Source organism: Nitrospina gracilis Nb-211 (genome assembly GCF_021845525.1).
Lineage (GTDB): Bacteria > Nitrospinota > Nitrospinia > Nitrospinales > Nitrospinaceae > Nitrospina > Nitrospina gracilis_A.
Genome location: NZ_JAKJKD010000001.1, coordinates 2,183,212 through 2,298,554, shown reverse-complemented (window position 1 = coordinate 2,298,554; position 115,343 = coordinate 2,183,212). Strand labels below are relative to the sequence as shown.

Here is a 115,343-nt window from a genome sequence, read left to right as displayed (position 1 = left end):
CCAGTCCTCCTACATTCATCTGCTGAAGACGCTCATTCACATCGCGGAGGAAGCCTCGACTTTTGATGCGGGTCTTCAGGCTTTTCTGAAGGAAATCTGCGTGACGCTGGATTGCGCCCTGGGCGTGGTGCATCGGGTGGACGACAGCGGTACCTGCCTGATTCCCGCGGGTATTGCGTATCAGAACATTCCGGACCTCACCGCGCCCACCATGGTGCGCGCCCAGCACGCCATTTTTGCCAGCGGAGAAGGGCTGGCCGGCCGTGTTTGGGAGTCCGGGCAACCTCTCTGGCAGGAGAACGTCTGGGAGGACGAGCGCTTTGTCCGGCGTCTGGAAATTGCGGAATCGGGAGCGGGACACTCCGGGTTTGCGTTTCCCATTTCCATGAACAACGATTTTCTGTGGGTGGTTCAGATCTTCACCTCCGATATCCGGGAAGCCGACCCGGAATTGCTGGATGTGTTGATGAGCGCTGGCGCCCAGCTGCAACTCATGCTGGAGCGTAAGCTGTTGGCACGCAGCCAGGCGGTTTTGTCCACCATCTTGTGCAGTGCCGAGGACGCCATCATCGGGGTGGATATGGATGGCAGGGTCACCAGTTGGAACTTGGGCGCAGAGCGGATTTTCGGTTACCGCCAGGATGAATTGCTGAACAAAAGCCTGAGTGTGTTGATCGCACCCGGCAGGGAGGAGGATGCGGCGCGAATCCTGGAGGGAATACGGGGGGGAGATACCATAAAATTCGAAACTCAGGGTGTGGGTAAAAATGAAGAGGTATTGGAGTTGGCCCTGACCCTCGCCCCCGTGCTGGATGCCGCTTGCGGGCAGGTCGGCGCGACGATGATTGTGTGGGACGCCACTGGCTGGAAACAACGCGAGCGGGAATTGTTGAAAACCCGCATCGAGGCCAATGCCGCCAGCCGCGCCAAGAGTGAATTCCTGGCGCACATGAGTCATGAAATCCACACCCCGCTCAATTCCGTTCTGGGCTTTGCCCAGATCATCGACCGCGATCCCCGGCTGTTGCCGCAACACAGGGAATACGTTGCCCGAATCATGGACGGAGGCAACCAACTGATGCGGCTGGTGGATGATATCCTGGAAATGTCGAAGATCGACGGCGGGGAATCGCAGTTGTACAACCAGGCGTTTGACCTGTGTGGCATGGTGGACCGTATCACCACTTCCATCCGCAACCGGTGCATGTTGAAGGGACTGGATTTTTTTGCCGAGGGGCTGGAGGAAAGGCCGCTCTGGGTTTATGGGGACGAGGCGAAATTGTACCTCGCCCTCACCAATATTCTGAGCAACGCCATCAAATTCACGGAGCAAGGTGCGGTGCTTCTGCGCGTTGAGCAGAAACCCCATGAGATGTTTCGTTTTGAAATCATCGATACCGGGAAGGGCATCCCCGCCGGTCAGGTGGAAAAGGTATTCGACCCATTTGAAAAGCTGGGAGAAGTGGGTCTCAGCAAGGGAATGGGACTGGGGCTTTCCATTTCCAAGAAACACATCGAAGCCATGAAGGGGCGTATTGAGGTGCAGTCGGTCGAGAGCAAAGGCACGCAGGTCACCATCGAGTTGCCGCTGAAACGGTTTGGGGAACTGCCCTCTCAGAATGCCGATAGCTGGTATTTTAAAAAGCCATTGGCGTGGAAAGGGCTCCGAGCCGCACACACCGGCAAGTTTGACCCCGCCAGTTTCAGCCAACTGAGCGAAATCCTGGAGAGCCTGGGAATCGCCGTGCAACACATCGAAAATATCGAATCCCCTGAGGTGATGGAAAAGCCCGGTGTGGATATGGTGTTCCTGGATCTGGACGAAACAGGCCCCGCGGCGGCGGGATTGATCCGGACTCTTCGTAAATATAAGGTGTTTAAAAATATTCTCATTGTGATCCTGGCCTCCTCCAAAAACCAGAAATTGGGCGAGGTCTGCCGCGAGGCCGGAACGGATCTGGTGATGGAAAAGCCGGTGAGGGTGAAACCCCTGCTTTCCCTGTTCGATAAGGAATATGATCTGCCACTTGATTTCCTCAAAAAAACGGCTGGCCGACAAAGCGTGTCCCAGGATCGCGAAGTCGATCTGGAACAAGTGCGCCTTCCCAGCTCGGTGATGGAAACCCTGAAAGCGGCGGCATCGAGTTACAATTTCACCAGCTTTGAAAGAGGCCTCGACGCCATCGCGAATGACGACCAGGAACACAAGCTGGCCCAATACTTCAGGGATTTGATCCGCTCCTATGACATGAAGCAAATCAATCAGGTGCTCGAGTTTCTAAGTAAAATGGGGCCGCCTCCCACAACCTAGCCGATCCGTTCTGAGTTTTATAAAAATGTTGTCCAACCAGCCCGATCCGGATGAATTCAAGATTCTCATCGTCGATGACACTCCCGCCAACGTGGAAGTTCTCCAGAAAACCCTGGAAGTCGAGGGATACAATATTTCCGTTGCGTTGAGCGGGGAGAAAGCCCTCACTATTGCCTCGCGGTTCATGCCGGACCTCATTCTTCTGGACATCATGATGGAGGGCATGGATGGGTATGAAACCTGCCGTAGGTTGAAAGCCGATCCGCAAACCACCGACGCCCCCATCATCTTCATCTCTGCGCGCAACGACATTCAGGACGTGGTCGAAGGGTTCAATCAAGGCGGAGTGGATTACATTGTCAAGCCGTTCAAGTCCGACGAAGTGCTGGTTCGGGTCAGGACGCACTTGCAGATTCATTCCCTCAAAAAACAGCGTGAGGCATTGATTCAGGAACTGGAGAAGAAAAACAGGGACCTGGTTTCCCTGAACGAACTGAAAAACAAATTCCTGGGCATTGCGGCGCACGATATCCGCAATCCTCTCTCTTCCATAAAAGGATTCATTGAATTACTGGCCCTCTCCCGCGACACCTTTTCTCCCAAAGAGCATGATGAGATGTTGCAACTGATCAGCAAATCGGTCAACGAGGTATTGGGCATGGTGGACGACCTGCTGGACATTTCGGTCATAGAGAGCGGCAAGCTCAAACTCGACCTGAGTCTCGGAGACATGGCCTCTCTGCTAAAGGAACGGATCCAGATCAACTACGGGCATGCCCGCGGCAAGGGTATTTCCATTCATGAGGATATTATGGAGGTGGGCCCGACTGTCTTTGACCGGAATCGTATGGCGCAGGTGCTGGACAACCTCATCAGCAATGCCATCAAGTATTCTCCGCTGGAGTCCAATGTGTTCATCGAATTGCGTGATGAAAACGGTGGGACACGGATCCGTATCCGTGATGAAGGGGAGGGGATTCGTCTTGAAGATCAGCAACAGATCTTTGCGGGGTTTCAAAAACTGGGCGCCCGCCCGACCGGAGGAGAAAAGAGCACGGGCCTGGGGCTGGCGATCGTGAAGAGTATCGTGGACTCCCACCGGGGCAGAATCGAGGTGCAAAGCGAAGTGGGAAAGGGTTCGACGTTTGAAGTCGCCCTGCCGGAACTGGAGATGCCCGACTACAAAATTTAGTTTTGGAGAAGTTCAGGCCTCGGGGAGGAAAAGCGGGAAGATCCGGGGACTCCTCACTTGCCTTTCATTTTTTCGAGAAGCTGGTTGAAGCTCTCGGTCAGGTCGCCCACTTCATCTTTCGCTTGAACAGGCAGTTTTTTCTGGCGCAGGTTGCCCTGCGCCATTTCCCGCGCCATGTTGCTGACCTGCTTGATGGGGTCGCTCACCGTGCGCGTGATCATCGAGCCCAGCACACCCGCCATCAACGCCGCCATAAAAAACAGGAACACCAGCAGGATCACGAGGAAGTGCGTGCGGTCGGAAATTTCCTGCATGTCCTTTTCCAGCAGTTGGTTCTGGGTCTCCGTCATCTCATTCAAAAAGGCTTTGATGCGGAAAGCAATGGGCACCGCCTTCTGCGCCAGCCAGGCATTGGCCAGATTCCACTCCTTGCTCGAACGGATTTGTATGATCTCGTGCAACAGCGGGTTGATCTGGTTGCGTGCCCGCTCAAGGTGTTTGAATACCTTCTTCTGATCCTCTGACAACAGTTTGAAATTCCGCTTCAGGTCGTTGAACCGGTTTGTGTTGTCCTCCCAGCTTTTTCGAAACTGATCTTTGAATTCCGGATTGCCGGACAGCAGGAACTCTTCCGCCTTTTCAAAAGCCAGGCTGGTGGTGCCTTCGAGATCGGCCATGATGGCAAGAAGCGCCTTGCGGTTCTGCGACGAAGGCGGAATCCGCATCTCCAGGTTGATCATCCGCGTGACGTAGGTCATCAGGCGTTCTTCCAGCGGCTGGGCTTTGTCAAAAAGGATCTTGCGGGCGGGGGTGTTGTCGTCGGTTTGGGCGATGTTCTCGATTTCCTGCTGGAACACCTTGAACTGCTTGAGGTCTTCCTCAATCGCGCGAAGCTGTTTTATGTGCTCCTCGTTTTTCCATTGGCTCGAGAGCTCGTGCAGTTTTTTGAGAGAAGGCTCGATCTGCTCGTTCCAGGCACTGGCGCGTTCTTCCCTGAACTTGGGATCGCCGAGGATCACCCATCCACGCAGGGAGGCCAGCGAATGGTTCATCCCGTTCAACATCATCAGGCTGGAGTGGGCAGTCGGGGTTCGGAGGGTGACCACTCTTTTTGTGATCCCCTCCATATTCTTGACTTGCTGAATGGTTATCAGAACCACTCCCATAAGGATCAGGGTGATCACTCCGAATCCCACCCCGATTTTGGTGCTGACTTTACAATCTCGGAACTTTACCATTCGAAATCCAGGATCGTCGTAACAGAATCTGCAATAATTAGGTCCCGAAAGAAATCAGGCGCCTAACTATAATAATTCTATTTTCCCGGATTCCAAATGATAAATCGCACCCATGATCTCCAAACGGTCCTCGGCGATCAATTTTGAAAGGATCGGATCAGCTTCCCGGATATTGTTTACAGTCTGTAGGACGTTTTCCCTGACGACCTCAATGACTTCCGGGGGGTGCCCATTATTGGTGCATTTTTTGACGCTGGGTTGGATGAATTCCACCAGGTTGCCAATATGGCCTGGGACCTGAGTGCCCGAGACAGCCGCAGTCACCGCGCCACAATTGCTGTGGCCGAGCACGATGATGAGCTGTGTGCCGAGCTGCTCCACGGCATACTCCAAGCTGGCCAAAACCATGGCGGCGGCGATATTGCCGGCGACCCGCAGGACAAACAGATCGCCCAGTCCTTGGTCGAATATGATTTCCGGGGAAACCCGGGAATCGGCACAGGCCAGCACCGCGATGGGCGCCGGCCGGCCTTTGGCGCATTGTTTCCGGTAGATTGGGTCCTGATGGGGATGGAGCGTGGCTCCCTTTATAAACCTTTGATTACCTTGGATTAACTCTTCAAGTATTTGGGTGGTCATAGTGTCCGCTTCCTGTAAGAAACGAGGTTGGAAGAAGACCCGGTACCCTAATATATCATTGGGATTTAATAATCTTTATTGCGGAATCAATTATTGTGGCGTCGAATTTTTTCGAAATTGAGGATGGGGTCGCTTCACAGTCTGTATTTCGGTATCAGTTTTTGTATACGGCGAATGTTGTTCAGTTCGTCAAAAAACGCATGCATGTCTTCATGGGAAGCATCGGTCAGTTCTTCCTCCAGCCACTTCATGCACTCCTCAAAGGTGGAGAAGATAAATTGTTCGGGAATCAGACCCGGAACGATGTTGATGCGTCTCAGCATGCGAAGCGGTTGATCCTGTAATCCCGTCATCACCACCGCGATATTCCGGTTCTCGAATTCCCGGATCACTTCTTCCAACGCATACAATCCTGTTTGGTCGATGTGGGGAACCTTTTTCATGCGAAAAATCACGACGCGGATGTCGGGAAGGGTTTTCGCCATTTCCTGAAAAGCCGGGGCGAATCCAAAGAACAACGGACCATCCAGATGCTTCACATAAATCTTGTCGATGATGCTGGAGGGGATGTGTTCGTCGTCCCACGGCAGTTCCTTGGTGTAGGACCGGAGCGGGGAGATTTTCACTTCCTTCCCCACATGGTCGCTCATCTGTTTCATGAACAGGATCGACGCAAGGATGAGGCCCGCCGCCACGGCCTGGATGAGGTCCACGAAAACGGTCAGCGTGAGCACCAGGAGCATGACCACGGCGTCCGTGCGCGGCACTTCCTTGATATGGCGCAGGCCCTTATAGTCGATGATGCCGATGCCGACGGTGATGAGGATGCCCGCCAGAACGGGAAGCGGAATCTGCGCCGCATACACGCCCGCCCCCATCAGGATGATGAGGAGCACAATGGCGTGGATCACCCCCGACAGGCGGGTGAGGCCGCCGGAGTTGATGTTGACCAGCGTGCGCATCGTCGCGCCGGCGCCCGGCAAACCGCCGATGGCCGCCGCGGCCATGTTGCCGATCCCCTGGCCCACCAGCTCCTGGTTGGAGTTGTGCTTGGTTTTGGTGATGTTGTCCGCCACCACCGAGGTCAAAAGCGAGTCGATGGCACCCAATAGCGACAGGGTCAGCGCGAGTTTGATGATCAGACCCAGGTTGAGTCCTTCCAGTGACATTTCACTGATGCGCAACTCCGGAAACCCGTCCGGAATGTCGCCGATCAGGGGCACGTTCAGTCCCACCCAGTTGGAAATACCGGAGACGGCAAGAAGCGCGACCAGCGTGCTCGGAATGGCTTTGGTGATTCTCGGAAATATATAAATGATGGCGATGGTGACGGAAGCCGCCAGAACGGCTTCCCAGTTGATGGCGGTCAGGGCTGCGGGCAGTTCATGAAAGACGGACAGGATTTTTTTAGGCGACTCCTGCCCCATGAAGGGAAAGATCTGCAGGATGATGATGATCACCCCGATACCCGTCATGAACCCGGAAACCACCGGGTAGGGGATATAGCGGATGTAGGTGCCGAGTTTCATGACACCGTACGCAATCAGAAACATCCCGGATATAAAAAAGGTGGTGATGATGGTGCCGAAGGCGGCCTCCAGACTGCCCATACTCTGAATGGCGGTCATCACCACAACCGTGGAAACCACCGTCATGGGGCCGGTCGGGCCGCTTATCTGCTGGCGGGTGCCGCCAAACAGGGCGGCGAAAAATCCCAGCGCTATCGCGCCGTAGAGCCCGGCGATCGCTCCCATCCCGGATTGAACCCCAAAGGCGAGCGCCAGAGGAAGGGCGACGATGCCCGCGGTGACGCCCCCAAAAAAGTCTCCTTTCAAATTGGCCAGATCGTACTGGAAATACTGCCTGAAAGAGAGTCTTGCCCTTTCCTTTTGGATTTTCTGCATGGACGCGATATTCAAGGTTTTAGTTCGCATACGAATTTCAACTGTAGAACATTGGAAAAAGACATAGAGTTTATTCTAACCAAAATAAGCCAAACAACCACAAAAAAAACGACATATTATCGAAAAAATTCGATACTCGTAAATCTCTAATTTTAAATGATTTTTTTTATGTTTAACTGGAAAGGTGCCCGTATAGGCATAATGTAACTGAGAAAAGAAGCCGGCCGCCCTCTCCCGCAGGGGAGGGCGGCCGACTGGAGGTAAGCCAGTGAGAAGGAAGAATCCCGATCGCTGGTTATAAAGCCCGCAAATCTGAGGGACTTCCGGGGGCAATCCTGATTGTGGGTGCGGCTTCCTTAGAAGGAAACGTCCCACTGAAGGCGGACACGACTGTCGTCGAAGCTCATTCCCGTAGATGCATCTTCCAGTTCCAGGAAGGAATAGTCGACAGTGATTTTATTGTCGTGGCCGGAGAAGAAGTAGTTGAGGCCGACCGTGTATTCCTCCCGTTTATCCTGGAGCGCCACGTTGGTCGCCACCGGCGCATCGACAAACGCGTAGCGGGCGGCGAGTTCCAGTTTCTCGGGAATCTGCGGAATCAAGCCGTGAAAAAAGTAACCGGCCTGCGCGTACATACCTTTGTACTTGTGGGTGGTCATGTTGCGTTTGTCTTCCACGTCCTTCCAGTGAAACTCTTCCTGGATCGACAGGCCCCGGTACTTGAACGCGAATTCCTGAACGTACTGTTCGACTTTGAAGTTCTGGGAAGTGGTGCCGGGGCCGGTCAGGCCGCTCAGGTTGCCACATCCGGATGAACTCCAGCGACTGCACTTGCCGTTGTTGGTGGCCGCGGCAAATGCGAGACTGCCGGTCGGCTCTTTATGGAAAGCCACGTCCGACTGACGCCATTTCAGGTCGCGGCCGAGGAAGTTCCACTGCAGGCGGCCCATGTACATCATGTCGTTGTCCGGGTTGTTGACGGAGCGGCCTTCGCCGTTGAACACACCGGCCCAGTACCGCATGTCGGCGTAGGTGCCTTTGAACAGGCGGCCACGCACCTGCACACCCACCTGGCGGTCGATGGTGAACACGCGGTTCACGATGGACCGTTCTACAAACTGCTGGCGCCCGGAGGAATCCACGCGCTCGCGGTTGTAGTCGACTTTCCACTGACCCACGCGGATACCGAATTCGTCGATCGGTTGCAGGGTGATGCGGTAGTCGATGACCCGTGCGGAAGAGGAGGTACTGCTGTCGTCCACGTCGCGGGACGGTTGCAGGTCCACTTCAAAGTAATAGTCGATCCACGGCTTGAATCCGTGACCGCCGATTTTCATGCGGAGGCGGCGGGCTTCAAAGTTGCTCGCGTCGGAGCGGGTGGTGAAGTCCGACACGCTTCGCGGATCGGAGCGGTGGGGAAACGTGTACCGCAACTGCGCACGCCACACGAGCTTGGTGGAAAACAGGCCGTCTGCGGTTTCCATTTCAAAACCCGGGTTGGCGTACCGCACCTTGATGTAGTCCTCCTTCTGCGGAAGGGAATCCAGGTTTTCAAACCGTTTCAGTTTCTCTTCCAGCACCCGCAGGCGTTTTTCCGTATCCGACTCCGCCCACACCGCCTGGGCCGGGATCAGCAGGCCAATCACGGCCAGCACAGCGATCAAATTCCGGATCATTACCGTCCTCCTTCTTTCTTTTTGCGTTGATGACTTGAATTCGAAGTTGCAACCCACAGCTTTTCGGGTCGATGCGGGTCCGGCTCCGCATGGCTAGAAGTTACGCAGTGTTTGTTAGATTCGGGTAAGGGGTGCATTTGCATTGCCCTAGAAAGACAAATTTGGTTAAAAATGTGGAGTTGTCGAAAGCCGGAGAAAACGCGGCTTTTAATGCAGGGGTCGGTATCATGCTTGCCGGGCCGGGTTTCGATGCGAGGCCGGCTGGAAAAGATCCGCATCCGGTTGACAAGCGGGCGGATTCAAGAATACATTGATCTGGTTTCGCCTGCACCCCCTTTAAACCATTACAGATTCGATTGAAATCATGTTGCCGGAATGGATTGAATTCAAAGTCAAAATTGAGAAAACCAAAAACGAGCTGGCGGGAGCCGACCTGAGCAACCGCAAGCTGATGAAGGCCAAGCTGGATCACGCCCAGTTGCAGGGCGCGGACCTGAGTTTTTCTTATCTCATCTGCGCCGATCTCACCGGTGCGGACCTGAGTGGGGCCGACCTCACAGGGGCCGTGCTCAGCGAAGCCATCCTTAAAAATGCCAACCTGGAAGACGTCGAGTTCGAGGACTCGTACCTGAACGGTGCGGACCTGAGCGGCGCCACCAACCTGACGTGTGATCAGCTCGAACTGGCGTATTTGGACCGGGACACGCGCCTGCCGGACAACATCCACATCGAATGGGTGTCCGACGACCAGTTCGAATGTTGCGAAAAAGAGTGAGGGTGTGCGATGACGGAAGCGAAACGCGCGGTGGTGCTGGTGGGGCACGGAGGCCTGCCTAAAGACTGCCCGCCGGACTGGGTTTCGCGGCTCAAACGGCTGGAGGGCGAGCGCAAGGGCACGGGCCAGCCGCCAACGGCGGAGGAGATGGACCTCGACCGGCAGATCCGCAACTGGCCGCGCACGCCGGAGAACGATCCGTATCACCACGGCCTGCAACGGCTGGCCGGGAAATTGGAGCCGCGCGTGGCCCCGGCCAAACTGGTGGTGGCGTACAACGAATTCTGCGCGCCCACGGTGCTGGAAGCGGTCGAAAAACTGGTTGAGGCGGAGTTCACCCACGTCACCGTTGTGCCCACCATGTTCACCCCGGGCGGCTCCCACTCGGAACGGGAAATTCCGGCACTTCTCACCACTCTGCGCAGTCAGTTTCCCGACCTCATTCTGCAATACGCCTGGCCGTTCGATCTCGATACCCTCGCCGGGTTGCTGGCGGATCATCTGAATGGATTTTTGCCGGAACCGCCTTCCCGCTGAACCTTCACGGCTCCTCCTCGATCGCCATTTCCGGCTTTAAAAATCCGGTAAATTCGTTACATTGGATGGAGGGGCTTTGATACCCCCTTGAATTCGTGACCATTACTTTAATCCCATCACGCACGCCGTGCCGCCACGCTCACAATCGCAAACCAGAAAATCCGGTGTCCGCCTGTGGGCGCTGGAAGTGCAGGGGGATGTCACCTGTGCCGACTACGACGGCGTCTCCCACTGGCTGGCGCTCGGCTTCGAGGGTGGCCACGTGCAACTGCTCGACGCCAACGGCCACATTCAGTGGGATGCGAACGTCGGTCGGCCCGTCAGGCAGGTGCGGTTGTTGCCCGTCAAAAAACGCGTGGCGGTGCTGGATGAGTATAGTCACCTTACGGGATTCGATTTTTCGGGCAGGCAGACGTTCCGCCAGGATTACGACGCGGTATGGACCTCGGTGGAAGCGAAGGGCGGTTTCTTTTACCTGTGGGGCTGGAAGGCGGAGACACTGAAGCTCGACGGCTCCGGCCGCATCCACCAGCGCCTGCCTCTGCCAACGCCGCGCCGGGTGGTGCGTGCCGTCGGGCAAAAGGACCAGTTCTGGATCGTGCACAACCAGATCTCGCTCGGCCTGTACACCAGTCACGGCGCCAACCTGTGGCTGGTCAACTGCCCGGCGGCGATCGATCTCGGCCGCGACCGTCCGTCGGAAATCGTGGCGAGCGACTCCGGTGACGCGCTCGCCATCTGCTGTTTTGACAAGGGGGTGTACATCTTTGATGGCGAGGCGCGCACCCTGCGTCATATCGACCTCGACCGCATGGTGGACCACATCGATGTCAGCGGCAACGGCGACTACCTGCTTTTGTCCGATCCGTTCCAGGTGGTATACATGGTGGACCGTGAGGCGCAGGTGGTGTGGCAGACGAAACTCGACAACGCGGTGGAAGCGCTGTTCGTGGATCGCAAGGGCGACCGGGTGCTGGTGTTCGAGGAAACCGGCGTGCTTTCCTGCTACAAATTCGTGAAGGACACGGAGGCGCGCACCGATTACCTGGAACTCACCAGTTTCAGCGAGGTGTCGGACAAAAAAGAGATATGGAAGCAGAAGGTGCCGCCGTCACTCGCGCACGGCGACCCGGTGCTGTCCCTGTCCGCCGACGGCAAACGGTTTCTGATGGGTGGGCGCAAGGACTTCCGCCTGCTCGATGATACGGGCCGGGAGCGGTTGTCGCAAACCTTCATGACGGGCATGGACCACGCCCGGCTTTCCAGCTCCGGCGAACGCGCGTTTTTCTGGAGTGAGAACGAACTGTGGGTGCTGGACACGGCAACCGGCAAGGAGACGCAGATTGGATTTTATCATTACCCGCTGAAAGCGGTGGGGATCGATCCCGAAGGCGCGGCTTTCATGACGTACGACGCCAGCGGCTGGGTGGGGTTTTATTCCGGAAGCGGCAACAGGAAAGGCTCGCACGACTTCAACCTGCCTATCCGCCGTATTCTGTTGCACCAGCGCAGTCGCATGGCGGCCTTTCACACGTCGCCGGCGGTGGCGATCCTGCTGGACCTGAAAACGATGAAGGGGAAACGCCTCCGCCTGAACGCGCCCATCGATGCCTGGGCGCTGGACGAGTCCGGCCTGTACCTGGGGTGCCGCGACGGCGGGTGCCACCGCTTCAACTTAAAGGGCGAGCGCGACTGGAAATTCTCCCTGCCGGAGGCGGTGGGCGGCATCGACCTCCTGCCGCGCTTCGCCGTGTTCCGCGGTACGGGCAAACACGCGTTCGTGTTTGAAAAACTCGGCTACCAGCCGCAAGACGCGACGCTTCATTCTTCGCGTTCGGCACTCACCCAGCACGGCGATGGTTTGCTGGAGTTGGCGCCGGCACGCGATGCGGTTTCGTGTTACAACGTGCCGGCGGGGGAGCTGGTGTGGAAAATCCATTGCGGCGCCACCGTGAAGACCCTCGCCGCCAGCCCCGGCACCAACCGGCTGGTGGTGCTGGACGCCAAACAGTGCCATTATCATCAATTGATCGCGGACGCGGCGGATCTGGAAGACCGCTCCGGCTATCTTGAATTTTAATCGACTCGGGAGACGCCATGAAACGACTCAAGGAAGACATGTCCCTGTCCATCCGCGCCCGGTACCCTTTGCTGTACCTGGTGACTTCGGAAGAGGCGCGCGCCGGGGAGATCCTGCAAGAGATCGCGCGGTCGAGCCGCAAAGAGTTGTTCGTGTGGAGCCTGTCGCAGGGACTCGTGCCTTCGAAGGCCGGCGGCCAGACTTTCAATGACCCCGAGTCCATCCTCAAACACATCGAGGCGTCGGACAAAAAAGCCATCTTCGTGCTCCGCGATTTTCATCCGTTCCTGGAAAAGGAAATTGTTGTGCGCCGCCTGCGCGACCTCATCACCAACCTCAAGAAAAGTTACAAGACGGTGGTGCTGGTGTCGCCGGTGATGAAGATTCCGCCGGAACTGGAAAAGGACATCACCGTGTTTGACCTGCCGCTTCCCGACGCGAAGGACCTGACCGCCATACTCAACCAACTGCTCGCGCCGTACCGCGACAGCGACAAGGTGAAGATCGACCTGCCGCCGGAGTTGCTGGAAAAAGTGGTGCAGGCGACGCTGGGTCTTACGCGCAACGAAGCCGAGAACGTGTTCGCCAAGGCGCTCATCACCGGGCGGCAGTTCGGCTGGGACGATCTGCCCTCCATCATCGAAGAGAAAAAGCAGTTGATCCGCAAAAGCGGCATCCTCGATTTCATCGGCCTCTCGACGCAACTCAGCGAGGTGGGCGGTCTCGACAAACTGAAAAGCTGGCTTGGTGAGCGCGGCCGCGCCTTCAGTGTGAAGGCGCGCGACTATGGCCTGCCGGAGCCGAAAGGTCTGCTGATGCTGGGCGTGCAGGGGTGCGGCAAAAGCCTCGCCGCCAAGGCTATCGCCGCCGAATGGAACCTGCCCTTATTGCGCCTCGACGTCGGCAAGATTTTCGATTCGTTCATCGGTTCCTCCGAGGACAACATGCGAAAGGCGATCCACCAGGCCGAGGCCATGAGCCCGACGATTTTGTGGCTGGACGAAATCGAAAAAGGCTTCTCCGGCATCCAGAGTTCCGGGTCGGTGGACAGCGGCACCACGGCGCGTATCTTCGCCACGTTCCTGACGTGGATGCAGGAGAAGACGAAGCCCGTGTTCGTCATCGCCACCGCCAACAACGTCGAGGACCTGCCGCCGGAGCTGTTGCGCAAGGGCCGCTTCGACGAAATTTTCTTCATCGACCTGCCGAAAGAAGCCGAGCGCGCGAAGATTTTCGAAATCCACATCCGCCTCAAAAAACGCGATCCGAAAAAATTCGACATCGCGGCGCTGGCGAAGGCGTCGGAGCAGTTCAGCGGCGCGGAGATCGAACAGGCGATCCTCTCCGCCATGTACCGTGCGTTTGCCGGAAACCGCGAGTTCACCACCGAAGATGTGGCTGAGGAGATCGGCCGGACCGTGCCCCTGGCGGTGACGATGAAGGAAAAGGTTCAGTACCTGCGCGACTGGGCGCGGCACCGGGCGCGTCCCGCTTCCTGAAACTCCGCGTTTCCCAACCCTGTAATTCGTTTGCGCCCGTCGTCGTCAGTTCCCATATTAAAATATGTAACCTTTTTGGGAGCACCCTGTGAAAGCCCTCATTCTCGACATCCAGAAAAAAGACTGGGAAACCACCCGCGGCATGACGTTCACCGACGTGAGTGAACCGTCGCTCGACGAACGCAAGTGCCCCGATGACGGTGGCAAGGTCATCATCAAACCCCGGTTTGCCGGATTTTGCGGCACCGACAAGGGCATCTGGTTTCGCAAGTCGTTCCGCGACATGATTTTCGACTCGATGCACCGGGAAGGCCGGCATTACCGCATCATGGGCCATGAACTGCTGGGCGAAGTGGTGGAGGCCGGGTCCTACGCCGCCAATCATTATGGGTACAAGGCGGGCGATACGGTTTCGACTGAATCCCACATCTTCTGCGGACGCTGCCACCAGTGCAAGATTGGCGACCAGCACGTATGCGCCGACCATTTGATCATCGGCATCTCCACCGATGGCTGTTTCGCCGACTACATCAAGCTCCCGGCCAAGGAGCTGTGGCGGGTGGACACCGACCGCATCCGGCCGGAGGTGGCGGCGATTCAGGACCCATTGGGCAATGCGGTGCATGCGTGCAGCCGGGTGGACCTGCGCGGGCGTACGGTGGCCATTTTCGGGTGCGGCACCATCGGCCTGTTCACCATCCTGGTGGCGCGGGCGATGGGCGCGACCCACATTATCGGCGTCGATCCCAACGAAAAAAATCTCAAGCTGGCCGAGAGGCTGGGCGTGGACCGGACGCTGGCGGTGGACAAGACCGTCGAGGCAGGGGAGACGGGACCCGACACGGACATCGCCCAGCGCATCCGAGACGACTGTTTCGGCGCCGGGGTGGACGTGGCGTTCGAGATGTCCGGGAGCAACCGTGCCCTCAACACCGCCATTGCCGCCACCCGCGCTGGAGGCGACGTCATCCTGTTCGGCCTGTCGGCGGGGGATTTCACCCTGACCGACTACCAGCAGATCATCATGCACGGCAAAACCCTGCATGGCATCGTCGGCCGCGAGGTGTTCCAGACCTGGTACACCATGAGCAACCTGTTGATGTCCAAAGGCCACGACCTGCAGGATAAAATTTACGAGGTGATCCTGAATAAGGGGAAAGGAACGTTGTTCCCGTTTCATTCCTTCGATCGCGACGCGTTTGAAGGCGCCATTCAGGAACATCCGAAGATCATTTTCCGGTTCTGACCGACCCCGTTCCTCAATCGTAAGGAGGCGACGCGCATATGGACAGCAAGCATCTCGAATTCATCCGGCAGGAGTTGCAGGACATCCGCGAGGCGGGGTTATATAAAGAGGAACGCACCCTGTTATCCTCCCAGCACGCGCACATCCGCACCCGCGAAGGCGAGGTGCTGAACTTCTGCGCCAACAACTATCTGGGGCTCGCCAACCACCCGGAGTTGATCGCCGCCGGTAAGGAGGCGCTCGACCGGTACGGCTACGGCATGGCCTCGGTGCGCTTCATCTGCGGCACGCATGAAGTCCATAAAGAATTGGAAAGCAAGGTTTCCCGGTTCCTGGGCATGGAGGACACAATCCTTTATTCGTCGTGCTTCGACGCCAACACCGGCCTGTTCGAGACTCTGCTGACGGAAAAGGACGCGCTGTTCAGCGACCGGCTCAACCACGCCAGCATCATCGACGGCACCCGCCTGTGTAAGGCCATGCGCTTCCGTTACGGCCACAGCGACATGGATCACCTGGAGACGCGTCTGAAAAAGGCGGCGGAAAAATACCGGTTCAAGCTCATCGCCACCGACGGCGTGTTCAGCATGGACGGAGATGTGGCACGGTTGAAGGATTTATGCGATCTGGCCGACCGTTACGGCGCGACGGTGATGGTGGACGACAGCCACGCCACCGGGTTCTTCGGCCCGACCGGACGCGGAAGCATTGAATATGGCGATGTTATGAGCAGGGTGGGGATCGTCACCTCGACTTTCGGCAAGGCGCTGGGCGGGGCGTCCGGCGGATTCACCGCCGCCCGCAGGGAAGTGGTGGACCTGTTGCGGCAACGTTCGCGGCCGTACCTGTTTTCCAACTCGCTGTCGCCGGTGATTGCCGCCGTCACCTCGAAAGTGATTGATTTCATCGACGCTAATCAAAATCTGGTTAAAAAGCTCGCGGCCAACACCCGCTATTTCCGGGAGCGCATCGCCCAGGCCGGGTTCGCCATCAAGCCCGGCGAGCATCCCATCATCCCCATCATGCTGGGCGAGGCCCGTCTGGCGCACCAGATGGCCGACGCTCTGCTGAAGGAGGGCATCTACGTGATCGGCTTCAGTTACCCCGTGGTGCCGAAGGGCGAAGCGCGGATACGCCTGCAAATTTCAGCGGCTCACGAGACCGAAGACCTTGACCGGGCGGTGGAGGCTTTCCGCAAAGTGGGCGAATCTCTGTCGGTTCTGTCCTCGGGCTGACAGCCTGTGGGAGAACTCCCCCTTCTTCGCTGACATTCTCTTTGATTGTTTTCTAGTATGTTGTTTTTGGGTTTGAGTCTTGACCGGAAAACTCTGGCGGCCCTTTTTATTTCGCCTTACTTTCGCTTTTGTGGCAAAAGATAGATCCACCGATTTTTGCGGGAAAACCCGGGAATCCCGAACCTGGGGGTAAATTGATTCCGGCCCGGACCGGGGTATGGCTTTGCGGTACCCGGTTAACCCTGCCGTTTGATTGGGCTAATGGCGATTCCGGAAACTAAGGACGTTGTATTGACAAGTGAAGCGGGGTTCCGCTCATCCAATTCCCAAAATAGAAATGTGAAGAAAAAATCTTTGTTAAAAATTTTTTTTGTGCCTTTGCGATTCATTGCAAAGTTTCAACGGGAATGAATGAGAAATTTTTTTTTGTGCAAAGTTTTATTTTTCATAAAATCACTCGACCATTTGCAATTGTGAGAAAATGTAAGAAAGCACAGTTCAAATTGTTTGGGGTGAATCGAAACCAATTAGAGGTTGATCGACCCTCATAAATTTGATAATCATATTTTCTCTTTTTACATAAATTCAAAAATTGAGTTTTGATTTTTGAAGAGGGAACCATTCCATCCCCGGTCCAATGATTCATTGGATTCGCCATTGAAGCCGAACCCTGGTTTCATTTGAATAATCCTTAGCTGAAAATTGAGTTGCAGAAGAGTAAAACCCTCGGGGAAGTTTTGCTCTTTGAAAGGAATCACCTTTGCTACGAATTTTGCCGGAAGGCCTCGCAGCAGATATTAAAGGGGGTGTTGGCATGTTTCAGAAGTCTCAATACAAGGGTGGCGACAAGAAGCCGAAATACCTGACGAAACTGGGACAAATCCCGGAGTTGAGCCAGGAAAACATAAAGGCGCTGGAGCCGGTCAGCGAGCAGTTCATTTTCCGGACCAACGAGTACTACCAATCGCTGATCGACTGGGACGATCCGGACGATCCCATCCGCAAAATCGTGATCCCCGACGTCAGCGAATTGAATGAATGGGGACGGCTGGACGCCTCGGACGAAGAGTCCTATACCGTGGCCCACGGCATCGAACACAAGTACGATTCCACCGCGTTGCTTCTGGTGAACGAAGTCTGCGCGGCCTACTGTCGGTTCTGTTTCCGCAAGCGGCTGTTCATGGACGAAAATGACGAAGTCACCAAGGACATCTCCGAGGGCCTGGCTTACATCCGCGAGCATCCGGAGATCAATAATGTCCTGTTGACAGGCGGCGACCCGCTGATCATGTCCACATCCAAGCTGGAGCCGATCATCCGGCAGGTGCGGGAGATCGATCACGTGAAGATCATCCGCATCGGTACGAAAATTCCGGCGTTCAATCCCATGCGCATTTACAACGACGATTCCCTGCGGGCCATGTTCGAAAAATACAGCCTGCCGGAGAAGCGCATTTATGTGATGGCGCATTTCAATCACCCGCGCGAGCTGACGGAAGAAGCGGTGCGCGGACTGAATTTCCTGATGAGGTCCGGGGCCATCGTCGTCAACCAGACGCCGATGATTGCGGGGGTCAACGACGATCCGCAGATCCTGAGCGAACTGATGAACCGGTTGTCATTCATGGGCGTGCCGCCGTACTACGTGTTCCATTGCCGGCCAACGCTGGGCAACCGTCCATACACCCTGCCGATCGAAAAGGCATACGAGATTTTCGAACTGGCCCGCATGCGCGGCTCCGGCCTCGCCAAGCGGGCGCGCTTCGTGATGTCGCACAGCACGGGCAAAATCGAAATCATCGGCCTGTCGGCGCGCAACATCTACTTCAAGTATCAGCGTGCGGCGGAGAACCGGAACAGTTCGCGCTTCATGGTGTACAGGCGCAATCCGGAAGCGTTCTGGTTCGACGATTACCATGAACTGGTGGACGACTACATTCTGGAAGAAGAACGGGCGTTGAGGCAGGAACCCGTCTTGGATTTCGAGTTCGCCTAGCCGTGCGCAGAGAAGCAACAACACGCCTCGCACCGTTTCGAGATGAAATGGTTGCGGGGCGTTTTTTTTTGCACGGAAATATAAAACGGGAACGGACGCCTGGAGGGCAGGGAAGGCAGGTGGCGGATGTCGCCGGTCTTACTTGTACCCCTTGGCGTCGGTGAAATCGGCGTGCTCGGTTTTCGCGCCTTCAAGGTTGGTCTGCGTGAGGTTCGCGCCCCACAGCTTCGCGCCGGTGAGGTTGGCGCCTCGCAGGTCGGCGTTGGAAAAATCCGCTTCATCGAGTTCGGTGCGGTGGAGGTCCGCGCCTTTGAGCGCGGCTTTGACCAGCGACGCATGACGCAGTCTCGCCCCCGCCAGGTCCGCGCCTTCCAGCACACAGCCTTTCAGTTTGGCCTTGCGCAAGTCCGCCCCGACGAGCGCGGCGTTTTTGAGTGAGGCCTTTTCCAGCACCGCTTCTTTCAGGTTTGCCCGGCTCAGGTCGGAGCCGTCCAGCTGGGCTCCTGTGAGGTCCGTGCCTTCCAGGTTGGCGTCGCTCAGGTCGCTGTCCGTGAGGTCCGCTTTCCCGAGCTTGGCGCGGCTCAGGTTGACGCCGCGGAGGACCGCGCCGCGCAGTTTGGAGTCGTTGAGCTTGGTGCGGTTCATGTGCGCGCCGTCGAGCTTCACGTCGTTCAGGATGGCGTTGTTGAGGTCGGCGATATCGAGGATGCATTCGCTCAGGTTGGAGCCTTCCAGATTGGCGCGACGCATGATGGCTCCGTTGAATCGGGCCCGCGCCACTTCCGCGCGGATCATCTTCGCTTCGGTCAGGTCCGCGTTGGTGCAATCGACCCGCATCATCTTCGTGTCCTGAAACAGCGCGCCGTGCAGTTTCGCCCCCTTGATTTCCGCGCGGGTGAGCTGGGCGTTGGTGAAATTCGCTTCGAAAAACACACCGATACTGAGCTTCGCATCAGAGAGGTCGGTGTCCGTCAAATCCGCCTGCTTGAAGCTGGAGCGGGAGAGGTCCGCTCCCGTCAGTTTGGCGGCGGTGGTCACGGTTTTCGAAAAGTCGGCCTTGATCAGTTTGGCGTCGTTCAGGTTGGCGCGGATGAGGGTGGATTCGCGCAGAACCGCACGGCGCATGTCCGCCCGTTCCAGCACCGCATCGGTCAGGTTGGCCTGCGTCATCCTCGTGTCGTTGAGGATGCTGTCGGTCAGGTCCGCCTTGGTCAAATCCGCCTGGTCCAGCACACAGTCCGAGAGGTCGGAGTCCGTCAGGTTCGTCCCCACCAGTTTGGAGTTGCGGATGTCCGCGCCGTAGAAAATGAGATTGGACAGATCGAGTCCGGAGAGGTCCAGGTCACGCAGGTGGGGGATGTCTTCTTTCTCTTCTTCCGGTTCTTCCCCTTTTTCTTTCGCTTCTGCGGTGGCGGTTTCTCCGTCTTCGGATTCTTCGTTTTGTCCGTCCTCGTTTCCGGCTTCCGCTTCTTCCTCGGCGGGTTCCTCCTGAGCCTTGCCTTTGTTGCTTTCCGCTTCCTCGGCTTCGCGTTCGCGGACTTCTTTCAACTGGTTCAGGATTTCTTCGACTTCTTCACGTGTCAGATCGGCCATGGCGCCCTTCCCGTTTCAATGCGAACGGAAACCCGCGGAATTTGAGGATTTGGGGTTTCCGAGAGAAAAACAAGTCAAAAACATATATGAGGACCGGGGTAAACGCAAGTACGGGTTTTGAAAAAAATCCGGAGCCCTTCAAACCGGCTAAAGACAGCCATAACGGTTGCAGAAAAGGGTGACGACGCGCCGCAGGGGGGAGTCCAGCCTCTCCAGCACCGCGTCCACGATACGATCGGGGATCTGACGGTAAAATGCGTGGGCGATGCCGCCGGCGATGCAGGCAAGGGTGTCGCTGTCGCCGCCCAGCGAGATGGCCCTGCGCACGGCGTCTTCGAAATCCACCGATTCGAGAAACGCGCGCAGGGCGGGCGGCACCGTGCCCTGGCAGGAGACGTCGAAGGCGTGATCGCGCCGCAGGACATCGAGCGGCGTGCTCAGGTCGTAACCGAAGCGCGATGCGACCTCCGCGGCCAGTGCGTCTTTATTCACCCCCGTGCGCGCGAGGAAGACGGCCAGGGCCGTGGCCTGCGCGCCTTTGATGCCTTCCGGGTGATTGTGCGTCACCGCCGCGCTTTTCTCCGCTTCCCGCAAAACCTCTTCGAGCGAATCGAAAGCGAATCCGATGGGGCTGACCCGCATGGCCGAGCCGTTGCCCCAGCTGTTGTAGGGTTCCGTGCTGTCGGACTGCGCCCATTGCAGAAAGCCGCCGCCGTACCCGGCGTTGGGATAGCGGCGGAAATACGCCTTCAGCATGTCCGCGTAGCCGACTCCGTTGTAGATGCCGTCGGCCACGGCGACGGTCAACACGGTGTCGTCGGTGAAGCACGAGGCACCGGTGAACAGTTCGAACTCGACGGTTTTGATGGGAGCGTGCTCGAACCGGGACCCGATGATATCGCCTGCAATTGCGCCCAGCATGCGGGGCTCTCCAGATATACGTTGTGGCCCGTGGAGGGAAACATGGATTCCTCGCCGGAATGCCCGGGCCGGATGATGCCGTCGTTATACCACTCCCTTGCGAATTGGCAAGGCGTGTTGGGGAGAAGCGGAGCGGCAGGAGGGGGCATCGCCCGCGTTTTTCTATTGCAGGGAAAATCATGGTTTTTCGCCGAACGAGGGAAAGGTGTTAAAATTCAGTGGTTTCGATGCATTAAAAAGATGGAAAGCCGGGGAAAATGTGTTTGCCAGTCGAACGCCTTGCCCTTATTCTGGAAAAAACTTTCCACCCTCATTTGGATACTCGTTTGGACACATTCACCAGGACATCGGCCCCGCCCGTTCGCCGGACCGCCCCCGAGCAGGCCGTATTTCCCGTCTGGTCGGCATTCCGGCTTTTGGGCTTCAGTTTCCTTCTGCTGTTTTTTGAAGTGGCGCTGATCCGCTTCATTCCGGCGCATGTGCAGGTGGTTTCCTATTTCATCAACCTGGTGTTGATCTCCGCATTTCTCGGCATGGGCGTGGGGATGATTCTCCAGGCGCGCGGCCGCACCACGGTCATCGGTTTCGCCCCGTTGCTTCTGGTGCTGATCGCGGCGGTGCAGTTTTTTTCCAACGTCTGGGTTCAGGTGCCGCAGGCGCAGGGGGAATATTTGTGGACCACCGTGGTGAAACCTGCCAAAGCGGTGCAGACCTGGGGCATGGAACCGGTGGTGTTCGCCGTGTTCATATTGTCCACGATGGTGTTCGTTCCGCTGGGATCGGGCATCGCGCGTGAGTTCGACCGGTTCAGGCCGTTGATCGCGTATTCCATCAACATTCTGGGCAGTCTGTTGGGGCTTGCGGTGTTTTCGCTGTTCAGTTGGTTGTCGATGCCGCCGGTCGTCTGGTTTTCTTTCGGCTCACTCTATTTTGCCGCCTTGTGCGTGGACAGCCGCCGGGCGCTGGTTTCCACCCTGTGTCTGCCGGTGGTGCTGTTCCTGGTATACAACCTGGGACACCATGAGAAAAATGGCGGGGAAATCTGGTCGCCTTATTACAAGATCAACTATTCCGTGAACGAAGATCATTTGGATCTGTCCGTCAACGGCTCGTTTCATCAGCATGCGCTGAACTTTTCCGACAAATCGGTGGCGCGGTCCCCTTACAACCGCAGGGCGATGCAGGACTTCATGGCGCCCTACCACTTTGCCAGGTCGGTGGACCGGGTGCTGGTGCTGGGTGCGGGAACGGGTAACGATGTGGCCATCGCCCTGCGCCAGGGTGCGAAGCATGTGGATGCGGTGGAGATCGACCGCGAAATTCTGCGCCTCGGCAAACAGCATCATTACCAGAAACCATACGCGGACCCGCGGGTGACGTTGTACAACGACGACGCGCGGGCGTTCCTGAAAAAGAGCCGGGAAAAATACGACGTCATCGTGCTCGGCACGCTGGACAGCCAGACGCTTTTGTCCAGCATGTCATCCGTGCGCCTGGACAACTACGTGTACACGCGGGAATCGTTCGAGTCCATCCGCGATCACCTCAAGCCGGGCGGTGTGCTGATCCTTTATCACCTGTCCGGCAAATTTTTCATCGCGGAGAAAATTTACACCACATTGATGGAAGTGTTCCGCGAGCAACCGCTCATGCGGCACATTCAACCCGCGCACCTGTTCAACTTTACGTTTGTGGCGGGATGGTCGGATCAAATAGATGACAGCTTCTGGGATGATCCAGCCCTCCCTGCCTTTCAAAAAAGCTTCAACGTGCCCATCGGTCCCGATGGGGAGTTGATCGCGAAATACCATATCCCGACCGACAACTGGCCCTACCTGTACCTGCAGGAGCCCAAGGTGCCGGGTCATTACTTCAGTGTCGGCGTGTTCATCCTGGTTTTTTCGCTGGCGCTGGTTTGGTGGGGTGCGGGAGGGACGCATGTCAAGCGGCGCCCGGACTGGGCGTTGCTCCTGTTGGGTGCGGGGTTCCTTCTGCTGGAAACCAAAAGCGTCACCGAGATGTCGTTGCTGTTCGGTTCGACATGGCTGGTCAACGTATTGGTGTTTTCCTCCATCCTGGTGATGGTGCTGTTCGCCAACCTGATGGTGATCCGTAACTGGCTGCAGAACCGGAATCTCCAGTTCGGCCTGCTGATGGCCACCCTGTTGGCCAGCTACCTGACCCCGGTGGAAACCCTTTTAGCTCTGCCGTTGTCCTTGCAATGGCTGGTGGGAAGCCTGCTCGTGGCCCTGCCGATTTTCTTTTCCAGCATTCTGTTTGCGATGGTGTTCCAGACGCGGCATGCGGCGGCACTGGCTTTGGGGTATAATGTGCTCGGCGCCGTGCTGGGAGGCCTCATGGAATACAACGCCATGTTGCTGGGCACCAAACCGCTCTACCTCCTCTCCATGATCATGTATCTCGGCGCATTTTATTTTCTGCGTAAGGAAACCGCTCGCGCCTGAACGATACGGGATCGTATGCCTTCACCCCTTGAAGACGAACTCGGGGACATTCTCGAAAAAGCCCGCGACGGCAAAAACTGGTCACCGAAAGACCTGGCCGCCGCCACCGGCATTTCCCTGCACGCCATCCAGAAAATGGAACGCTACGAGCAGGTCCCGGCGGATGCGGAGATCGGTGTGTTGGCGAAGGCGCTGGATCTCGACGCCGCCGCGCTCCGCGCCATCGCGCACGAGGCCTGGTCGCCCGCACCGCCGCAGGACGATCCGGCGCTGGACCTCATCTGCCTCAATGTGTACATGGGCCTGTACCCGGTGAAATGCTACCTCATCCGTTGCCCCGAAACCGGCGAGTCCGCAGTGGTGGACACCGGTGCCAGCCCCGACGCCATCATCCAGAAAGCGAAGGAGCAGAAGCTCAAACCGGCGAAGATTCTGCTCACCCACGCGCACCCGGACCATGCCGGGGGACTCGACAAGCTGGACCGCGCCTTCGCCTGCCCCGCGTTCATTCATGAAAATGAATTGAGGCCGCGCGGCAGTCGCGATCTCCGGTTTGTCGAAGACGGCGACGTGCTGGAAGTGGGGAATATGAAGGTGGAAGTGGTGTTCACTCCCGGTCATACGGCGGGCGGAGTGTCGTACCGAATTCACGACACCATTTTCTCCGGCGACTGCATCTTTGCCGGGTCGATGGGCCGCGCCAACTCCTCGTGGCCGGGACTGTACCGGTCGATCACCCAGCGTCTGTTTACTTACCCGGACGCCACCCGCCTGCACCCGGGGCACGGTCCCGCCACCACGGTCGGCGAGGAAAAGCGCCACAATCCATTTTTCCGGGGAAAAGTGTGAACCGGGTTCCGGCCTCCAACACCTTCCCGCGGAGCCTGTCGCGTCCACAGTTTGCTTGAAAATCCGGCCCTCCGCCCCCATATTTGAAGCATGGATCCCGAAAAAGTGAATTATCACTATTGCGACGATCTGCCCACCCGGCCTATGCCTGCAGGCACCCTTGTGCTGGTCACCGGCGCCAACGGGTATGTGGCCAAACGGCTGGTGCCGGAGTTGTTGTATCGCGGATACCGCGTGCGGTGCATGCTCCGCAACCGCGTGCTGACCCCGCTGCTGGAACACCCCAACCTGGAATACGTGTATGCCGATGCACTGGACAAGGACAGCCTGAGAGAAGCCCTGCGCGGCGTGCATACGGCGTATTACCTGATCCACAGTCTGCGCCTCGAAAAGAAAAAGTTCGCGCAGGCGGAAAAGGTTGCGGCGCAGAATTTCAAAGAAGCGGCGGAGGAATGCGATATCCGCAAAATCGTTTATCTCGGCGGGCTGGGTGAAGAATGCAAGAACATCTCCTGGCATCTGAAAAGCCGCATGGAAGTGGGCGCGATCCTCTCCAGCGCCCGCCTGACGGTCGTTCACCTGCGCGCCGCCATCATCATCGGCACCGGAAGCGCCTCGTACGAGATGTTGAAGTCGATGATCCTGCACATGCGCTGGATTCCGTTTCTGCCGGAATTCAACTCGCTGTGCCAGCCCATCGCCATCCGCGACGTTATCAAGTACCTGGTGGGTGTGCTGGAGACGCAAGACATCGTCACCGGTCAGTACCCCATCGGCGGGCGCGATACCATGTCGTACCGCAATATGGTGCTCCGTTTCGCCGGGCTGTACCACCGCAAGATCCGGTTTTTCGATGTGTCGTGGGTGCCGCTCCCGGTCAACCTGCTGTGCCGCATTTTTTCCTTCTACCTGCACCTGTTCATCTCGGTGCCGGTCAACATCACCTGCCTCCTGCTGGAAAGCCTGCGCACCGATGTGATCGTGACCGACGACACCATCCGCGGCATCGTGCCGTTCGAGCCCTTGGATTTCGAGACCGCCGTGCGCTGGGCGTTCGAAAAGGAGCGGAGCTCGCGCGTATTTTCGCACTGGAGCGACGTGCCGCCGGAGGACATGGCCGACCTCATGCCACTCGCGCAGTACGAGTCGGCGCACTTTCTATTCGACGAGCACGAGAGGAAAATTCCCGCGGGCGTGGAGCAGACGTTCCAGATGGTGTGCCGCATCGGCGGGCCGTATGGCTGGTTGCACGGCAACCTGCTGTGGAAGATCCGGGGATTCAGCGACCGCCTGCTGGGAGGCGTTGGGTTGAACCGCGGCCGGCGCGATCCGCTCGACCTGCGTGTCGGCGATTCGGTTGATTTCTGGCGGGTCGAAAAACTGGAACCCTGTAAAGAGCTTCTGCTCCGGGCGGAGTTGATCTCACCAGGTTATTCCTGGTTGCAGTTTTTGCTGGAACCGGTGGAGCCCGGCCACACCCGGCTCATCCTTCGCGCGCATTTCATTCCCAAACCCTTCTGGGGACATTTGTACTGGTACGCGCTGTCCCGCTTTCACACGTACATTTTCCAAGGAATGCTCAATCACTTTGAACGTGAGGCGCGGTTGACCAACTCCTTTGGCCGTACTCCAATAGAGGCCGCCAAACCCGCTTCCAGCGCGCCATTGCCGAAAAAAGAAACTTCAGTCTAAGGTTGTTGCAACTCTAAGGCTGTGCTATTCTCAGCCATATAAAAGGTGTGTAGATTATTATGAAGCGGTTTGTATTTTATAGCATTGTATTGGCCCTAAGCCTGTTCCTGGCGGGGTGTCCCCAGTCCAATTCCGAACCCCAGAAACGCATCCCGCCACTGTTCATGATCAATGCGGTGTATGACACGGGGAAGGAACCGTCCTACCTGGTGACGGACGATTTCGATGCGGATGGTCATCTCGATCTGGTTGTTCTCAATAGCGGCGAACACAACCTGTCCTACCTGAAGGGCAAGGGTGACGGCACGTTTCAGGAAGGCATCATCATCAAAACCGGTGCCGACCCCATCGCCACGGCGGTCGCCGATTTCAACAACGACAGGTTGAGTGATCTGGCGATCCTCAATTATCAGGATGGCACTCTGCACATCCTGCTGAACTCCGGCGGCGGCAGTTTTCGCAACACGGGCAACATCATCAAGCCGGGCCGCATCCCGATCAATCTGGCGACGGACGATTTCAACGGGGACGGCATGCCGGACCTGATGGTCTCTCTGCGTTTCCACAAGGTGGTGTACCTGCAGGGAAAAGGCAACGGCGTGTTCGATGAGCCGGTGGAGATCGCTGTGCGCGGCCAGCCGACGGGCGTGATTTCCGGCGATTACAACAAGGACGGGTTTCGGGATCTGGCGGTGGCGCTGGCGGGTTCAGGCAACACCGGGGTGCAGATTCTGTGGGGCAAGGGCAACGGTCAGTTTGAACCCGGCCAGCACTTCCGCGGTGGCGGACAACCGCTGACCATCGCCAACATCGATGCCAACAACGACGGCAAAGTCGATCTCGTGACGTCCAGCAATTCACTGCATGCGTTGACGGTGGTGATGAACGACGGCGACAAGAAGTTTCACGCGCTTCAGGATTTTGCCGCGGGTGAATTCCCGAAGTTCATCGTCACGGCGGATTTCTCCGGCGACGGCATCCAGGACCTGGCCGTGTCCAATTCCACCAACGATACGATTTCCGTCACGCTGGGGCGCGGCGACGGGACGTTCACATACCCTCCCGTAATCCATTACGTGGACGAATATCCGCAGGGCATGGCGGTGGGCGATTTCAATCAGGACGGACATCTGGACCTCGCGGTGTCCTGCCGTGATAAAAACCTCATCACTATTTTGCTCAAGCAGGGGCAACAGCCTTTACCCATGTCCCCCATGCAGAAAACTTCCGGTTGATTGCTGGCCGGGCTCCGGACCTGCCGGTCCATCCGGTTTTTTTGAATTCACTTTAAATTATTTATCCAACTCATAAATCGGGCATCCGCTGGAATGGTTGTGCGGCATACCTGAGTTTATTTCATTATGAACGATTCCACCGAACCGAAAATTGAAGAGGAAAAACAGGGCGGCTTTTTTTCGCGGCTGAAAAGCGGATTGAGCAAAACGCGCGACTCGTTTTCAAAGGGCATCGACAACATCGTGCTCGGCAAGGCCAAGGTCGGGCCGGAGCTGATGGATGAAATCGAAGAAGCCTTGCTCATCGCCGATGCCGGCATGCCCACCACCCGCAGAGTTCTGGATGAGTTGAACCGCGAGGTGGCGGAAAACCACCTGCGCACCCCGGAACAGGTGCAGGCGCATCTGAAAACCATCATGGTGCGGTTGTTGAGCGAGCATCAGACCCCGTGGGACCTCGCATCGAAAAAACCGTTCGTGATGCTGATCATCGGCATCAACGGTTCCGGCAAAACCACCACCATCGGCAAGCTTGCGCAGAAGTGGACTAAGGAAGGCAAAAAGGTTTTGCTGGCGGCGGGCGATACCTTCCGCGCGGCGGCGATCGAGCAGTTGCAGATGTGGTCGGAGCGCGCCGGCGTTCCCTGCATCGCGCAGAAACATGGGGCCGACCCCTCCGCCGTGGCGTTTGATGCGGTGCAGGCAGGCATCGCGCGCAAGTCCGACATCGTGCTCATCGACACGGCCGGTCGATTGCAGACCAACACCAACCTGATGGAAGAACTGAAGAAGGTGAAACGCGTCATCGGTAAGGTGCAGGAAGACGCGCCACATGAAACGATGCTGGTGCTCGACGGGAGCATCGGCCAGAACAGCATCTCGCAGGCTCGCCTGTTTCACGAAGCCCTCAGCATCGACAGCCTCATCATGACGAAACTCGACGGCACCGCCAAGGGCGGCATCCTGTTCAACATCGTGCAGGAGATGAAGCTGCCGGTGCGTTACATCGGCGTTGGCGAAAAAGCCGAAGACCTGCAGGAATTTGATCCCACCCTTTTCGTCAACGCCCTGTTCGAGCGTTGATTCCCACCGCGTTGTTGCGATCCCATTTTAAAAATAAAGATTGAGCGACAGCACGCCTTCGTCGATGTGGCCGGTGCGCCGGTATTCGAGTCGCACATCCACGTTCTGCGACGCACGGTAGCGTCCCTGTGCCGTCCACTCGATGACTTCGGAGTCGTGTCCCAGGGGAAAGCGTTTGTACTCGCCGCCCACAAACACCCGCCAGTCGCGGTTGAGCGTGAAGAACGCGCCGCCCGTGCCTCCACCACCCAGCCGGAAGTTGTCGTCGAAACTGCCGGAAGTTTCCGCCTTGGCCTCCAGCATGGCAAACAAAAGGAAAGGCGAGTCGTGCCTCGGCTCGTAGGTGATTCCCACGCCGGTGGTGCCGCCGAAAGCGAGGCAGTATTCGCAATCGAAATCGCGGATGCGCTCGAAACCCAGGTTCATCTTCCACGAAGGACGTTTGAAGATCGGCTCGAACGGTGTGAGGGTGATGATGTCGAGCAATTGAAAGCGTTCCACGCGCCAGCGTTTGGATTCGTGGTAATAGCGGTAGAGGCCGTCCATCATGAGGATTTGCGAATGTCGGTCGTAACCGGTTTCATCCGCGAGCAGGTCGTGCAGAGCAGGGCGGTAACCGACTTCCTGGAACAGTTCGTTGTCGTTGAGGCCCGTAGCGAGGCGGAAGCGGTCGGTGCCGTGTCCTTCCTCCGGAGGTGAGGAAAACCGCGTCACCTGTGTGTCGCCGCGCTGGTGATTGAGGCGCGCGCGTTCCAGCAGAATCTCTTGTGGGATGCGGATAGGGGCCATCGGGTTCACCGCGCGGTCCTGCACGTACAGGTATTCGAGATAATCAAGGTACGCGTCCAGCACCAGCGCTTTCTGCGGGACGGTCAACGCGCCGTAGGGTTTTTCCTTGAGCGCCGATTTGTCATCCACCAGGTCGTACAGCACGCCGCGTTCTCCCGATTCCATCTGCTCGATCTTGTGGTTCATTTTGCTCAGGATGGCCGGGCGGTAAAAGACGGAGTTCACCAGTCCCGGTTGCGCCACAAGCGCCTTGATGGTGTCGCCGGGAACCACGGAGAACACAAAGCCGTCGGTCAGCCGCCATTCCGGGTTGGCCGTTTCCAGCACGGTCAGCATGTGGTAGGAACAGTTTTCCTGAAAGTAATAGTAATCGAATTCAATGTTGCCCAACTCCCACAGGTGGCGCAGGAGATAGTCCATCTGTTCCACCGTCAGGTTCAGCTCATACTCCCACAGGTCGCGGCTTTCCCAGTTGTTGTACTCCTGTACCTTAAGCGAGTAGGGAAACACCGTGAACGTTCCCTGAAAAAAACCGCCGACTCCCTTGAGAGCGTAGAGCACGGGATTGTCCGTGTCCGGGTTGGCGGCGTAGTTGACGCCGTAGTTGAGGAGTTTCTTGTAACGGCCGCGGGAGTGGCTGTCGATGCGGAGCAGGGTGTGGCCGAACATCGACGAGGGGTTGTTCATGTAGTAGGAAGCGAAGACCAGCGTGATCTTTTCCGGATCGAGACGGCCGACCCAGCGTTCCAGACGATCGCACGGTTGGTCGGGCAGACGTGCGGGGTCGAACTGCAATCGCTCGTTCAACCATTTGTAACGCGCCGGAAAGCGGCACTGCGGATGCATGACGCCTTCCGGTACGTCCTGCGGATTTTGAAAGAATGCCAGCAGGGTGGCATCGAGTTCTTTTTGTGGATCGGTCTTGCCTTCCGGTGAAAGAAAAAACTCCGGCGCATCCGCTTCGCTTTCCATGCGTCCCCACCAGTTGGTGCGGTAATGGCCTAAAAGGCGCCAGCGGCGTTCTTCCACGAGGTTGAGGGACCGCGCCTGCTGGGTGAGTTCCTGCGCATAGGAAGATGCTTCAGGCTGGGCCCACACCGTTTCAATAGAGAGGAGCCCGGTCAATGCCAGGAGTGTGGCGAATGCAATGGCGAGTGAAAGAGAGCGGTTCAAGGCGGGGAAAAAAATAAAAGGATGCCGGCCCCGGGTTCCCCGGAAGCCGGCATCCTTGTTCAAGCAGCTTGATTTAGCCGATGACACCGGTGCAGGCTTTGGACAGGTTGCTGTCCTTAACCAGTACGCCGTTCAGGTTCATCAGCATGTCTTTGTGCGTGGTTTCGGAGCTGGTGATGATGCTTCCGAAATTCTGCTGGGTGACGGTGCCGAAATCGGAAAAATTCGTTTCCGTGCAACCGTACAGGGAAGCCAGGGTGTTCAGGTTGTCGCCTTCGCCCATGGCCATTTCCTTAACGAGGGTTGAGAAATTGATCGCGGCAAACACCTCGCGCTCCTTCTCCACCTTGAAAACGCTGTCATTGCAGTTGGAAGTACCCGTGGTGATACCAAACGTCTGACTTCCGAACGTGCCGTTCGTGGTGGAAGCCAGAATCTGGAATACCGGATCTTTCTGCTTGGACGCATCCTGCCAGACCAGGGAACCCAGTCCACAACCCGCCTCACCGTAACCGGCGGCCAGCGCGTTGCCTGAAAAACACATCATCGAGAACAGGATGGAACCCACCAATAGCATTTTCTTCATGGATGATCTCCTCTTGATGTTGGGGATTGAACGCCTATCAAGGCGCCATCAGCTACCCGACAGGCGTTGCTTGCGGAAATTGTGAAGCAAATTCTGTTGCCGACAATTCCAATGAAGCGAGTCTAACACACATTCACCTTACCTGTACAACAAATTACGCCATCTCGGGTAAGCCAAGTATTTGAAATTTTTAACAAAAGAATGGGTTCGGCAAGGCGAAGTCGGAAGCAGTTGATTTACGCATTTTTAGGGAGGGAAGGGGAGAGGCCAGGAACAAAAAGGACGGTCAGGGTTGTTTAAAAAATTTTCGACTCCCCATTTTTAGAAGACGGGAGATGAGGATACTCCACCCCATGGAAAGAAAAGAGGAACATCGAGGGCTTCGTGGAAACGGAAAATAAAGAGAGGCACCGGGCGGATTCGAACCGCCGATAAGGGTTTTGCAGACCCCTGCCTTACCACTTGGCGACGGTGCCGGAATAAAAAGGGAAAGAAACCGGAAGGGGAAAAATGGAGCGGGAGAAGGGATTTGAACCCTCGACCTCAACCTTGGCAAGGTTGCACTCTACCACTGAGTTACTCCCGCATATTTTCCATTTTTGGGGAAGTTCCCTGAAAGATTCATTATATTTTTTGAGGGCGGATTGTCAAACCCTATTTTTTCAGGAATTTGCTTTCGGTACCGGCGCGCAGGCGGACCAGGTTGTCCTTATGCTTGTAGAAGGTGAGGCCCGCCGCCACTCCGGCAACGGCAATATAAGGTGAGGGCGCGGAAAAGGCCCAGCCCAGCACGGGGATGGTCACCGCCGCCGCCAGCGATCCCACGGACACGTACCCGGTGAGCGCCACCAGCAGGATGAACATCAGCACACCGCCCCCCGCCGCGGCGGGCATCAGAAACAGGTAGATACCGAGCCCGGTGGCGATGCCCTTGCCGCCCTTGAATTTGAGGAACAGCGAGAACACATGGCCGAGAAACGCCAGCAATCCGGCCACGGCGATCTGCCATGCCGTGCCCAGCGTTGCGGCGGCCAGCCAGCAGGCGAGGTAGCCCTTGCCGCAATCGCCCACCAAAGTCAGTATTCCCGCTTTGCGTCCCAGCGTGCGGGCCACATTGGTGGCGCCGATGTTGCCGCTTCCCTCTTGGCGGATGTCGATGTTTTTGAGCTTGGCGATGAGCAGGCCGAAGGGGATCGATCCCAGTAAAAAAGAGCAGGTCCAGATCACACCGGTCAGGGCGACGTTGGGTTCGTTCATGAAGGGTCAGTGTATGGCAGTGATTGATCGTGTGTGGTTGGCATGGATCGGGAAGAGGGGCCGGGGCATGCTGTGCCTCATTCCAAATGGTCTTGCAGGGATTCGCCGGCAGAGCGCACTTTCAACCGCATCTTGGCGCGCTTTTCGATCTGCCGCACGCGTTCGCGCGACAACCCCATGGCCTGTCCGATTTCCTCCAGCGTTTTGGGGTCGCCGTCGAAACCGAAGCGCATGCGAATGATTTTCTCCTCGCGCGGCGACAGGTGGTGCAGGAGGTCGTCGATCTTCTTCCGTAACGTGTCCCGCATGATCTGATCGTCATACGGGATGTAATTCGGGTTTTCCAAAAGGTCGAGGTACGGTGTCGTCTCGTTTTCCTTGAGCGGCGTGTCGAGCGACAGGTACGTGCGGTAGGCGCGCATGATGGACTCGATGTCTTCCACCTTGTAACCCAGGTCCTCGGCCATTTCCAGCGTGGTCGGCTCGCGTTCGAGATCGGTGGTGAGTTTCTTGTATTCGCGCTCGATCTTGTACAGCTTGCCCACCTGCTTGATCGGCAGTTTCACCGTGCCCGCCTGCTCGGCCAGCGCGTGCATGATGGCCTGGCGGATCCACCACACCGCGTAGGTGATGAACTTGACGTGGCGTTCGCCATCGAAGCGCTTCGCCGCCTGGATCAGGCCGATGTTGCCTTCCTCGATGAGATCCTGCAGGGACAGGCCGCAGCCGCGGTACTTGTTGGCGACGGTGACCACATACTTCAGGTTGCGCCGCACCAGCTCGTGCATGGCCTGCGCGTCGCCCGCCTTGATCTGGCGGGACAACTCTTCCTCTTCCTCACGGGCCAGCGGCTTCAGCTTGCTGATCTCGTTCATGTAATGCGTCAGCGCATCGGGAACTTCACCCCGGCTCTCTTTTTTTGCAGAGCGGGTCAGCCGTTTGGACGACTTGGATGTGTTCAATCCTTTTTTTGCCATGTCTTTTTAATTATATCAGGGAATTTCCCGAAGGCGAGACCGCGCTTCCCGCACATACGGACTGCGGGGATACGATTTCACCAATTGTGCATAAGATTTTCGTGCATTTTCAAAATTCTGCTCAAAATAATAAGACTCGCCGAGCAGAAAATAGGCCTCGTCGATGAACGGGGATTCCGGATACTTGTCGATGATTTTACGGAACCGGTTGATGGCGGACAAAAACGAACTGGTGCGGAAATAAAACCGCGCGATTTCCATCTGGTTGTTGGCCAGGCTTTTGATGCAGTCCCGCTTTTTTTCGCGGGCCTTTTGGGCAAACGGACTGTCCGGATGTTCGTCGATCACCTTCTGAAAACCGCGGATGGCGTTTTCCGCCGCTGTCTGGTCTCGGAGCGCCGTATCCATCAACCCGTAATCGCACAAGGCGCGGTAATACATCGCCTGGGCCGATTTCGGATGCGCGGGGTACAACTCGACAAAACGTTCGTAATGAAACTTGGCCTCGAGGTACTCGTTCATCAGATAATGGCCGTGTGCCAGGAGAAGCAATCCCTCCACCCGTTCCGGGCTGTCCGGAAATTCCTGCAACAGGTCATTGAGGATACGGATCGACTCTGGATAATTGTTGTTCTGGAAGACGGTTTTCGCCTCCTTCAGCATGCCTTCAGGGGTTTTTGGTGGTGGTTGCAGGGAGGCGCATCCGGCCAAGGCTATAACCAGAATCAGGCAGACGAGCAGGGAGCGGCAGGACGATTTGGAACGGTTCAGCATGGTTGAATCCACAGGGTCTCCCTAATGACACTTCTTTATAATATCATTGTTTTATTTAATTTTATTGTAAGAATTGGGGCCCTCAGTTTGTGCCTTGTCATGGGGCAAATGTTCGTGATATAAGAGCTAAGTGTTTGTCAATTCGAGACTAATGCCATGCGCCCTGCCATCCCAATCCAGCCCTGCCGCCGTATTCTTTCCATCGCTCCGTTTTTTTTGAGTGTCCTTGGCGGAATTTTTCTGTCCGCAACGAATTGCTGGGCAAAGACGAAACCCACGAGCACCGCAGAATGGGATTTTCTGTCCATCATCGAAAAGGGCGGATTCATGATGTACCCCATCATTTTCTGCTCGATCCTGATGGTGGGCATCGCCATCGAGCGCATGTACAACCTGCGGCGCAAGCACATCATCAATCCCGACTTCCTCAAAAAAGTGCGCGACCAATGGAACTGGCGCGACATTCAACTGGGCCTCCAGTTGTGCCACGGGTATGACACGTCGCTGGCGCGCATTTTGAAAGCGGGTCTGTTGCGCTTCGGCGGCAAGGTCGATGAAATCGAGCGTGCCATTGAGGGCGCGGGCCAGCACGAGGCGGCGCTTCTCACCTCCAACCTGCGCGTGCTGGGTGCGGTGGCCAACATCACCCCGATGCTGGGTTTGTTAGGCACGGTGTTTGGCATGATCAAAGCGTTCAACGTGATCTCGCAAAGCGGCGTCGGCGATCCGGGCCTGGTGGCGAGCGGCATTTCGGAAGCGCTCATCACCACCGCCGCGGGCATGGTGGTCGGCATTCCGGCTCTGGCGCTGTACCATTATTTTCGCGGACGCATCGAGCGCTTTGTGTTCGAGATGGAAGAAGTCTCGTTTCAACTGGTGGAGGAGTTGTCGTTTGAAGCGATGAAGAAAAACCAGGACAAGCAACGCAAAGAGAGCGAGGGCAAACCGCCCGCCAAGTCCCAACCGTTTCGAGCCTGACGCATGTATTTCAAACGCGAGGAAGAGGAAAACTATTCGCTGGAGCTCACGCCGCTGGTCGACGTGGTGTTTCTTCTCCTGATTTTTTTCATGGTGTCCACCGCGTTCGTGGATTTTCCCCGCCAGTTGCAGATCGACCTGCCCACTTCCAAAAAGTCCAGCGAGCTGAAAGACCGCGAACGGCTGGAAATCGAGATGACCAGCCAAGAGGAAATGTTCCTGAACGGCAAACCCATCACCGTCAAGGAACTGGAAGCGAAAATGGGCGCGATCGAATCCCCCGCGCTCCAGCAGGCGCTCATCCGCGCGGACAAGGCCCTGGCTTACGGCAAGGTGGTGGAGGTGATGGGCATATTGCAGGCGGCGAAGATCGCCGACATCAGCATCGCCGTCAAGTAAATACCGGATTTCCCTCCTAATGGTCTAACGACTACCTTCCTGATCGATTTCTGAAATACACCTTCATAATCCAACCTCCAAACCAAACTGTTGGTTTACGGGAAGGACGAAGAGAAATATACCCTTGACAATTGTAAGGCATGGTATAAATATTTGACATGCCTAAATTCTAAGCGTCTCTGCGGAGGAAAGGCGGCGGACCCAAGAAGGAGATTTGGCCGGTTTTTTGTCGGCAGCGGAAAAACCAAACTTATCAATAAAGAGGAGGGGGTATGGGTAAGAAAATAATATTTTTATTTGGGATTGTTATATTTTTGACCATGACATCCAATGCCTCTGGGGAATCTATCCGTAAAAAATGCAAGGATGAATGGGGAACCGATTATCGGATGGTAGAGTATTGTATAAAAAAACAAAGTGCGGCAAAGGGAGCGGTTGATCGGAACCGGAACAATGTACCGAAGGAAATCATGAATTTCTGTGAAGGGGAGTGGAAGGATGACCATCGCATGCTTAAGTACTGCATTGAAAAGGAAGTCGATGCATTAGTTTTTTTAAATAAAAACAAGAGTAATTTTGATAGGGAAATTTTTTCAACCTGTCTGAATGAATGGCATCCAGATTACAAAATGGTCAAATATTGCGCCGAAAAACAACAAGCGGCAAAAGATCGGTTATCGAGGTGATTTAATGTCCAATCAAATTATGAATCACTGTAAGCTGTGCGACAAGAAAACCCTGCACGTCGGGCCTTCCACCAGCCACGTTCTACATCTATTGTTGACCCTGCTCACTATGGGGGTTTGGGTGTTTATGTGGATTCTCGTTGCTGCCAATAATACCACCAAAACTCAGTGCACTGTATGTGGACGGAATAAAGGTATTTTTGGATAAAATGGTTTTCAGTGAAAGGTCTTAAATAAAAGGGGAGGGGTAGCCATGGATCCTATTAGTCAGCTTTTGGTGAGTGGCGGAACCATTTTTACGTTGGTAGCAGCTATTGGTGCCGTTCTTCTGTTCTTTTTGCCGTTCTTTGTCTGGGGCGTCCACAACCAGACGACTCGCGCCGCTAATGAGTTGGAAAAACTCAACAAAAAATTCGACCAGTTGTTTTCCAGTTTAAAAAAGAAACCGGCTACCCCAAAAGAAAGAGTCAAAACTGAGCAGGAACGCTACGAAATATAACGTGCAACTTTACAAAAAATGCCACAGTCCACTTTCCCTGCCAGTCCGGAAACCAATCGTCGCCTGTATCTCGTTCTAACGATCATGACCGCAGGCGCTTGGGTTTGGTATGGATTCTGGTGGTGGTGAACAACAGCGCTAAAGCATAATGCACCGTATGTGGCCGGACAAAAGGCTTATTTGGCTGAGTTGCCCCGTTGATTTGTCCCACCCTCTCATTAACTACACTTTCCACTCATCAGAAAGAAAGAGTCGAAAGCGGGAGCCGCTTCAGCGGGCGGGCTTTTTGGCGAACTGCGGACCGCGGGTCTGGATCCATTCGTTCAGCCAGCGCACTTCGTCTTCTTTCAGAAACTTGAGCACATGCTCCGGGGTGGGGTGGTCCTCGTCGTTGATGACCGTGCAGTAATTCCTCTCCACGTAGGCGGCGACGTGCGCCTTGTACTGAGGAAAACTCTTGAACAATTCGCTGAAAATATCCGCCTGGTATTCCGGGTCGGGATTCGCCGGATTGAATTTAAGCAGTTTCGGCGTTAGCGGGGTCCCGAATTTCGCGTCAACCACGTTACCCATCAGTCGCTCCTCCTAACGTTCGGGCTTCAACATAGGCTCCTAAAGTAATAGTCAGCATAAGGGAAGTGCCCCTTGGTAGTGAATAGAAGATTTGGACCGTGTTTCATTCGCAGGGTTTTGTGCAGGGAGCGGATGGGGTGCCCGCGATATAACTTATTTAAATAAAACGGGTTGAGTGAGTTCTGGCGGTCACACATTTTGCCGGGTCCGTTGCGTCTTTTGGTGCAGGCAAAGGAACGGGGAGGAGGTGGGATTTCGCCGCGTTTTGAAAACGGTTTGAATGCCCTTCATTTGCGGGTACCATATCACTTCAATTTTTCGTGGAACCCGCTCAACAGGAAACGCGCATGACCGCATCCGCAAGCCAACACCGGCCGCTGGCCGAGGCGTTGTTGAAGTACATCGATGCCAGCCCGACTCCCTACCACGCCGTCGCCGAAACCGTGACCTTGCTCAAGGCCAATGGGTTTTCCGAATTGAAGGAGGAGGACGCGTGGGCGCCGAAGCCGGGCGCGCGTCATTACGTGGTGCGGAACGGCACGTCCATCGTGGCGTTCGTGGCGGGTGCGCGACCGCCGGAGGAGGCGGGATTCAAAATCATCGGTGCACATACGGACAGCCCCAACCTGCGCCTCAAGCCCCACCCGGCGTACGAGAAAAACGGCTATGGTCAATTGGGCGTGGAGGTGTACGGCGGCGTGCTTTTGACCACGTGGACCGACCGCGACCTGTCGCTTGCCGGGCGCGTCATGGTGCAACGCAAACAGGGTCTGCCGGAAGCCCGGCTGGTGCGGTTCGACCGGCCTCTGCTCCGCATCCCGCAGTTGGCCATTCATCTCAACCGGCAGGTCAATGACCAGGGGCTGGTGCTGAACAAACAGACGCACCTGCCACCCATTTTCATGATGGCAGACAAGGCGGATGCGGCCGGCAAAACACTCAGGCAGATGGTGGCGAAGGCGGTGAAGTGCAAGCCGGAGGAGATCGTGAGCCAGGACCTCATGCTGTTCGACACACAACCGTCTTCGTTTGCCGGCGCGGAGGAAGAGTTTCTGTTCGCACCCAGGCTGGACAACCTCGCGTCCTGCCACGCGGCGTTGACGGCGCTCGTGGATGCGCCGAAACAAGACGCCGCCACGCGGCTGGTGGTGTTTTACGACAATGAAGAGGTGGGAAGCGAAACCGCGCAGGGCGGCGGCTCGCCGTTCTTGAAAGACACGCTGGAGCGGCTGGCTCTGCAATCGAAACGGCCGCGCGAAGCGTTTCTGCGCGCGGTGGCGAAATCGCTGTTCATCTCCGCCGACATGGCGCACGCGGTGCATCCCAATTACGCCGACCAGCACGACATCCGCCACATGCCGCTCATCAACCGCGGTCCGGTGATCAAGTCCAACGCCAGCCAGCGTTACGCCACCGATGGCGAGACCAGCGCGCGCTTCGAGTTGTTGTGTAAGAAAGCGAAGGTGGCGGTGCAGAAATTCGTGATGCGGTCGGACCTCGCCTGCGGCAGTACCATTGGACCCATCACCGCGGCGAACCTGGGCATCCGCACCGTGGACGTGGGCAACCCCATGCTCTCCATGCACTCCGTGCGCGAGATGGCGGGCGCGCACGATCACGCGGACATGGTCCGCGTCCTCAAGGAGTTTTTCCGTCCGGAATGAAACCGCGCGGCGGGGTTAGCCTTCGATGCGCTTGATGGTTTCGATGATACGGGAAGTGATGGTGCCCCAGCGCACGTTCTCGTCCTTCGTCACCTGAACGTCGGAACCCAGAATCCAGATGCTTTTGACGCCGCGAATCTGAAACAGGGCGTTGGCCAGCGGGTGGCCTTTTGCATACTCCGGGCCGGAAAACGACAGGCCGGTGCCCGGCGGAATCAGGGTTTTGTTCAAACGAAACGTCACCAGATCCGGGTTGCGGGTGACCTCGGCTTTGACTTCCAGCGTCATGAGTGCCTCGTGTTGTGAGTTTTGAGTGTCCAGCATGAGCGATCCTCGTGAATCAGCGGTCTTTTAATTTTATTCGTAACCGAATTGTTTGCGCGCCGCGTCCAGCGTTTCGCGCGTGGCGCGTGCGGCCTGGTTGAGGCCCTGTTGCTCGAACAGGTGCACGGCTTTTTCCAGGTTGTGCAGAACCAGCAGTTTGAACTGCGGGCCTTTGGAGTAATTCAACAACGCCCAGCCCAGGTTGCCGTGCGCCTCCGCATTGTCCGGGACGCGGTGCACCACCAGGTTGAGGTGTTCGATGGCCTGATCCCACTTCTCCATCAGGTTGTAGATGTTGCCCAGCCTGAGGCGCACTTCCATGTTGTCCGGCTCCAACTGCCGGGCGCGCTCAAACGCGGCGGCGGCACGGTCGTACTGGCCAAGCGCCTTGTAAGCGAGACCCAGGTTGAAGAACGGACCGGTGGCGTCCGGGTTGATCTGGATGGCGCGGTGGTACGCTTCCACCGCCTCCTCCCATTTGCCGGCCTGGCTGAGCTGATTACCCTGCATCCACCAGTCGCGGGCTTCATCCGCGTGGCCAGCAACGGGAACCGTCCACAACCACAGGCCTGCCAGCACAATCCAGAGGGCGTTCCGCACGGAGGTCTCCTTGTCCCAGAGGGTCAACCGGAAGATTCTATACCAATTTCGGGAATGTTGACAAGCCGTTGCATCAAAATCCCGCCTTCGCTTGCAGGCTGGAAAACGCCCGTTTCCCGGGCGGACGGGATATTTTGGCCGGGGGATGGATTTCCCGCCGGTTTTGGTGTTTAATGAACGGCGTTTTGCCTGGTTTGTTACTTGTTTTATTCATCCCGCCTGTGAGTCATTCATGCCTGCCGATCCGTTTTTGTCCGTGGTCATCCCGTGCCTGAACGAGGAAAACCGACTGGGTTCCACGCTTGAGAAGGTGGCCGCGTTTCTGAGGACCAAGGAGTATCGCTGGCAGGTGCTGATCGTGGACGACGGCAGTACCGACCGCACGGTGGACGTTCCGGCGCGCTACATGACGGCAGAGGAGTGCGTGGTGCTGAAAAATGACGGCAACCGCGGCAAGGGGTATTCCGTACGGCACGGCGTGCTGGAGGCGGCGGGAGAGTTTGTGCTGATTTCCGATGCGGATCTTTCCACGCCGATTCAGGAATGGGATCGCTTCCTGCCGCACCTGGAGGCGGGGTACGATGTGGTCATCGGCTCGCGCTCGTTGCCGGACTCCAACGTGGTCAAAAGGCAGGCGTGGTACCGGCAGGGCATGGGGCGCGCCTTCAACAAGATCATCCGCTTTCTGGTGATCGATGATTTCGTGGACACCCAGTGCGGGTTCAAGGCCTTCCGCAGGAGCGCGGGCGCGCCGTTGTTTAAAAAAATGCGGATCGACCATTTCTGCTTCGATGTGGAGATGCTGTTTCTGGCCAAGAAGGCGGGGTTGAAGGTGCTGGAACTTCCCGTCGAATGGCACAACTCGGAAGACTCCCGTGTGCGCATCCTGCAGGACTCGTCGAAAATGCTGAAGGACGCCATCCGCATCCGCATCAACGATCTGCTGGGCCGCTACCGTTAACGCATTCCCCTATCTTTTACGGTTTGGCTCGCAACCCGTGATCCAGAACCGCCCGCCGTTTTCCTGCACGTTCACCCGGCATTCCAACGCTTCTGAAAATGCTTCGCCGGTCAGGATGTCCTGCTTTTTGCCTTGGGCGAAGACGCGCCCGTTTTTGAGCAGAAGCACGTGCGTGATGGCGGGCAGGATTTCTTCGATGTGGTGCGTCACGTAGATGAGATTCCGGTTGCGCACGCGGCGGGAGAGGGTGTCGAGGAATACCTCGCGCGTCGGGATGTCGAGCCCGGCGCAGGGTTCGTCCAGCACCAGAAGGTCTGGCCGATTCACCAGGGCCCGTGCCAGGAGCACCCGGCGCGCTTCTCCGTAGGACAGCTGCAGGAACCGCCGCGGCGCGAGATGGCGGATGCCCAGATGGTCCATTTCCGCTTCGGCCTTGCGTGTCTGCGTGTCACGCACGGCCTCCCACAACCCGATACTGGAAAAGAACCCCGACTCCACGACCTGCAACGCGGTCACGTTCTGGTCGTATTGCCTTTGGAACTCGGCGGAGACGAAGCCGACGCGCTCGCGGATTTCGAACAGGCCGCGCCACGTTGTGCTGTTGAACCAGGACACTCGTCCGCCGTCGATCGGCAGGATCTCGCCGAACAGCAGTTTCATGAGCGTGGTTTTGCCGCATCCGTTGTTGCCCACCACGGCCCAGTTTTCACCTTCGTGGTGGGTCCAGTTGATCTCCTTCAGCACCTCGTTGTCGCCGCGGTACACCGTGGCGTTTTCGACGCGGAGCAGAAACGGCTTCATGGCAGGCAGGTGGCGATTTCCCGGGTGGAACCGTTCATCAACTCGACCACGACCTGGTCGGTGTAATACTGGATGACGTTGATGGCGGCGTATTCCTGCGCGAAGCGGAACAGGTGTGCGGTGGGGATGCCCAGCAGGTGGCTGAGGATGGTGCGGTTGACGCCGCCGTGGCTCATGATGGCGATGACGTCGTTTGGGTGCTGTTCGATGATGGCGTTGTAGCGCGGCACGACGCGCGCCGCCAGTTCGTCGAAGGTTTCGCCGCCGTCGGCGCGGAACAGCTCCGTGTGTTTGATGCGTTTTTCCATCTCGCCAGGGAACTTTTCGGTGAGTTCCTTGACCGACAGGCCTTCCCATTTGCCGAAGGACAGCTCGCGGATTTCGGGAAAGGCAATGGGATCGAGGTTGTGTTTTTCCGCGATGAGGCGCGCACCGGTGAGGGTGCGGGTGAGATCGCTGGAATAAACGGCTTGGAGTGGAAGCGGGCTCAGCGCCTCAGCGACTTCCCGCATCTGTTCCTCACCCTTTTCTGACAAGGCGACATCGTAGTGGCCGTTCATGCAGATGAGATGTGCGTTGGCCACTTCGCCGTGACGGATGAGGTACACGCGGCACCCCGGCTCGCCCTTGAACTTACGGGTGCCGGGGTCGGAGGGTATGAAACTTTTTGAGGACACGGAAATGCGCTTCAATAAAAAAATGACAAGCCGGTGGCTTGTCATTTTTTATACAACAATAATTGAACGGGAAATGGGTAAAACAGGGGGCGGAGATTAATGTCCGCCGCCACCGCTACCGGAAACCCACAGGTAGTGGAATTCCAAACCCTGTACCTTCATCAGAGCTACGTTGATGAGATAGTAGTAGCCAGCCATCAGAACGAAGGCAATCAGGAAGTGGATGATCGACTTGGGGGTGATCCACCGTTTCTTTTCTTCTTGCGTCTCTTCCATTTATCAATGCTCCAAATATACTGGTTAGAAAGTTAATCCATGGGCCGGTGTGCGGCTTAGCGCCAAACCGAAGCGAACCAGTAGAAAAACCACAAACTGAAGATCACGGTAACGACGTAAATCCAAGGACCAGCTTTTTCTTTAAGTTTTTGGATGTCCATGGGTTCCCTTTTCCCTTCCTCACAAAGTTAAAAACCTAAACTGTATGCTAAAAACCTTGACACCTTCAACAGGCGAATGGTACTTTACGCAATCTTAATTTCATCTAATTTTTGATCAAACGACTTTCTATGTTTACCGGAAAAGACGGAAAAATCTTTAACGCGATTGTTGCTATCGGCTTGGGTGTTAACGTTTTATTTGCCGTGTACTTGCTGTTGATGTACTTCGAAGTCATTTGATCCAGCGAAAGATATCACCGGATCAAACGGGTGTCAAGGGTAAAAAATCTCTTTTTTGTCTTCCCGATGGCCCGCCGAGGCCCTTGTCGCGAAAGGGTTTAGCGCTCCCGCTTCAGCCCGCCCGCACGGGGTAAAATACGTACAGCAGAAGGTAGGTGGCGGTGCTCGTCACCAGAATTAAAGCGAACAGGATCATGGTGCCCCGTCCCAGCATGCGGTGCCGCCGATCCCCCTCCGGAAGCAGCTTTTCGATCAATTTTTCAATGCTGATCACCAGCGCGATGGTGAGAAAAATGAGGAAGTAGGCGATCATGGAGCCGATCGACTTGCCCGCCGCCATCAGCACCACCTGCAACCCCGCCCAGATGGTCAACAGCCAGATGTAAATGCGTTTGAAGCGCGCCGGGTTTGCTTTCAGAATCCCCGTCTGCAGGGTCCACTTGCCGTTCACTTTTTTCGACGCACGGAAGCCTTCGATGATCATGTAGGGGGTCAAAATCAGCCCCAGCGTCACCAGCACCAGGTGGATGGTGAGGATCGGGATGAACACGTTGTTGTAAATGCTCTCCGGTCCGCCAAACCCTTCCTTGCCCTCCAGCGACAGCACGCCGAGCGACCGGGTGTAGTAGTAGCCGATGAAGTACACCACCATCGACACCATGGAGACGAGTATGAGCTTGTGGTGGCGGGTGCCGTCGCCTTTTTTGGCCTGCCACCAGGCAAACAGGAACAGTCCGGTGAAAATGACCGCCAGCAGGTAACTGAGATCGGCTCCCAAAGTGCTGGTCGAGATCAGAAATCCGGGTTTTGCCAGAGTTTCCTTCATGATGGCCCGCGAATAGGGTGGTTACTGATTTTTTTCGAGGAGCAGGGTGCCTCCGTAAAACATGGCCACTCCGGCGATCGAGTAATAAAGCAGGAATTCCATGCCCACGGGCTGAAAAAACTTGAACACCACGTAGGTGATGATGGCCAGTCCCACAATTTGCAGGGACCGGCCGAGATAATACAGGAACGGATTCATGCGGCGTCAGCCCTTCAGGCCGTCCCGGACCTTCTGGTTGGCGTCGATCAAGGTCTGTATGTTGTTGCGGACGTAATCCTGAATGGTCTCCTGCACCATCAATAGAGCCAGTTTGCCCTGAACGGTGAACACGCCGGGAATTTCCGGCAGGGGCTCGGCCGAACCGGACTGCAATGCCTCGTAGCGCTTGATGATTTCATCGTTCCGGTACAGGTCTTCCAGCGGATACGTGTACTGGCACTTCACGTAATCGCGTTCCTTTTCGGTTTCCTTTTTGGAATCCCACACGATGTTTTCACGCTCGATGGAAATCGGTTTTTTATCGTCGCTGTTCAGGATCTTTTTGATCTTGTCGAAGTACGCTTCCATCGCCTTTTCGTCCGGCACTTCGTCCTGCGGGATTTTGGAGCTGATCTCGAAGCCGAGCTGGTTTTCCTGCAGGTTGGGGCGGCTGATTTCGTAAGTGATGTCCGCGTGGTTGAAGCGGCGTCCTTTTTTGGGTTTGTACTTTTTCTGCAGTTCTTCAATCAGCTGGTTGACGCCTTCGCTGGCGAACTGGTTGAAAAGAATTCCTTTCAAACTGGGCATGTAGCGGGTCTCCTGCGTAACAATACAATGGTTCAACAAACCGGCCGCACCCCCGGGCCGGGTTCGGGCGGGGCCGGGACTCCGCGGAGGGGCGGGGACCCCGATTCCGCGAAAACCTCGATTTTAATACATTTTCCGGGGAAATTGGCAATTTTCCCGCCGCCCGCACCGGTTTTTACATTTTTGGGTTTTCCAGCACGGAGGTGGTGGAGAACGAACCGGAATTTTTCAGGAAACTGGCCGAGCCGTTTGGCTGGTAGGTGTACTTCATTTGAATGCAACCCGGCTGTTTGTCGGCACAATAAAAGTTCTGGAACTGGATCTTGGCGTAGTTGCCCTCCGCCGTGCGCAGAATGTAAATGTTCTTGCGCGCGCTCAGTTTGTGCGTGATGTAGTTGTACTTGTACCACTGCGAGAGCACCGGGTTTTCGGGTTCGGTCTGCGTGGCCTTGTCCTGGATGAATTCGCGGTCCAGCGGCACCTCTTCCACGGCATCGTAGTTCACTTCGCCCAGGTCCATCAATCCCGCCTTGCCGATCTTGTTGGTCATTCCGCTGTTGGAAATGATCTTGCCGCGGCGGAAGGCCAGGTCCCATTCCAGAGAAGACCGGTCAAGAATCTGCACGGGGCCGCCCCGCGAAAAATCGTAATAGCGCCAGGTCTGCTCGTCGCGGGCGTCCACCACCACGACGCGGGCCTTCAGCAGATGGCTGTCCGGGGTCAATTCGGTTTTCAGCGTGCCGCCTATGTTGGCCGGGCCTTTTTTCTTGGTCGCCTCCATGCTCGGCTCGTCCATGGTTTTGTTGATCTCGGCGAATTTGACGGGAAGCCACCAGATGCCGATCAGCAACAGCGTGACACACAGGTTCAGGATGAACAGGTTGCGCCACAGTTTGTGTTTCTTTTTGGTCTCCGGGCTGACCGGCTCGTTTTCATGGACTGGTGTGTTGAATGGTTCGCTCATGATTCTGTTGTCTAGTTGGGTTTCTTGCCTGGTTTATTGGTGTTGAATACGTCGAACGCCTCAAAGGTTTTCTTGATCGCGTCCTGCGAGAGCTCCTGCTTGCTCATCCAGCGAACCTGCCCTTTCAGCAGGTTCTTCAACGTGGGGCGCTGGGTGCCGACATAGCGGGCCGCCCAGATGACTTCCCCCGTCTCGGTGCTGATCAGGAATGCGCCGAATTCAACCGACGCCGCGATGCTTTCCCTTTTCTTCCCATGGCGGTCTTCGTACTGGTTGCTGAACCGGGTGACCGCCCCGATCAAAACAGCATCCATTTTATCACCAGCATACGGCAAATCATATCCCGGTTGGGATTTTTCGGTGCCGGCGCGGGAATCTTTTTCGCCCTTGGTGGAGGCGGGCGGGAGCACCTGTCCGGGATGGGTGATCTGCAAATGAAATTCGTCCACCATTTTTTGGGGAGGAATGACGTTGAGTTTGGGCAGGGCCTCCAATTCCGTCGTCACCTGGCCTGCCAGAAACTTGCCGGCCTCCGGATCACGTTCGTCGATGGGAATCTTGTTTTCGAAATCCACCACGCCGATGCGCCGAAGCCGGGAAAACAGGGCGGGGTTGAAGATCTTGCTCTGCACCTGGTCCTGCGGCGGCAATTGGATCAATTCGTAATAGTATTTGGGGATTTTATGCTCGCCGATGAAGCGTTTCATGTAATCCGGGAACGGATGCGGATCGTTGATGTCGCCGCTCAGGTTCGGATTCAGGGACGGGTATTGGCCCATGGGCACGCGGCTTCTCGGGTGCTCGTGCACGTAAACCTTGGGCTTTTCCTGCGGCAGGGGGAAGGCATCGTCCACGGGAAACGCCTGCGCGGATGCCGTCCAGCCGATACACGCGGCGAGGCCGATCAGGTATAATGAATTCTTGAGTGGAGCCGCAAACGGGGGCATGCGAGAATGCTCCTTAATTATGAAAGGTTGCCAACGTTCACCCGGTGCACCGTATTTTTACAATATACCACACGGACCGTGGGGGATAAACGGGATTCGGGTCGGAAAATTGCTGATTTCACAAGAAGTTATGGCGAATTTCCCGGCGCCTGCCGGATGGCGCGGCGGGCCGGAGGGGTGGCCGGAAGCGGTCTGCCGGAACCTTCTGTTCTCTCAACCTCAAACCTGACTGGTCTATGGATCCCATCACACCGGGAGGCATCGCTCCCGCCTGGCACCCCTGGGTGCTGGCCTCACTCACCCTGGTTTCTCTCGCCGTTTTCATTTATGCCATCTGGCCGAAATGGCGGACGCTCCTGCGGGCGCAACCGGAAAACCGGTTCGACCGCCCGTTCGACCGCCTGCTCCAGACTCTGAAAATCGCCATCGCGCAGTCGAAGATGTTCAAGGACCAAGGCGCGGGCTGGATGCACGCGCTCATCTTCTGGGGATTCCTCGTTCTGCTCCTGCGCGCCGCCGAATTTTTTCTCATCGGGTTGTTTCCGTTGATGGAAGCGCCGGCGTTTCTGGACGCGCCGCGCGCGTTGTACTACGCGGTGAAAGATATCTTCGTGGTGTTGGTGACACTGGCCTGTTTCTATGCTCTCTACCGGCGGCTGGTGGTGAAACCGAAACGGCTCAATCTGTCCGGTGAAGGCATCCTCATCCTTGTTCTCATTCTGCTCATCATGCTCTCGGACATGGTGTATGAGGGCGCGCGGCAGGTCCTGGTGCCGGAGGAGGCGACGGCCTGGGCGTGGCTGGGGGCACTCCTCGCGCAGGCGGGGTTTCAGGGCATGGACCGCGCGGCGCTCATTCCCGTGCAGGCGGCGGGTTACTGGACGCACGTGGTGGCGATTTTATTTTTTCTCGATCTCCTGCCGCGTTCCAAACACTTCCACGTCATCACCTCCATTCCCAACGTGTATTTCTCCAACCTCGATGCGGGCACCAACCTGCACCGCATGGATTTCGAGGATGAGGACCGCGAGTCGTTCGGCGTGAACCGCATCGAGGAGTTTTCGTGGAAGAAACTGCTGGACCTGCACACCTGCACCGAGTGCGGCCGTTGCGACGTGTTCTGCCCGGCGCTCAACAGCCAGAAACCGCTGTCGCCGAAACAGTTCACCATCGACCTGCGCGATCACCTGAACGCGCGCACACCGGAGCTGTTGAAAGCGGAACCCCCGGAAGGCCCGGCGGTGATGGGCGAGGTGATCCTCGACGAGACGGTGTGGTCGTGCACCACCTGCGGCGCGTGCGAAGAGGAATGCCCGGTGATGATCGAGTACGTCAACAAGATGATCGACCTGCGTCAGGGCATGGTGCTGATGGAGTCGCGTTTTCCCAAGGAACTGAACGCCGCGTTCAAGTCGCTCGAGACCCACAGCAACCCGTGGGGATTCCCCGGAACCAGCCGCGCCGACTGGGCGAAGAATCTGGGCCTCAAGGAGTGGGACAAGAACAACCCCACCGAGTACCTCTATTTCCCCGGATGCAACGGTGCGTTCGACAACCGCGGCAAAAAGGTGGCGGAGTCGGTGGTGAAAACCCTGCAGGCGGCGGGCGTCGATTTCTCCATCCTCGGCAACCGCGAGGGATGCACCGGCGACCCGGCCCGGCGGCTCGGCAACGAGTACCTGTTCGACATGCTGGCCACGCACAATGCGGAGACCTTCAAAGAGGAAGGGGTGGTGAAGGTCATCACGCATTGCCCACATTGCTTCAACTCGTTCAAGAACGAATACCCGGAATACGGCGTGCACCTGGAAGTGATCCACCACTCGCAATTGCTGGCCGACCTCGTGCAGAACGGCAAACTGAAACTGGAAAAGGCCGACGACAAGGTTGTGTACCACGACTCCTGCTACATGGGGCGCCATAACAAGGAATACGAGGCGCCGCGGCGGGTCATTGAGCAGACAGTCGCGGCCGGATCGCTGATGGAGGTGGAGACCAGCCGCGAGCGCGGCACCTGTTGCGGCGCCGGCGGCGGACGCTTCCTGCTCGAGGAAAACACGGGGACGCGCGTCAGCCACAACCGTGTGGACGAACTCATGCAGACCAATCCGCAGACTATCGCCGTCTCCTGCCCGTTCTGCGTGCTGATGCTCGAAGACGCGCTCAAGGCCAAGAACCTGAACCAGCAGGTGCGCGTGCGCGACATCTCGGAGATGATCGCCGGAAGCCAATGAACCGGGCCGCCTCCCTCCTTTAAAAAAGAAAGCCCCGCCCGCGCGGTGCCGCCTTGTACGCCCATCGGCTTTCCATTAATATGTGGGCGTGTTGAACAGCCCGAACCTCCTTTAACCCGCGAGACTCATGAACGAAACCCGAAACCCATCCGAATCCCCCGAAGAATCCACCCAGCCGTCGCACTTTGTGCGGCGTTTTATTCAGGAAGACAACGCCAGCGGCCGCTTCGGCGGCAAGGTCGTCACCCGCTTCCCGCCGGAGCCCAACGGCTTCCTGCACATCGGCCACGCCAAAAGCGTGTGCCTGAACTTTGGCATGGCGCTGGAGTTCGGCGGCCGGTGCAACCTGCGCTTCGACGACACCAATCCGATCAAAGAGGAAACCGCGTACGTCGAGTCGATCAAGGAAGACGTGCGCTGGCTCGGTTTCGACTGGGGCGAAAAGGAATACTACGCGTCCGATAATTTTCAGCAGTTGTACGACTGGGCGGTGCAACTCATCAAGGCGGGTAAGGCGTACGTCGATGATCTGAACGCCGACGAGATCCGCGAGCACCGCGGCACGCTGAGCGAACCGGGCAAGGACAGTCCCTATCGCAACCGATCGGTCGAGGAAAACCTCGACCTGTTTGCGCGCATGAAGCAAGGCGAGTTCGACACCGGCGCGAAGGTCCTGCGCGCGAAGATCGACATGGCGTCGGGCAATCTGAACCTGCGCGACCCGGTGCTGTACCGCATCCTGAAAGCGCCGCACCACCGCACCGGCGACGCGTGGTGCCTCTACCCCATGTACGACTGGGCGCACGGGCAGTCGGACTCCATCGAGGGCGTCACGCATTCCATCTGCACGCTGGAGTTTGAGGACCATCGTCCGCTGTACGACTGGTGCCTCGACGCGCTGGGCGTGTTTCATCCGCGGCAGATCGAGTTCGCGCGACTCAACCTCACGCACACCGTGCTCTCCAAGCGCAAGTTGCTCCAACTGGTGAAGGAGAGGTATGTGGACGGATGGGACGATCCCCGCATGCCGACGGTCAGCGGTCTGCGGCGGCGCGGTTACACGCCGGAGTCGATCCGCGATTTTTGCGAGCGCATCGGCGTCGCCAAGTCCAACAGCACGGTGGAACTCGGTTTGCTCGAGTTCTGCATCCGCGAACAGCTCAACTTCATCGCCACCCGGGTGATGGCCGTTCTGCATCCGCTCAAGGTGGTCATCACCAATTACCCGGAAGGACAGGTGGAGGACCTCGAGGCGGAGAACAATCCGGAAGACGCGGCGGCGGGTCACCGCACGGTGCCGTTCAGCCGCGAGTTGTACATCGAGCAGGAAGACTTCATGGAAGACCCGCCGAAAAAATTCTTCCGTCTTGCGCCGGGCCGCGAGGTGCGCCTCAAGCACGCCTACATCATCAAGTGTGAAGAAGTGGTGAAGAACGACCAGGGTGAGGTGGTGGAACTGCGCTGTACTTATGACCCGGAGACGAAGAGCGGCCAGGCCAGCGACGGCCGCAAGGTGAAGGGCACCCTGCACTGGGTCTCGGCACAGCACGCGTACGACGCCGAAGTGCGGCTGTACAATCACCTGTTCGTGAACGAAGACCCCGATGATATCGAAATCCCCGCCAGCATCAATCCCGAATCTTTGGAAGTGTTGACCGACTGCAAACTGGAGCCGTGTTTGAAAGAAGCCCAGCCCGGCGAGCGGTTTCAGTTTTTAAGGATGGGGTACTTCGTGGTGGACAGCAAGTATTCCATGCCCGGCAAACCCGTCTTCAACCGCACCGTCCCCCTCCGCGACACCTGGGCGAAGATTCAAAAGAAGGGGTGAAAAATTGGCAGTGTTAATATGGAGAACCCAAGTTGTAAGTTCAATTTAGAGTCGTTTTAAGGTCCAAACATTTTTCAAAATAAAATTATTTTTGCTTATTGGAGAACCTAAATGGCCGGGAACGGAAACCGTCAACATGGAACTCCCAATTTGATTAAAGATGGTAAATCTCAGCGATTAAATCAAGTCCGTCTAGATGGGAGTGCTGAGAATTCATTCAATGAAAAATGGCTACAAAAACTTCTATTTGAAAATCCAAATTTGTTGCCTGTTGATGAAATTGAGCCCGCATTTTCACCTCTTATTCCAGTCTGTCAGGAATTGCAAACCCCCGCTGGGCCTTTAGATATTTTATTTTTTAATCCTAAGGGAATGTTAACACTTGTTGAATGCAAACTATGGCGCAATCCAGAGGCTCGGAGAGAAGTGGTCGGGCAAATTTTGGATTATGCCAAGGAGCTAAGTAAGTGGGGCTATGGGGACCTTGAAGAGGCGGTCAGAAAATCTTCTAAGAATGAAATTTCTAATTTGTTTGCGCATGCCAACTCCGAGTCAGAAGACATGGAAGAAGAATTATTTGTGGACACCGTTTCCAGAAATTTAAAGAAAGGTCGGTTTTTAGTTCTGATAGTCGGCGATGGAATCAAGGGGAGTGTTGAAAGTATCTCCGAATTCTTAAATAATTATGGGCATTTAAATTTTACCTTTGCCTTGATTGAGGAAACAGTCTTTGAGCTTCCTGAAGCTCTTGGTAAGGGATTTCTTGTGCATCCAAGGATTATTGCCCGCACGGTCGAAATAGAAAGAACTATTATACGGCTTGAACACGAGTCAATGGTGTCAGAATCTCTTGCTCTTGAAACTAAGTCACGTCCTGCAGGTGGGACGCGAATTAAAATAACCGAAGAGGAGTTTTATAAAGACCTAAAAATAGCTGATCCTAGTGCTGTTGAACTATTGCCAGATTTTATTGAGAAATGTAAAGATTTAGGGTTCTATATAAAGTTTGGTGATTCATCCTTGATGCTTCATTGGGACAATTCAAGTGACTATAATTTCAACTTCGCAACCTTTAGGAAAGATGGAAAGATTCACACCAATTACTTTTTGGAGAAGACGGATAGAATAGGACATCGTGAAATTGGGGAACAATATTTGGAGAGACTGGCTTCCTTAATTGATGGCGAGGTCATTAAATCAGGGAATTTATGGGTATGGCATGTGAAGAAAAATAATGACCTGCCAGCTATATCAGAAACATTAAAAAAAGAAGAAGAATGGTTGGAATTAATTCAAGAAACTGTTGAGAGAATTAATCAGGTATCGACTTGAAATAAACTTACACTAGAAGCAGTTTCATAGATGTGTGAGTGATTGAGGCGCAGTCGATATGTATGAAGGAATGTGCTCAGTGTGCTATTCACCTTACAACGGTTTTAGATGAATTCTGAGGAGCGGAGGAGTTGCTGGTGGCGATCAATCTGTATTGCCGCATCCCGTTCGGGCGTGAGCCCGGTTCCCCCTTGTAAGGGGGGCTAGGGGGGGGGTTACCTTTGAACTTTCGACGCTCTCTTTTATCTTTGAAATCATGCGGCGCAAAATCATAAAACCCCATTTACCCTACGATAAATCCCTGCTCAATAAAGCCCGCGAACTCCGTCTCCATTCCACGCCCGCCGAGAAACATTTCTGGAACCACTTGCGCCAGATGCCCTTTTATGAAGAAACGCGGTTCAATCGGCAAAAACCCATCGGATCGTATATCGTCGACTTCTATTGCCACCAACTCGGGCTGGTCGTCGAGATCGATGGAGACACGCATGGCTCAGATGAGGCCAAGAGGAAGGATCAAGAGAGGACCAGACGGCTGGAGTCACAAGGGTTGAAGGTGTGCCGGTTCACCAATCACGAGGTGATGAGAAACATTGAAGGTGTGCTGGGAGAGGTTGCAAAAATCATCAAACAAATTAAGGAAGAACCCCCCTAACCCCCCCCCTTACAAGGGGGAACGACGGCGTCCCCTCTTCGAGGGGAGAGGAAGGTGCCCTATAGGTAAAATTCCCCTAAACCCCTTCGCAAAGGGGAGAATAACTGTGCCCCTCAGCGAGGGGAGAGGAAGGGGTAAAAAGGAAGTCGCTATAGAGAGTCAGCCAGGGGACGCATTATTGAATCCCATTTCGCAGGCGAGTGATGGAGCGGTCCTTGCCCAGCATTAAGAACAAGTCGTAGATGCCGGGGGAGGCGGTCTGGCCGGTGAGGGCGACGCGCACGGGCTGAGCCAGGTTCTTCAATTTAATCCCTTCCTCCTCGATCACCTGCTTGAACAGGGCCTCGACGGCGTCGTGCTCCAAGGGCTCGTCCATCTTCTCCAACCCCGCAACCAACTTTTCGAACCACGGTTTCACCTCAGTGGTCAAAAACTTCTCCTTCGCCTTCTCGTCGAACTCCACCTCGTCCTTAAAATAAAACGCGGCGCCGTGGGCCAACTCCACCAGCGTCTTGGCGCGTTTCTGTAACGGCGGGATGATGCGCGCAATCTCGTCCATCGAACGGCCATGTCCCTCGTCCAGCAATCCCTCCTGCACCAAAATCGGTTCCAGGTGTTTCGCCAGTTCTTCCGGCGGGCTGGTCTGGATCCATTGCTCGTTCACCCACAGCAGTTTTTCCGGATTGAACACGGCGGCGGAGATGGTGACGTTCTCCAGCGCGAAGTGTTGGATCATTTCCTCCAGAGTGAACAGTTCCTGGTCGCCGTGCGACCAGCCGAGCCGCGCGAGATAATTGATGAGCGCGTGCGGCAGGTAGCCCTGCTTTTTGTATTCGAGGGTCGAGGTCGCGCCGTGGCGTTTGCTCAATCGGGTTTTGTCGGGGCCGAGGATCATCGAGATGTGCGCGAACCGGGGCCGCGCCGCGCCTAAGGCGTCGTACAGCAAGGCCTGCTTTGGCGTGTTGGACAGGTGGTCGTCGCCGCGGATGACGTGGGTGATCTGCATGTCGGCGTCGTCCACCACGACGACGAAGTTGTACGTCGGCGTGCCGTCGGTGCGTTGCAGGATGATGTCGTCCATTTCCTTCAGCTCGAAGTTTACGTTGCCGCGCAGGATGTCCTTGACGGTGACGGTGCCCTCCTTCGGCGCTTTGAAGCGGATGACGTGGGGCTGATCCGTGGGCTGGTCGGTGCGGTTGCGGCAGGTGCCGTCGTATCGTGGATTCTCACCCGCCGCCTGCTGGGCCTTGCGTTTGGCTTCGAGTTCTTCGGCCGTGCAGTAACAGCGGTAGGCCTTGCCCGCGTTCAGCAGGTTCGCCACCTGTTCGCGGTAGCGGTCCTGCCGCTCCATCTGGCGGAACGGGCCTTCGTCGTAGTTGAGGCCGAGCCACTGCATGGCGCTCAGGATTTCCTGGATGGATTCGTCGGTCGAGCGGGAGAGGTCGGTGTCTTCGATGCGCAGGATGAAGGTGCCGCCGTGGTGGCGGGCGTAGAGCCAGTTGAACAGGGCGGTGCGCACGCCGCCGATGTGCAGGGTGCCGGTAGGGCTGGGCGCGAAACGGACGCGGACTTTCTGGGTATCGTTCATGGTGCTGTGGGGTCCTCAATCAAAACGGGTGGAATGTGAAGAACAGTTGTACACCAAACGGGCGGGGGTTGCCAAGGTGAGGGCACAAAAAAACAGCCGGCAGGGGCGTGCCGGCTGTTTCCTTGGGTAAGGGAGTGTCCGCTGTAACGGTTAGAGCTCGAATGTTACTCCCACAGGGGTACTGATTTACTGATTACTGACAGGTAACGGTTACGGAGTTGGTGCCGGTGTTGGTGAACCGTACCAGACCGCTGATGTCACCAATGGAGTCACCGCGGCTGAAAGCCGGCTGGCTGGTCAGCACAACCTTGTTGCGGCCCATTTCGCCCATCGGCTTGATACCAACCTTACCGTGGTCGGTCGTGGTCAGGGAAACGTTGCTGTCGTTCGGGCCCAAGGTCAGGGGCACGGTGGTGGCGTTGGAGGATTTCCATACCACCAGGCTTGCGGTGCCGCGATCGTTTGCGGTGTGGCCGAACTCACCTGCGGTTTTGTTTGCGATGGTCTGAACTTCTACGGTGATTTGTTTGGCATCGTTGCAGGACGTGGATTCACCGGGTTTGATGGTACCGGCGAACGCCGTGCCGCTGAAGGCAACAACGCACAGAGCAGTCAGCAAAGAAATCTTTTTCATTCCTCGGCTCCTTTCATCGTGATGTGAGGATAATAAAAATGAAACGTTTAAATGACTAAATGAACTCTCTAACTAAAAGTTTGCTCCCCGCTGTAGCTTCAGGAATTCTTACGTGGACTGGAGCTTGACCACGTTGACACGAACACAGGATTGTTGAAAAACGGTGGTGTGTTCAGGCATCCATTCATAACAAATCCGATAGGTTCCCTGAGAGGTGAATTCGAGATCCATGGATTGGCCTGGCTGAAAGGCCCGAACACGAACCATATTTTTATCCGGGTTGACTCGCGCAATAGAAGTATTGTGGAGCACACGGTCTAAATCGTTTTGAACACGCACCGATTTGCCGGCAGGCACATTAAAGGTGAAGTCGGTGGCATCTCCTTCCACAGAGGTCAGGGAGATGGTCCGGAGGAGGTTAGCTCCTGCACCGGCCTGGACGGTGGTGATGAACAGTGCGGCCGCAGTGATGGTCGCGGCAAGCAGGGCTTTTCGGGAAAATGGCGTCACAATATTCCTTTCCTTCGATCTGCGCCGTTCAGAATCTCATAGCCTGAATACTTACAAACGCAATTTCGAAAAGAGCAAAGTGATTGTTATGCCCAATACTGAGATTCCAAGTAAGAAGGAGTTTAATAAAAGGAGAGAAGGTTCACTATCAGTGAACGCCTATTTTTAATGTAGGAATTTAACCTACTATAGATAGAATTGTTCGAAACCATTTTGGGGTGCTTCTGTCTGGGTCTAATTCCTATCTTGTGTCGTATTTTTTCGACTTGAAGGGGTGAAGCAAAAGGGTGGGGTTTCGTTGTTTGAAAACCCAGAGGTGGGGAAAAATGTTACCGCGTTTTGGTTAGATGAGGCTGTAATTGATTGCGTAATGAATCAGTTCCGCGTTCTTTTTCATTTTCATTTTTTCCAGAATGCGGGACCGGTGCGTGCTGATGGTCTTCACGCTCAATGACAATTCATTGGCAATTTCCGTCAACGACTTGCCGCGTGCAATCATGAGAAACACCTGGTATTCGCGGTCCGACAGGGTTTCGTGCAACGGCTTGTTGGTTTCGAGGAAATCGAAAGCCAGCCGTTCGGTGATTTCCGGGCTGGCGAACTTGCCCCCCTGGGACACCTTGCGCACGGCATGCAGTAACGTGTCGAGAGCGCTTTCCTTGGTGAGGTAACCCGCCGCACCCGCCTTGATGAAGCGCACCGCGTACTGGTTTTCCGGGTACACGCTCATGATGAGGATCGGCAGTTTGGGGTATTCCGTTTTGATTTGTTTGACCACTTCCAGACCGTCTTTGCCCGGCATGGAAATGTCGAGGATCACCAGGTTCAAATCCTGGTCGCGGATTCTGTCCACGACGTCGTTGCCGTTGTCGGCTTCCGCGACGATTTCGATGTCTGGGGTTTCCGAAAACGCGTTTTTGAGTCCACGGCGAAACAGGGGGTGATCATCTGCGATCATGATTCTGATCTTTTTCTTGGAGGTCAGGACTTCAGTGGTCATAAATTCAGCTCCTATCCTAAATTAGTTTCTGCTGATGTTGATGGTTACCAGCGTCCCTTCATTGGGTTTGCTGACAAAATTCACAGAGCCCCCCCAGACCCGTGCGCGTTCCTGCATGCCCAGAATGCCGAGAGAATGGCCATTTTTCAGCCTATCCGGGGTGATCCCCACCCCATCATCCTGAACACACAATGATACCATACCATTTTCGTCACTCAGTTTCACGCTCACATTCTCCGCTTTGGAGTGACGCGCGACGTTGGTGAGCGTTTCCTGAAAAATGCGGAACAAGGTAGTCGACCGTTCCTTGTCGAGGTTTTCCGGCTCACTGTCGCAATCGAATTCGAATTGAATACCGGTCAGGCGCTCGAACTCCTGCCCCTGCCACGAGATGGCCTCTTCCAGGCCGAAATGATCGAGGATCGGTGGGCGCAGATCGTGAATCAACTGCTTCACCGTCGGGATGGTCTGGTCGATCAACTCGATCACCGTTTCTGCGTTTTCCTTGAGATCCGGATGGCTCACTTCCAGCTTCTTGCACAGCCGTGCCACTTCCAGTTTCATTGTGGTCAGCACCTGCGCCATCTCGTCATGAATCTCGCGCGCGATGCGCGACCGCTCTTCCTCGCGCACCGTTTCCAGTTTGTTGTAGAGATTGCGCAGCTGCTGGCGCGATCGTTCGATTTCCTCTTCCGCCAGTTTGCGTTGGGCGGCGACGCTCAACAAATACGCCAGTCCGTCCAGCAGATGCCGTTCTTCCTTGCGAAAGGGACCTTCGTCCAGGTCCGGCTTTTCCTCCAGGTAACAGACCTCCAGCGATCCCTGTTGAACACCGTGGATGGTCAGCGGTGCGGACATGGTCCACGGCGTTTCACGGAAATCCGGCGGGGCGAAAGCCTCTTCCCCGAACACGACCTTCACGCGGGTAATCTCCGGGAACTGCCAGGCCGACGCCACGTATGATTGAAGGTTGTTGAACACCTCGCGGATGGTTTTGGTGTTGGCGATCAGGTTGGCGACGTTGTAGAGACAAGTCTGTTCGTTGACGCGTTCCTTCAAAAAGTGAAGCAGTTGTTCCTGTTCGTCCTCGGCGCGCTTACGCTCCAGAACGCGGCCCAGCAGGGTGCCGATGTGGCCCATGACTTCCAGCATGTCGTCGTTCGGCGGTTCCGCGCGCGGCGAGAAAAATTCCATGATGCCCGCCACCTCACTGCCGATGAGGATGGGAAACGCAAACCCGGCTTTGACGCCGATGTTGGGAGACAGGCGCGCGCGCGGGAAGTTGGGGTCTTTGTTGACGTCGATGATCCAGGCCGGCTTGCCGTTGGCCAGCACGCGGCCCGGAAGCCCGATGCCGACATCGAAAACCGTGCCTTCCGAAACGGAACGGAACGTTTGAAACTGCTCCGGATTTTCCAGATGCCACGTTGTGGTGGAAATCAGATTGGGATTGGAGGGAGAGTCCACCAGGTACAGGTGGCCCACCGGCCATCCCGCCTGGTGACAGATGCGCCGCAGGCAATACTGCAACGTTTCCTCCACCGCCCGCGTTTCGTTGGATGCCACGGCGATGTCCTTGTGCAATTGCACGAACGAACTTTGCCTTTGAAGCAATTGGTAGGCGTGGTCCTCGGATTTCTGCTGGACCAGACACAGCCAACCCGCAAGCCAGATGGTGAGGGTCGATCCCAGCCGGTCGAGGAGTTCCTGGTAAAGGTTGGGACCATCCAGCGCAAGATAAAATCCGATCATGTTCAGCATCGTGGCCAGCAGCGTGGCCATGATCAGGAAATTCTTATGGCGAATGCGTAGAGCGGCGAGGACCAGAATCACGTAAAAAAACCCGTCGATCGTGCCTTCCGGCAATACCAGGTCGATGACGAACAAAAAGGCGGCGAGAACGCCCCATAATAATTTTACGAATTCCGGTCGTGTTTCCATATCAAGGTACCCAATAGAAGGTAAGTCTGTGGGATAGATGCTTGATCCCGCATTATAATCAATTTGCAACACCCCCGTGCAACTTATCTGTGTGAAAAGTGGTTTTCCTTGTCCGTCTCGAATTTTTTGGGGTAGTCTTTTGAGCAGGAATGCAAATTTTCGGAAGGACATCGTGGTGCCATGAAGACAAGATTTCTTATCATTTTGGTTTTGTGGACTTTTGCTCCCCCTGCGTTTGCCTTGGAACAGCGCGGCGAACTCATCCTTTATAAAGAACCTTTGTTTGAAATTGAGGATGCGAGGAAGCTGGTATGTCAGGGTTTGTACGATGTTGAATCGGGAAAAGACGTGGCCAGCATGAAGGACTTCCGCGACTACTGGTGTCAGGGGCGATACACACTGACTTTGGAAGGCGGGCCGGGAAAAACCGTCACCCTGTTTGGACTCTTTGAGTACCGCAAGGACCGCGGGTTCCTGGTGATCCGCAAAACCGACAACCGCAAAGTGTGGTTGATCAACCTGGACCTGCTTCCCGAAAACAAATGGGTGACGCGTCCTGCCGACGAGCAATCCGGAGGGGTGGAAATTTATTTCCATGCGGCGCCGCAGTTCAGCCAGAACATTTCATCGGTCAAGTGGGGCAAGTGGTGGGAGGGCAACGAGCCACGGTGATCGGCAGGAGCGTGGTTGTTTTTTACGGCGCGACTGAAAAGGAGAGCATGAACCCATGCAGATTACGCAAGTGGAGTGCCGGTCCATCCTGACCCGTGCCACCGGTTACCTGAAGACCGTGTGTTCGCATTCGCTGAACCCCTACACCGGGTGCGGACTCGGCAAATCCGCCTGCGGCGCGGCGTGCTACGTGCGCTTCAATCCGTGGCTGACGCGTGGCCGCGAGTGGGGCGGATTCCTCGACGTCAAAACCAACGCCGCGGAAGTGTACCTCCGTACCGTTGGTACCGAACGCCAGTGGGCGCACAAGCGGTCGCAACGGTTCTCCATTTTTCTCTCCAGCTCCACCGAGCCCTGGCAGGCGGCGGAAAAAAAGTTTCGCATCACGCGCGCGTTGTTGAAAGCCATGCACGACGCGCCGCCGGATGAGTTGATCCTGCAAACGCACACCACGGGCATTCGCGAAGACCTCAAGCGTGTGCATTCCCTGTCACGGCTTTGCCGCCTGCGCGTGCACGTTTCCATCGAAGGAGACATCGAACACCTGCCCGGCATGCCGCCGCCTCCTGTCAGTCTGGAAGACCGCATTTGCCTGTTGCGCGAGTTGTCGCAGGCAGGCATCGATACGGTGGCCTGCATGGCGCCATTGTATCCGGTGCGTTTCCCGGATGCGTTTTTCGAGAGGCTGGCGAAGACGGGCATCGTGGGGGTGGTGATCGACCACTTTATCGAAGGCGACGGCACCCCCGACGGCGCGCGCACCCTGAAAACACCGCTTCCCGCCGCCATGGCGCAGGTGAATCCGGCTTCCTTGAATAAGGAATACCGCGATACGCTGGCGGCCATCGCCGCGCGCTACCTGCCGGTCGGCATTTCCTCTGCGGGATTTGCCGGACACTACCGGATGCCGACGCACCCAACCGCACGTTGAGTCACACCGTTTCTTGTTGGCGCGCTCAGTGCTTGCGCGGCTGCACGCCGATGTGCACGTAGTTGTTGAAGCGGTTGACGCGCAGTTCGATGAACGTCGTCGTGTTTTCGTAGAAGAAATTCTTCGGCGGTTTCAACGTGCCACTGGTGTCGTGGATCACGATGTTCTCGAGGTCCTTGTTCTCGTACTGAATCCCGTCGTCCACTTTGGGCACGTGCACGCGCATGCTGAGTGCGGGCTTGGCGCTCAAAGCTTCTTCCGCTTTGTTCAAGAAGGCGCGGATTTCCTCCAGGTCGACCAGGAACCGGCGGAAGCTGGCGTCCGTCTGGTTGGTGTGAAAGTTGGAGGTCAGGATTTCGTGCACTTCCTGGCTGAGCTCCTTTTCCAGCTTGTCCATTTTGGAATCGTCGGCCAGTCCTTTTTTCGACAGGCGGTGCGGACGAAAAATGAAAAACTCCACCGTGAAGTCCTTGATCGAATCGCCCAGGTCATCCACCGCATGCAGAACGAACTGCTGGAAACGCGGTTTCCCGGTTTTCTGGTAACAGCTTTCCGTGTACTGTTCCAGGTCGTTGACCAGCTTTTCAAAATCCTTGGGCGTCTTGGTGGTGAGCGCGCGCAGGACGAGTCCGCCGACCATGCCTTTGTCGCCGGCCTTGGGCGAGGTCGGTTCGACGATGGAGCCGTGATCCACTCCCGCGATCACGCCGAAACCGAAATCGTCCGGCGGGTTCTGGTACACCCAGTCGTGGTGCTGTTTGGCCGGGTCCCTGCCGGATTGGGAGAAATCGAGCACCAGCTTGGCGGTGTCGAGGGAGGTGCCGGCGATGACCACGGTGCCGTCGGTGCCCGGCTTGTTCACCCAGCCGCGCAGGCCCTCGTAATCTTTCAAGCCGACGAGGATGGTGGTCTGGATCTGCCCGCGGTTGTAATACGGTTCCTCCCGCAACACGTCTTCATGCGCCAGGTCCCACTGGTAGGGGCTGGCCAGTTCCAACCCGTTCAGCAGGTTGCGCCCGACTTCCAGCATGTCGCCGATCTTCCATCTTCCTTTAAACAGGCTTCCCATGAACGATTTGCCGCGGTGCGCCAGAGGTGAGCCGAAGTTCGCCGGGGCCAGCATGACCAAACGCTTCACCGGGCATTGCTCGATGCGCTCGTGGTAGTACTGCCAGATCCAGTGGCGGATCACCAGCCCGCCGGTGGAATGCACGATCACGTTCACGTCCTGCAGCTTGTTGCCGTCGGCGTCGATGAGGCCGTTTTCGATCATCTGGTCGTTCAGGCCGTCCACCACGTCGTTGAAGGTGATGTTGTCCTCCCGCGATTCGTAGTCGGCGTAAAGGATGGTCTGCACCGTGCCGACTTTGTTATCGATCAAAAACTGCTTCAGTTTTTTGAACGAGTTGGAGCAGTCGCTCCAGCCGTGGATGATCAGGGTGGTGTCTTTGGCCATGGTGGAGTCCTTTCCGGAACGGTTGAAACGGTGAGGGGCGATACATTGGAATACGGAAATTATACTTCAGGAACAGGGGAAGGCCAAATTTAGATGGCTCGCGCGGTCACTCCGGCCGGGTGGAGGTGAGCGGCGGGCGTGGCGGCAGGCTGTAGTCGCCTGCAACGAAGGTGGTCATCAACCCGCTCCGGTCGCCGGGCCACACGCCTTTGGCCTCGTTGTCCGGGGCGTTCCCGGAGAATACGAGATATCCGTACTTGCCGTAGTGCGGCAGTTTGCGCATGAGGCCCGGAAGCGCGGCGGCGGTGTGCGGGATCACCCACGTCACGGAATGCTCCGGGTTTTCGGGGTTGGGTACGGTGAAGATGAAGCTGTTCTCTTCATACATATACAGTCTGCCGTTCACGGTGATGCCGAGTTCGCCGGGATAGACGCCGTACTCTGCCAGCTTGGGGAGGAGGGCTTGCGCTCTCAGGTTGTGGCGACCGAACACCCACGTCGCCGTGCCACCGCCGAACTTGTACACCTGGTCGAGAACCATGTCGGACAGGTTGTCCACCGACGCGGCGAATGCGTGGAACCCCTCGATCAGATCACGCGACGACACGCTGGGCATCACCGCCACCGCCTTGCCGTCGCCGTACGTCTGGCCGATACTGGCAGGCACTTCTTTCCGGGAAAGTTTGCGGAACACGTCGTAATAGGGATCGAGCATGACGGCCTTCGGTTCGCCTTCCACGAACACGTTGACGTGTTGCACTGCCTGGGCGTCGATCGGCACCAGTTCGATCTTCGGTTGCTCCGCGCCCTCATACCACACCGCCACCGGCAGTTTGAAAGCGAACAGCGGCCGGGCCTGTTTCTGTTTGATCTCCAGCGTCAGGCGGTACGCGTCGGGAAACGGCTCCACCGTGGTGTGGGCCAGTTCCAGTTCCGGCGCGCCTTTCTCCTCGATCCACTGGCGGAAGAAGGTATCCAGACTCCGGCCGTGGTACAGCTCGAAATGCGCGCGCAGGTGTTCGAACCCGGCGCGGTGAAAGCGTTGCGTGAAATAAAAATCCGCCAGCGCTTCCAGGAAAATCTTGTCGCCCACTTCCAGCCTCAGCATGTTGAGCACCATCAGCAGTTTGCCGTAACCGATGGCCTGCGACGCCATGCTGTGCCGCGACATGAATTTTGCGATGGGAATTTCGTTGCTCGTGTTGACGTAGTTCAGGTACTTGATCAACTGCTGAAAGCGGTAGTCGGGGCCGTGGCCGTCCAGCTGTTGCAGGAGGTGATCGCTGAGGTAAGCGGTGAGGCCCTCCGACCAGTTGCCGCCGGTGGCATCCACATACACTCCGTTACCCCACCAGTTGTGCAGGATCTCATGTGGAAAAGAAGTGTGCAGAATGAATGGGAAGCGGATGATGCGCGACCCCAGCAGGGTGAACGACGGCATGCCGTAACCCGTCTGCACCGAGTTCTCCACCAGGGCGAACTTGACGAACGGATACTCGCCAAGCAAACGGTCGTAAAAACGGATGTAACTTTTCGCCGTGTCGAGGTACTTCTGCGCCAGCGCCTCATCCGGCGCGCGCAGGAAGGCGTAGAGGGTGACGTCCTCGTAGCGGTCCTTGTACTCGATGTAGCGGTCGGCGACGATGTAGATTTCCTGCATCGGGTCGTCGCACTGCCAGAGTGTGTGACGTGGACCGTTGTGTGTGGTCTCGCGGATGCGCTTGCCCTGGCTGATGACTTTCAGGTCGCGCGGCGTCGCCACGCCCAGCGCAAAGGTCATGAGCGGTTCGCCCGAAGCGCTTTCCAGCCGCGGGTAAAAATAGCTCTCCGACGACAGAAAAATCCCCGTGTCTTTTTCATCCTCTTCACCGGGAACCGCCTCTCCCCCCGAATCGCCTTCCGGGCGCAGGGGATCATGGTATCGCCCTTCATAACGGAACAGCACCTGTAGAAAATCCGGCCATCGTTTGCCATCGGGTTTCTGGATGAGGATGCGCTGGCGCGGCGGCAGGTCCCCGGCGGAGTCCTCCACCTTCGTCACCTCCGTCTTCCATTCACCCTGGTGCGGGATTTCGACTTTAATGATGTTGTATGCGGCGTGCAGGGTGAACGCCAGCGATTCGGCGGAAAGCGAGTTGGGGTACAGGGTGAGGGTGTCCTCGATCTCGGCATGATGCCGGTCCGGGTCGAGCGTCACCGACAGTTTGTGGTTGATGGGGCGATGGAACGACTGCGCGAATGCGGGAACGCTTGCCGCCAGCCAGGCCAGGATGAGGGTGAAAAAGAAAAAGCGTTTCATTTATCAGAATCAGGACACCACGGCGTCGATGCCCCGGTAGGTGCTTCCAAGAATGCGCACCACCACGCGGTTGGGCAGGCAGGCGGCGATGCGGTCGGCGTACTGGATGTAACCGGACTTGATGCACAGCTTGCGACTGCACGGCGATTTCAAAATGCGCGCCTTGCCGTCCTGAATCTGCACCTCGGTTTCACCGAGCGGACCTTCCACGTGGACGAGCTGGTTTTTCTTGAGCGGCAGGCGCTTCACCTCCTTCTGGCTGACCTCGATGACCACCCAGTCCCCGGCGGTGCGGGTGTAGTCGATCCCCGAAAACAGGGCGAGGTTCGCCGCGAACAGGCAGGCGATGAGGATTTTGTCGGCACGTGTTGGTTTCAGCATGATTCGGTGTTTTTCCAGTTGATCCGTTTAAGTGTAACACGCTCCAATTCAGGGGAAAACAGGCAGAACGCGAGGGCCCCTCATTTATAGAATATTCAGCAGGTCCAGCCGTCCGCCGAGTTTGGTTTCCAGGGTGTGGCGAAGCGGCTGGTGACCGGGTTCTTTCAACCAGGGGTCGCGGTCGATCAACGCGAAGGCCTCCTTGCGCGTGGTCTGGATCATGCGCAGATCGCGTACCAGGTCGGCGAAGCGGAGCGTCGGCATGCCCGCCTGTCGCGTGCCCAGAAAGTCGCCGGGGCCGCGGATCTTGAGATCCTGCTCGGCGATGACGAAGCCGTCGCCGGATTTCAGCATGGCGTCGATGCGCGCGGTCGCATCTTCCGATAAGGGCGGGTAGGTGACCAGCAGACAGTGCGAGGCGTGGCCGCCGCGTCCCACTCGCCCGCGCAGTTGGTGCAGTTGCGCCAGGCCGAAGCGTTCGGCGTGTTCGATCAACATCACCGTCGCGTTGGGCACGTCGATGCCGACCTCGATCACCGTGGTAGCGACCAGGATATCCACCCGGCCCTGGTTGAACTCGTTCATGATGGCCTGCCGCTCTTCTTTTTTCAACTTGCCGTGAATGAGCGCGAGCCGAAGATCCGGAAAGCGTTGGACGAGGTCGGCGTGCACTTCCTGCGCGGTTTTGAGCGGCATCGCCTCCGATTCCTCGATCAGCGGACACACCACGTAGGCCTGCCGTCCGTGCTGGATTTCCCCGCGCAGAAGTTGATAGGCCTCGTCGCGGTGCTTCGCGTCGTAACTGCGGGTGGCGATGGGCTGACGGCCCGGCGGCATCTCGTCCAGGATCGACACGTCCATGTCGCCATACAGCGTGAGCGCGAGCGAGCGCGGAATCGGCGTGGCGGTCATGATGAGCACGTGCGGCGCGGTTCCCTTTTTGCCGATGGCCTCGCGTTGCAGAACGCCGAAGCGGTGCTGTTCGTCGATCACCGCAAGACCCAGGTCGTGGAAGTCCACGTCCTTTTGAATGAGCGCGTGCGTTCCCACGGCGATCTGCGTCTGCCCCGTGCGGATGCGCTCCTGAACCGCCTGCTTCTCCGCCGCGGGCAGGGCGCTGGTGAGGAGATCGAGTTTCACTCCCAGTTTTTCGCAATAGGGCAAAAGGTTCAGGTAATGCTGTTCGGCAAGCAGTTCCGTCGGCGCCATCATCGCCCCCTGCAAGTTGTTGTCCACGGCGGTGAGGAGCGTGGTCAAAGCGACCAGTGTCTTGCCGCTTCCCACGTCGCCGTGCAGCAGGCGGTGCATGGGATGCGGTTTTTCGAGGTCGTCCATGATTTCGCCCAACGCCCGTTTTTGCGCGCCGGTGTACTGGAACTGGAGGAGTTTGACGAAGCGGTGGATGAGGTCACCGCGGGTTTGCAGGGCGCGGCCGGGCACCTCCTGCCAGGCGTGTTTGCGTTTGAAGGCGAGACCCACCTGGATGAGAAACAACTCCTCGAACACCAGCCGCACCTGTTGCCGTGTGCGGAACAGGTGCAGGTGATCGGCGCGCGTTCCGGGCGGCGGGAAGTGCGTGTCCCGATAGGCCTGCACGCGCGGGGTGAGTTTGTTGCGTTTCATCACATCCTCTGGCAGGTATTCCTCCAGCAAAGGCGCGTAGCGGTCGACGAGGGTTTTCATGATGGTGCGGAGCGACTTCTGGTGCAGGCCCTCGGTGGTGGGGTACACCGGCACGATGCGCCCTATTTCGAGCGTGGCCGGGGCGTCGTCTTCGGTGATTTCGACGTCGGGGTGGACGATCTCCAGCCCCGCACCGAGGTAGGTGTTGTCTTTCGCCTTGCCGGAGACGATGCAGTGGCGGCCGACGGTGTAGCGTTCCTTCATATACGGCTCGCGGAAGTGGAACCACTTGCCGCGCAGGGTGCCGGTGTCGTCCTCGAAGATGACCTCGAACACCTTGCGCCGCCGCCCCAGCCTGAGGGTCCCGGCGTTGAGGATGGTGGCGCGGAAGGTGGCGAACTCGCCGGGCTTCAGTTCGGCGATGGTCTGCACCCGGCTTCGGTCTTCGTAGCGGTTGGGCAGGAGGGCGAGCCCGTCCTCGACGGTGACGATCCCCAGTTTTTCCAGCAACAACGCCCGTTTGGGTCCGACGCCCTTGACGTACTGGAGGGAGTCGGCAAGCGACGGTTTGGGAGGTGCGGATTTGTTTTCGGCCATCTGGATTTTGCGGTTCTGGGTTTGGAGGACCGTTTTCTTTGTTTCCGGCATCGTACCTTATGAAAAGGGTTCCTTATAAATGATAATTGACTGGACCTCACGCCGGAAGTATCTTAAATAAATGTAAAAGCAATGATTATAAGCTCTTTGTAGGGATTTTCGCCCGGAGAATCTCAACCGTGTATGCGTAAGCTCAGTGAAATCACAGAAGCCGTCCAGGCCTACCATCCCACGGCCAACGTGGACATCATTCTTGACGCATACATTTATTCCGCCAAGGCCCACCGCGGGCAGAGCCGCCGCTCCGGCGAGGCCTATCTGTCGCATCCAGTAGAGGTCGCTTACAACCTGACCCGGCTGAAGATGGACGAACGCACCGTCGCCGCCGGCCTCCTGCACGACACCATCGAAGACACCCTGGCCACCGCCGAGGAAATCCGCGAACTGTTCGGCGACGAAATTTACGGCCTGGTGGACGGGGTGACGAAGATCGGCGAGATCGAGTTTTCCAGCCGCGAGGAAAAGCAGGCGGAGAACTACCGCAAGATGATCCTCGCCATGGCGCGGGACATCCGCGTGGTCATGATCAAGCTCGCCGACCGGGCGCACAACCTGCGCACGCTGAGTTCCCTCGACCCCTCCCGCCAGAAGCGCATTGCCCGCGAGACATTGGACATCTATGCCGCGCTCGCCAACCGCCTGGGTATCGGCTGGCTGAAGGCGGAGCTCGAAGACGGATCGTTCAAGTACCTGCATCCCGAACAATACCAGGCCATCGTCAACCGCATGCACAAGGGACAGGGCGAGCGTGACGAACTGGTGAAGAACGTGTACACCCTGCTGGAGAAAGAACTCAAAGCCGCCGAGCTGGACGGCGTCGTCACCGGGCGTTCCAAGCATTACTACAGCATCTATAAAAAGATGGTGACTCAGCAGATCGACCTGGAGGATGTGTACGACCTCATCGGCGTGCGCGTCATCACCAACAGCGTGAAGGATTGTTACGCCGTGCTCGGGCTGGTGCATTCGTTGTGGCGGCCGATCCCCGGTAAGTTCAAGGACTACATCGCCATGCCCAAGCCGAACATGTACCAGTCCCTGCACACTACGGTGAACGGTCCCAACGGCCAGCGCGTGGAGGTGCAGATCCGCACGAAAGAAATGCACCGCGTGGCGGAGGAGGGCATCGCCGCGCACTGGCAGTACAAGGATGGCGGCGGACTGGCGAAGAACCTCGACGATCACCTGAGCTGGGTGCGGCGCCTGCTGGAAGACCAGAAGGACATCAAGAACCCGAAGGATTTTCTGAGTTCGTTCAAGGTCGATCTGTTTTTCCAGGAAGTGTACGTGTTCACGCCGGAAGGCGACGTCATCGCCCTGCCGCGCGGCGCGACGCCGGTGGATTTCGCCTACCAGGTGCACACCGATATCGGCAACCACTGCCTCGGCGCGAAGGTGAACGGCAAGATGGTGCCGCTCCGCTACAAACTGAAAAACGGCGACCGCGTCGAAATCCTCACCTCCCAGCAACGCCATCCCAGCCGCGACTGGCTGGGCTTCGTCAAAACCTCGAAAGCGCGCAACAAGATTTCCAACTTCATCAACAGCCGCGAACGCCAGCAGAGCCTGGAGCTGGGGCGGGAGATTCTGGAGACGGAGGTGCGCAAGTACGGCCCGGCGACGGGGGATCTGTTAAAGGGCAAAGCGTTGGAAGAGGCCGCGCATGCCTGCGGCTACAACACGCTGGACAGCCTGTTCACCGCAATCGGGTTCGGCAAACTGCCGCCGCACCAGGTGGTGGAAAAACTGTTGCCGAAAGAAACACTGGAGGAATACCGCAAAAAATCCACTGCCGTCAAAGTGGCGCGCAAACCTTCGTCGAAGGAAAAAGACATCGGCATCAAGGTCAAGAACTTTGGCGACCAGATGATGATCCGCATCGGCAAGTGTTGCAACCCCGTGCCCGGCGATCCGATCATCGGGTACATCACCCGCGGGCGCGGCATCTCCGTGCATCACAAGGAGTGCCCCAGCGTCGAGGCTCTGACCAACGAAACCGAGCGCATGATCGAGGTGGAATGGGATACCGTGCACAAGACGCCGTTTCAGACGCCGCTGGCCATCGTGGGGGAGGACCAGCCCGGTCTGCTTGCCACCATCAGCAGTCTCCTCGCGTCACTCGATGTCAACATCACCCGCGCCAATGTGGTGCAGGCGACGCACAAGCGCGCGTTCTTCGAGTTGGACGTAGAGATTTTCGATCTCAGCCATCTCAAGAAAATCCTCGAGGCGCTGAAAAAGACAAAAGGCGTGATTCACGCCGAACGCGTGAAGGAATTCAAGAAAAAGGGGACGGACAAAAAACGCAAGGTGGGGGAAATCGGTAAACAGATTTAGACGGGGAAGGGGAGTTCCCCGCCGTTCAGCCGGTGGCAGCCGTCTGGGTGGGGCGATTGCTGGCCGGAACCTTCATCACCTTGCCCGCTTTCAGACAGCGGGTGCACACCTTCATCGTTTTTACCGCGCCTTTATGCACCACACGCAGTTTCTTGAGATTGGGAATCCACCGGCGCCGCGTCTTGTTGTTGGCGTGGCTCACGTTGTTGCCAACCAGAGGACCCTTGTCACAGATTTCACATCGCTTGGACATTCAATGCTCCTGCTTACAGCCGTTAAATTGAAAGGGGTAAGGTACCACAGGCCTCGAAAGACGGCAAGTGGAAGATTCCAAAAAAACAGGGGTCTGACGTAAAATTTCCGGGCGGCCCGGTCCGCGGCCACAAAAAAAAGCCCGGCTGGGAAGCCGGGCTCAAAACGGTAATACAACAAGGGGTTGAGATTTATTCCAGAAACTTCGACTCGGTCAGGATTTCTTTCAAAATGCTCTCGGCCAACACATCGCTGTCCACATGGAAGGTGCCGTTTTCCACTTGGGACTTGATGCGGTTGATCTTTTCGGTCCGCACGTCGGGAGAGGCTTTGACCACATCCAGAGCCTTCTGAATGGTTTGCCCCTTTGCGGACAAGGCAATCTGTTCTCCGCCGGCGTTGGACGCCCGGGAAGAGGCAGTGGATGTGGGGTCGGCCGGATTGCCTTTGACGTTCGGCCCTTTCACCTTGTCCGGGGATACCTTGTTTCGGATTTTGAAATCATCGCCCTGGATTTCCATAATCTGAACCTTCAACAAATTTTTGAGTCGTTTTCCGGGGCCGGTCTGCGTGCCGTTTTGCCCCGCAGTTTAATTATCGGAATCCGGTGAATAAACTTAAGGGCTTTTTTTGCGGGCTTGGGAGAAAACCCTTTTGTTCATTAAAGATATCTGTAATATAAAGCGTTGTCAAGGCAGGACCCGGATGGTCGACGTTGTTTCGGGTATGTCGAATTTTCCCACTTGGCGGGAAATTTTTGTTTTGGCGGCGAGTTTCAATGAGTTATAAAAAACCGGCGGTGGCGGTGGATTTGATCATCGAGATCGAAAACCGGGGAATCGTGCTGATTGAGCGCAAAAACCCGCCGCATGGGTGGGCCTTGCCCGGCGGATTTGTCGATTATGGAGAATCGTTGGAAAACGCCGCCATTCGCGAAGCCCGGGAGGAAATCCAACTGGAAGTCCACCTTCTGGGCCAGTTCCACAGCTATTCCCGTCCGGACCGCGACCCCCGCATGCACTGCATCTCCACCGTGTTTGTGGCCCGCGCGGAAGGCGAGCCCAAAGCCGCGGATGACGCCCGCCGGTGCGCCCTGTTTCCGCACGACCGCCTGCCGGAGGACCTGGCGTTCGACCACGCGGAGATCCTGCGGGATTACCTTGAAAACCGGTGGGGCACCTCCCACCCGGCGGATTCCGAATTTTCCTGATTCCAGAGGCATGGCATGCGGCGAACACAGTGGTTGGGGGGACTTTTCATGCTGATGATGGCCATTCTTCCCGCGCGGTTGTCCGGAGAACCGGACCCTCTGCAAAAATACCGTTCCATATTGTGGGACCACCTAGTGGCGCTGTGCGACATCGGTCCCCGCTACCCGGGCAGCGACGGCCACGTCAAAACCCGCGCCTACATCCGGCAGGTGGCGGAGCGCCACGCCGACTCGTGGAAGGAACAGGCGTTCGTCGCGCGGGTGGGGTACGCGGACGAACTGCCGCTGTACAATTACGAACTCACCTTCAATGGCACCGGTGACAAACCGCCCATCCTGCTGGGCGCGCATTACGACACGCGGCCCTTCGCCGATGAGGAGACCGATCCTCAAAAGGAAGGCCAGCCGATCATCGGCGCCAACGATGGCGGTTCCGGCACCGCCGTGTTGTTGGCTCTGGCCGAGTACTTCGACGAGAACCCGCCGGAGCGCACGGTGAAGCTGGTGTTCTTCGACGGTGAGGACTGGGGCCGCAAGGGCTCGGACGAATATTTTCTGGGAGCGACTTACTACGCCGAGCAGTTGAAGAAGGAAGACCCCTCCACCTGGCCCGCCCGGGCGCTGGTAGTGGACATGGTGGGGCAGAAGGATCTCAAAATTTTTAAAGAGCAGTATTCCTTTCGCAGTTCGCCGAGTTTCATAGAAACCGTATTCGACACGGCAGAGGATCTGGGAGTCAAGGAATTCGTGCCCATGCTCCGTTATTCCGTGCGCGACGACCACCTGCCTTTCATCCACATGAAAATCCCTTCCGTGCTGTTGATCGACTTCGATTATTCATACTGGCATACGCTGGAGGACACGCTGGACAAATGCTCGGCGGACAGCATGCTGGCGGTGTTGCGGGTGGTGGTGGAGACGGTCCGGCGGGTGTGACGTTTGCCTTCAAGGCCGGGAGTCGAGCGCTTCCAGTTTTTTACGGGCATCTTCGTTCTGCGGGTCGATCTGCAGAATGAAGCGCAGTTCGCGAATGGCTTTATCGCGGTCGCCCTGTTTGGCATGGATGTCGTGCAGGCTCCAGTGCAGGGAAAGGAAATCGACGCCCATGCCGACGGCGGTGTGGTACGCGCCGATGGCTTCATTCCATTTGCCGAGGCCGTAGTAAGCGTTGCCGAGGTTGAAGTGCGCGACGCCGAACTCCGGGTCCAGCGACAGCGCGCGTTTGAGAAACGGCACGGCTTCCTCGTAGCGCTCTTTTTTGTTGAGCGCCGCACCCAGGTTGGACAATGCCTGGATGAAGTTTGGGTGGATGTAGATGGCCTCGCGGAATTTTTCGATGGCCTTGTTCACGTCACCCCGCCGGAAATACTGGCCGCCCAGGTTGGACAGTGCTTCCGGGAAGCGCGGGTTGATCTTGAGCGCTTTTTCGTATTCCGCGATCGCCGCGTCCATCTGCCCCAGGCCCCGGTAGGCCACGGCAAGATCGTAACGGGCGGGCACGAAATCGGGGTCGATCTTCAGCGTTTTTTGGAACAGGCCGATCGCCGCTTCGGCATCTCCCAATCCGTACAAAGTGAAGTTGCCGCGGTAGTACAGCACCTCTTTGGTGTTCTTGTCCCGTTCGCGCAGGTCGTCGAAGCTGAGAAGCCGGGTGTCTTTCAGGTATGGCTTTACGGATTCAATGGGCACCGCCAGATTCAGTGCGCGTCCTTCCAGGGTGGCGATGCCCACCACCTGGTTGTCGAGGTTGACTACCGGCCCGCCGCTGAATCCCGGCTCGAACGGCGTGGTGGCATAAATAAACGGATACTCTGGAATGGCCTGCGGGTGCACGCCCAGCACGAAACCGTAGGTCTGCACCAGAACCCCGTGCAGGCCCTGCTCCACCATCTCCACCGCGTGTGAGGGATACCCCAGCGCGCTCAGGTAATCATAGGTCTTCAGTTTGGACGAGTCGCCGATCTCCAGCGTGGAATAGAGGTCGCCTTCCAGTTTCAGCACCGCCACATCGCGCAGACGATCCACATTCAACACACCCTTGACGTCCACCTGGGTTCCATCGGGAAACACCGCGCTCATACTGGATGTGTCGATCAACACATGGTAATTGGTGAGGAGGGTGCCGTCCGGCCGTACGATGAAACCACTACCGGTGGACACCGTCTCGCCCTGTTTGTCCTTCGCGATCAGCATGACAATGGCGTTGCGGTTGACCTCGTACGCGGTGGCGTGCACCACGGTGAGCAGGCAAAGCGACGCGGAAAGAAATGCTGTGATCAGGTACGAAACGGGTCGGGCAAAAGGACGCATAGAAGACCGGTCTGCCGCTTGAGATGCGGCGGTTGATGGCTGACTAAAGGTTTGAAAACCCAATTTGAATGAATAAATTGTATCGGCTGGGAAAAGCGATTACAACCGATTTCAAGGGGCGGGGGAGTAGAAACAAAACACCCCCATGCGCCGCAACCCCAAGTAGGGTAACGGGCATGGGGGTGAAAGTGTTTACTGAACGTTGACAATCACCGTCGCGGTGATCGGAGGATTGTACGGAACATGGTTGCCCTGGGCGAACAAGCCCCGGATGACATGCATGCCCGGCTCCAGACGGATCTCCTTGCAGGTCGAACCATCGCCCATGTGAATGTGCTGGGCGTCCTTGCCGATCGGCTGGCTCAGGTCTTTCGGAAGATCAGCGTCCACCAGGATGTGGTGATGTCCTTTGCCGTCATTGACGCCTTTTTTGGCCGGCTCGACGGTGACGTTGTGCGCGACCAGGCACACCTTCACCGGGTTCTGCACCGTGGCGCCGTTGGACGGTTCGCTGATGGCGATGGCGCGGGTGCCCGCCAGGGCGGTGCCCGCCGTCAAAACCAGAAGGCTCAGCAAAGTCACATGCAATTTGAAAAACAGCTTGCTCATTTAATCCTCTCCTTTTCTATCTACCAAGTCTATTGGCGATTGTGAATACGGGATCGGTCCGGCTGAAACCTGCTTGGGTGCAGGCTTTCCCCCCCGGGTGCCGACCCGGCCGAAAGTTCGGCGAATGAAATACCAAAAGAGTTGCGTGGTCCATGCTGAAAATCCCCGGAAGCGGGGATTTCCGCGGGTTGCAGTGCAACCCGTTTGTCTGCATTTAGATCAAAAACAACTCAAAAGGTTTCGTAATCATTCCAGAGATTGCCGGGATTGGCCAGAAAAAATCCGAAAGGCCCTTCACAATTTCCCAAAACGTCCCGGTTTTATCTCTTTTCCTGTTTCCAAAAAGATTATATACTTTCAGCATAATTCAATGTTTTGAGACGTTTTCCCGCGCAGGGAGCCAGGCTCCCCGCCCGTCCACGTTTGGGAGGTATTAATGGAATTACCCGTAACCGGAGAGTGCCGCCTGCTTCACACCTGCGAGATGTGTGAGTACAACAACGACAACGATTGCAAGGCGGATCACAACGAGCACAACCGATGGCTGGTCAATGACCGGATGAACTCGATCAAATATAAGATCATCGTCGGCAGTAACAAGGGGGGAGTGGGCAAAAGCACGGTGACCACCAACCTCGCCATCGCGCTGGCGGAAAAGGGATTCAAGGTGGGTCTGGCCGATGCCGACCTGCACGGTCCCAACATCCCGAAGTTGATCAATGCCGAATCCGTCCGACTGCGCGCGCACGACGACGGCATCTCGCCGTACGAGACCAAGAACGGCCTCAAGGTGGCGTCGCTCGGCTTTCTGATCGAAGACCCCAACATGCACATCGCCTGGCGTGATGCGGTGAAGTACGACTTCATCATCGAGCTTCTGGGCAACATCAACTGGGGAGAGCTGGATTACCTGTTGATCGACCTGCCGCCGGGCACCGGCAACGAGCAGATCACCATCATTGATTTCATCGGCGAGGTGGATGGATGCGTGGTCGTCACCACGCCGCAGGATCTGGCCCTGCTCGACGCGCGCAAGATGATCTCGTTCGCCCGTGACAGCAACGTGCCCATCGTCGGCATCATCGAGAACATGAGTACGCTTGTCTGCCCACACTGCCAGGGTGAAGTGGACGTGTTTCGCAAGGGCGGCGGTCAGAAGCTGGCAGAAGAGCTGGTCCTGCCCTACCTGGGGAGCATCCCGCTGGATGCCGAGGTGGCGGAACGTTCCGACACCGGCGACCCTATCGTGCTTGCCAAGCCGGACTCAAAGGTCACCAAGGCGTTTCTCAATCTGGCGGAAAACACACACAAATTCCTCAATCCCGAAGAATCGCTGAAAGCCAGTTGAAAACCGCGATGTCGCAGAAAGATTCGAAACAGGGGCTTCGGCCCCTGTTTTCTTTTTTCCTCTTTGTTCAAAAAATATAGAAAAAAGAAAGCCGACAATCCATTTGCGATTGCTCTTGCGATTGTTGGATAATGAAGAACAGATGGAAGCACACGTTATGGGGATGGACCTTCCAGTTTCGTCTCCTCCCCTGCAATCGATGCAAGAAATGATATGCGCCCTTCAGTAAAAAATTCGCTCGCTCTTTCCCTCTCCTGGGTTTTGATTCTGCTCTGGGTCCACGGCCTGATGGCCGAAGAAACCAAACCGGACGTTCCCAACTTTCACAACAACCCCCGCGTCGCTGTCGTGGAAGGTCATGATATCCACCTCGATGATCTCAAAAATCCGCAAATCCAGGACATGATGCAACGCCTGCATAGCATGCAGAGCATCCTGCTCAAGCAGAAAACCATCGAGCTGTTGCAGGATGAGCATCCAGAAATCCTCGAAATCCGCGCGGCGCGTATCAATCGCGAGGACATCATCCGCATGTACCAGGAGGAAATGGGACTGGATGATATGGAAGGGCTCAACTCCGCCGCGGTGCAGAACATGATCCGCAATTATGTGGAGCGGCTTCGCCAGGATGCGTATCTTAAGGAGCTGAATCAGCGCTACGAATTTGCGGTGAACAAGGGATGGGTGGAGGATTACTTCGAAGCGCCCAACGACTTCAAGCTGGTGGCGGGCATCGGCACCGCCATGTTGTGGTTCAAGCCGGATCATAAGGAACCCCGGAAGGTGTTTCTTATGGAATACTCCGACTTCCTCTGTCCGTTCTGCAAAAAAGTGCAGACGACGTTGAACCACCTGCGCCAGACTTATGGCGACAGGGTGCAGTTCGGTTACCGTCATTTCCCCCTGCACAAGGAAGCCTTCGCCATAGCCGAAGCGGTGGAATGCGCCCGGGCGCAGGGACGCTTCTGGGAGTATCAAACGGCGGTGTATCAGGACCCGCAGGCATTCAAAAGTGAAGAATCCCTGATCCGCGCCGCGCATGACGTGGGCGTGGACAACCTGAAGGACTTCAAGGCCTGCATGGCTGAAGGCCGGTTTCGCGACCGGGTGGAGCGTGATTTCCGCCAGGGCATCGAGATCGGCATTCAGGGTACGCCCACCTTCATCATCGGTACCTATAACTTCGCCGAATCCACCATTCATGGCGAGATGTTTTCCGGCGCCGTGTCCAGCGAACAGTTTGTCCGCACCATCGAAAAATACATCGAACTTTCTAAAGACTAGTCCTCATTCACCTTCCCGGGTGCACGGCGGCCCCAGACGTTTACGATGCGCTCTCAACTGCAAAGCCAAAGCGAACCGCTCCACGCCAGATCCAGACCGCATGGCCTGACGGCTTTCTGCATCCTGTGTGCGCTGGTGTTTTGCGGATTCAAACCCGTTCAGGAATTCCTGAAGGACCGCGCGGAACAGATCCAGATCGAAATTCATGCGATGTCCGAAAGAGACATCGTGCGGCCGGGGGAGTCCTTCAAGATTTTCGTCGTGGCGGTGCCGCAGAAGGGCTGGCACTTTTATTCCATGGAAGCCAACGGGCAGGACCCGACGGTGGCCACGCGCCTTGTGATCGATCAAAGCCCGTTTGAAGTGGTGGGAGAATGGGCGGAGACGCCGCCGACGCTGGTCAAGGATGAGGCGCTCGGCCGCTGGGTGAAGGTGCACAGCCACCGCGCCGAATTCTCCCGCACGCTCGTGGCGCCGGAAGCCCTCGAGCCCGGAACCCATATGGTGCGGGGCACGCTCACCTACCGCATCTGCGACAATAAGGTCTGCGCCCTGCCGCAGGACCGTCCCTTTCAGTTTCATGTTATAGTGAAAACGGAAGATTGACGGAACCCCGGCCCGTCGCGGGCCCTTTTTGTATTCGGTCACGGCCGCCCCATGGAAATCATCACCACGCATATCAGCGCGGACTTCGACTGTGTGGCGGCGATGGTTGCCACGCAGAAGCTGTATCCCGGCGCGCACATGGTGTTCTCCTCTTCGGTGGAGAACTCCGTGCAGGACTACCTGCGCGCCTTTGACAATCCCTTCCAGTTCACGCGTGCGAAGGACGTGGACCTCGACCAGGTCACGCGCCTGATCGTGGTGGACACGCAGGACGCGGACCGCATCGGCCCGTTCAAATCCCTCCTCGATAAAAAAAACGTCGAAGTTCACGTTTACGATCACCACGTCGATGTCGCGAAACCCCTGCGTGCGGACAAGGCGGTGGTGCGCAACCGGGGTTCGTCCGTCACCATTCTGTGCGAGGAACTGGCCGAGCGCGGCATCACGCTGACGGCGTTCGAGGCGACGCTCATGATCCTCGGCATCTATCAGGACACGCATTCTCTTGTGTCGTCGTCCACCACGCCGGAGGATTTTTTTGCGGTCGGGCAGATGGTGAAACTGGGCGCGGACCTGCAAGCCGTTTCGGAGTTCGTTGAGGCGCGGCTCAACCAGGAACAGCGCGACGTCATGAAGACGCTCAGTCAGAGCCTCGAAGTGAACAATTACAACGGCGTTCAGATCGCCCTCGCACAGGCGGCGGTGGAGCATTACGTCGGCGATCTCGCGGTGGTGGTGTCGCGTCTTCTCGATCTGGAAAATCTCAAGGTGCTGTTCGCCCTCGTGTGCCTGGACAACCGGGTGTACGTCATCGGCCGGAGCCGTACGGACGAGGTGAACGTGGGACGCATCCTGCGTGAACTCGGCGGCGGCGGACACCCGAATGCGGCGTCGGCCAGCACCTCGGACCGCACGCTCATCCAGACGCGGGAACACCTCATCGCCGTCCTCAATGAAAAAGTCGAACCGCTCAACCGCGTCCAACACGTCATGCATTCGCCGGTGGTCTCGGTGCAGGCGAAACAGAGCATTACCGAAGTCGAACGCACCATGACGCGGTTCAACCTCAACACGCTTCCGGTGGTGTTCAACAAAAAGCCGGTGGGACTGATCACGCGCCAGGTGGTGGAAAAAGCCATTCATCACAAACTGGGACGCGAACTGGTGGAAGATTTCATGGCGCACGAGTTTGCGGTGACGACGCCCGACGCGTATTTCAAAACCATCGTGCCCAGCATCATCGAGGCCAAACAGAAGGTCGTGCCGGTGGTGCATCCCAAAACGGGATACATGATGGGCATCGTCAGCCGTGGCGACCTGTTGCGGTTGTTGCATCAGGACATGGGACGCTACGCGCCGGAACCGTATGCGGCCCTGCTCAGCGAAAATGACCTGCTGGTCAAAAACGTGAAGAGCCTGCTCCGGGAACGCTTGCCGAAATCGGTGATGACGCGGCTCAGCGATGTTTCGCATTTGGCGGACGAACTCGGCGTTTCGGTGTATGGCGTCGGCGGATTCGTCCGCGATCTGCTCCTGCGCATCGAGAACCTGGACCTGGATATTGTGGTGGAAGGCGACGGCATGCAGTTCGCCCGCAGGCTGGGCAAAGAATTTGGCGGGCGCGTGGTGGGGCACGAAAAATTCGGCACGTCCGTCGTCATCTTCTCCGACGGATTCAAGATCGATGTCGCCACGGCGCGCATGGAGTATTACACCCATCCCGCCGCCCTGCCTACGGTGGAGATGAGCTCGATCAAGTCGGACCTGTTCCGCCGCGATTTCACGTTCAACGCGCTGGCGATCAAGCTGAACGGCAAGGACGCGTTCACGCTGATCGACTACTTCAATGGTCAGCGCGACCTGAAAGACGGCGTGGTGCGCGTGCTCCACAACCTGAGTTTCGTCGAGGACCCCTGCCGCGCCTTCCGCGCCGTGCGCTTTGAACAACGGCTGAGATTCACCATCGGCAAGCAGACGGAGTCGTTCATCAAACGCGCGGTGGCGAAAAAAATCGTGCACAAGCTGAGCGGCACGCGCCTGTACAACGAACTCATGCGCATGCTCGATGAGAAAAAACCGATCCGCTGTTTCGCTCGCATGAAGGAGTTGGGATTGCTGCAGGTCATCCATCCGCGCCTGATGAAGAACGGCAAGAACGTGCAGATCCTGGAACGCATAGAGGAAATCTTCGCCCTGTCCAACGTGATCCGGCTGGTGGAACAACCGGATGTGGGTTTCGTGTATTTTCTGGGCGCGTTGTACGGGATGAAAAACGCCGACCTCAATCAGCTTGCCACGCGGCTCAGCCTGCCTGCCAAAATCAAAAAACGGGTGAAAGAGGATCTGGCGAATTGCGAGTTCGCGCTCAAAACGCTCAAACGCCGGCGCAAGTTCGAGCCGAGCGACATTTACAATCTGCTCTCGGAGATGTCCACGGAAGCCATTCTGCTCATGATGGCGGTGTCGAACAGCGACCGCATCAACAAACATGTGCTCATGTTCTTCACGCAGTACAATCCGTCGGCCACTTTGTCGCTCACCGGCGACGACCTGATCGAGATGGGCATCCGGCCGGGACCCGTGTTCCAGACCGTGTTCAAGACGCTCCGCGACGCGCGCATCAACGGCCAGGTGCACAACCGCGACGACGAGGTGGCGCTGGTCCAGAAGGAATTTTTGAATTGAAGCGCGCCACTGGCCCCATCATGTTTTTCCCGTTTGGGTGTTCATGACCTCACTCCGCCACAACCTGCGAGTTTCTCGATGAGCCGGTGGCTCGCATCCCTCGACCGCCGGTTCCGCGTGAGCGAACGGGGCGGCACGCTGCTCACGGAGGCGCGCGCGGGCACGGTGACGTTCCTCACCGCGTCGTACATCATTTTCGTGCAACCGGCGGTGATGATGCAGGCGGGCATGGACTTCGGCGCGGTGATGACGGCAACATGCCTTGCCGCCGCCCTGGGGTGCCTCCTCATGGGACTTGGCGCCAACTACCCGATCGCGCTTGCGCCCGGCATGGGCATTAATTTCTACTTCACCTACACCGTGGTCATGGGGCAGGGCATCCCGTGGCAGGTGGCGATGGGCGCGGTGTTTCTCTCCGGCATCGGCTTGATCCTGCTCACCGTGCTCCGCTTCCGGGAAGTCATCATCAACAGCCTGCCGAACGACATCAAGGTCGGCATTTCCGTGGGCATTGGCCTGTTCATTACGTTCATCGGTTTCGTGCAGGGCGGGATCGTGATGGCGCACCCGGGCACGCTGGTGCAACTGGCGCCGCTCAACACCCTGCCCGCGCTGTTCACCGTGGTGGGAGTGGGGCTGATCGGAGTCCTGCTCCAAAGAAAGATTAAAGGAGCCATCCTGATCGGCATGGGGGTGATGACGCTTGCGGCCATGCCGTTCGGCCTTGTGAAATTCCACGGCGTGATGTCCCTGCCCCCGGATTTGACGCCGACCTTTCTGCAACTGGACATCCGGGGAGCGCTGGATCTGGGCCTGCTCACCATCGCGGCGGTGTTTCTGTTTGTCGATCTGTTCGACACCGCGGGCACGCTGGTGGGTGTGGGCCACCAGGGAGGGTTTTTGAAAGACGGACGCCTGCCGCGTGTCAACCGCGCATTGTGGCCGGACTCGGTGGCCACCACGGCTGGGTCCCTGCTGGGCACCACCACCGTCACCTGCTACATCGAAAGCGCCGCCGGTGTGGCCGAAGGCGGGCGGACGGGGCTGGCCAGCGTGGTGACGGCCCTGTTGTTCCTGCTCGCACTGTTTTTTGCACCGCTCGCGAAAATGATCGGCGGCGGCTACCACCTCGATCACGACACCATCCTGTATCCCATCACCGCGCCTGTGCTCATCATTGTCGGCGCCATGATGGCGGCAAACGTCACGCGCATCGACTGGCAGGAGTGGGACGAGGCCCTGCCGGCGTTTCTCATCATGATCGGCATGCCGTTGACCTACAGTATCGCCGACGGCATGGCGCTGGGATTCATCCTCTACCCCATAATCAAGGCGGCCTGCGGCAAGGCGAAGCAGGTGCACTGGATCATGTACGTCATTGCCGTCATGTTCCTCCTGCGTTACCTCACCGTATAAAGGGGAGGGCGGTTTTCGCCTGCCGGACTTGTGTTATACTTGAAGCCGTTTTGAGCAATAAACCACGTCTGATGTGCATCTGGAAAGGAACGGCCGCCCTTGGCAAGCGTTGAATACCTGATCAAACAGTTTCTGAGCCCGGACAAACGGACCCTGGACCTCAGCAATTATCATATCGGCGACAAAGGCGTTGAACAGTTGGTGGACTCGCCGCAATTGAAGCGTGGCAAACTGCGCACCCTGCGCCTGCCGAACAACGACATCAGCGACGAAGGTGCGCGGGTGCTGGCCGAGTGCGAGCACTTCAAGAACCTGCGCGAGCTGGAGTTGTACGGCAACGTCATCAGCGATGACGGGGTGAGAGCCATCGCCACCTCGCCTCATTTTGTCAAGCTCAAGAAGCTGGGGTTGTACGGCAATCTGATCGAGGACGATGGCGCCATCGCCATTGCCGAGTCGGAGACGCTGGCCAAGGTCACGCATCTGTACATCACGGCCAACCGCATCCGCAAGGAAGGAATCGACGCGCTCAAGAATGCGCGGTGCCGCACCCGCCTGTGCCACCTCCATGTGGACGACCTTTCCGATTTTGCGTTTGACGACGACGAGGATGAGGACGAAGACGACGACGATTGACGAGGGGAGGCTTCATGAAGCTCTGGCGGATTCTGCTGTTTGCGGTGTTCCTGATTGTGGGGTTCAGTCCGGTTTCCCAGGCACAGTTCTTCGATCGGGAGGACGTGTTCTCGAAAGAAAAAATTGATTACGACAAGGTATTCAAGGAGGGGTTGTCCGGCGGTGGGCGCACGCTGAAACTGAACGGCAAGAAGATCGGCGATAAAGGCCTGGCCCTCCTTCTGGAAAAGGGTTTCCTCAAAAAAGTCACCAAGCTGGACCTGCGTTACAACGAAATCTCCGAACGCGGCGCCGCCTTGCTGGCCCAATCCACGGCACTGGCCAACCTGAAGAAACTGGAATTGCGGCACAATTACCTGCTGGACAAGGGAGTGGTGGAGCTGGCCTCATCCAAAAACATGCCGAAGCTGGAAAACCTGGGGCTCAGCTTCAATGAAATCCGCGACGAGGGTGCGCTGGCGCTGGCGGATTCGCAAAGCTTTCCCAAACTGAAAAAACTCGATCTGCGCGGCAACTTCCTGGCCGACACCACCAAGGACACCCTGCAGAAAAAGCTCGGCCATCTCAAGTCCCTGCAGTTGTTCTGATCCGGCTCATCCGTTTTCAATAAAATCAAAGTGCGTCATTTATAGGGCATTGCGGCCGTAGCGGGCCAGGTTGCAAATTTTGCGCTTGCATGGCGGCCCGCCAGGTGCGACCCTCGGTATTTCGGTAATCGAAAAATATTATTCCGTATGCGGTAAATGTTTTGGCATCCTGGGGCATTATTCTTTCACGTCCTTTCTCATTGAGGAGGCTGTTTGATGGCACGCACCACTTCCAAAAAAAATATAGTCCGCAAATCCTCCCCTTCCCACGCCCGCAAAAAAACGGCGTCCCGTTCCTCCCAAACGCGCAAGCTGGTGGTGCTGGTCGGAACCCGCAAGGGGGCATGGTTCTATTACGGCGACACCCGGCGTAAATCCTGGAAAGTGAGCGGACCTCACTTCCTCGGTCAGATCATAAACCACGTGGTGCTCGACCCGCGCGACGGCAAGACCCTGCTGGCGGCGGCGAGCACGGGGCATTTGGGCCCGACCCTGTTCCGCTCGACCAACCTGGGGCGCACATGGGAGGAAGCGGCCCGGCCGCCGGCCTTTGCCAAGGCGGAAAACGGCCGCTCCGTCGACCATACCTTCTGGTTGCAACCGGGGCACGTCAGCCAGCCCGGCGTGTGGTACGCGGGCACCTCGCCGCAGGGCCTGTTCCGCTCGCAGGATGCGGGCAGGACCTGGGAACCGTTTTCCAGCATCAACGACGATCCGCAATTTTTGCGCTGGATGGGCACGGTGCAGGACGGCACCCCCGACGGACCCAAACTGCATTCCATCATCATCGACCCGCGCGATCCGGATCATTTTTACTTCGGCATGTCCGGCGGCGGCGTACACGAATCGTTGGACGGCGGAAGAACCTGGACGGCGCTGATAGGCGGCATAGACGTGGTCGATGGATTCGACCGCAATGACCCCATGTTCCACGATCCGCATTGCGTGCGCCTGTGCCCGAGCAATCCCGACCGCCTCTACCAGCAGAATCACTGTGGCATCTATCGACTCGACCGTCCGTCGAACACGTGGGAACGCATTGGCAAAAAAATGCCGAAGAAGGTGGGCGACATCGGTTTCCCCATGGTGGTGCATCCGCGCGATGACAACACCGCGTGGGTGTTTCCCATGGACGGCAGCATGGTGTGGCCGCGCACCGCGGTGGAGGGCCGGCCCTGCGCCTACGTCACGAAGAACGGCGGCAAAACCTGGAAACGGCTCGATGCCGGCCTGCCGGAAAGCCAGGCGTGGTGGACGGTGAAGCGGCAGGCGATGACGGGGGATGACGCCGACCCGGTGGGTCTGTATGTCGGCACCACCGGCGGCGAGTTATGGCTGAGCCGCGACGAGGGGAATAAGTGGACCTGCATGGCGCGCCACCTGCCGGAAATCTATTCCGTGGAAGTGGCGGAGGTGGGGTGATCGGCGGGGCAGTGTCCTTCACCGGGCTTTTTTAACGAAGGTCAAGCTATGAGAGTTTTGATTCCCAGTCCGCTTTACTCGTACACGAACCATAAAGATGTGGTCGAGGCCGAGGGCGCCACGCTGGCTGAGGTGCTGGGCGATCTGGACCGCCAGTTCCCCGGTCTGCGGTTCCGCGTGGTGGACGAGCAGGACCGCATGCGCCCGCACGTCCGCTTCTTCGTCAATGGCGAGCAGGAGTTCGACCTGAACCGGCCGCTGAAACCCACCGACGCCATCGACATCGTGCAGGCGCTCAGCGGCGGCTGATCCGCCGGGCGTTCTTTCACCTGAAAGCGATCATCCCGTGACAAAGGCGCAACCTCGCGCTCCGCATCTTTTCAAGTTGCCGTCATGAAAGTCATGCCAGTCCCGAATGGACCAGACTGTCAGGCAATGTGGGTGATGCCTGAATCTTCGTCGAAGACGAAGGTGCCGCCTTCCGGGTCGCGGTAGTTGATTTCCTTCACTTCCCAGAGATGTTTTTTCATCACGTCGGCTTCCGCCACGTGGTAGCGGCCATTCTCCTCCCGTTGCAGGAGCAGGTACTGGTTGTTGTCGTTGGACACGATCGTCCACGTCTTGAAATCGCTTTGTACGATCCCTTTTTCAAAATCGATATCGATGATGTTCATTCTCTTTAATCACTCCCTGGAACAAACATGTTGATTGAGAATTATTTGCTTTGTCAGTAATGAATGTCTTTGGCCAGCTCCCGCGCCTTGGCCAGGGCATGGCTTTTCGAGGGATGCTGGCTGTCACGCACCACCAGTTTGGCGAACTCCACGAGGGGATCGATGGAATCCGTGTTGGTATAGCCTTTTTGCTTGAGATAGTCAATCAATTCGGTTTCCTTGAGACGGGTCGCCAGGTTGCGGGCGAGCGGGGCGGGGTCCTTCTTAGCGCCCTTGGGTTCGCGCGGGGCTTCGCCTTCAGTGCCTTGCGGCAGGTCTTTTTCGACGATGATCTCCGGCGTGATGCCGTGCTGGTTGATGTCGATGCCCGACGGCGTGTAGTACTTGGAGGTGGTCAGGCGCAGGCCGGAACCGTCGCTCATGCGGAAGATGGTCTGCACCGATCCCTTGCCGTACGAGGTCTCGCCCAGGATGAGCGCCTTGCCGGAGTCTTTCAGCGAACCGGCCACGATCTCCGACGCGCTGGCGCTCTGCTTGTTGATGAGCACCACGAGCGGCAGGTGCGTGAGCGTGTTTTTGTACAGCGCCTGGTAGGTCTGCATGTCGTTGCGGTCGCGGCCGCGTGTGTACACGATCAATTCACCCTTATTGAGAAAATGGCTGGCCACCTTCACCGACTGGCTGAGCAGGCCGCCGGGGTTGTTGCGCAGGTCCATGATGAACGCGGTGACGCCTTCCTCCAATGCCTGGTTCAACGCCACCTGCAACTGGTCGTTGGTCTGTTTGGAAAAACTGTTGATCGACAGGTAGCCGACGCCGTCGCCCATGTTTTTGTATTCCACGGTCTCAATGGAAATGATCTCGCGCGTCAGCGTGATTTCCTGAGTCGAGTTGGTGGAGGGACGGAACACCTGGATCTGCACCTTGGTGTTGGGGTAACCGCGCAGGCGTTCGGCCAGCTCGTTGATCTGCATGCCTTTCACCGTCTGCCCATCCACCTGGCTGATGACGTCCTTCGGCAGAATGCCGGCGCGTTCGGCGGGCGAGTTTTTGAGCGTGCGCACGACGGTGAGCTTGAGGTCCTCCATGGTGATCACCATGCCCACGCCGCCGTACTGGCCTTCCGTATCGCGCATCGACCGCTCGAAATCATCCTTGTCCATGTACAGCGAGTAGGGGTCGAGCGAACTCATGAGGCCGATGATGGCCGCCTGTTCGATGTCCTTTTTCTTGAGCTGGCCCTGGTACTGGTTGGCGAGGAAATAGTACACCGACCGGAACGCCTCCATGTTTTCATGACGGCTGAAACTGAGGCGGTAGCTCAACCGCGCACTGTCCTTTTTTAAAACCTGCCCGGAGTACACGTCGGTCACGGTCAGGGTTTTTTCCGGGACTTTGGCGATCATGCCCTGGATGCTGGTTTCAAACAGGGTTTTGTAGTCGGGCGGGTACACGTAATTGCCGGAGACGAGGTCCAGCACCTCCTCGAAGATTTCCAGGTCGTCATCGAAAAACCCCGCGTGTGCGGAGGTGGGCAGGGAAGACGGGACCGGCGTGGCATGCCACGGTGCGATCAGCGCAAGGCTCAACGCCAGCGCGCCCAGAACGCCCAACCATCTGCCGATACCTGTTCGTTTGCCCGTCGTCATAACCGTGTCACTTCTTCTTCAGCAGGTCGTTGAAAATCACGATCAGGTTGTCGGTCATCTTCTTCACATCACCGCCGGAGAGGCTGGGCGTCACCTTCAACGTTCCGTTGATGATGATGGTCGGCGTCTCGTCCACGCCGAATTCCTGCGCCAACTGCAACGATTTTTGCACCTTGTTGCGGATGCGCGGCGATTTCATGCCGTCGGTCATGGCCTCCTGGATGCCGAAATCCTGCGACAGCATGCTGATCACGCGCGGCTGGAACACGTTCACACCCAACTGAAAGTTGGTGTCAAACAGCGTCTTGGTGAATTTTTCCTCCATGCCCTGTTCGTCGGCGATGTAGAACGCCATCGCGGGGTAAGGCGTCTGCTGGCCCCAGTAGATGGGTTGTTTCTTGTGCAACAGCTTGCCCTTGAACTTCGCATGCAGGCGTTTGGACTCTTCCAGGAAACCGTAGCAATGGCCGCAGGAATAATTGAAAAACTCCATCATTTCGATCTGCTGGACGTTTTTCAGGTTTTTGAGGTCGCCGATGACTTTGTATTGTCCGGCGATTTTCGGGCCGTCGGCCACAGCCGGAGCGGCAATGAGGCTGGCAACCAGAATGAGAAGGGGGATGAATCGTTTCATTGAACACTCCATGTACGCGTGAGATCGGTCTATCAATTATAGTAGCAAACGGCCCAATCCGGGACCGTTAAAATTATTTAATGCCGGATTTTCGGCCAGTAGGTCTCGTAATTGAAGTTGGGGCTGTGCTTGGGCACGTGGCATTGCGAGCAGGCCCCGCGCGCCTCTTCGGCGAACCCGCCCGCAGGCGCCCGGCTGTGCTCCAGCCTGGCACCGTGACACATTTCGCACTGCACGTTTTTCAACTCTGGCGTGTCGATCTCGCTGATGAACCCGCCCGGCTTTTCAAACCCCGTGGTGTGGCACTTCAGGCATTCCGGATCGAACGACTTGTTGACTTCCTTCAACGTGGCATAGGCGTGCGCGTGGCGCGAACCGGACCACGTTTCATGCGCGTCCGCGTGACAGGTTTTGCAGGTGGATTCGGCGGCGTACACCTGCGTGCGCTCCTTGGCGCGCTTGGCCTTCAACGTCTCGAAAAACAGCGCTTCGATTTCCTGGTTGTATTCGTCATGCAGGGCGGTCATCTCCGCGTCGTCCGGGATTTTGGAATCCAGCCGCACCATGCGGTGCTTGTAGGTTTTTTCACCGCCCTCCACCGTAACGCGCAACTCTCCCATTTTTTGCCCCAAAGGCGCGGCCTGCGCGAATATCTTGCCGCCTTTTTGCACCGGCTGCATGTCGATTTTGTCCGACTCGTCCTCGATATGGCCGTTGATCACGACATCGACGCCGTCGAGGTCGAGCAGGCCCAACGCCTTCTCACGCTTCATGTGGGTGAGCAGGACGACGAGGTCGGGCTGTCCGTTCCGTTCGATCTCCGGCAGGAGTTCCTTCACCGCCTCTGCCGGGTCCTGCATGGTGATCTGGCTGTGGCCGGAGACGTAGAACAGATCCGGATCGGCCACGGCGAGCACCGTTACGTTAAGCCCGTTGTCAAAGGTCTGGGTACGGTACCGTGGAAAGTTCATGCCCTCGATCTGCATGTTGGAGGCAAGCCATGGGATGCCTTCCTGTTTTTTCAGGAATTCGTCGCCGTACAGCAAATCGCGGTCGCCCAGCGTCACCGCGTCGTAGTTCATGCGCGCCATGGCGGTCAGCAGATAGCGTGCCTTGATGCGCCCCTGCCTGGTGGATTCCTTGAAGTTGTCGCCGAGATCGACGAACAGCAGATTGCTTTCCTCCGGCGTCACGCTGTTCAAGTAACCCATCCTGCGCTCGATGCCGCCCTGGTCTTCCTCCTTCGCACAGCCGCAGGGTTTCAGTTCGCCCAGCGTGTTGCCGGAAAAAACGATCAACACTTCGCGGGGAGGGGAATCGGTTGGCGGGTTTCCTGACGACGCGTGCGACTCCGGCAAAGGCGAACAGGCGGCGAGCGCCCAGCCCAACCCGGCCAAAATGAAGGACAATGCAGTTCTCATCAACATGTGCAGGGTGTTTCCTTAACAAGTTCAACGGTTTCAATGTATCGGAAATCCGGCTTCAAGGCAAACCTTCGGCTGTGTTCCTGCATCCTACTTTATAGAGCTCTCCGTTCGAGGTTTATTTGGAGGCCGCCCCCAAACGCGGTACCATAAATCAAAAATCATATCAGGCGCTTCATGACCGAGAAATTTGAAATCCACATGCACAGCAACTTTTCCGACGGGGAATTTTCGCCCTCGGAGCTGGTGGACATTGCCTGCAAAAATGGCGTCTCCATTCTGTCGCTCACCGACCACGATACTTTCTCGGGGATTCCGGAATTCATCGACGCCGGAGAGAAGGCGGGATTGACCGTATTTCCGGGCATCGAGATGACGGTCAAGTACGGCGATTTTCAACTGCACGTGCTCGGTTACTTCAAGGATCTGGCGAGCATCCGGCCGTCATTATGGGACCGGGTCGAGACCATGAAAGCGCAACGTGAGGAACGCATGCACGCCATGATCGACAAACTGAACGACGTGGTGCCGGACCGCTTTCAGGGGCAGATCACGTTCGACAACGTGCAGAAGGCGGCGGAGGGGGTGCTGGCGCGGCCGCATCTGGCGCGTGAGATGGTGCGGCTCGGCATCGTCAAGCACACCGGCGAGGCGTTCGAAAAATACCTCGTGCAGTACAACGTCCAGCGCGAAAACATCCATGTCGATGAGGCGCTGAAACTCATGCGCGAAAGCGGCGGCGTGCCGATCATTGCGCATCCCGGCGAGCGCACCTACGCGCTCCACCGTCCGGACAAGGGCATCGGCTTCGACGACATCCCGCCGCGTCTGGAAGAATTGAAAGCGATGGGGCTGATGGGGCTGGAGGCGATTTATCCCTACCACGAGAAAACCGGCAAGGTGGATTACTTCCTCAAACTGGCGGAAGACCACGGCATGATCGCCACCGGAAGCCGCGACTTCCACGGCTTCAACACGCACCAGACGCCGGACGTGCTGGGCACGACGAAGATGGAACCCACCTTCCTCGAGCAGTTCCGCCAGGCCTGGGGCTGAGCGGTTCGGCCACCCACTTTAAAATTTTTCGGAAAAATCAGAACAGCGGTTTTTGCGGCGTGTCGTTGTTGGACGACGGCGTGAGGCCGAAGTGGTGGAACGCGGCGTCGGTCACCACCCTGCCGCGCGGCGTGCGGTGCAGGAGTCCGCACTGGATCAGGAACGGTTCGTACACGTCCTCGATGGTGTCGCGCTCTTCGTTGATCGACGCCGCCAGGCTGTCGATGCCCACCGGCCCGCCCTTGAACTTCTCGATCATCGTCAGCAACAGTTTGTGGTCCATCTTGTCGAGGCCGATGCGGTCCACTTCCATCATTTCCAGCGCCCGTTCGGCGATGGGGCGGGTGATGATGCCGTCGCCTTTTACCTGCGCGTAATCGCGCACGCGGCGCAGAAGCCGGTTGGCGATGCGCGGCGTGCCGCGCGACCGTTGTGCCACCTCGCGCCCGCCGTCGTCCGTCATGTCCACCTTCAATATTTCCGCCGAGCGGTGCACGATTTTTTTCAGGTCTTTCGGCGTGTAGTAATCGAGCCGGTGCACCACGCCGAAGCGGTCGCGCAAAGGCGAGGTCAACAATCCCGCCCGCGTGGTTGCGCCGATCAGGGTGAACGGCGGCAGGTCGAGTTTGATCGAACGTGCGCTGGGTCCCTGGCCGATCATGATGTCGAGCTTGAAGTCCTCCATCGCCGGGTAAAGGATTTCCTCAATGATGCGCGGCAGGCGGTGGATCTCGTCGATGAACAGCAGGTCGCCTTCCTGCAGGTTGGTGAGCAGAGCCGCCAGGTCGCCGGACTTTTCGATGACCGGGCCCGACGTGCTGGTGAGCGCCGCGCCCATCTCCGAGGCGATGATATTCGCGAGCGTCGTCTTGCCCAGACCCGGCGGGCCGTAAAACAAAACGTGGTCGAGCGTCTCGCCGCGCATCTTCGCCGCCGACAGGAAGATGGCGAGGTTCTCCTTCACCTTGTCCTGTCCAATGTATTCCGCAAACGTGCGCGGGCGCAGGCTGGTCTCGAACTGGGCTTCCTGCGTGTCCAGCGTGTAACGGGTTTCGGGATTTTCGCGGTCGGATTCCATGCGGTTGTGTTCAGGACAGGCGGTTGAGGCTTTCCTTGATGAGGGTTTCGAGCGCCGGGGTGTCCGCCTGTTCCTCCCAGACCTGTTTCAACGCCTTTTCCGCGTCGCCTTTTTTGTAGCCGAGGTTGATGAGCGCCGAGAGCGCGTCTTCCAGCAGGCGGTGCGTCGTGCCTGCCGCGGGTGTTTCTCCCGACATCTTGTCCATCTTCGCCAGCTTGTCCTTGAGTTCCAGCACCAGCCGCTCGGCGGTTTTGCGTCCCACCCCCGGTACGGTGCTGATGCGCGCCACGTCGTTTTTGGCGATGGCGTCCAGAAGCTCGTCCACCGGCATGCCGGAGAGGATGGCGAGCGCCAGCTTCGGTCCCACTTTGTTGATGCCGATCAGCGTCTCGAAAATCTGTGTTTCCTCCTCGCGCAGGAAGCCGTAAAGTTTGAACGTGTCTTCCTTGTGGTAGCTGTGGATGAGGAGGGTGACGGGATTCCCGATCTCCGGCAGTTCATAGTAGTTGTTGAGCGAGATGAAGGCTTCGTAGCCGACTCCGTGCACATCGACGATCACGGAAACGGGCGTCTTGCGGGCGAGGGTGCCGTTCAAATGCGCGATCATGGTTTCATCTCCTGGAGGACAGGGCTTCTTTCAAGCGGTTGGAGGTTCCGTGGTTGTGCAGATGACAGATGGCCACCGCCAGCGCATCCGAGGCGTCGAGCGGTTCGGGTTTTTTCTTGAGGCGGAGCAGGGTGGTGACCATGTCCCGCACCTGGTTTTTGTCGGCGCGTCCGTAACCGACGGTGGACAGCTTGATTTCAAGGGGCGTGTATTCGGCGATTGCCAGGTTGGCGTTGACCGCCGCAAGCAATGCCACGCCGCGCGTCTGCCCGAGCTTGATGGTGGACTGGGCGTTGACCGCGAAAAACAAATCTTCGATGGCCACGACCTCCGGCCGGTACTCGTCGATGACGCGGGTGAGTTCGTCGTAGATGGCTTTCAACCGTTCGGGAAAGGGAGTGCGGCTTTTCGACTTGATGCTTCCCCAGTGGATGCTTTTCAGGGTTTTGCGGTCCGACTCGACGATGCCGTATCCGGTGCAGTTACTGCCGGGGTCGATGCCGAGAACACGCATGGGTGGTTTCCCCGTAGGTTGAGTTTCCATTCCGCGCCGGGTCGAGAAGTCCAGGCGGTCAAGCGCTTTCGTCGATTGCGGCCATCACCTCTTCCGGGATATCGAAATTGGAATAGGCTTTCTGCACGTCATCGTGATCTTCGAGCAGGTCCATGAGTTTCAGGACGGCGCGCCCGTTCTGTTCGTCCACCGGCACGGTGTTCTGCGGGATGGCGGTGATCTCCGCGAATTCGATCGGCACCTCTTTGTCCTTGAGCGACTGGTGTACGGTCTCGAAGTTTTCCATGGAGGTGGTGATCTCGTACTGGTCGCCGGTGTTCTGCATGTCGTCCGCCCCGGCTTCCAGCGCCAGCTCCATCATCGCGTCCTCGTCCATCGCATCGCTTTTGACCAGGATCAGCCCCTTTTTCTCGAAGATCCAGGAGACGCAACCGTTCTCACCCATGTTGCCGCCGTTCTTGCCGAGCAGGGCGCGGATTTCCCCGACGGTGCGATTTCTGTTGTCGGTCATGACCTCGATGAGGATGGCAACGCCGCCGGGTCCGTACCCTTCATACGTGATTTCCTCATAGTTTGCGCCTTCCAGCTCGCCCGTGCCTTTCTTGATGGCACGGTTGATATTGTCATGCGGCATGTTCTGCTCTTTGGCCGCGGCGATGGCCGTGCGCAGGCGCGGATTGGCGTTGGCGTCTCCCCCGCCGAGACGCGCGGCGACGGTGATTTCTTTAATCAGTTTGGTGAAGATCTTGCCGCGCTTGGCGTCGGCGGCACCCTTCTTGTGCTTGATGGTGGACCACTTGGAATGACCGGACATGGGCTTAACTTCCTGAATGAATTGACTCTTCCCGGCTAAAATAGCACAAATTCAAAAACTCGGCAAATAATCGTAGCCTGGCAAACCATTCTTCGTTTTCGCGTTGCAATCGAAAACGAATGCCGCTACCGTGGCGCGGTTGCGCGCACCGGAAGGTTGGGTATAACATGGTGTAACTTAAACGCTTTTGAGTTTTGGCATGGACGATCGCACGCAGGACAAAGCCGAACCCGAGGCCCCGAAAACGAAAATCGTGGAAATTCTATGGAACGGGCGCGAGCCCATTAAAGCCCGCTCCGGAGAGACCATCGTGCACGCGTTGTGGAACGCGGGGCAGGGGAAACTCGTGAGGACGGGGTGCGTCGGTGGTGTCTGCGGCGCCTGCACGGTGACGGTGCGCCTGCCCGACGGCCAGCCCAGCAGTACGGAACTGGCCTGCATGTGCCTGGTGAAAGACGGCATGCAGGTGTTTCCATTCCCGGTGAACGCGATCCCGCCGGTCGAGCCGAAAGCCGGAGCGACAGCCGACGACCTGCGCGCCGCGTACCCGACGCTCGACCGTTGCACCAAGTGCGGCAGTTGCACTGTTGCGTGCCCCATGTCGATCCCGGTGATGGAATCGGTTCTGCGCATGCAGAGAGGCGAGTTCGAGCAGGTGGCGGAAGACTTCACCACCTGCATCCACTGCGGCCTGTGCCGCGCGGTGTGCGAGGACAAGGTGAAGCCGCACAACATGGGCCTCTGGGTGCGGCGTTCGCTCGGTATGGATTGCGATCGATCGGCGTTGGAAGAAAAAATCGCGGCACTGCAACAGGACGGCGCGCAGGCGGAATGGGATTACCTGCTGAACGTCGATCCCGCGGAACGCTTCGAGCGCGCCAAAGAGATCCGCAAGAACGGGAGGATGGCATGACCTTCGACTGGGCGGCGGAGTCGATCGCACAAGTCCACCGCACGCGGGCGTTGCGCAAGGACGAAGACTTTCCCGATTTGAGCGAGGACGAGGCGAATGCCCTGATCCGCCAGCACCACCCGGATTACGTCGGCGCCGAACGGCAGATAAGAGTGGGGCCGAATGCCAATCGCGGTGAGTTTCCTTTGGAACTGGCGGAGTTGCTGGAATCGGACAGCCCATTGCCGGCCGACTTTGCGCCGAAGGTGGACATCGAAACCGACGTGCTGATTTTGGGCGGCGGCGGTGCGGGCGTGGCGGCGGCGCTGGGACTCGAAAACTCCGGCCTCACTGTGCACCTGGCGACGAAACTCCGGCTGGGCGATTCCAACACCGTCATGGCCGAGGGCGGCATCCAGGCGGCGCTCGGACCCGACGATTCTCCGCGGCGCCACTTCGCCGATGCGTACGTCGGCGGCCACGGCAAGAACGACCCCGATCTCCTCAAAATTTTATGCGAGTCCGGCCCGCCCAGCATTCAATGGCTGGTGCAGTTGGGCGTGCTGTTCGATCCGGGCGACAACGGCCTGTTCCGGCTGAAGGCGGGCGGCGGCACTTCCGTGCCGCGCGTGCTGGCCTGCCGCGACTACACCGGGCTCGAGATCATGCGCGTCCTGCGCGATGCGGTGATGGGCGGCAGTACCCAATTCCTTGAGAACGAAGCGGCGGTGGAACTGCTCGACGACGGGCAGGGCCAGGTGACGGGTGCGGTGTTGTGGAATACGGAAACGGGTCAACTCACCACCGTGTCGGCCCGGGCGGTGATCCTCGCCACCGGCGGCAGTGGGCAGTTGCGTTTCCAGAATTTTCCCACCAGCAACCACATGGGCGCGACCGGCGACGGCCTCATTCTCGCCTACCGGCAGGGTTGCTCGCTGGTGCATCTCGAAAGCTACCAGTACCATCCGTCCGGCGCGGCGTATCCGGAAGCGCTGGCGGGTCAGTTGGTCACAGAATCGATCCGCTCCAGTGGGGCGCAGTTGTTGAACGCCAACGGCGAACGGTTTGTCAACGAACTCACTTACCGCGACGTCGTGGCGGCGGCCGTCATCAGGGAAGCGGCGGAGGGCCGCGCCGTAATCACGCCGCACGGACGCCAGGGGGTGTGGCTGGACACGCCGATGATCGATCTGTTGAAAGGCGAGGGCACGCTGGCCAGCCAGTTTCCCGGCCTCATCCACCGGTTCAAACGCTACGGCATCGACCCCGTCCACCAGCCGGTGCTCATCTACCCGACGCTTCATTACCAGAACGGCGGGGTGAAGGTGGACACTCAATGCAGAACCGAACGCATTGGCCTGTGGGCGGCGGGGGAGGTGACCGGCGGTTTGCATGGCACCAACCGGTTGATGGGCAACTCGCTTCTTGATATCATTGTGTTCGGTCGGCGCGCCGCCGAGTCCGTGCAGAACGATCTGCCGGAACGCAAGGGTGTGACGCTGACGGCGCTCAACCGGTTCCGCGAGGCGCTTAAGAGTCTGCCCGAGGCGGACGGCCAAACCGCACCGCAGTTGTACCCGCTGGTCTCCAACATGAAATTCGCAACCGCCCCCGCACCCGAGGCGGCGACGGAACCGAAGGCAGGCGGAGGCACGTTCAACCTGTCGGAACCCCCGGACCCGTTTGCGGGCCGGTGATCAGTAAAAATAACAGTTTGCTGGCATCCCTCAACCCCGCGGCGCACCCCGCCGCCCAGCCGAAACGGATCCCGTCATGAGCGACACCCATTCATCCGCACCCAACAGCCCCGTACAACGCGTCACTGTCCGCCGTGGCCGCCGGCAATGGCGCAACGTGCCGACGCGCATGCTGGCCCTCGCCATCCGCCAGGGCAAACTGCGCCGCGATGATGAGTTTTCTCTCGATGGCATGCACTGGAGCCGGCTGGATGCGAATCCGCGACTGGCTCAGTTGTTTCCCGAACCGGCGGGCGCCAACGTCTTTCATCCCTCCACGCCGCCTAAAGTGGAAGCGCAGTTGGACGAACTCGCCCGCCTCATGCGCGACATCAATCAATAAACCCGGCACGGCATGGAACCCATATCAACGCTTCTCGTCTTGTTGCTGGTGGGAGGCGGAATCTGGTTTTTCCTTAAAAAAGGCAAGGGAACTCTCGCCACCGGACCCAGCGTGGTGTCGGTTTTAAGGCAACTCGGCAACGAGTACAAAATCATCGAAAACGCCACCGTGCCCACCCCCGACGGCATCATCCAGATCGATTATCTCGTGGTCTCTCCCTACGGATTGTTTGTCATCAACGAGCGCAACGACTCCGGCCGCGTGCGCGTGCAGGCGGGGCAACGCGAATGGGAAGTGCGCGGCATGGGCGGCGGCACACTCATTTACAATCCGCTGTGGCGCAACCGGCAGGCGATCAACCACATCGAGAACAAACTGGGCGACCTGCCCATCGCGTCGTTGGTGGTGTTCCCGAATGCGAAGCTGGAAGGGATTCCGGACGGAGAGGTGGTCACTGGAAAGCAGTTGTTGCCTGCCATCCGGAAGGCGCGGCACGAGGTTTTGAGCGCAGAACAGCAGGAGTCGGTGCTGACGTGGTTCGGTGGGCGGTGAAGATTGGGGGGAGTTCAGGCGATGAGGTCGATCAGGCCTCCCGTCGAAGACCCCTCGGGGCCGCCAACCGTTAGGTTCAGCAGGTCGAGCAGGGCCTGACTTTGTGCTTCTGTGGCTTTGAGGGCCAGTTGCAACGCTTCCGCCGAGGTTGGCACGGCCTGAGGGGCGGCGCTGGAAGCGGCTGGGGCGCTTACGGGATCAACCATGAGTCGTGTCCTCGTTGTGAATAAAGTCTTCCCTTATCTCTGCTTTACGGCAGGGAGTGAGAAAACTTGAGTGATTTTTTGCCGGAATTTTCAAAAAAGCTCAGATTTTTGATTCCGGGCTGGATCCAGGCCTTGGACGGGACCGGGGCTTGAGATACAATTCGTTTTTAAAACTCTTTACGGACCGGAAATTGAAGGAATGAGCCTTATGAAGACGTGTTGGACGTGGTGTTGGGTGGCGTGTGGATTGTTGCTGGCTGCGCTGGCGAGCCCGGCGTGGGCGGATGACGATTTCAAAACCGGAAGCAAGTTTTATCAAGGTGGCGCGCCCAAGGGCTGCCCCATCGATAAAACCACCATCTGTACCATGGAGATCTGGCTGGAGTACAAACACAAGAAAAACAAAAAGCAGTTGTGGCAGGTGCTCAAGGACAAGCACATCAAGGTGCTGGGCCACACCATCCAGTTCTGGCGGCCGCGTGGCGGGCATCCGCCGACCAACATCGCCATCGGCGGCGGCCTGAGTGCGGAAGACGCCCGCTGGGCCATCGAGTTCGCCCTCAGGTACAACGACAACATCGACGGCCTCATCTTTCAACGCCTCAATCCACCCCATTACGTTGCTGTGGCGACCTCCGCGTGGGACGCTAAATCCGAGACCAAGATCACGCCGGAGCAACTGGAGCAGTTGCGCGATCCTAAGCTGACCACCCCGGAGTTCCACGCGTTGTACGTGGAACTGACCGGGGAGCGGAAGAAAGGTCAGCCGTTTTATTGATGCGGGGCGGAGGTTATTCCGCCACCATTTCCAACTGCTCCAGCACCATCGGGAACAGGATGTTGTTTTCCTTGTGGACATGCAGGTGCGTGTCCAGCGCAAACCGGTGCAGTTCATCCAGCATCAGCTGGTAAGAGCGGCACGCGTCCTCCGGCGGCGTGTAGCTGTGGGTGATGTCTTTGATCTTTTGCAGCAGGTCGCCGGCGAGGTTGTGCTCCATCAACATGATGCGGATGGGGTTTTGAATGCTTCCGCAATGGAAGGTCTGTGCTTCCTGCGTCCCGTCCATCTTGCGGATCATGGGGAACAGCACGCGCTCTTCCTTGATGAGGTGCGGACCCAGGTCCTGCACCAGTTCGGTGTACACCGCTTCCAGATCCTTGAGCTCCGGGTGGTTGTGCCCGTGCGCCGCGACCACCTTTTCGATCAACTGCATGATCCGGGGCATCGCCGCTTTCAGGTACACGTGATGAGTTTTCTCGATGTGGTTGACCCATTCGGTGGCCGTGACGGCAGATTGGGCGACCTGCTCTCCGGCGCTTTCAGGAGCGTGGAATGCCACAACCCGATCGAACACCTTTTGCGGGTCCATGCCTTTTTGGCGGCAGGCTTCCTCAAAGGGCGTCTGGCCACCACAGCAGTAGTCGATTCCCAGCTCCTCGAGCAGGGCGGCGCGGGCGGGGTGATCCTCCACGAACTGGAAAACCGGAGTATGAACGGTGAGCGGGATTTTCGTCGTGCGCATGATGGGTCTCCTTCCAAGGGTGATGATGTAGGGCCTTATTTTTAAACTATTTTTGCATAAAATAGATAATTGGATATTTTTATCTTCTTTTGCTAATATAGAGGTGTGGGAGCAATCTGTCAAGACGAATTGTTTCTCAATCGGGAGGTGTTTGAACCATGTTATCCCAGACAGCCGAATACGCGCTTCGCGCCGTGGTGGCGCTGGCGGCAAAACCGGACACCCCCTTCACCACGAAGCGGCTGGCGGAAGAAACGCAGGTGCCGTCACCTTACCTGTCCAAGGTCCTGCAGGCGCTGGCCCGGGCGGACCTCGTGAAATCGCAACGAGGCCTGCACGGTGGGTTTGTGCTGGCGCGTGCGGCGGGGGAGGTCACTCTGCTCGACGTCATCAACGCCGTGGACCCGATCCGTGCCATCGAGTCGTGTCCGCTCAACCTGAAGCAACACGGCGCGAATTTGTGCCCCCTGCACAGCCGGATCAACGCCACCATCCTGATGATGCGGGATGTGTTTAAGAGTTCGACCATCGAGGAGATTTTGCAGGAAGACTCCACCAGCAAACCGTTGTGCGAAAGCGGGCCCTCGTGACGTATAGGCCGCGGAACCGCTTGCGACAGGCTTCGGCGGGGGTGCGGCTTTTGTGAAAAGTTTGACAAATTTTTACGGATTTGATAGAAGCAACACTTCTGGCACCGATTGGGTCCCACCGGTTCAAATAATTGTTTTTCCGTATAAAATGGCAGGGACGGTTTAAAAGGGACGTATCCCGGGCGTCTGCTCCCCGGCACTTTGTATTTTGTCCATCACTTTCATTTTGATAAGGAAGGTCCGGTACCATGCCTGATTTAGGTTGGATCCACATCCTCGTTGCCCAGGCGGAAGGACAACAGCCCGAGCCGCCCGGCGGCGCGCTTTCGTTTCTGCCGCCGCTCATCATCATGTTCCTCATTTTCTATTTCGTGCTCATCCGCCCGGAACAGAAAAAGCAGGCCAAAGCCCGCCAGATGCTCAACGAACTGAAGGAAGGCGAGAACATCGTCACCTTGAGCGGCATCCACGGCACCATCAAGAAGATCAAGGATGATGTGGTGACGCTCCAGATCGCCGACAACGTGCGCATCAAGATCGAGCGTTCCGCCATCGGCCGCGTTAAGGGCACCAGCGAATCCCGCCCCGAAGGCAAAAAAGACAAAGACAAAGACAAAGATAAAGATAAAGAAACAGACAAAGACGAAAAAGATAAAGAGTGAGCTTCTGACGGCCTGATATGTTTCGTGATCTCAAATGGAAAATCCCGCTGATTCTTGCCGTGCTGTTGGGCGCGGTGTGGCTGGCGTACCCTGTGAAGGAAAAGATCAATCTCGGTCTTGACCTGCAGGGTGGCATGCACCTCGTTCTGGAAGTGCAGACCGAGAAAGCAGTCGAAAGCACGCTCGAGCAGAGGGCCGACGACATCAAGCGCGCCCTGCAGGATGAGGACATCGAACTCGAACGCGTGTTCGCCCTGCAGGAGGACATGACCATCCACATCATCCTGGTCGATACCATCGATTCCCCCGCGACCACGGAAGCGGTCAAAAGCTACCCCAGCATGAAGCTCTTGGGCACGGAGCGCGAGGGGCTGGAGTTGATCTACCAGGTTACGAAAGAAGAAATCAAATACATCAAGGAGAACGCCGTCCAGCAGGCGCTTGAAACCATCCGCAACCGCGTCGACCAGTTCGGCGTCTCGGAACCCGCCATCCAGGTGCAGGGCGAGCGGCGTATTCTGGTGCAACTGCCGGGCATCGAGGAGCCGGAGCGCGCTATCAACCTGATCGGCAAAACCGCGCGGCTGGAGTTCAAGGCGGTGGACGAGTCGATGAGTCCCCAGCAGGCTCTTAAGGAAGGCGCGCCGATAGGCAGTGAGGTTCTTTATCAGCGCATCGTAAACGAGGAAACCGGTGAAGTGACGAAGGAGCCGTTCCTCATCAAGGAACGCGCCATCATGACCGGCGACAGCCTCACCGCCGCCGAAGTCCGCTTCGACAACCAGTTCAACGAACCGTACGTGGCGCTCACTTTTAACAGCCTGGGCGGCCAGCAGTTTTACCAGCTTTCCAAAGATTATCTCGGCAAGCGTGTCGCCATCGTGCTCGACAACAATGTCTATTCCGCGCCGGTGATCCGGGAAGAGATTCCCGGCGGCCGCGCACAGATCACGGGTCGTTTCACCACCGACGAAGCGCGCGACCTGGCCATTGCCCTGCGCGCGGGCGCACTGCCGGCGCCGGTGGTCATTCTCGAAAACCGCACCATCGGCCCGTCCCTCGGCCGCGACTCGGTGGAAGCGGGCGTGACGTCTATCGTTGCCGGATTCGTGGCGGTGCTCATTTTCATGATGATCTACTATCGCCTGTCAGGTGTGATCGCGGTGACCGCGTTGTTCCTGAACTTGATTCTGTTGCTGGGGGCGCTGGCCTACTTCGGTGCGGCGCTCACCCTGCCGGGCATCGCCGGTATCATCCTGACCGTCGGCATGGCGGTCGATGCCAACGTGCTGGTTTTCGAGCGCATACGAGAGGAAATCCGGATCGGCAAACCCGTGCGCGCCGCTATCGACGCCGGTTTCGCCAAGGCGCTCAGCACCATTGTTGACGCCAACGTCACCACGTTCATTGCCGCCATCGTCCTGTTCCAGTTCGGCACCGGACCGATCAAGGGCTTCGCCATCACGCTCTGCATCGGCATCGCGGCCAGCATGTTCACCGCGGTGTTTGTGAGCCGTACCATTTTCGATTCCGCCATGGCGCGGAAAAAGATCAACACCCTCAGCATCGGCTAGAGAGACCAAATCAGGCATATGGAACTGATCAAAAAAGAAACCCGATTCGACTTCATGGGCAAGATCAAGGGCGCCATGGTTTTCTCCGGCCTGTTGATTCTGATCAGCATCGCGTCCATCGCCGTGCATGGCGGCCTCAAGTATGGCATCGACTTCGCCGGCGGCACCCTGGTGCAGTTGCGGTTTCCGACGCCGCCGTCCATCGACAGTGTCCGCAACGGGCTCAAGGAAGTCGGGCTGGGGGACAGCACCATCCAGAAATTCGGCACGAAGAATGACATCCTGATTCAACTCGAAGGTTCCGAGGAACAATTGCAGGAAGTCGGTTCGCAGGTGACCGGTGCCCTGGAAAAAAGCCTGGGCATCACCGGCATCGAAGTGGAGCGCGTGGAAATGGTTGGCCCCAAGGTGGGCCAGGACCTCAGGCAGAAAGCGGTGCTGTCGATCGTCTACGCCATCATCGGCATTATCATTTACATCTCGTGGCGGTTTGAATTCCAGTACGCGATCGCCGCGATCATCGCACTCATTCACGACGTGGTCATCACCATGGGTGCGTTCTCCGTGCTGGACAAGGAGTTCACGCTGGTCATCGTCGCCGCCTTTCTCACCATCATCGGTTATTCGTTGAACGACACCATCGTCGTGTTCGACCGCATCCGCGAAAACACCCGCCGGCGCGGCAAGGAGACCCTGGCCTCGCTCATCAACATCAGCATCAACCAGACCCTGAGCCGCACCCTGCTGACCTCCGGCACGACGTTGCTGGTGGTCATTGCCCTGTTTTTCCTTGGGGGCGAGATCATCCACGATTTCTCCTTCGCCCTTTTGGTGGGCATTGGCATCGGCACCTACTCTTCCATCTTCATTGCCAGCGTGTTCCTCGTGTTTTGGGAAGCCCGTTCCAAGCGTCCGAAAAAAGCCTGAATTTCGTATATCCTTACCTTTGACTTTCCCCACATTGCGTCCCTTCGGGATATAAAGTTGCATGCCCGCGGAGTGCGTGATAAATTCGATTCCATAACAGGTACTCGTTAAATACCCATAAATACGGCGTTCCATGAATCCTCAATTGCAAAAACTGGTCTCCGTCCAGCAAATGGATAACGAAATCGGCGAAATCCAGGAGATGGCGGACCTCATCCCCAAACAGGTCGTAGCCGGGGAAAAGGAATTGGAAGGCAAGAAGAGCGCGCTGAACGCGCTTCAACGGGAAATCGAAGAGCTCAAGAAAAAACGGAAACAGTGCGAGCAGGACGTGCAGGCGGAGCAGGACCGCATCGCCAAAACCAAGGCAAAACTTCCTACGGTGAAGACCAACAAGGAATACAGTGCCATCCTGACCGAAGTCGATGCCATCAAGAGCAAGATCGACGGCATCGAGGAAAAGGAACTGGAAGTCATGGAAGCGCTGGAGGAGAAGGAAGCGCAGATCCCGGATCTCGAAAAAGAATTCAACGGCGAGTGCCAGAAATTCGACGAATACAAAAAGAAAAAAGAAGAAGAGTTGAAGCGCACCCAGGCGGAGTTGCAGGGACTCGAAGCCAAGCGCCAGGAGGCGATGGAATCCGTCGATGCCAGAATGGCGGCGCATTACGAAAAACTGCGCAAGGCCCGCGGCGTGGCGGTGGTTCACATCGAGGGCGAGGTATGCCAGGGGTGCCACCAGCAGATCCAACCGCAGGTGGCGCTGGAGGTGCGAACGTCCCCCGACAAGATTCACCAGTGCCAGTTCTGCGACCGGTACCTGTATTTCATCCCCAAACCCGAAGAGGAAACGGAAACCGAAACGGCGGTGTCGAAGTAAACTGGATGATCGCTGTCCCGCGCCAGCGGGAGGGAGGAAAGTCCGGGCTCCACAGGGCAGGATACTCCGTAACGCGGAGTGGGGGCGACCTTAAGGAAAGTGCCACAGAAAACAAACGGCCCACCCGCAGGGCAACCTGCGGCGGCAAAGGTGAAAAGGTGGGGTAAGAGCCCACCAGTGCCGCCGGTGACGGTGGTAGCTGGCAAACCCTATCCGGAGCAAGATCAAATAGGAAAGCGCTTGAGGGCGGCCCGTCCGATGCTTTCGGGTTGATCGCTCGAGCCTGTCGGCAACGGCAGGCCTAGATTGATGATCATCGCTCCGTGCCTCGGCATGGAGAACAGAACCCGGCTTACAGGTTTACTTCCTGCCGTCCAGCTTCCGGGCGGCCGCGCCGTTTCGGCGTCTTCTTCGGTTTCATTCTCATTCCCGGCCGTGGCCCCGGTCACGTGGATATCGAACCAGATTGTTCCGGCTCCGGGACGGTCAATCCCCATCTAGGTTTTACCCATTATGCGTTTTTCTTTTTTTCTGCCCAGAAACTTCATCGCCGCTTTGTCCCTGACCCTGCTTGCGGGCGGGTGCATGATCCTGCCCACACAAACGCTTGAGCAGGCGGTTGTGTATAACAACCAGAAGGAAGTGCGGCGGCATCTGAATGAAGGTGTCGAGGTCAACAAACCCGGCACGGAAGGCAAAACCGCGCTCCACTTCGCCGCCGAAAAAGGCCGCGAGGAAGTCACGCGTATCCTGCTCGACCGCGGCGCCAACGTGAACGCCCGCGACAGCGACAAACGCACGCCCCTGCTCCTCGCCGCTCACGAAGGCAACGAGATGGTGGTGCGCATCCTGCTCGAAAACGGCGCCGACCTTGGCGCCACGGACGATCTCGGCAGGAACGCCCTGCATCACGCCGCGTTGAGCGGACGCCAGCGTGTGGCGCTCGAACTCATTCAGCGCAAACTGCCGGTCAATCAACCGGACAAAAAGGGATACACGCCCCTGTACCTGGCGGTGCTGGGGAACGAAACGGAGATGGTGAAATTTCTGATTCATAAGGGAGCTTCGGTGAACCCGCCGGGGCCGTCGCCCATCATCGCCGCCGCCCGCCAGGGCAATGACCGCATCGTGGAGGTTCTTCTCACCAACCGGGCGCCTTTGTACGGCCCGCCACAGGCCGAGGACACGCCGCTCCACATCGCCGCGCAGAAAGGGCATTTTCACGTGGTGCGGGTCCTGCTGGACCGGGGCGTGGATGTGCATCGAAAAAACAAGGCGGGTAAAACGGCTTTGTATTATGCGGTGGACTCCAACCACAGCACGGTGGCGGAAATGCTGATCGACAAGGGAGCCGATCCCAATCAGCATGTGCCGGAAGGGAGCCTCCTGCACGTTGCGGCTGAAAAGGGGAATTACAGCGTGGCGAGGACGTTGATCGAAAAGGGCATCGCCCTGACCACCAAAAACGGCAAGAACCAGGATCCCTTGGACGTTGCCATCGAGCACGCCCACCAGAACGTCGCCGACCTCATCACCTCCGAATTGGTGAAGCGCAAGCAGGCGGGGCGTTGATCACGCATTAAATAAAAAAAAGCCGTCCCGTTTGGGACGGCTTTTTATTTTTACGGAAACCCTCAGGGAATGAACTCCCAGAACGTGAGTCCCTTGAGCGTGCGCTTCACCAGCTTGCCGCGCTGGTAGATGGGACTGCCGCGGATCAGGCGATAGATGTCCGAGATCACCGACTTGTTGTCGCCGAAGTAGGAATGCCCGATCAGGTTGGTGTCCAGGCGCGACACGTCGATGGAATCCAGCCCCGGCAGGGTGAGGATGCCGCCGGTGGAGTCGCCCGCCCGTCGATACCCGTTCACTTCGCGCGAGATGATGAGTGCCTGGTCGCGGCTCGATGCATACAGCGTGGTGCGGGCCGTGATGCGTTTGAACTCGGCGAACAGTTTCTGAAACTCGATCTGGTCGATGTCCGGCGCCGCCAGAATGACCTCGTCGAAGATCGGGCCTTCCTGTTCTTTCATCTCCAGCGCGAGATCGTGCAGGGCGTTGGTGAGCGCCACGCTCCCCATGCTGTGCGCCACCAGGTACACCGACTTCGCCTGCGTTCCCTTGTGCAGGGTTTTGAGGAACTGGCGCAGGTCGATCGCCGCGGCGCGGATGCGGTTGGCGTCCTTGATGTAATCCTGCGCCTGTCCGTTCGACGGCCAGCTGAACACCACCGAGGTGCCGTCGAACTCGAGATCATAAGCCAACTGCGCCGCGCGTTGCACCGCATACTCGAAGGTGTTGTTGAAACCGTGCACGAACACCAGCATGGCCGGGTGATTGGCTAGGTTGCCGTTCAAGCGTTCGAGAAACACCTCTTTGCTCAGCCGCCCCGCGTTTTTCAGGATCACGTGTTTTTTCGGATCTTCCTCTTCCAACTGCACTTCGAAAATCGTCAGCGGCGTGGTGAGGCTTCCCTTGCTCCGCATCTTCGGATCGGTGGGCACGGAGATGGTGGCCACGCCGTACTCCAGCTCATCCCCCGCCTCGCCGCCGTAAAACTTGGGCGAGGTTTTGATGCCGGTGTATTTACGCGTGGTGCCATAGAAAACATTCGCCACCACGAAGCCCTTCTGCTGCTTGGCCGTGTCTTCAAATAAAGGCATGGTGGCTCCGATTTCCTCGGTGCCGCTGGGGGTGTGTATTGCCGGTTGCTCGAACTGCGGTTCTTCAAACGAGGGCGTCTCGGCGGATATCGTGGGGTGTTCGGGTTTTTCCGCTTTTGGCTCGGTAAACGATTCGGCGGGCTGCTGGGGCGGTTTCTTCTCAAATGCTTCGTCGCCGGGAAACTTTTTCTCGATGGCGGCGACGGCATCGGGCTTTTGTTTTGCCGTGCTGGTCGTGGGCTTGGAGGTTTCTACCTTTGCGGAAGACGAAGGGCTCTTCGTTGTGTGCCACGGTCCGGTCTGCGCGCAGGCCAGCCAGAACGGGACGATTGCAAGCAGGCAGGCGATTTTAAAAAGGGGTTTGGATTTCATCGGGACACTCTTTCTGCATGCGGGATAACGGATGCGGTCAGGACGCGGCCCTATTATAAAGATTTTGCGGTGAATTGTCAGGGGCCCACTGGATGGCGCTGTAAATCTGATAGGGCGCGCACTTGGACTGGAAGGGGGTCCACAGACCATCATTCATCCCTGGGATGGTGCCCAAGGGCCCTCCCGGCGAGGCCGGGATTAGGACAGGTCGAACTTCAGTTTCAGTTCTTTGAGCTGTTTGGGATCGATGGCGGAGGGGGCCTGCGTCATCAGGCATGTCGCCTTCTGCGTTTTGGGGAAGGCGATGACATCGCGGATGCTCGCCGCGCCGCAGAGGATGGTGGCGATGCGGTCGAGGCCGAAGGCGATGCCGCCGTGCGGCGGTGCGCCGTACTGCAACGCTTCCAGCAGAAAGCCGAACTTCGCCTGCGCTTCTTCCTTGTTGATGCCGAGCAGGCCGAACATCTTTTCCTGCACGTCCTGATTGTGGATACGGATACTGCCGCCGCCGATCTCACTGCCGTTCAGCACGAGATCGTACGCCCGCGCCCGCATGGAGCCGGGGTCCGATTCCATCTTGCCCAAGTCCTCTTCCATGGGCGACGTGAACGGGTGGTGCATGGCGACGTAGCGTTTTTCCGTTTCGTCCCATTCCAGCAGGGGGAACTCCGTCACCCACGCGAAGCGGATGAGGCTGGTGTCGATCAGGTTCAGGTGTTTGCCGATGGCGAGGCGCAGGTGCGCCAGCGAGTCGGCGACGATGCGCGGCGAGTCGGCGGCGAAGACGATGGTGTCGCCCACTTCCGCTCCGAGTTTCGCCATCATCGCGTCCAGCATTTCCTTCTTGAAGAACTTGGCGATGGGCGACTGCAACCCGTCGGCATTGACCTTGATCCACGCCATGCCCTTCGCGCCGTAAGTTTTCGCGACTTCGGTCAGGTCGTCGAGCACCTTGCGCGACAGCGCTTCCGAACTTTTCTTGGCGTTCAGCGCGCGCACCTGCCCGCCGTTTTTGAGTGCCTCGGCGAACACTTTGAAGTCGGTGCCTTCCACTTCTTTTGAAAGATCGACGATCTCCAGATCGAACCGCAGGTCCGGTTTGTCCGAGCCGTAGCGGTCAATCGCGTCCTGGTATTTCAGAATCGGGAACGGCGTCGGGATATCGATCCCCTTCACCTCTTTATAGATCGTCTTCATCATCGACTCGATCAGTTGGAACAACTGCGGCTCGTCGATGAACGACAACTCCATGTCGATCTGCGTGAACTCCGGCTGGCGGTCCTGGCGCAGGTCCTCGTCGCGAAAGCATTTCGTGATCTGGAAATAACGGTCGAGTCCGGACACCATCAGGATCTGTTTGAACAACTGCGGCGACTGCGGCAGGGCATAGAACTTTTCCGGGTTGAGGCGGCTTGGCACCAAATAGTCTCGCGCGCCTTCCGGCGTGCTCTTGGTGAGCATGGGCGTTTCCACTTCCGTGAAGTCCGCTTCGTGCAGGACGTTGCGCACCACGCGGGTGATGTCGTAGCGGGTCTTGAGATTGCGTTGCAGGTCCGGCGAGCGCAGGTCGAGGTAGCGGTGCTTCAGGCGCAGCGCCTCGGAAACCTCCGCCTCCTCCCAGCCGGGGAAGGGCGGCGTCTCGGACTTGTTCAGGATAGCGAGATCGGAAACATAGACCTCGATCGCGCCGGTTTCCAGTTTGGGATTCACCATGCCTTCCGGCCGCTTGCGCACGGTGCCGGTGACGGCGATGACGTAGTTGCCGCGGAGCGACTGCGCTTCCTGGTGGGCGAGCTGGTCGATCTGCGGATTCAACACCACCTGCGTGAGACCGCGCTTGTCCCACAGGTCGATGAAAATGAGTCCGCCGTGGTCGCGCCGGGTGTGCACCCAGCCGCAAAGGGTGACGGTTTTGTCGAGGTCGCCCTCGCGCAATTCATTGCAATGGTGGGTTCTTATGAATTTCTGGGTCATGGAAGCGGTGGTGAAATCGGTTTAAATAGCTGAAAAATGGAAGCCAACAAGTTACTCAAATTGTCCCGCAGTTGCAAGGGGATAATTGCCATCGGGGCGGGGGCAGGGGCGGCAGAACCGCTTGGAGCCGTGTCGTGGCGGGGTCACCCTTCATTGGAACGCGACTCATCCGGCGCGGCGGAATCGTCCCCGCCTTCCTCCGGCGGCTCTTCGGTGGCGGTGGCGGTCTCTTGCCGGGCCAGTTCCGCTTTCAACTGCTGGCGGCGTGCCTCCAGCTCCGCCTGCTGTTTCTCGCGTTCCTTCTTGCGTTGCTGGTACTCGATCACCATCTGCGGCTTCACCTTGATGGCGACGGGGATGTTCACCGTGCCGCAGGAACGCACGCACACGCCGCACCCCGTGCACACGTCCTTGTGGATGGTCGGCCGCATCTCGCGATCCTGCGTGATGGCACCCGGAATGGGGCAGTCGATCAGGCACTGCTGGCAGAAGGAGTCGCCGTAGGCCTGGCATTTTTTCTTGTCCAGAATGGCGTATCCCATCTCGACGTTGCGCGGACCGCCCGGCACCGGCAACAGCGCCCCTTCCTGGCAGGCGGCGATGCACGGCAGGCCGTCGCACATGACACACGGCACCTTGGCCGGGTCGATGTACGGCGTGTCCATGATGAGGAAGCCCATCTTCTTCGGCACCTTCAGGATGGCGTCCTTCGGGCAGGCGTTCACGCAGTCACTGCATCGCGTGCAGGCGTTTAGAAACTCGCGCTCGGAAATCGCCCCCGGCGGGCGCAGAAGGGGCGGGCGCTTGGTGATTTTGTCGAAGGCGGTGTTGACCTTGTCGATCTTGCCCTGGATGTTGTCCACCGTCGGCTTGGCGAAGAAGTGGACGCTCTGGCGGAGCATGTAGCGCCGGTCCATTTCCTTGTCGTCGGGATCGCGCTCTTCTTCCTCCTGCGGCGGGATTTCGGTGGAGGCGTCGTGCGCTTCCAATTCCGTCGCTTCCGCAGTTGTGTCTTCGGCTCCTGCGGCTGTGGGTGCGCCGTCTGTGGATTCGCCTTCGGCGGCGAGGGCGGGTTTCGGCGCGGCCTTGGGTTTGGGCTTCGGTTTCGGCTTGGGGGTTTCGAATTCAAGCGAAGGGTAGAAGTATTCCTTCACGCGGCGGAACAACCCTTTTTCCGGTTTCGGTTCTTCCTCGACCGCCGCATCGGATGGAGTCTCCCCGGTGGCGTCCGCGACGGCCCCCTCCGCATCGGCTTCGGCCGTCCCTTCGATGATCCCGGTCCCGGCGGGCTCGAGGCCGTCCTCGGCCTTGGCCTTTTTCTTCTTTTTGCGTTTTTTCTTTTTGACGGGATTTCGTTCGGCTTCGAGGCGTTCGGATTCGTCCGAGTATTCTTTCAGGCGGTTGAGGTGGGAGAACAGGCCGCGGCGGGAGAATTCGGATTCCTCGATGGGTTTCTTCACCGCATCCTTGAAGTGGCGGACCGCTTCAAATTCCATGTCGCTGGAAGTCAGATTGCCGCGCTGGTCCTCGGAGACGTGGTCTTCGTTCGTGCGGATCTTCGGAGGCAGTTTCTTGCCCTTGAATTTTTCCTTGTTGAGGCGGTAGCGGAGCGACATGACGGTCCTATGCTAAAGCGGAAACCACGGATGCGGGTCGGCGCTCAATCGGCGGGGTCCCAGCCCATGTCCCGGGCGATGTTCTTGTAATCGTGCCAGTTCTGCGCGTCGGCGTTTTCCAGCATGTATTCGTCCGTGGCCAGCACCAGCGGGTGCCCTTTGTTGACGAACGACTGCACCGTGGGAAACCGCAGGAGGAAAATGGTGACGGCGATGCGCGCCAGGTCGCGGATGTCCGGTTCGTCCGTGATTTGCTTGATGATCTCTTCGGCGTTATCGGCGGTGACGTTCTGGAACAACTCCGAGGTCTTGTCCTCCAGATCCGGGTGCGTGTCGCAGATATTGGCCGCTTCCAGTTGCAACTCCAGGATGCGTTCGTAATCTTCCTCGTCGAATTCGCCGTCCATCTTGCCCTGTTCCCAGGCGGAGCCTTCCTTGTTGCGGTTGCCCGGCTCGTCCTTACGTTCGGCGGTTTCACAAAATGCCAGATTTGCTTCGTCCAGCATGATTTTGGCTTTGATTTCGGGACTGGTCTCGTTTCCTGCCATGATTCTATTTTCCACTCCTCTTCGGGGGTGTTGACGGTTTTGCGTTCGGCCCACGACCGTGGCGTCCGGTCGTGCCAACGGGACCCAAAACAACCCGTTAACTCAGGACTCTTCCGATGAAACCCATCCTAACACAAGTGCTTGACCTACCGGAATCAAAACCCGGCGGGACAAGATGCGGCCCGATCGGGGCCGGCCGAATTGGAAAATTCCTTTAATTTTCCATGTGTGGTCAGAAATGATCCAGCAAATATGATAGCATAAGGCCGATATGAAATAGGAAGTGGAATCACTTGATAAACCTATCCTTTCCGGTCGGCATTCGATCGCGGAGCGGTTTGGATTTTCATACATTCCGACAGGCCATGAATAAAAAAGTGATGCTCATCTTTCCGCCGGAGTGGGTTCCCACCGCACCCTATCTGGCCTTGCCCAGCCTGGCGGCAGTGCTTCGCCAGAACGGCATCCCCACCGTGCTCAAAGACATCAACGTCGAGGCGTTCGACCATTATTTCACCCAGGATTATCTGGAATTTGTCCGGGAGCGCATCCAAGGACGTCTGATGAGTTTGATGGAAAAAGAGCAGCGGGAAGGGTTGACCGAAGAGGAACGCCAGCTCAAGGAAGGGTTCATCCAGTACACCTATGTGGACATCCCGCATCATGCGAGAAAGGTTGAGCGGGCGAAGGAAATCACCCGGGGGCCGGAGTTCTACGAAGTGGAAAAACTGGAATGGGCGCTCAACGCCTTCCGCGAGGTGATGGAGCTCATCTCCATTTCGTATTATCCGGCGTCGATCAACTTTTATCCGGTCGAGAGCAACCTGAACGTGTACCGGCCGTGGGTGTCGGAAGACCTGTTCCGCGCACCGCACGACCGCGACGTGAACATTTACATCGACCTGTGCGAACGTCTGGTGTACCCGGCGATCGATGAAGAACAGCCGGACGTCGTCGGCATCTCCATCGGCACGCCGGTGCAGTTGATGGCGGGCATGACGTTCGCCCAGCTCATCCGCAAAAAATACCCGCACATCCACGTCACCGTCGGCGGCAACATCACCACCCGGCTGAAAGACGAGATCGCCAAGAAGCCGAAATTTTTCGACCGCGCGTTTCATTCACTTATTGCCTACGAGGGCGAGCACGCGCTGGTGGAACTGGTGCGTGCGCTGGAAGAGGGGAGCCCGCTCTCCGACGTGCCCAACCTGATCTGGAAGGATGAAACCGGACAGGTGCGGGTGAACGACAAGCTCCACACCGAGCGCGTCAACGAACTGCCGATTCCGGATTTCGACGGCATGCCGTTCGACAAATACTTCGCGCCGGAGAAAATCCTGCCCTATCTCGGCACGCGCGGTTGTTACTGGGGCAAGTGCACCTTCTGCGACCACGGCGCGGGGTACATCGACCAGTACCGCGCCAAGCACGCCGACCGCATCATCGAAGAACTGAAAGAGATGAAGGAGAAGTACCAGGCCAAGCACATCCTGTTCACCGATGAGTCGTTTCCGCCGGCCCTGTTCCGCAAACTGCCGCCGATGATGATCGACGCCAAGCTGGACCTGTTCTGGACGACGCTCATCCGCTTCGAGGAATCCCTGCTCGATCCGGAGTGCTGGGAGATGGCGGCGAAATCCGGGTGCCGCAGTCTGTACTTCGGGCTGGAGTCGGCGAACGAACGCATCATCAAGCTGGTCAAGAAGGACACGAAGATCGACGTCGCCATCAAAAACCTGAAAGAAGCGAAGCGCGTCGGCATCTGGAGCCACGTCATGGGCTTTTTCGGGTTCCCCAGCGAGACGCAGGAGGAAGCCGAAGACACGCGCCATTTCCTGCTCGACAACCAGGACATCATTCACTCGGTCGAGATGTATTTCTTCGTGCTCTACAAGCACGCGCCGGTGTGGGACATGATGGAGGAGACGAAGATCGACGTGCAGATCAACCCGGAACACGATTTGGCGCTCGACTACTACTACACGCCGGAGAACGGCCTCTCCATCCCGGAAGCGATGCAACGTTACGAGCAGTTTTACCGGGACGACTACGATCCGTGGGCGCTCCGCGTCAACGCCCGCGAGCACGTGTACCTGTACATCACCCACTACGGCACCAACGACCTGCCGCAACTCTACGTGCGCAACCACCCCGAATCGCAAAACCAGATGGCCCCCGAAGTCATCCTGTAACTCCCTTGAAGGGAGTGGCAACGGTTTGTATTGAGAATGGCAGGCCTGCTGACCCTCGTTCCCCGGCACAGTTCAACTTTGCCGACGGGGAACAAGGGCTGAGCCGGGGGGTAGGGGGTTGTATTGAAAGGGTTCTGGAACCCGGCAGGCTTTCCGCAGCGAAATCTTCCCTTATTTCTTTTCCACAAAAAAGACAGTGGCGTCCGGGTTGGCCTGGTTTTCGGGGCACATCTTGAGGTGTTGCTGGAAGAAGGGCATCTCAACGATGCGGTCGGCGTTGAGCACGTTCAGCCCGTAAGCGTCGAGCAGTCCCTTGAGCGGCCATGGCGCGACGAGGAAGGCCAGCCCGCCGGGCGCGAGCGCCTGCACCACGGACATCAGGATCTTCTCGCAGGTGTCGCGGTCGGTGTGATAGAAAAACGGAATCCATTTGTAGATCAGGTCGTACGGTTCCTGATAAGCCTTCTCCACGTGCGCTTCTTCCTTGAGGAAACGCACCCGCCTGACGTTCTCCAACTGGTTGCGCGCCGCCGCGTAGTTCCACAATTCCTGTGCGTTTTTCTGCGCGAATTCCGGGTCGCTATACAGCACCACGTATTCCCGGTCCCGCGTGCAATCGATGCACCCGGCGATGACCGTGTCGAACGTGTGCACCAGCACGCGCTGAACCTTCTCGAGGCGTTCCGGCATGTCATCGTGCTGTTCCATGTAATGCAGGATCTGGTCCACCGCCATCGGCTGGAGCGTCGGCTCGTGGATCTCCTCATCGCCTTCGGGATACATGGGGACGGTGAACAGCACCTTGACCGGATCGATGGTGGGCAGGCCGTCGCTGAAAAAATGCCGCCAGCCGAAGGGGTGCGCGGGCGGGGTTTTGGGCTGGCTGTCCTCTGCCGTCACCTGCCATTCGGCATCGAGCGGAATCTCGCGCGTGTCCGCGCCGTCGTGCAGGATTGCCTTGCCGCCTCTCACTTCCAGGTAACGTTGGCAGGGCCCGCTTCCCATCGCCGTATTGATGTAGGGGACCGCCACCGCATCGTCCACCACCGACACTTTGTACAGGAACCCGTCCTGCACGGTGACGCTGACGTTGTGCTGGTCGTGAAAATAGCGCCACGGCGGATTGGCGCGCGGCGTCCATTCGATTTCATGCGAGCGGTCGGGGTTGAGGAATACGTTCAGGATGTCCTCGCTCTTCGGTCCTTTCGGTTCGAAGAATGCGTTGAAGATGTTGAACGCTTCCTTCGACGGATACGTCGGCAGGCCGCGGTAACGGAGCGGCGGCAGTTCTTCTTCCCGCGACTGGTCTTCGTACAGGCCCCAGATGAATTCGAACGCCGCGCCGCCGGTGCCGGGGAGCGTGGACTGGAACAGTTCGACCACCGGAATCAAATCCAGTTTGTCCCAGTTGACGGTGAACATGTAGCTGATGAAGACCGTTTTCTCCCAGCCGCCGTCGATGAGGACGTAAAGCCCGTCCTTGAACAACTGCACGTCGTACTCGCCCTTGCCTGCGGATACGAAGTTTTCGTCGTGATAAAAATACTTCACCTCGGAATACGGCACCTGCCATGCCTGCGACGCCCCCTTCCTCAGGTCGTCGAGCGTCATCCTTTCCCAGCCCGGCATGCTGGAGATGTTGATGCGGTTGGAGTACTTTTTGGCGCGCGGCTTGATGCCCACCCACTGGCGGCAGTCCAACTGCATGCGCACGTGTTTGAAACGCGGCTCGCCGGAAGAGGCGTCCGCCTGCCACTCCACCTCGTGCAGAGTGTGGCCCTGTGGGTCGGTCATCAGAAACCGCCTGCCTTCTTCCGTGTAAAAGACACGGTGTCCGGTGGCGTGGCGCTTGATGCGTGTGGTGGTGGCGGAAGGGGCCTCGCCCGTATGCCAGTATTCCGACCCGCCTTCGGCGGTGTGCCGAAGACCGGGCAGGGATTGTTGAAGAGATTCGAGTTCCGCCTGGCTGGCGGCGAAAGCCACGTTGCCCGGCCGTTGGAGTGCGTCCAGAAAGGTTTTGGGGTCGGTCACGGCATTGCCTTTGAACAGGTTAAATTTCCGGCGATTATAGGGAGGGGCAGGGAGGCTGTCAATCGCGCAACCGCCTTTGGAGCGCCTCCTGCCGTGGCTTTCCGACAGCGGGGGAGCTTTTATTGACACCCCCCGCCCGGCTCTCTATAATCCCTTTTGTTTCCAATGAAATCAATTTTTTACATCCGGCATAAAGAGCCCCGGATGCAGGGAGCTTTTTCTTTATCAATCAGCGAGAGGTTGCATGGAAACCAAGGAATCCCAAAAGAACGATCCCCGCGGCGAAGGCCGCAAATACGAAAAGATGGGCCTGTCCTGCCTGCAGAAGAATCAACTCGTGGAAGCTGAATCGCATTTCATGACCGCGCTCGACCATATGAAGGAAGCGGGTGATGAAGTGGGGCAGGCTTACGTGCTCGGCAACCTGGGCAACCTGAACTTTCAAAGCAAGCACTTCGACAAGGCGGAAGAATTTTATTCCGAATCGCTGACGCTCATGGAAAAGCTGGAAGACCGCATGGGTATCGAAAGCACCCTGGGCAACCTCGGTCACGTCAACCTCTACAAGGGCGATCTCGACAAGGCGGAGGAGCAGTACGCGAAAGTGCTCAAGCTGGTGGAGGAGGACAAGAACGTGCAGGCGCAGGCACTGTACGGCGAGAACCTGGGCAACATCGCCCTGCAGAAAAAGGATTTCTCGGCGGCGGAAAAATACTTTGAAACTGTGCGTTCGGTCCTGCTGTCGCAAAAAGAAGATGTCGACAAGCTGAGCTTCGTTGAAGACCAGCTCAAAACCCTGCGCGCGCATCCCGATTACCTCGCCTCGAAAGAAGAAGCCGCCCAGCCGGAAATCGAACGCCTGAAAAAAGAAAACCGCACGCAGGAACTCATTCAGAAATACCAGGACCTGGAAGAGATGTTTTACCAGGCTCAGCGTTTCGACAAGGTGACGGAGATCACCCGGAAAATCGTGGAGGTGCTGGAAGGGCTGAACGATAAGCAGTCCATCGCCATCAGCTACGCCAACCTGGGCGGTACGCTGATGCAGGAAGGCGTCTCCGGCAAACCGGAATACCTCGACCCGGCGGAAGAAAATTTTCTAAAGGCCCTCGAATATATGGAGGAGAAGCAGGATCAGAAACGCAAGTCCTACCTGCTGGGCAATCTGGGCGTCATTCAACTGCACAAAAAGAACCTGGACAAGGCAGGTGAGTACTACGAGCAGTCGCTCAAACTCATGATCGAACTCAAGGACCAGTTGGGCGAGGCCCGCGGCTACGCCAACCTGGGCCGGGTGGAGAGCCTGAAGGAAAACTGGGACGCGGCGCTGACGCAGTTCGAGAAGTCGCTGGAGATCATGGAAAAGCTGGAAAACCGTCCGGGCATGGCCCAGCAGTACGAGGCGCTGGGCGAGATCCACCTCAAGAAAGAAGATCTGGATAAAGCCGAAGATTACCTGCAACGCGCGCAGGCCCTGTATGAAGCGTTGAAGGACACGCAAAGCCTGGCCATCGTTCAGGACCGGCTGGTGTACATCGTCAGCCACCCCAAAATGCTGGAAAAACGGGAGACGGAAATACTGAACGAGCTGAAGGATGCGGAAAGCAAGCAGGATGACAACCGCCGCATCGCCGCGCTCAAGGAACTGAGCAACGTGTATTTCCTGTCCGGCGACCTCGACAAGGTGCAAAAAACGCTGGAAGACACGCTGGCGATCCAGGAAAAGATCAAGGACGAGGGCGGCCGCAGCACCACCCTGGCCAACCTGGCCAGCGTCTGTGAGCAGAAACAGGAACTGGAAAAAGCCGACTCCTTTTACGAACAGGCCATCGCCATCCGCGAGGAGCAGTCCAAGGAACATCCCGGCCTGCCCGACCTGTACAGCAACCGCGTTCACGTTCTGCTCCAGCTCAACCGGCTGGAAAAAGCAGAGAAGGTGGTCAACCAGTCACTGAAGCTCAACCGCAAACGCAACAACACCAAAGGACTCATCAGCGATTACCGCAACCTCGGCAACCTGAGTTTGCAGAAAACCGACTGGGCCGCCGCCGAGAAAAATTACCTGCAGGCGCTGGAGCTCAACAAGCAGGCCGGCAACCAGCGTGAGATGGCGGAAGACTACCGCAACCAGTGCAATCTCTACCTGCAGAAAGAGGACTGGAAGCAGGCGGAGAAGTACGGCAAAAACGCGCTGGAGATTGCCGAGTCCATCAAGGACATCCGCAACGCCTGTTACGATCACCGCACGCTGGCCACCATCTACAACGGCCTCAACGAGCGGGCCAAGGAGGAGCCGCATCACAAGGCCGCGCTCGAGTATTCGCGCAAACTGAACGATCCGAAGGAAATCTGCATCGACCTGAGGAACGTCGGCAACATCAGCATGGAAAAGGGGTACACCGAGAAAGCCGAGCAGAGCTTCATGGAAGCGCTGGCCTTGTCCGAGAAACACCTGGACAAGAGCGAACAGGCGGAGAATCACCGCAGTCTCGGCAACTATTTCTTCCGGCGCGGCAACCATCCGGAGGCGGAGAAGTATTACCTGCGGGCGCTCGAACACACTCGTGAGGTGGACGACAAGGTGGGGATGGCGAAGGACTGCACCTTCATGGGCAACCTCAAGTTCCGCGGCCAGCGTTACGAGGAAGGCGACGCGTACTTCGTGCAGGCATCCGATCTGTTCCGGCAGGCCAACCACATTCCCAACCTCGTGCAGTTGTACATGACCGTCGCCCGGCTCAACCTGGCGGAGTCGCGCAAGGACGAATGTGAAAAGTACCTGAAGCACGCGGAAGAGGTGGCGAAAGAACTGGGCAATCCGGAAAAACTCACCGCCTCCATCGAACATCTGCGCAAAATGGCCGAGCGTATCGACAAGAAATAAAAGGGTGATACAACGGGGAGCATGGAAAGAAGTGCGAGCGGGTTGCGGTCCATTTCGACCAGGAGAGGAAAGCGGGCCTTGCATATTTTGAGGGAACGGGGGGAAGGATCTTGGGTGAGCCGCCTCCGTCCGTAAAGTTCCCACTATCGGCCGTCACTCTTTTGCGCGGTATCAAGAGGTTTGACTTAAAACGAGTTATGG

102 protein-coding genes, 2 tRNA genes and 1 other RNA gene (1 of these 105 running past the window's edge) are annotated in these 115,343 nt (G+C 57.5%); 53 read left to right on the top strand and 52 right to left on the bottom strand.

What is annotated here, in order from left to right:
• A protein-coding gene (locus J2S31_RS10865) for a GAF domain-containing protein (protein WP_237099110.1) crosses the window boundary here: on the top strand, positions 1-2,311 show its 3' portion. The gene continues 587 nt to the left of window position 1, outside the view; only the last 2,311 of its 2,898 coding nucleotides appear in the window; the start codon falls outside the window, past its left edge; the stop codon is at positions 2,309-2,311.
• Between the two features lie 25 nt (positions 2,312-2,336).
• Entirely contained in the window at positions 2,337-3,503 is a 1,167-nt protein-coding gene (locus J2S31_RS10860; RefSeq protein WP_237099109.1) for a hybrid sensor histidine kinase/response regulator, read from the top strand.
• Between the two features lie 53 nt (positions 3,504-3,556).
• On the opposite strand, the gene J2S31_RS10855 is transcribed toward J2S31_RS10860, so the two are convergent.
• The 4 genes from J2S31_RS10855 to J2S31_RS10840 form a co-directional block, all read right to left on the bottom strand.
• The gene (locus tag J2S31_RS10855) at positions 3,557-4,741 is read right to left on the bottom strand and encodes a HAMP domain-containing protein (protein ID WP_272908763.1); all 1,185 of its coding nucleotides are present in this window, start codon (positions 4,739-4,741) and stop codon (positions 3,557-3,559) included.
• Positions 4,742-4,807: 66 nt separating this feature from the next.
• Positions 4,808-5,380 (bottom strand): carbonic anhydrase, encoded by a 573-nt coding sequence (locus tag J2S31_RS10850; RefSeq protein WP_237099108.1) that lies wholly within the window; start codon positions 5,378-5,380, stop codon positions 4,808-4,810.
• A 134-nt stretch (positions 5,381-5,514) separates the two neighbouring features.
• Positions 5,515-7,314, bottom strand: a complete 1,800-nt coding sequence (locus J2S31_RS10845; protein ID WP_237099107.1) for a SulP family inorganic anion transporter — start codon at positions 7,312-7,314, stop codon at positions 5,515-5,517.
• 326 nt (positions 7,315-7,640) lie between these two features.
• The gene (locus tag J2S31_RS10840) at positions 7,641-8,960 is read right to left on the bottom strand and encodes an OprO/OprP family phosphate-selective porin (protein ID WP_237099106.1); all 1,320 of its coding nucleotides are present in this window, start codon (positions 8,958-8,960) and stop codon (positions 7,641-7,643) included.
• 364 nt (positions 8,961-9,324) lie between these two features.
• Here J2S31_RS10840 and J2S31_RS10835 point away from each other — a divergent pair, with 364 nt between their 5' ends.
• From J2S31_RS10835 to J2S31_RS10805, 7 genes are all read left to right on the top strand, one after another.
• The gene (locus J2S31_RS10835; RefSeq protein WP_237099105.1) at positions 9,325-9,735 is read left to right on the top strand and encodes a pentapeptide repeat-containing protein; all 411 of its coding nucleotides are present in this window, start codon (positions 9,325-9,327) and stop codon (positions 9,733-9,735) included.
• A gap of 9 nt (positions 9,736-9,744) precedes the next feature.
• Positions 9,745-10,272, top strand: a complete 528-nt coding sequence (locus J2S31_RS10830; protein WP_237099104.1) for a sirohydrochlorin chelatase — start codon at positions 9,745-9,747, stop codon at positions 10,270-10,272.
• Between the two features lie 127 nt (positions 10,273-10,399).
• Entirely contained in the window at positions 10,400-12,352 is a 1,953-nt protein-coding gene (locus tag J2S31_RS10825) for a hypothetical protein (RefSeq protein WP_237099103.1), read from the top strand.
• Between the two features lie 17 nt (positions 12,353-12,369).
• Positions 12,370-13,851, top strand: coding sequence for an AAA family ATPase (locus J2S31_RS10820; protein WP_237099102.1), 1,482 nt, complete (start codon positions 12,370-12,372; stop codon positions 13,849-13,851).
• Between the two features lie 88 nt (positions 13,852-13,939).
• Positions 13,940-15,097: a zinc-binding dehydrogenase gene (locus tag J2S31_RS10815; protein ID WP_237099101.1), complete on the top strand. Its 1,158-nt coding sequence runs from the start codon at positions 13,940-13,942 to the stop codon at positions 15,095-15,097.
• A gap of 38 nt (positions 15,098-15,135) precedes the next feature.
• Complete coding sequence (gene kbl, locus J2S31_RS10810) at positions 15,136-16,332, top strand: glycine C-acetyltransferase (protein ID WP_237099100.1); 1,197 nt, start codon at positions 15,136-15,138, stop codon at positions 16,330-16,332.
• Positions 16,333-17,146: 814 nt separating this feature from the next.
• Entirely contained in the window at positions 17,147-18,328 is a 1,182-nt protein-coding gene (locus J2S31_RS10805) for a KamA family radical SAM protein (protein ID WP_237099099.1), read from the top strand.
• A gap of 138 nt (positions 18,329-18,466) precedes the next feature.
• Here the strand turns inward: J2S31_RS10805 and J2S31_RS10800 are convergent, their stop codons facing one another.
• Both J2S31_RS10800 and J2S31_RS10795 read right to left on the bottom strand, forming a co-directional pair.
• Positions 18,467-19,921 carry a pentapeptide repeat-containing protein gene (locus J2S31_RS10800; protein ID WP_237099098.1) on the bottom strand — a complete coding sequence of 485 codons (1,455 nt, stop codon included), beginning with the start codon at positions 19,919-19,921 and terminating at the stop codon, positions 18,467-18,469.
• A 147-nt stretch (positions 19,922-20,068) separates the two neighbouring features.
• Positions 20,069-20,842, bottom strand: a complete 774-nt coding sequence (locus tag J2S31_RS10795; RefSeq protein ID WP_237099097.1) for an ADP-ribosylglycohydrolase family protein — start codon at positions 20,840-20,842, stop codon at positions 20,069-20,071.
• A gap of 416 nt (positions 20,843-21,258) precedes the next feature.
• Here J2S31_RS10795 and J2S31_RS10790 point away from each other — a divergent pair, with 416 nt between their 5' ends.
• From J2S31_RS10790 to ftsY, 5 genes are all read left to right on the top strand, one after another.
• Positions 21,259-23,307, top strand: a complete 2,049-nt coding sequence (locus J2S31_RS10790) for a methyltransferase domain-containing protein (RefSeq protein WP_237099096.1) — start codon at positions 21,259-21,261, stop codon at positions 23,305-23,307.
• Between the two features lie 15 nt (positions 23,308-23,322).
• Complete coding sequence (locus J2S31_RS10785) at positions 23,323-24,156, top strand: MBL fold metallo-hydrolase (protein ID WP_237099095.1); 834 nt, start codon at positions 23,323-23,325, stop codon at positions 24,154-24,156.
• A gap of 90 nt (positions 24,157-24,246) precedes the next feature.
• Entirely contained in the window at positions 24,247-25,848 is a 1,602-nt protein-coding gene (locus tag J2S31_RS10780; RefSeq protein ID WP_237099094.1) for an SDR family oxidoreductase, read from the top strand.
• A 59-nt stretch (positions 25,849-25,907) separates the two neighbouring features.
• A complete protein-coding gene (locus tag J2S31_RS10775; RefSeq protein WP_237099093.1) occupies positions 25,908-27,083 on the top strand; it encodes an FG-GAP repeat domain-containing protein in 1,176 nt (391 codons plus the stop codon).
• Positions 27,084-27,209: 126 nt separating this feature from the next.
• On the top strand, positions 27,210-28,166 hold the full coding sequence (ftsY, locus tag J2S31_RS10770) for a signal recognition particle-docking protein FtsY (protein ID WP_237099092.1): 957 nt from the start codon (positions 27,210-27,212) through the stop codon (positions 28,164-28,166).
• Between the two features lie 27 nt (positions 28,167-28,193).
• Here the strand turns inward: ftsY and J2S31_RS10765 are convergent, their stop codons facing one another.
• The 7 genes from J2S31_RS10765 to J2S31_RS10735 all read right to left on the bottom strand — a co-directional run bounded on the left by J2S31_RS10765 (position 28,194) and on the right by J2S31_RS10735 (position 33,722).
• Complete coding sequence (locus J2S31_RS10765) at positions 28,194-30,128, bottom strand: Lnb N-terminal periplasmic domain-containing protein (protein ID WP_237099091.1); 1,935 nt, start codon at positions 30,126-30,128, stop codon at positions 28,194-28,196.
• A gap of 73 nt (positions 30,129-30,201) precedes the next feature.
• Positions 30,202-30,714 (bottom strand): DUF3015 family protein, encoded by a 513-nt coding sequence (locus J2S31_RS10760; RefSeq protein ID WP_237099090.1) that lies wholly within the window; start codon positions 30,712-30,714, stop codon positions 30,202-30,204.
• A gap of 405 nt (positions 30,715-31,119) precedes the next feature.
• Positions 31,120-31,190 (bottom strand) — tRNA-Cys (locus tag J2S31_RS10755).
• A 35-nt stretch (positions 31,191-31,225) separates the two neighbouring features.
• Positions 31,226-31,300 (bottom strand) — tRNA-Gly (locus tag J2S31_RS10750).
• Between the two features lie 68 nt (positions 31,301-31,368).
• Positions 31,369-31,971, bottom strand: a complete 603-nt coding sequence (plsY, locus tag J2S31_RS10745) for a glycerol-3-phosphate 1-O-acyltransferase PlsY (RefSeq protein WP_237099089.1) — start codon at positions 31,969-31,971, stop codon at positions 31,369-31,371.
• A 77-nt stretch (positions 31,972-32,048) separates the two neighbouring features.
• On the bottom strand, positions 32,049-32,948 hold the full coding sequence (locus J2S31_RS10740; protein WP_237099088.1) for a sigma-70 family RNA polymerase sigma factor: 900 nt from the start codon (positions 32,946-32,948) through the stop codon (positions 32,049-32,051).
• A 15-nt stretch (positions 32,949-32,963) separates the two neighbouring features.
• Positions 32,964-33,722: an outer membrane protein assembly factor BamD gene (locus tag J2S31_RS10735; protein WP_237099087.1), complete on the bottom strand. Its 759-nt coding sequence runs from the start codon at positions 33,720-33,722 to the stop codon at positions 32,964-32,966.
• Positions 33,723-33,878: 156 nt separating this feature from the next.
• Between J2S31_RS10735 and J2S31_RS10730 the strand changes: the two genes are divergently transcribed.
• From J2S31_RS10730 to J2S31_RS10715, 4 genes are all read left to right on the top strand, one after another.
• Positions 33,879-34,700, top strand: coding sequence for a MotA/TolQ/ExbB proton channel family protein (locus tag J2S31_RS10730; RefSeq protein ID WP_237099086.1), 822 nt, complete (start codon positions 33,879-33,881; stop codon positions 34,698-34,700).
• A 3-nt stretch (positions 34,701-34,703) separates the two neighbouring features.
• Positions 34,704-35,099 carry an ExbD/TolR family protein gene (locus J2S31_RS10725; protein ID WP_237099085.1) on the top strand — a complete coding sequence of 132 codons (396 nt, stop codon included), beginning with the start codon at positions 34,704-34,706 and terminating at the stop codon, positions 35,097-35,099.
• A 272-nt stretch (positions 35,100-35,371) separates the two neighbouring features.
• Positions 35,372-35,785: a hypothetical protein gene (locus J2S31_RS10720; protein WP_237099084.1), complete on the top strand. Its 414-nt coding sequence runs from the start codon at positions 35,372-35,374 to the stop codon at positions 35,783-35,785.
• A gap of 253 nt (positions 35,786-36,038) precedes the next feature.
• Entirely contained in the window at positions 36,039-36,284 is a 246-nt protein-coding gene (locus J2S31_RS10715) for a hypothetical protein (protein WP_237099083.1), read from the top strand.
• Between the two features lie 270 nt (positions 36,285-36,554).
• Here J2S31_RS10715 and J2S31_RS10710 read toward each other — a convergent pair whose 3' ends face one another.
• Positions 36,555-36,857 carry a hypothetical protein gene (locus J2S31_RS10710; RefSeq protein ID WP_237099082.1) on the bottom strand — a complete coding sequence of 101 codons (303 nt, stop codon included), beginning with the start codon at positions 36,855-36,857 and terminating at the stop codon, positions 36,555-36,557.
• A gap of 347 nt (positions 36,858-37,204) precedes the next feature.
• On the opposite strand from J2S31_RS10710, the gene J2S31_RS10705 reads away from it, so the two are divergent.
• Positions 37,205-38,521 (top strand): M18 family aminopeptidase, encoded by a 1,317-nt coding sequence (locus J2S31_RS10705; protein WP_237099081.1) that lies wholly within the window; start codon positions 37,205-37,207, stop codon positions 38,519-38,521.
• A 15-nt stretch (positions 38,522-38,536) separates the two neighbouring features.
• Here the strand turns inward: J2S31_RS10705 and J2S31_RS10700 are convergent, their stop codons facing one another.
• Positions 38,537-38,845: a NifU N-terminal domain-containing protein gene (locus J2S31_RS10700; RefSeq protein ID WP_237099080.1), complete on the bottom strand. Its 309-nt coding sequence runs from the start codon at positions 38,843-38,845 to the stop codon at positions 38,537-38,539.
• 33 nt (positions 38,846-38,878) lie between these two features.
• Entirely contained in the window at positions 38,879-39,445 is a 567-nt protein-coding gene (locus J2S31_RS10695) for a tetratricopeptide repeat protein (protein WP_237099079.1), read from the bottom strand.
• A gap of 232 nt (positions 39,446-39,677) precedes the next feature.
• Here J2S31_RS10695 and J2S31_RS10690 point away from each other — a divergent pair, with 232 nt between their 5' ends.
• A complete protein-coding gene (locus J2S31_RS10690; protein WP_237099078.1) occupies positions 39,678-40,406 on the top strand; it encodes a dolichyl-phosphate beta-glucosyltransferase in 729 nt (242 codons plus the stop codon).
• A 9-nt stretch (positions 40,407-40,415) separates the two neighbouring features.
• On the opposite strand, the gene J2S31_RS10685 is transcribed toward J2S31_RS10690, so the two are convergent.
• The 8 genes from J2S31_RS10685 to J2S31_RS10650 form a co-directional block, all read right to left on the bottom strand.
• Positions 40,416-41,207 (bottom strand): ABC transporter ATP-binding protein, encoded by a 792-nt coding sequence (locus J2S31_RS10685; protein WP_237099077.1) that lies wholly within the window; start codon positions 41,205-41,207, stop codon positions 40,416-40,418.
• Complete coding sequence (locus tag J2S31_RS10680) at positions 41,204-41,884, bottom strand: histidine phosphatase family protein (protein ID WP_237099076.1); 681 nt, start codon at positions 41,882-41,884, stop codon at positions 41,204-41,206. Before J2S31_RS10680 ends, J2S31_RS10685 begins: the two co-directional genes overlap by 4 nt.
• Before the next feature lie 96 nt (positions 41,885-41,980).
• On the bottom strand, positions 41,981-42,160 hold the full coding sequence (locus J2S31_RS10675; protein ID WP_005009064.1) for a hypothetical protein: 180 nt from the start codon (positions 42,158-42,160) through the stop codon (positions 41,981-41,983).
• A gap of 513 nt (positions 42,161-42,673) precedes the next feature.
• Entirely contained in the window at positions 42,674-43,387 is a 714-nt protein-coding gene (locus J2S31_RS10670; protein ID WP_237099075.1) for a DUF420 domain-containing protein, read from the bottom strand.
• Between the two features lie 21 nt (positions 43,388-43,408).
• The gene (locus J2S31_RS10665) at positions 43,409-43,585 is read right to left on the bottom strand and encodes a hypothetical protein (protein WP_005009069.1); all 177 of its coding nucleotides are present in this window, start codon (positions 43,583-43,585) and stop codon (positions 43,409-43,411) included.
• Positions 43,586-43,591: 6 nt separating this feature from the next.
• Positions 43,592-44,173: a hypothetical protein gene (locus J2S31_RS10660; RefSeq protein ID WP_237099074.1), complete on the bottom strand. Its 582-nt coding sequence runs from the start codon at positions 44,171-44,173 to the stop codon at positions 43,592-43,594.
• A gap of 175 nt (positions 44,174-44,348) precedes the next feature.
• On the bottom strand, positions 44,349-45,137 hold the full coding sequence (locus J2S31_RS10655) for an HmuY family protein (RefSeq protein WP_237099073.1): 789 nt from the start codon (positions 45,135-45,137) through the stop codon (positions 44,349-44,351).
• Between the two features lie 11 nt (positions 45,138-45,148).
• Positions 45,149-46,084, bottom strand: a complete 936-nt coding sequence (locus J2S31_RS10650) for a hypothetical protein (RefSeq protein ID WP_237099072.1) — start codon at positions 46,082-46,084, stop codon at positions 45,149-45,151.
• Positions 46,085-46,320: 236 nt separating this feature from the next.
• On the opposite strand from J2S31_RS10650, the gene J2S31_RS10645 reads away from it, so the two are divergent.
• The 4 genes from J2S31_RS10645 to J2S31_RS10630 all read left to right on the top strand — a co-directional run bounded on the left by J2S31_RS10645 (position 46,321) and on the right by J2S31_RS10630 (position 52,133).
• A complete protein-coding gene (locus J2S31_RS10645; RefSeq protein ID WP_237099071.1) occupies positions 46,321-48,318 on the top strand; it encodes a (Fe-S)-binding protein in 1,998 nt (665 codons plus the stop codon).
• A gap of 127 nt (positions 48,319-48,445) precedes the next feature.
• A complete protein-coding gene (locus tag J2S31_RS10640; RefSeq protein WP_237099070.1) occupies positions 48,446-50,146 on the top strand; it encodes a glutamine--tRNA ligase/YqeY domain fusion protein in 1,701 nt (566 codons plus the stop codon).
• A gap of 111 nt (positions 50,147-50,257) precedes the next feature.
• On the top strand, positions 50,258-51,478 hold the full coding sequence (locus J2S31_RS10635; RefSeq protein ID WP_237099069.1) for a hypothetical protein: 1,221 nt from the start codon (positions 50,258-50,260) through the stop codon (positions 51,476-51,478).
• A 256-nt stretch (positions 51,479-51,734) separates the two neighbouring features.
• Positions 51,735-52,133 carry an endonuclease domain-containing protein gene (locus tag J2S31_RS10630; protein ID WP_237099068.1) on the top strand — a complete coding sequence of 133 codons (399 nt, stop codon included), beginning with the start codon at positions 51,735-51,737 and terminating at the stop codon, positions 52,131-52,133.
• 175 nt (positions 52,134-52,308) lie between these two features.
• On the opposite strand, the gene gltX is transcribed toward J2S31_RS10630, so the two are convergent.
• The 5 genes from gltX to J2S31_RS10605 form a co-directional block, all read right to left on the bottom strand.
• A complete protein-coding gene (gene gltX, locus J2S31_RS10625; RefSeq protein WP_237099067.1) occupies positions 52,309-53,721 on the bottom strand; it encodes a glutamate--tRNA ligase in 1,413 nt (470 codons plus the stop codon).
• A gap of 193 nt (positions 53,722-53,914) precedes the next feature.
• A complete protein-coding gene (locus J2S31_RS10620; RefSeq protein ID WP_237099066.1) occupies positions 53,915-54,355 on the bottom strand; it encodes a hypothetical protein in 441 nt (146 codons plus the stop codon).
• A gap of 108 nt (positions 54,356-54,463) precedes the next feature.
• Positions 54,464-54,865: a hypothetical protein gene (locus J2S31_RS10615; RefSeq protein ID WP_237099065.1), complete on the bottom strand. Its 402-nt coding sequence runs from the start codon at positions 54,863-54,865 to the stop codon at positions 54,464-54,466.
• 343 nt (positions 54,866-55,208) lie between these two features.
• On the bottom strand, positions 55,209-55,865 hold the full coding sequence (locus J2S31_RS10610; protein ID WP_237099064.1) for a response regulator: 657 nt from the start codon (positions 55,863-55,865) through the stop codon (positions 55,209-55,211).
• A 21-nt stretch (positions 55,866-55,886) separates the two neighbouring features.
• Positions 55,887-57,806, bottom strand: a complete 1,920-nt coding sequence (locus J2S31_RS10605; RefSeq protein WP_237099063.1) for a GAF domain-containing sensor histidine kinase — start codon at positions 57,804-57,806, stop codon at positions 55,887-55,889.
• 180 nt (positions 57,807-57,986) lie between these two features.
• On the opposite strand from J2S31_RS10605, the gene J2S31_RS10600 reads away from it, so the two are divergent.
• Complete coding sequence (locus J2S31_RS10600; RefSeq protein ID WP_237099062.1) at positions 57,987-58,478, top strand: hypothetical protein; 492 nt, start codon at positions 57,987-57,989, stop codon at positions 58,476-58,478.
• Between the two features lie 55 nt (positions 58,479-58,533).
• Positions 58,534-59,409, top strand: coding sequence for a hypothetical protein (locus tag J2S31_RS10595; protein ID WP_237099061.1), 876 nt, complete (start codon positions 58,534-58,536; stop codon positions 59,407-59,409).
• A 25-nt stretch (positions 59,410-59,434) separates the two neighbouring features.
• On the opposite strand, the gene J2S31_RS10590 is transcribed toward J2S31_RS10595, so the two are convergent.
• The 4 genes from J2S31_RS10590 to recG form a co-directional block, all read right to left on the bottom strand.
• Complete coding sequence (locus J2S31_RS10590) at positions 59,435-60,865, bottom strand: esterase/lipase family protein (protein ID WP_237099060.1); 1,431 nt, start codon at positions 60,863-60,865, stop codon at positions 59,435-59,437.
• Between the two features lie 106 nt (positions 60,866-60,971).
• A complete protein-coding gene (locus J2S31_RS10585) occupies positions 60,972-63,164 on the bottom strand; it encodes a M1 family metallopeptidase (protein ID WP_237099059.1) in 2,193 nt (730 codons plus the stop codon).
• 9 nt (positions 63,165-63,173) lie between these two features.
• Entirely contained in the window at positions 63,174-63,545 is a 372-nt protein-coding gene (locus J2S31_RS10580; RefSeq protein WP_237099058.1) for a NusG domain II-containing protein, read from the bottom strand.
• 84 nt (positions 63,546-63,629) lie between these two features.
• The gene (gene recG / locus J2S31_RS10575; protein WP_237099057.1) at positions 63,630-65,816 is read right to left on the bottom strand and encodes an ATP-dependent DNA helicase RecG; all 2,187 of its coding nucleotides are present in this window, start codon (positions 65,814-65,816) and stop codon (positions 63,630-63,632) included.
• A 132-nt stretch (positions 65,817-65,948) separates the two neighbouring features.
• Between recG and J2S31_RS10570 the strand changes: the two genes are divergently transcribed.
• A complete protein-coding gene (locus J2S31_RS10570; protein ID WP_237099056.1) occupies positions 65,949-68,162 on the top strand; it encodes a RelA/SpoT family protein in 2,214 nt (737 codons plus the stop codon).
• Positions 68,163-68,187: 25 nt separating this feature from the next.
• On the opposite strand, the gene rpmB is transcribed toward J2S31_RS10570, so the two are convergent.
• Both rpmB and flgM read right to left on the bottom strand, forming a co-directional pair.
• Entirely contained in the window at positions 68,188-68,415 is a 228-nt protein-coding gene (gene rpmB, locus J2S31_RS10565; RefSeq protein ID WP_237099055.1) for a 50S ribosomal protein L28, read from the bottom strand.
• A gap of 190 nt (positions 68,416-68,605) precedes the next feature.
• On the bottom strand, positions 68,606-68,935 hold the full coding sequence (gene flgM, locus J2S31_RS10560; RefSeq protein ID WP_237099054.1) for a flagellar biosynthesis anti-sigma factor FlgM: 330 nt from the start codon (positions 68,933-68,935) through the stop codon (positions 68,606-68,608).
• Positions 68,936-69,192: 257 nt separating this feature from the next.
• Between flgM and J2S31_RS10555 the strand changes: the two genes are divergently transcribed.
• Positions 69,193-69,624 carry an NUDIX domain-containing protein gene (locus J2S31_RS10555; protein ID WP_237099053.1) on the top strand — a complete coding sequence of 144 codons (432 nt, stop codon included), beginning with the start codon at positions 69,193-69,195 and terminating at the stop codon, positions 69,622-69,624.
• A 48-nt stretch (positions 69,625-69,672) separates the two neighbouring features.
• On the top strand, positions 69,673-70,560 hold the full coding sequence (locus tag J2S31_RS10550) for a M20/M25/M40 family metallo-hydrolase (protein ID WP_237099052.1): 888 nt from the start codon (positions 69,673-69,675) through the stop codon (positions 70,558-70,560).
• 9 nt (positions 70,561-70,569) lie between these two features.
• Here the strand turns inward: J2S31_RS10550 and J2S31_RS10545 are convergent, their stop codons facing one another.
• Both J2S31_RS10545 and J2S31_RS10540 read right to left on the bottom strand, forming a co-directional pair.
• Positions 70,570-71,934 carry a tetratricopeptide repeat protein gene (locus J2S31_RS10545; RefSeq protein WP_237099051.1) on the bottom strand — a complete coding sequence of 455 codons (1,365 nt, stop codon included), beginning with the start codon at positions 71,932-71,934 and terminating at the stop codon, positions 70,570-70,572.
• A 192-nt stretch (positions 71,935-72,126) separates the two neighbouring features.
• Positions 72,127-72,543 (bottom strand): DUF4399 domain-containing protein, encoded by a 417-nt coding sequence (locus J2S31_RS10540; RefSeq protein ID WP_237099050.1) that lies wholly within the window; start codon positions 72,541-72,543, stop codon positions 72,127-72,129.
• 436 nt (positions 72,544-72,979) lie between these two features.
• On the opposite strand from J2S31_RS10540, the gene J2S31_RS10535 reads away from it, so the two are divergent.
• The 9 genes from J2S31_RS10535 to J2S31_RS10495 all read left to right on the top strand — a co-directional run bounded on the left by J2S31_RS10535 (position 72,980) and on the right by J2S31_RS10495 (position 82,836).
• Positions 72,980-73,891, top strand: coding sequence for an Mrp/NBP35 family ATP-binding protein (locus tag J2S31_RS10535; RefSeq protein WP_237099049.1), 912 nt, complete (start codon positions 72,980-72,982; stop codon positions 73,889-73,891).
• Positions 73,892-74,104: 213 nt separating this feature from the next.
• Complete coding sequence (locus J2S31_RS10530; RefSeq protein ID WP_237099048.1) at positions 74,105-75,175, top strand: DsbA family protein; 1,071 nt, start codon at positions 74,105-74,107, stop codon at positions 75,173-75,175.
• A gap of 45 nt (positions 75,176-75,220) precedes the next feature.
• Positions 75,221-75,781, top strand: coding sequence for a protein-disulfide reductase DsbD domain-containing protein (locus tag J2S31_RS10525; protein WP_237099047.1), 561 nt, complete (start codon positions 75,221-75,223; stop codon positions 75,779-75,781).
• A 51-nt stretch (positions 75,782-75,832) separates the two neighbouring features.
• Positions 75,833-78,466 carry a CBS domain-containing protein gene (locus J2S31_RS10520; RefSeq protein ID WP_237099046.1) on the top strand — a complete coding sequence of 878 codons (2,634 nt, stop codon included), beginning with the start codon at positions 75,833-75,835 and terminating at the stop codon, positions 78,464-78,466.
• 78 nt (positions 78,467-78,544) lie between these two features.
• Positions 78,545-79,882: an NCS2 family permease gene (locus J2S31_RS10515; RefSeq protein ID WP_237099045.1), complete on the top strand. Its 1,338-nt coding sequence runs from the start codon at positions 78,545-78,547 to the stop codon at positions 79,880-79,882.
• A 99-nt stretch (positions 79,883-79,981) separates the two neighbouring features.
• Positions 79,982-80,518: a hypothetical protein gene (locus J2S31_RS10510; RefSeq protein WP_237099044.1), complete on the top strand. Its 537-nt coding sequence runs from the start codon at positions 79,982-79,984 to the stop codon at positions 80,516-80,518.
• A gap of 14 nt (positions 80,519-80,532) precedes the next feature.
• Positions 80,533-81,105 (top strand): hypothetical protein, encoded by a 573-nt coding sequence (locus J2S31_RS10505; RefSeq protein ID WP_237099043.1) that lies wholly within the window; start codon positions 80,533-80,535, stop codon positions 81,103-81,105.
• Between the two features lie 216 nt (positions 81,106-81,321).
• Positions 81,322-82,527 (top strand): sialidase family protein, encoded by a 1,206-nt coding sequence (locus J2S31_RS10500; RefSeq protein ID WP_237099042.1) that lies wholly within the window; start codon positions 81,322-81,324, stop codon positions 82,525-82,527.
• A 48-nt stretch (positions 82,528-82,575) separates the two neighbouring features.
• Complete coding sequence (locus J2S31_RS10495; protein WP_237099041.1) at positions 82,576-82,836, top strand: MoaD/ThiS family protein; 261 nt, start codon at positions 82,576-82,578, stop codon at positions 82,834-82,836.
• Positions 82,837-82,955: 119 nt separating this feature from the next.
• On the opposite strand, the gene J2S31_RS10490 is transcribed toward J2S31_RS10495, so the two are convergent.
• The 4 genes from J2S31_RS10490 to J2S31_RS10475 all read right to left on the bottom strand — a co-directional run bounded on the left by J2S31_RS10490 (position 82,956) and on the right by J2S31_RS10475 (position 86,911).
• Positions 82,956-83,201, bottom strand: a complete 246-nt coding sequence (locus J2S31_RS10490; protein ID WP_237099040.1) for a hypothetical protein — start codon at positions 83,199-83,201, stop codon at positions 82,956-82,958.
• A 53-nt stretch (positions 83,202-83,254) separates the two neighbouring features.
• Complete coding sequence (locus tag J2S31_RS10485) at positions 83,255-84,850, bottom strand: S41 family peptidase (protein ID WP_237099039.1); 1,596 nt, start codon at positions 84,848-84,850, stop codon at positions 83,255-83,257.
• 7 nt (positions 84,851-84,857) lie between these two features.
• Positions 84,858-85,484 carry a DsbA family protein gene (locus tag J2S31_RS10480; protein WP_237099038.1) on the bottom strand — a complete coding sequence of 209 codons (627 nt, stop codon included), beginning with the start codon at positions 85,482-85,484 and terminating at the stop codon, positions 84,858-84,860.
• A 77-nt stretch (positions 85,485-85,561) separates the two neighbouring features.
• A complete protein-coding gene (locus J2S31_RS10475) occupies positions 85,562-86,911 on the bottom strand; it encodes a multiheme c-type cytochrome (RefSeq protein ID WP_237099037.1) in 1,350 nt (449 codons plus the stop codon).
• Between the two features lie 174 nt (positions 86,912-87,085).
• Here J2S31_RS10475 and J2S31_RS10470 point away from each other — a divergent pair, with 174 nt between their 5' ends.
• Positions 87,086-87,964: a PHP domain-containing protein gene (locus J2S31_RS10470; RefSeq protein WP_237099036.1), complete on the top strand. Its 879-nt coding sequence runs from the start codon at positions 87,086-87,088 to the stop codon at positions 87,962-87,964.
• A 37-nt stretch (positions 87,965-88,001) separates the two neighbouring features.
• Here J2S31_RS10470 and ruvB read toward each other — a convergent pair whose 3' ends face one another.
• The 4 genes from ruvB to J2S31_RS10450 are packed head-to-tail and all read right to left on the bottom strand — an operon-like array spanning position 88,002 to position 90,977.
• Positions 88,002-89,042: a Holliday junction branch migration DNA helicase RuvB gene (gene ruvB, locus J2S31_RS10465; RefSeq protein WP_237099035.1), complete on the bottom strand. Its 1,041-nt coding sequence runs from the start codon at positions 89,040-89,042 to the stop codon at positions 88,002-88,004.
• A 10-nt stretch (positions 89,043-89,052) separates the two neighbouring features.
• Positions 89,053-89,649, bottom strand: coding sequence for a Holliday junction branch migration protein RuvA (ruvA, locus tag J2S31_RS10460; RefSeq protein ID WP_237099034.1), 597 nt, complete (start codon positions 89,647-89,649; stop codon positions 89,053-89,055).
• A 4-nt stretch (positions 89,650-89,653) separates the two neighbouring features.
• Positions 89,654-90,163: a crossover junction endodeoxyribonuclease RuvC gene (ruvC, locus tag J2S31_RS10455; RefSeq protein WP_237099033.1), complete on the bottom strand. Its 510-nt coding sequence runs from the start codon at positions 90,161-90,163 to the stop codon at positions 89,654-89,656.
• Positions 90,164-90,221: 58 nt separating this feature from the next.
• Positions 90,222-90,977, bottom strand: a complete 756-nt coding sequence (locus tag J2S31_RS10450; RefSeq protein ID WP_237099032.1) for a YebC/PmpR family DNA-binding transcriptional regulator — start codon at positions 90,975-90,977, stop codon at positions 90,222-90,224.
• Between the two features lie 199 nt (positions 90,978-91,176).
• Here J2S31_RS10450 and J2S31_RS10445 point away from each other — a divergent pair, with 199 nt between their 5' ends.
• The 4 genes from J2S31_RS10445 to J2S31_RS10430 all read left to right on the top strand — a co-directional run bounded on the left by J2S31_RS10445 (position 91,177) and on the right by J2S31_RS10430 (position 94,500).
• Positions 91,177-91,890 carry a 4Fe-4S dicluster domain-containing protein gene (locus J2S31_RS10445; protein ID WP_237099031.1) on the top strand — a complete coding sequence of 238 codons (714 nt, stop codon included), beginning with the start codon at positions 91,177-91,179 and terminating at the stop codon, positions 91,888-91,890.
• Positions 91,887-93,566 carry an FAD-binding protein gene (locus J2S31_RS10440; protein ID WP_237099030.1) on the top strand — a complete coding sequence of 560 codons (1,680 nt, stop codon included), beginning with the start codon at positions 91,887-91,889 and terminating at the stop codon, positions 93,564-93,566. Before J2S31_RS10445 ends, J2S31_RS10440 begins: the two co-directional genes overlap by 4 nt.
• 76 nt (positions 93,567-93,642) lie before the next feature.
• Entirely contained in the window at positions 93,643-93,948 is a 306-nt protein-coding gene (locus J2S31_RS10435) for a hypothetical protein (RefSeq protein WP_237099029.1), read from the top strand.
• Between the two features lie 12 nt (positions 93,949-93,960).
• A complete protein-coding gene (locus J2S31_RS10430; RefSeq protein ID WP_237099028.1) occupies positions 93,961-94,500 on the top strand; it encodes a nuclease-related domain-containing protein in 540 nt (179 codons plus the stop codon).
• A 14-nt stretch (positions 94,501-94,514) separates the two neighbouring features.
• On the opposite strand, the gene J2S31_RS10425 is transcribed toward J2S31_RS10430, so the two are convergent.
• The gene (locus J2S31_RS10425) at positions 94,515-94,655 is read right to left on the bottom strand and encodes a hypothetical protein (protein WP_237099027.1); all 141 of its coding nucleotides are present in this window, start codon (positions 94,653-94,655) and stop codon (positions 94,515-94,517) included.
• A gap of 259 nt (positions 94,656-94,914) precedes the next feature.
• Here J2S31_RS10425 and J2S31_RS10420 point away from each other — a divergent pair, with 259 nt between their 5' ends.
• On the top strand, positions 94,915-95,484 hold the full coding sequence (locus J2S31_RS10420) for a hypothetical protein (RefSeq protein WP_237099026.1): 570 nt from the start codon (positions 94,915-94,917) through the stop codon (positions 95,482-95,484).
• A 13-nt stretch (positions 95,485-95,497) separates the two neighbouring features.
• On the opposite strand, the gene ric is transcribed toward J2S31_RS10420, so the two are convergent.
• Positions 95,498-96,229 carry an iron-sulfur cluster repair di-iron protein gene (gene ric, locus J2S31_RS10415; RefSeq protein WP_237099025.1) on the bottom strand — a complete coding sequence of 244 codons (732 nt, stop codon included), beginning with the start codon at positions 96,227-96,229 and terminating at the stop codon, positions 95,498-95,500.
• Between the two features lie 158 nt (positions 96,230-96,387).
• Between ric and J2S31_RS10410 the strand changes: the two genes are divergently transcribed.
• The 7 genes from J2S31_RS10410 (at position 96,388) to J2S31_RS10380 (ending at position 102,434) form a co-directional block, all read left to right on the top strand.
• The gene (locus J2S31_RS10410) at positions 96,388-96,819 is read left to right on the top strand and encodes an RrF2 family transcriptional regulator (RefSeq protein ID WP_237099024.1); all 432 of its coding nucleotides are present in this window, start codon (positions 96,388-96,390) and stop codon (positions 96,817-96,819) included.
• A gap of 248 nt (positions 96,820-97,067) precedes the next feature.
• Positions 97,068-97,481 carry a preprotein translocase subunit YajC gene (gene yajC, locus J2S31_RS10405; RefSeq protein WP_237099023.1) on the top strand — a complete coding sequence of 138 codons (414 nt, stop codon included), beginning with the start codon at positions 97,068-97,070 and terminating at the stop codon, positions 97,479-97,481.
• Positions 97,482-97,498: 17 nt separating this feature from the next.
• Complete coding sequence (gene secD / locus J2S31_RS10400; protein ID WP_237099022.1) at positions 97,499-99,055, top strand: protein translocase subunit SecD; 1,557 nt, start codon at positions 97,499-97,501, stop codon at positions 99,053-99,055.
• An 18-nt stretch (positions 99,056-99,073) separates the two neighbouring features.
• Positions 99,074-99,982 (top strand): protein translocase subunit SecF, encoded by a 909-nt coding sequence (gene secF, locus J2S31_RS10395; protein WP_237099021.1) that lies wholly within the window; start codon positions 99,074-99,076, stop codon positions 99,980-99,982.
• A 133-nt stretch (positions 99,983-100,115) separates the two neighbouring features.
• On the top strand, positions 100,116-100,862 hold the full coding sequence (locus tag J2S31_RS10390; RefSeq protein WP_237099020.1) for a zinc ribbon domain-containing protein: 747 nt from the start codon (positions 100,116-100,118) through the stop codon (positions 100,860-100,862).
• Positions 100,856-101,233, top strand: an RNA gene (rnpB, locus tag J2S31_RS10385) — RNase P RNA component class A. The genes J2S31_RS10390 and rnpB overlap by 7 nt, the downstream gene beginning before the upstream one ends.
• Before the next feature lie 142 nt (positions 101,234-101,375).
• Positions 101,376-102,434: an ankyrin repeat domain-containing protein gene (locus tag J2S31_RS10380; protein WP_237099019.1), complete on the top strand. Its 1,059-nt coding sequence runs from the start codon at positions 101,376-101,378 to the stop codon at positions 102,432-102,434.
• A 62-nt stretch (positions 102,435-102,496) separates the two neighbouring features.
• On the opposite strand, the gene J2S31_RS10375 is transcribed toward J2S31_RS10380, so the two are convergent.
• From J2S31_RS10375 to J2S31_RS10360, 4 genes are all read right to left on the bottom strand, one after another.
• The gene (locus J2S31_RS10375; protein WP_237099018.1) at positions 102,497-103,897 is read right to left on the bottom strand and encodes an alpha/beta hydrolase; all 1,401 of its coding nucleotides are present in this window, start codon (positions 103,895-103,897) and stop codon (positions 102,497-102,499) included.
• Between the two features lie 198 nt (positions 103,898-104,095).
• On the bottom strand, positions 104,096-105,871 hold the full coding sequence (gene aspS / locus J2S31_RS10370) for an aspartate--tRNA ligase (protein ID WP_237099017.1): 1,776 nt from the start codon (positions 105,869-105,871) through the stop codon (positions 104,096-104,098).
• 143 nt (positions 105,872-106,014) lie between these two features.
• Positions 106,015-107,487 (bottom strand): 4Fe-4S dicluster domain-containing protein, encoded by a 1,473-nt coding sequence (locus J2S31_RS10365; RefSeq protein WP_237099016.1) that lies wholly within the window; start codon positions 107,485-107,487, stop codon positions 106,015-106,017.
• A 44-nt stretch (positions 107,488-107,531) separates the two neighbouring features.
• Complete coding sequence (locus tag J2S31_RS10360) at positions 107,532-108,035, bottom strand: hypothetical protein (protein ID WP_237099015.1); 504 nt, start codon at positions 108,033-108,035, stop codon at positions 107,532-107,534.
• 365 nt (positions 108,036-108,400) lie between these two features.
• On the opposite strand from J2S31_RS10360, the gene J2S31_RS10355 reads away from it, so the two are divergent.
• Entirely contained in the window at positions 108,401-110,227 is a 1,827-nt protein-coding gene (locus J2S31_RS10355; RefSeq protein ID WP_237099014.1) for a B12-binding domain-containing radical SAM protein, read from the top strand.
• Positions 110,228-110,398: 171 nt separating this feature from the next.
• On the opposite strand, the gene J2S31_RS10350 is transcribed toward J2S31_RS10355, so the two are convergent.
• The gene (locus J2S31_RS10350; protein ID WP_237099013.1) at positions 110,399-112,258 is read right to left on the bottom strand and encodes a hypothetical protein; all 1,860 of its coding nucleotides are present in this window, start codon (positions 112,256-112,258) and stop codon (positions 110,399-110,401) included.
• A gap of 244 nt (positions 112,259-112,502) precedes the next feature.
• Between J2S31_RS10350 and J2S31_RS10345 the strand changes: the two genes are divergently transcribed.
• Positions 112,503-115,142, top strand: coding sequence for a tetratricopeptide repeat protein (locus J2S31_RS10345; RefSeq protein WP_237099012.1), 2,640 nt, complete (start codon positions 112,503-112,505; stop codon positions 115,140-115,142).
• The last annotated feature ends 201 nt before the right edge of the window (positions 115,143-115,343 follow it).

Excerpts from the sequence above, each read along its gene's own strand:
- J2S31_RS10605 (WP_237099063.1), bottom strand. The coding sequence starts at position 57,806 with ATGGAAACACGACCGGAATTCGTAAAATTATTATGGGGCGTTCTCGCC.
- J2S31_RS10620 (WP_237099066.1), bottom strand. The coding sequence starts at position 54,355 with ATGAAAAAGATTTCTTTGCTGACTGCTCTGTGCGTTGTTGCCTTCAGC.
- J2S31_RS10600 (WP_237099062.1), top strand. The coding sequence starts at position 57,987 with ATGAAGACAAGATTTCTTATCATTTTGGTTTTGTGGACTTTTGCTCCC.
- J2S31_RS10440 (WP_237099030.1), top strand. The coding sequence starts at position 91,887 with ATGACCTTCGACTGGGCGGCGGAGTCGATCGCACAAGTCCACCGCACG.
- J2S31_RS10685 (WP_237099077.1), bottom strand. The coding sequence starts at position 41,207 with ATGAAGCCGTTTCTGCTCCGCGTCGAAAACGCCACGGTGTACCGCGGC.
- secD (WP_237099022.1), top strand. The coding sequence starts at position 97,499 with ATGTTTCGTGATCTCAAATGGAAAATCCCGCTGATTCTTGCCGTGCTG.
- J2S31_RS10665 (WP_005009069.1), bottom strand. The coding sequence starts at position 43,585 with ATGAATCCGTTCCTGTATTATCTCGGCCGGTCCCTGCAAATTGTGGGA.
- J2S31_RS10345 (WP_237099012.1), top strand. The coding sequence starts at position 112,503 with ATGGAAACCAAGGAATCCCAAAAGAACGATCCCCGCGGCGAAGGCCGC.
- aspS (WP_237099017.1), bottom strand. The coding sequence starts at position 105,871 with ATGACCCAGAAATTCATAAGAACCCACCATTGCAATGAATTGCGCGAG.
- secF (WP_237099021.1), top strand. The coding sequence starts at position 99,074 with ATGGAACTGATCAAAAAAGAAACCCGATTCGACTTCATGGGCAAGATC.
- J2S31_RS10845 (WP_237099107.1), bottom strand. The coding sequence starts at position 7,314 with ATGCGAACTAAAACCTTGAATATCGCGTCCATGCAGAAAATCCAAAAG.
- J2S31_RS10505 (WP_237099043.1), top strand. The coding sequence starts at position 80,533 with ATGAAGCTCTGGCGGATTCTGCTGTTTGCGGTGTTCCTGATTGTGGGG.
- J2S31_RS10520 (WP_237099046.1), top strand. The coding sequence starts at position 75,833 with ATGGAAATCATCACCACGCATATCAGCGCGGACTTCGACTGTGTGGCG.
- J2S31_RS10490 (WP_237099040.1), bottom strand. The coding sequence starts at position 83,201 with ATGAACATCATCGATATCGATTTTGAAAAAGGGATCGTACAAAGCGAT.
- J2S31_RS10775 (WP_237099093.1), top strand. The coding sequence starts at position 25,908 with ATGAAGCGGTTTGTATTTTATAGCATTGTATTGGCCCTAAGCCTGTTC.
- J2S31_RS10420 (WP_237099026.1), top strand. The coding sequence starts at position 94,915 with ATGAAGACGTGTTGGACGTGGTGTTGGGTGGCGTGTGGATTGTTGCTG.
- kbl (WP_237099100.1), top strand. The coding sequence starts at position 15,136 with ATGGACAGCAAGCATCTCGAATTCATCCGGCAGGAGTTGCAGGACATC.
- J2S31_RS10650 (WP_237099072.1), bottom strand. The coding sequence starts at position 46,084 with ATGCCCCCGTTTGCGGCTCCACTCAAGAATTCATTATACCTGATCGGC.
- J2S31_RS10580 (WP_237099058.1), bottom strand. The coding sequence starts at position 63,545 with ATGCTGAAACCAACACGTGCCGACAAAATCCTCATCGCCTGCCTGTTC.
- J2S31_RS10785 (WP_237099095.1), top strand. The coding sequence starts at position 23,323 with ATGCCTTCACCCCTTGAAGACGAACTCGGGGACATTCTCGAAAAAGCC.
- ric (WP_237099025.1), bottom strand. The coding sequence starts at position 96,229 with ATGCGCACGACGAAAATCCCGCTCACCGTTCATACTCCGGTTTTCCAG.
- J2S31_RS10495 (WP_237099041.1), top strand. The coding sequence starts at position 82,576 with ATGAGAGTTTTGATTCCCAGTCCGCTTTACTCGTACACGAACCATAAA.
- J2S31_RS10470 (WP_237099036.1), top strand. The coding sequence starts at position 87,086 with ATGACCGAGAAATTTGAAATCCACATGCACAGCAACTTTTCCGACGGG.
- gltX (WP_237099067.1), bottom strand. The coding sequence starts at position 53,721 with ATGAACGATACCCAGAAAGTCCGCGTCCGTTTCGCGCCCAGCCCTACC.
- J2S31_RS10435 (WP_237099029.1), top strand. The coding sequence starts at position 93,643 with ATGAGCGACACCCATTCATCCGCACCCAACAGCCCCGTACAACGCGTC.
- flgM (WP_237099054.1), bottom strand. The coding sequence starts at position 68,935 with ATGGAAATCCAGGGCGATGATTTCAAAATCCGAAACAAGGTATCCCCG.
- J2S31_RS10365 (WP_237099016.1), bottom strand. The coding sequence starts at position 107,487 with ATGTCGCTCCGCTACCGCCTCAACAAGGAAAAATTCAAGGGCAAGAAA.
- J2S31_RS10595 (WP_237099061.1), top strand. The coding sequence starts at position 58,534 with ATGCAGATTACGCAAGTGGAGTGCCGGTCCATCCTGACCCGTGCCACC.
- J2S31_RS10355 (WP_237099014.1), top strand. The coding sequence starts at position 108,401 with ATGAATAAAAAAGTGATGCTCATCTTTCCGCCGGAGTGGGTTCCCACC.
- J2S31_RS10530 (WP_237099048.1), top strand. The coding sequence starts at position 74,105 with ATGCGCCCTTCAGTAAAAAATTCGCTCGCTCTTTCCCTCTCCTGGGTT.
- J2S31_RS10375 (WP_237099018.1), bottom strand. The coding sequence starts at position 103,897 with ATGAAATCCAAACCCCTTTTTAAAATCGCCTGCCTGCTTGCAATCGTC.
- J2S31_RS10670 (WP_237099075.1), bottom strand. The coding sequence starts at position 43,387 with ATGAAGGAAACTCTGGCAAAACCCGGATTTCTGATCTCGACCAGCACT.
- J2S31_RS10485 (WP_237099039.1), bottom strand. The coding sequence starts at position 84,850 with ATGACGACGGGCAAACGAACAGGTATCGGCAGATGGTTGGGCGTTCTG.
- J2S31_RS10805 (WP_237099099.1), top strand. The coding sequence starts at position 17,147 with ATGTTTCAGAAGTCTCAATACAAGGGTGGCGACAAGAAGCCGAAATAC.
- J2S31_RS10700 (WP_237099080.1), bottom strand. The coding sequence starts at position 38,845 with ATGCTGGACACTCAAAACTCACAACACGAGGCACTCATGACGCTGGAA.
- J2S31_RS10430 (WP_237099028.1), top strand. The coding sequence starts at position 93,961 with ATGGAACCCATATCAACGCTTCTCGTCTTGTTGCTGGTGGGAGGCGGA.
- J2S31_RS10795 (WP_237099097.1), bottom strand. The coding sequence starts at position 20,842 with ATGCTGGGCGCAATTGCAGGCGATATCATCGGGTCCCGGTTCGAGCAC.
- J2S31_RS10550 (WP_237099052.1), top strand. The coding sequence starts at position 69,673 with ATGCTGATGATGGCCATTCTTCCCGCGCGGTTGTCCGGAGAACCGGAC.
- J2S31_RS10675 (WP_005009064.1), bottom strand. The coding sequence starts at position 42,160 with ATGGAAGAGACGCAAGAAGAAAAGAAACGGTGGATCACCCCCAAGTCG.
- J2S31_RS10760 (WP_237099090.1), bottom strand. The coding sequence starts at position 30,714 with ATGAAGAAAATGCTATTGGTGGGTTCCATCCTGTTCTCGATGATGTGT.
- J2S31_RS10640 (WP_237099070.1), top strand. The coding sequence starts at position 48,446 with ATGAACGAAACCCGAAACCCATCCGAATCCCCCGAAGAATCCACCCAG.
- J2S31_RS10555 (WP_237099053.1), top strand. The coding sequence starts at position 69,193 with ATGAGTTATAAAAAACCGGCGGTGGCGGTGGATTTGATCATCGAGATC.
- J2S31_RS10410 (WP_237099024.1), top strand. The coding sequence starts at position 96,388 with ATGTTATCCCAGACAGCCGAATACGCGCTTCGCGCCGTGGTGGCGCTG.
- J2S31_RS10390 (WP_237099020.1), top strand. The coding sequence starts at position 100,116 with ATGAATCCTCAATTGCAAAAACTGGTCTCCGTCCAGCAAATGGATAAC.
- J2S31_RS10830 (WP_237099104.1), top strand. The coding sequence starts at position 9,745 with ATGACGGAAGCGAAACGCGCGGTGGTGCTGGTGGGGCACGGAGGCCTG.
- J2S31_RS10545 (WP_237099051.1), bottom strand. The coding sequence starts at position 71,934 with ATGCGTCCTTTTGCCCGACCCGTTTCGTACCTGATCACAGCATTTCTT.
- J2S31_RS10720 (WP_237099084.1), top strand. The coding sequence starts at position 35,372 with ATGGGTAAGAAAATAATATTTTTATTTGGGATTGTTATATTTTTGACC.
- J2S31_RS10725 (WP_237099085.1), top strand. The coding sequence starts at position 34,704 with ATGTATTTCAAACGCGAGGAAGAGGAAAACTATTCGCTGGAGCTCACG.
- J2S31_RS10585 (WP_237099059.1), bottom strand. The coding sequence starts at position 63,164 with ATGAAACGCTTTTTCTTTTTCACCCTCATCCTGGCCTGGCTGGCGGCA.
- J2S31_RS10525 (WP_237099047.1), top strand. The coding sequence starts at position 75,221 with ATGCGCTCTCAACTGCAAAGCCAAAGCGAACCGCTCCACGCCAGATCC.
- J2S31_RS10780 (WP_237099094.1), top strand. The coding sequence starts at position 24,247 with ATGGATCCCGAAAAAGTGAATTATCACTATTGCGACGATCTGCCCACC.
- J2S31_RS10715 (WP_237099083.1), top strand. The coding sequence starts at position 36,039 with ATGGATCCTATTAGTCAGCTTTTGGTGAGTGGCGGAACCATTTTTACG.
- J2S31_RS10655 (WP_237099073.1), bottom strand. The coding sequence starts at position 45,137 with ATGAGCGAACCATTCAACACACCAGTCCATGAAAACGAGCCGGTCAGC.
- J2S31_RS10850 (WP_237099108.1), bottom strand. The coding sequence starts at position 5,380 with ATGACCACCCAAATACTTGAAGAGTTAATCCAAGGTAATCAAAGGTTT.
- J2S31_RS10360 (WP_237099015.1), bottom strand. The coding sequence starts at position 108,035 with ATGGCAGGAAACGAGACCAGTCCCGAAATCAAAGCCAAAATCATGCTG.
- J2S31_RS10635 (WP_237099069.1), top strand. The coding sequence starts at position 50,258 with ATGGCCGGGAACGGAAACCGTCAACATGGAACTCCCAATTTGATTAAA.
- J2S31_RS10660 (WP_237099074.1), bottom strand. The coding sequence starts at position 44,173 with ATGCCCAGTTTGAAAGGAATTCTTTTCAACCAGTTCGCCAGCGAAGGC.
- J2S31_RS10835 (WP_237099105.1), top strand. The coding sequence starts at position 9,325 with ATGTTGCCGGAATGGATTGAATTCAAAGTCAAAATTGAGAAAACCAAA.
- J2S31_RS10690 (WP_237099078.1), top strand. The coding sequence starts at position 39,678 with ATGCCTGCCGATCCGTTTTTGTCCGTGGTCATCCCGTGCCTGAACGAG.
- J2S31_RS10735 (WP_237099087.1), bottom strand. The coding sequence starts at position 33,722 with ATGCTGAACCGTTCCAAATCGTCCTGCCGCTCCCTGCTCGTCTGCCTG.
- J2S31_RS10740 (WP_237099088.1), bottom strand. The coding sequence starts at position 32,948 with ATGGCAAAAAAAGGATTGAACACATCCAAGTCGTCCAAACGGCTGACC.
- J2S31_RS10705 (WP_237099081.1), top strand. The coding sequence starts at position 37,205 with ATGACCGCATCCGCAAGCCAACACCGGCCGCTGGCCGAGGCGTTGTTG.
- J2S31_RS10630 (WP_237099068.1), top strand. The coding sequence starts at position 51,735 with ATGCGGCGCAAAATCATAAAACCCCATTTACCCTACGATAAATCCCTG.
- J2S31_RS10820 (WP_237099102.1), top strand. The coding sequence starts at position 12,370 with ATGAAACGACTCAAGGAAGACATGTCCCTGTCCATCCGCGCCCGGTAC.
- ruvB (WP_237099035.1), bottom strand. The coding sequence starts at position 89,042 with ATGGAATCCGACCGCGAAAATCCCGAAACCCGTTACACGCTGGACACG.
- plsY (WP_237099089.1), bottom strand. The coding sequence starts at position 31,971 with ATGAACGAACCCAACGTCGCCCTGACCGGTGTGATCTGGACCTGCTCT.
- J2S31_RS10710 (WP_237099082.1), bottom strand. The coding sequence starts at position 36,857 with ATGGGTAACGTGGTTGACGCGAAATTCGGGACCCCGCTAACGCCGAAA.
- J2S31_RS10590 (WP_237099060.1), bottom strand. The coding sequence starts at position 60,865 with ATGGCCAAAGACACCACCCTGATCATCCACGGCTGGAGCGACTGCTCC.
- J2S31_RS10730 (WP_237099086.1), top strand. The coding sequence starts at position 33,879 with ATGCGCCCTGCCATCCCAATCCAGCCCTGCCGCCGTATTCTTTCCATC.
- J2S31_RS10855 (WP_272908763.1), bottom strand. The coding sequence starts at position 4,741 with ATGGTAAAGTTCCGAGATTGTAAAGTCAGCACCAAAATCGGGGTGGGA.
- J2S31_RS10800 (WP_237099098.1), bottom strand. The coding sequence starts at position 19,921 with ATGGCCGATCTGACACGTGAAGAAGTCGAAGAAATCCTGAACCAGTTG.
- J2S31_RS10610 (WP_237099064.1), bottom strand. The coding sequence starts at position 55,865 with ATGACCACTGAAGTCCTGACCTCCAAGAAAAAGATCAGAATCATGATC.
- J2S31_RS10570 (WP_237099056.1), top strand. The coding sequence starts at position 65,949 with ATGCGTAAGCTCAGTGAAATCACAGAAGCCGTCCAGGCCTACCATCCC.
- ruvA (WP_237099034.1), bottom strand. The coding sequence starts at position 89,649 with ATGATCGCGCATTTGAACGGCACCCTCGCCCGCAAGACGCCCGTTTCC.
- J2S31_RS10515 (WP_237099045.1), top strand. The coding sequence starts at position 78,545 with ATGAGCCGGTGGCTCGCATCCCTCGACCGCCGGTTCCGCGTGAGCGAA.
- J2S31_RS10540 (WP_237099050.1), bottom strand. The coding sequence starts at position 72,543 with ATGAGCAAGCTGTTTTTCAAATTGCATGTGACTTTGCTGAGCCTTCTG.
- J2S31_RS10860 (WP_237099109.1), top strand. The coding sequence starts at position 2,337 with ATGTTGTCCAACCAGCCCGATCCGGATGAATTCAAGATTCTCATCGTC.
- J2S31_RS10535 (WP_237099049.1), top strand. The coding sequence starts at position 72,980 with ATGGAATTACCCGTAACCGGAGAGTGCCGCCTGCTTCACACCTGCGAG.
- ruvC (WP_237099033.1), bottom strand. The coding sequence starts at position 90,163 with ATGCGTGTTCTCGGCATCGACCCCGGCAGTAACTGCACCGGATACGGC.
- rpmB (WP_237099055.1), bottom strand. The coding sequence starts at position 68,415 with ATGTCCAAGCGATGTGAAATCTGTGACAAGGGTCCTCTGGTTGGCAAC.
- J2S31_RS10840 (WP_237099106.1), bottom strand. The coding sequence starts at position 8,960 with ATGATCCGGAATTTGATCGCTGTGCTGGCCGTGATTGGCCTGCTGATC.
- yajC (WP_237099023.1), top strand. The coding sequence starts at position 97,068 with ATGCCTGATTTAGGTTGGATCCACATCCTCGTTGCCCAGGCGGAAGGA.
- J2S31_RS10500 (WP_237099042.1), top strand. The coding sequence starts at position 81,322 with ATGGCACGCACCACTTCCAAAAAAAATATAGTCCGCAAATCCTCCCCT.
- recG (WP_237099057.1), bottom strand. The coding sequence starts at position 65,816 with ATGCCGGAAACAAAGAAAACGGTCCTCCAAACCCAGAACCGCAAAATC.
- J2S31_RS10475 (WP_237099037.1), bottom strand. The coding sequence starts at position 86,911 with ATGTTGATGAGAACTGCATTGTCCTTCATTTTGGCCGGGTTGGGCTGG.
- J2S31_RS10450 (WP_237099032.1), bottom strand. The coding sequence starts at position 90,977 with ATGTCCGGTCATTCCAAGTGGTCCACCATCAAGCACAAGAAGGGTGCC.
- J2S31_RS10645 (WP_237099071.1), top strand. The coding sequence starts at position 46,321 with ATGGATCCCATCACACCGGGAGGCATCGCTCCCGCCTGGCACCCCTGG.
- J2S31_RS10480 (WP_237099038.1), bottom strand. The coding sequence starts at position 85,484 with ATGAAACGATTCATCCCCCTTCTCATTCTGGTTGCCAGCCTCATTGCC.
- J2S31_RS10380 (WP_237099019.1), top strand. The coding sequence starts at position 101,376 with ATGCGTTTTTCTTTTTTTCTGCCCAGAAACTTCATCGCCGCTTTGTCC.
- ftsY (WP_237099092.1), top strand. The coding sequence starts at position 27,210 with ATGAACGATTCCACCGAACCGAAAATTGAAGAGGAAAAACAGGGCGGC.
- J2S31_RS10445 (WP_237099031.1), top strand. The coding sequence starts at position 91,177 with ATGGACGATCGCACGCAGGACAAAGCCGAACCCGAGGCCCCGAAAACG.